Raw genomic sequence first — 115,343 nt, forward strand, 5'->3', positions numbered from 1 at the left:
CGTAACCACCGGTGATCGCGAGTGCGTCAGACATCCCTCCACCCTAGGCGGGCCGCGCCCCGCCGCCGCCCGCAGCGGCAGGGCGCAGGCGTTCTCGGACGGCACCCGTTACGCGACGTGGGCGGCGGCCGGGTTCCTCGTGATCGGGCTCGCCGCGACGGCGTCGCTCGGGAGCGGCGGGGGGTCGGGCGGGGTCGGCGGGCGGTCACGCACCCACGAGGAGGCCGGCGCAAGCCCTCCGGCCGATCGGGCACTGGGGCCTACCGTGGAGACATGAGCGAGCATCACGACCGTCCGGACGACCACGACGAGGACCACGAGCACGACGAGACCTCCGGCGACGGGCCGGCCGGCGGCGACGAGGAGACCGAGAACCGTCTCGAGGCGGACAACGCCATAGAGGAGGACCAGATCCGCGCCCTCGACCCCGAGGCGCCGACGGGCTGACCCCTCGTCGGATGACGGACGCAGGACGGACCTGGGGTCGGGATCCATACCCGCCTCGCCCTGCGCCACCCGCACCACGGGTCGGGCATCCGTCGTCACGAGCGGACGGTGAGTGCGTCCGGTCCCGGCAACCGGCCGACGGCGGCGACGATGTGACCGCCGCGCACCACGGCCTCCCGCACCGACCCGGGCGCGGCGTCGCGGGCGACGAAACGCCACGGCCGGGCCTGGATGTCGGCACCCCCGAAGGCGCACGCGAGGCGCGCGAGCGGCGAGAGGATCCGCCAGCGTCCGGTGGGCGGCTGCATGTCTACGACCCCGAGCGCCCCGTCGGGACGAACGAGATCCACTGCGCGCGCCCACGCCTCCCCCGCGCTGCCGCGCATGACGCTCAGCGCATAGGTCGACAGCACCCCATCGACACCGCCTGGGCGCCCGGTAGCCGCCTCGACCCGTTCGCGCACGTCCACGATGTCGAGCTCGGCCGCGTCCGCCTCGATGAGGGTGACGTTCGGCCAGCCCTCGCGGCGCACCCGGCCCTGTGCGACGGCGAGCATGTCGGCGCTGCGGTCGACGCCCACGATGTGGCCGGCCTCTCCGACTGCGGCGCGCACGAGCGGGAAGTTCAGCCCCGTACCGCAGCCGAGGTCGAGAACGATGTCACCGGGCCGCAGATCCATCAGCCCGATACCGGCGACTCGACCGGCCCGGTAGACCCACCGCTCCCCCGAGAGCAGGTCGTACCACCGGGCTCCAGCGCTGTAGCGGCGGAAGGGCCTGGTCATCGGCTTCTCCTCGGATCGGGCGGCGCGCGTCGAGCCGGTGTCCTCGATGATGCCACCGGCGGCCCACCCCACGGGTCGCCGCGTAGGCTGACGCCCGTGACCGCCCCCTCGTCCCGTCGCCCCCGCATCCTCTCCGCCGCCGACGCCGCCGGCGACTGGGACCTCGTCGTCATCGGCGCGGGGAGCGCCGGCCTCGTGGCCAGCCGCACGGCGGCGTCGCTGGGCGCACGCACCCTGCTGATCGAAGCCGCGCGGTTCGGGGGAGAGTGCCTGTACACCGGCTGCGTGCCCTCGAAAGCCCTCATCGCGGCCGCGCATGCCGCGCACACCGCCCGCACCGCCTCGCGCCTCGGCGTCGAGGTGACCGGGGTCACCGTCGACTTCCCGCGCGTGATGGCCCACGTTCGCGCGGCGATCGCGCACATCGAGCCCGTGGACTCCCCCGAGGCGCTCGTGGCGAAAGGCGTTTCGGTGGTGACCGGACGCGCACGATTCACCGGCCCGACCCAGCTCGAGGTCGACGGACACCGCCTCCGGTTCCGCGACGCCGTCATCGCCACCGGCAGCCACCCGGCGACCCCGGACGTGCCCGGAGCCGCCGATCTGCCGATCCTCACCAACGAGACCTTCTGGGATCTCCACGATCAGCCCGAGTCCCTGCTCGTGCAGGGCGGCGGACCCATCGGCTGCGAGCTCGCTCAAGCGATGGCGCGCCTGGGCACCCGCGTCACGCTGGTGCATCGCGGCGAGCGGATCCTTCCCCGGGAGGATGCCGCGGCGAGCCGCCTCGTCCATGACGCCCTCATCCGCGACGGCGTCGACGTGCGGGTGAACACGACCGTGGCGGCCCTCACCCCGGCCGGATCCCCCGGTGGCGGCACCGCGCAGCTCTCCGACGGGACGGAGGTCGCCTTCGACCGGATGCTGGCGGCGCTCGGCCGCCGCGCCGCCGTCGACGGCCTGGGTCTCGACGCAGCCGAGGTGCGCCTGACTGCCGACGGCGACGTCGAGGTCGACCGCACGCTTCGCACCTCCAACCCGCGCATCCGCGCGGCAGGCGACGTGACCCCTCTCCCGCGCTTCACCCACACCGCGGGCTTCTTCGGCAGCACGGCGGCGACGAACGCCGTTCTGGGTCTATCGCGCACGGTCGACGTCGCGGCGGTGCCGCGGGTGACCTTCACCGCCCCTGAGGTCGGCGCGATCGGCATCGCACCCGCCGACGCCCGGGCGCAGGGCCTGCGCGTCGTGACCACGGAGCACGACGACGTGGACCGCGCCGTGGCCGACCACGACACCGGCGGACACACCACGCTCGTCCTCGATCGCCGCGGCCGCCTCCGCGGCGCCTCGGTCGTCGGCCCGCGAGCGGGAGAAGTCCTCGGAGAGCTGACCACCGCGGTCGCCGCCGGGGTGAGCGTCCGCGCCCTCGCGAGCACGATCCACGCCTATCCCACGTACGCCGACGCCGCGTGGAACGCCGCGATCGCCGCCGCCCAGGAGGGCCTCGATCGCGGACTCGTGGGCCGCGGCATCCGATTCCTGCGGCGGCGGCACGCTCGCCGGGCAGCGCTGTGACCCGAGGCGGTCAGCGCAGCGACCGGTAGCCCACGACGATCCGCTGCGCCGCGCTCACCCCGACGATCACCGCCCACACCACGGCGATCTCGGCCGCCCAGAACGGCAGGATGAGCCACAGCGCGTGCACCGCGATGGTCTCGGTCGCCTCGGCGAGGCCACCGAGGAACGATAGCGATCGCCCGTCGTCGATCCGACGCCCGGCCCGCTCGGCGATGGACGAGAAGGCCAGGAACGCCGTGCCGTTGATGTAGTAGGCCAGGAGCACGAGGAGGAACGGCCACCACGGCGCCCCGCCGGCGGTGGCCCCGATCGCCACTCCCGCGACGGTCGCGCCGTACACGACGAAGTCGGCGGCGATGTCGAGGAACCCGCCCGCGTGCGTGCCTCCCTCTGCGTCACCCCGGGCCACCGCCCGGCGGCGTGCGAGTGTGCCGTCGAGGCCGTCGACGACACGCGAGACGAGCCAGAGCACCAGCGCCGGGACCCACAGCTGGAACGCCGCGGCCGCCGCGGAGCCCAGGCCCAGCACGAGGCCCGCGACGGTGAGGCGATCGGGCGTGACGCCCGGCCGGTCGAGCAGTGTCGTGAGGGCCTCGAGCGGACGGGCGAGAAGGGGTCGGAGCGCCGCGTCAAGCATGCTCGTCTTCCCCTCCGCTCCGGTCTCCGGCGCCGGTCACCGCTTCTTGTTCGGAGCCGGAGGTTTCATCGGATGCTGCGCCCGCGGCGCGTGCACGCACACGGCGGCGCGTGCACGACGACCCCGGCGGCCGCCCCGATGAGCGAGAGAGCGCCGAGCGCTCCCAGGGCGACCCAGAAGAGCGGCCCTGCCTCGATGCCGAACGCGCCCAGTGCGACGTAGGCCGCGGTGCCGGGGATGATCCCGACCGCGGTCGCCGCGGCGTAGGCGGCATACCTGACACCGGTGAGACCGGAGGCGTAGTTCAGGGCGGTGAAAGGCACGACCGGCACGAGGCGCAGGCCCAGGATCGAGAGGAACCCGCGACGCTCGAACAGGTCGTCGATCGCGGCGGCGCGACGCCCCATCAGCCGTGCGACCGCGTCGCGTCCGAGCAGTCGCGACGTCCAGAACGCCAGCGTCGCCCCGAGGAGCGCCCCGGCGTAGACGGCCACCACTCCGACCCCGAAGCCCCACACCACGCCCGCCCCGATGCTCAGCACGCCCTTCGGCACCGGGGAAAGGGTGAGCAGCCCGTAGATCCCCGCGAACGCCGCGAGGCCGATCCACCCGAGGTCGCCGAAGCGATCGCGCAGGCCGTCGACATCGAGCGGGGGCAGCAAGAGCCCAACCGAAACCGCCGCGGCGACGAAGACACCGAGAGAGATCAGTCGGATGATCGCACCCCGGGAGACGCTGCGGCGGCTTCGCGTGATCATGCGCCTCTCGTCGTCTTCGTACTCGTCGGGGTTTCGGTCGGTGTGGACCCGCTCACGATAGCCGAGCACCGAACACCTGGAAGGATCTCTGCAATGAACCTCGTATCTCGCCGCCGGCGTCTCGCCGTCGCTGCGCTGGCACTTCCCGCGCTCGCCCTCGCCGCCTGCTCCGCCCCATCGGCCGCCGGGGGCGAGGTTCCCGACAGCTGGGATCAGGTGCTCGCCGACGCAGACGGGCAGACCGTGCAGCTGTGGATGTACGGCGGCGACGATCAGGGCAACGCCTACGTCGACGACATCCTCGCTCCCGCGGTCGCAGAGTACGGTGTCACCCTCGAGCGGGTGCCCGTCACCGACACCCGCGATGCGCTCAACCGCGTCTTCACCGAGATCCAGGCCGGACGCGACGACGGGACCGTCGACCTCATCTGGGTCAACGGCGACAATTTCCGCACGGGCAAGGAGGCCGACGCGTGGCTGTGCGGGTGGACCGACCTGCTGCCGAACATGGCGAACACCGATCCGGCCGACCCGCTCCTGCTGTCGGACTTCGGCACCGAGGTCGACGGGTGCGAGGCCCCCTGGCACAAGGCGCAGTTCACCCTGGTCTACAACGCCGACACCGTCGCCGACGTCCCCACGTCGATGGACGAGGTGCTCGAGTGGGCAGAGGCGAACCCCGGACGCTTCACCTACCCCGCGCCACCGGACTTCACCGGTTCGGTGTTCGTGCGCGAGGTGCTCGCCAGTGTGTCGGGCGGCGCCGATGAGGTGCCCACCGCCTTCTCTCAGGAGGCGTTCGACGAGCTGACGCCGGCGCTGTACGACCGACTGGCCGAACTCGCCCCGAGCCTCTGGCGCGGCGGCGACACCTACCCCGCGAACGAGGCCGAGCTCGGCCAGCTCTTCGCCGACGGTCAGGTCGACATGATGATGACCTACGGCCCCGCCACCCTCACCGGACTCGTCGCGGACGGAACCTACCCCGCGGGGACGAAGGTGCTCGAGCTCGCCGACGGCACGGTCGGGAATGCCAGCTTCCTGGGCCTGCCCGCCAACTCCGACGCCGTCGCCGGCGCGATGGTCGTGGCGAACGAGTCGCTGTCGGTGCAGCAACAGGTCGCCAAGGCCGAGCCGGAGGTGTGGGGACAGTTCACCGTCCTCGACATCGCAGGCCTCGAGCCGGGCGACCGCGCCCTGTTCGACACGCTGCCGGCCTCGCCCGTGGTGCCCCCGTACGAGGTGCTCTCGCAGAACGCCCACGCCGAGCTCGCCGCCGAGTGGGTACCCGCCATCGACGAGGGATGGCGCGCGGAGGTTCTCAGCAGGTGACGCTCACCCCGCTGGTCGCCCGTCCCGCGCAGTCCGCCCGGCACCGCCGGGCGGGCGCGCTGATGGTGCTGCCGGCGGTGGCGGCGACCGCGCTCGTCGTCGGCGGCGGCCTGGGTGCGACCGTGCTGCAGAGCGTCGGGCTCCTGCCCATCGTGGGTCGGGCCGAGCTGTCGTTCGCGGCCTACACCCGTGACCCCGAGGCGCTCTGGGCGGCGGTCGGCGTCTCGCTCTGGGTCGCCGGAGCCTCGACGCTCATCGCCGCCGTCGTCGGCATGGCCGCCGCGGTCGTGATCGTCTCGGGTCGCTGGGGCGGACGTGTCGTGGCTGCGCTGGGTGCAGCCACGGTCACCGTCCCCCACCTCATCGGCGCCGCCGCGATCGGGCTGCTGCTCGCCGACGGGGGGATGCTGTCGCGGATGCTGGGGGTGCCCCCCGAAGCCTGGCCGGCGTTCGTGGGCGGACCCCTCTGGGCCGCTGCGATCGCCGAATTCGCGTGGAAGGAGTCCGCCTTCATCGCGCTCGTGGTGACGGGCACCCTCGCGACGCGCATCGCCCGGTTCGACGAAAGTGCGGCCCTCCTCGGCGCAGGGCGGTGGCAGCGTTTCCGCCGCGTCTTCCTCCCGCTCACCGCGCCGACGCTGCTCATCTGCTCGGCCATCAGCTTCGTGTACGCCCTCGCCTCGTACGAGGTCTCGTGGCTCCTCGGCCGCACCTACCCCGAACCGCTTCCGGTCCTCGCGGTCCGCCTGTTCCAAGGCGTCTCGCTGGACTCGCGGCCCGACGCGGCCGCCGTCGCCGTCGTCACCTCGGCGATCGCGCTGACGGTCGTGGCCGGCACGTTCGCGGTCCTCCGGCGAACGGCGGTGTGGCGATGAGCGCGGAGACGGCATCACCCGGATCGACCCTGCTCGTCTCGCACGGCGCCGGTCGTGCGGTGCGTCTTGCCACCGGCATCCTGCTCATCGTGTGGTTCGCCCTGCCCTTCGTGCCGCTCGTGCTCTGGGCCGGAGCCGACCGCTGGTCGTTCCCCTCGCCTCTCCCGACCGCGTGGGGCACGCGGGGTCTCGTCGCGGCGGAGGGGTTTGGCGCCGTGCCCGCCTTCCTCACCTCCACCGCGCTCGCGGTGACGGTCGCGGCGATCGCCACTCCGCTCGGGGCGCTGGCCGCCCGCGCGCTCACCTTCGGCAGCGTGCCGTGGCCGCGTGCCGTCGCCGCCCTGCTTCTGTCGCCGATCGCGCTTCCGCCGTTCGCGGCGGTGCTCGGCGTCAACGTGGTGCTGCTGCGCACCTACGTGCCCCCGGTCGCCGGCACGGTGCTGGTGCTGGTCGTCCTCGCGCTTCCCTACACCGCGTTCGTCATGCGGACCGCCTACGGCGCGTACGACATGTCCTTCGAGGAGAACGCCCGCCTGCTCGGGGCATCGCGGCGCGACGTGCTGCTTCGTGTTCAGGTGCCGCTGCTCGCCCCCGCGCTCGCGCGCGCGGCGTTCCTGGCATTCCTCGTGGCATGGAGCGACTACCTCGTCACCGTCATCGTCGGCGCGGGTGAACTGGTGACGCTGCCTCTCGTCGTCGCGGGCGCGGCGGCCGCCGTCGGCAACGACGCCGCCGTGGCCGTGATGTCGCTCGGGGCGATCATCCCGCCCATCGTCCTGCTGCTGGCGACGGTGTCGCTCGGGCGCCGGCGGCCGGCATCGACCGCACCCGCGCCCGCCACCACCACCACCACCCCGCCCACTGCAGAGAGGATTCCGGCATGACCGCCTCACTCACCCTCGACACCGTCTCCAAGCGCTTCCGCGGCGCACGGACCGCGGCGGTCTCGGGCGTCACGCTCCACGTGGCGGCCGGGTCGTGCACCGCCGTCCTCGGACCGAGCGGGTCGGGCAAGAGCACCCTGCTGCGCCTCGTCGCCGGGCTCGAAGCCCCCGACAGCGGACGCGTCCTCATCGGCGGCCACGACGTGGCGGGCGTGGCCGCCGAGCGCCGCGGCGTGGGGATGGTCTTCCAGAAGTCCCTGCTCTTCCCGCACCTGTCGGTACTCGACAATGTGGCCTTCTCGGCCCGAGTGCGCGGTGAGTCGCGCCGCCGGGCTCGCGCGCGGGCGGCGGAGTTCCTCGAGATGGTGCAGCTGCGCGGCTTCGGAGCCCGGCGGGTGGATGAGCTCTCGGGCGGGCAGGAGCAGCGCGTGGCGATCGCCCGGGCCCTCGCTGCGGAGCCGGCCGTGCTGCTGCTCGATGAGCCCTTCAGTGCACTGGACCCCGCACTCCGCGCCGACATGCACGCACTCCTCGACGAACTGCGGCTGACCGTGGGGCCCACGATCCTTCTCGTCACCCACGACCGCGACGAGGCGTCGCGGGTCGCCGACCGCATCGCCGTCCTCGACGGCGGGGAGCTCCATCACGAGAGCGACGTCGCCGGCGCCTATCGCGCGCCGTCGTCGGTCCGGGTCGCCGAGCTGATGGGGGCGCGCAACCTCGTTCCGGGCGTCATGGCCGACGGGGTGCACACCAGCGACCTCGGTGAGATCCCGATCCCGGATGCCGCGGTGTCCGGCCCCGCCGTGCTCATCGTCCGGCAGGAGGACGTGCAGGTGTGGCGTCCCGCCGAGACGCCCCCGTCGCGGCATCCGCTCGGCACCCTGCCCGATGCGGACCGGAGCGCGGATGACGCCGGCCGGGCCCCGCTCGCAGTGGAGACCGCCCTGTCAGTGCGCGTGACTGCGGTGCGGTGGACCGGAACGGTGGAGTCGGCCCGCGCCTCCGGCGCCCGCACGGACCTCACCGTACGCGTGACCCCGACGGTGCTGCTGCACGCCGAGGTCACGGCGGCCGGCGCCCCTCGGCTCGGCGAACGCGTCGCCCTCTCGATCCCCGCCGGCGCCGCGCACGTCGTCCCCGCCTGACCCGACCCCCTCCTTCCCTTCGAGGGCGCTGCTTCGCCGGTCGCAAAGAGCGCCGCTCCACGCAGATTGCGACAGCCGAGCGCCCTCCCCTTCACCGTGCACAGCCTCACCTGTCGCAAAGTGCGCCGCCTCGCGCAGATTGCGACAGCCGAGCGCCCGCCCCCACCCATCCAGGCTTCACCTGTCACACATTTCGCCGCTCCGCGCCTCTTGCGACAGGCGAGCGATCGACGGACGGCGACGACGGCGCAATGCGGGAGCGGCCTGGGCGCGGAACATCAGGCGCCGGCGCAGCGCGCGTCAGGCGGTCGCGCGGCGGGTGCTGCGCACCGGCGTCAGGCCGGACGGGCGCGAGACGACAGACGGCGTGACCGCGCCGGCGGCACCGGCGCCCATGAGCGGCAGCACGCGGCGCAGCTCGACGTTCTCGAGCGGGTCGAGCACGCTGTGCTGCACGCAGGCCGGCACGAGCCGTCCGTCCTCTGGGTGCGCCATGGCATACATGCAGGCGCCGAGACGCTCCTGCGTCTCCTTCAGCACGGGGTCGTCGGCGACGACACCCTTCTCCATGAGCTCCCAGGCGGGTGCCACCTGCTCGGCGTCCATGAAGTTGTGCACCACGAACGTCTTGAACGACACCTTCCCGCGGCGCGCCGCCCGGAGCATCCGGCGCAGGCCGCCCGCGCGGCGGATCACCCTCCGGGCGAGCCCGATGAGCGGAGGGATGTCACCGGGGTGCGCGAGAGCCGCACGGGCGACCTTGAACGCCAGGACGGCCTTCGGCACGTCGCCGAACACCATCCCGCCATGGTGGGCGAGGAACCGATCGCGCGCGGCGATGTCCTTCGGATCGTCGGGGTCGAGCAGCGGTGCGAACACGCCGCCCACCCGCATCCCCACGGTGGACCGGTTGCAGCGGGGGTCGCCGAACTGCGTGGCCTGCCAGGGCAGCTTCTGCCCCGCGCCCTTCTCGATGCGCTCCCAGACCTTGTCGATCGTGACCTCGCCGAAGTCCTCGCGCCAGCGCCGGTCGTCGCCGATGAAAGCGGCGGGCTGGAACGACATCATGTCGTAGGGCATCTCCAGCACCGCGCGTGTGACCTCCTCGACCTCGTCGACGTTCGACGGGGTGACGGTCATGTTGTGCGCGAGATACCGGTCGACGCCGTGGTCGCGTTTGAGGTCGACGAACATCCGCGCGAACTCCTCGCGGAACGGGTGGAGCTCCGCCTCGCTGCGGGGACGCACCGCGCCGCGGCGGCCGCGCATCAGCGAGTCGAAATGCGCCGCGAACGACACCTTCTCGAACCGGGGCCGGCCCTCGCCGTCGAGGACGACGTCGAGCAGATAGTCGTAGTCGAAGTCGCCGTGGGTCATCGACATGGGCTCACGCCCCTGCGCCCGCATCGCCAGCAGCGCCGCCGCGTGGTCGGTCGCGGGCAGCAGGCTCACCTCGCCGCCGATCAGCTGCGCGTGGGCGCGCGGGCCACGGATGCCGCGGAGGTACCGCATCTGCTCATCGACGTTGTCGACGGTGTGGGCGCCGTCGATGCGCACCTTGTTCGCATCTGCGGAGTGGTAGCAGGGCGAGCACGTCAGGTTGCACTTCGGGAAGACGCCGTGGGTCCCCTCGCATCCGACGGCGCAGCGACCGAGCAGCTGATTGTCGGTTCGGGCGTGCGGGGGGAGCTCACGCCAGCGCTTCTCCAGCGCCGCTTTGGACTCGGGGTGGATCGGCCGCGTGGTCAGCTCGAATTCGCGCAGACTCTGCCGGAGACTCATTTGTCCACCCTGCCCTGTCGTGGTCGTCGCGCCCAGCGCCACGGCGCGAGAACGCGGAGGCAGATCTCGCCTCTGAGGTGGTTCGTCGCGGTCCGCGGATCGGATCGCGACGCCTGCTCACATCTCGCGGGTGATCGTGACCTTCACGTTCAGCTGGCTCTTGAACGGCCCCGCGTAGACCCCGCGCAGCGGCGGCACGTCGTTGTAGTCGCGGCCGCGGCCGACCAGCACGTGCCGGTCGCCGATCTCGATGTTGTTGGTGGGGTCGAATCCGTGCCAGTCCCCGGCGAACCACTCCACCCAGGCGTGCGACTCGCCGGTGACGGCGACGCCGACCTCGGCGTCGGGCCGGGGGTGAAGGTAGCCCGAGACGTAGCGCGCCGGGATCCCCACCTCGCGGAGGGCACCGAGCGTGATGTGGGTGATGTCCTGACAGACGCCCTTCCGCGACGTCCAGGCATCGCTCGCGGTGGAGTGCACCCCGGTGACACCGTGCATGTACTCCACCGCATCGCCGACGGCGACCGAGATCGCGTGCGCCGCTTCGCCGGGGTGGGTGTGGTCGGCCGCGATGGAGCGGGCGAGCTCCGCCACCTCGGGGTGCGGACGGGTGCGTGCGGTCTGGCCGAGCTGCTCGATGGTCGCCACCGAGGCCGCTGCCTCATCGCCGAGTTCATGCCAGGTGAGGGGCGTGTGGGCGATCGGACGCGACCGCACCTCGACCAGCGAGCGCGCGGTGATCTGCAGTGCCGCGTGCGGTGAGAGCACATCGAACGAGGCCACGCGCGTTCCGAAGTAGTCGACGTAGTGGTTGACGGATGTCGACGGCTCGATCTCCAGCGAGGAGTTGAGGACGAACTGGCTGTCGGTCGATCCCGGCAGCATCCGTGCCTCGTTGTACGACGCGGAGACGTTGCCCTGATAGGAGAAACCGGTCGAGTGCTCGATGCGCAGCCGCTTCACGAGATCTCCCCGATCCAGCTGGGCTCGGCCTGCGTGGGGAAGAACCGCGACTTGATCGCCTCGGATGCCTCGCGCGTCACCTTCTGCACCCGCTGCATGTGATGCGGGAGCTCGTTCAAGATCTCGCTGACCGGCCGGTACTCGAGGTCGTTGCGGATGCGCCCGAGCGCACGGAGCACCGTGTTGGAGTGCCCCACACGGTCGGCACGGGGGTCGATGGCGCTCATGCATTCCTCTGCGAGCTGGATGGAGTAGATGATCGAGCGGGGGAACAGCCTGTCCAGCAGCAGGAACTCGGCGGCGTTGCGCGCGCTCGGCATGCCCCGGTAGGTACGCAGATACGCCTCGTAGGCACCGCACGAGCGCAGGATGGTCGTCCAGGACGGACCGGATGCCTCGGTCAGCGACCTCGTCGCGAGCAGGCGCGCGGTCATGTCGGTGCGCTCGATGCTGCGGCCGAGCGTGAAGAACTGCCAGGCCTCGTCGCGGCTGGTCGAGGAGTCCACGACACCCACCGCGAGCGCCGCGCGCTCGCGCACCCACTGGAAGAATTCGTGCACCTTGTCGCGCTGGAGGCGCCGGGGCATCCGGGCGCTCGTGGTGTTGAGGGTCTCCCACAGTTCGGTGGAGACGATCTCGCGGGCGCGGCGGGCGTTCTCGCGCGCCGCCGAGATCGAGTAGGCGATGCTCGCGGGGTTCATCCGGTCGACGGCCAGGCGCTGCAGGACGTCATCGCGGCCGACCCGGTCTACGCCTTCGAGGGGGAACGAACCCATCACGCTCAGAAGCGAGCGGCACGCCGTGTCCTCGTCGATCCACGGGTCTTCCAGGAGCAGCTGGAGGTGCACGTCGAGGATGCGCGCCGTCCCATCGGACCGCTCGATGTACCGCCCGATCCAGAACAGCGACTCTGCGATGCGGCTCAGCACGCGTCATCCCTTCCCGTGACGATCCCGCGAGGGTGCAACTGCGCGCCGAGAGCATGGGGTGCACCCGCATCCTCGGCGCCCAGATGGATTCTCGGCGTAAGAGCGGGAGACGTGACGCCCGGCCCCGCCTGCTGCTGCTGCTCCTGCTGCTCGGTGCGCGTGCGCGGCCGGTCCTGCGGCGAGTGGGTCACCTCGTCCTGCTCGTCGTAGATGATCGGGATGGCGGCGGTGATCGTCGCCGCCTGATCGGCCACGAGTCCGGCCAGACCCGCCCCCTGCCCGTATTCGACGTGGGACGGCGCGGAACCACCGACGATCCAGGTGTCCTTCGATCCGCCGCCCTGACTGGAGTTGACCACGAGCTGCCCTTCGGGAAGCGCGACACGGGTCAGCCCGCCGGGGAGCACCCAGACGTCCTCACCGTCGTTGACCGCGAAGGGCCGGAGGTCGGCATGCCGCGGACGCATCCCGTCCTCGACGAGCGTGGGGATGGTGGAGAGCATGACCACCGGCTGCGCGATCCACCCGCGCGGGTCGGCGAGGAGGCGGTGGCGGAGCGCGTCGAGCTCGGCCGGGGAAGCGTCGGGCCCGACGACCAGGCCCTTGCCGCCCGACCCGTCGACGGGCTTGACCACGGCTCGTCGAGCCGGTCGAGCACCTCCTCGAGGGCACCCGGGTCTTCCAGCCGCCAGGTGTCGACGTTCTTCAGGATCGGCTCCTCGGCGAGGTAGTACCGGATGAGGTCGGGCACGTAGGTGTAGATGAGCTTGTCGTCGGCGACCCCGTTGCCCACGGCGTTGGCGATCGTGACGTTGCCCAGCCGCGCGGCGAGCATGAGGCCGGGGGCACCGAGCATCGAGTCGGCGCGGAACTGCAGCGGGTCGAGGAAGTCGTCGTCCACCCGACGGTAGATGACGTCGACGCGCTTGGGCCCGCGGGTCGTGCGCATGAACACCTTGCCGCCGATGCAGAGGAGGTCGCGCCCCTCGACGAGCTCGACGCCCATGAGGCGCGCGAGGAGGGTGTGCTCGAAGTACGCCGAGTTGTACACACCGGGGGTCAGCACGACGACGTTCGGCTCCTCGACCCCGGGCGGGGCCGACGCGCGAAGCGCCGCGAGGAGCTTGTTGGGATACTCGCCGACGGGCCGCACCCTCATCGAGACGAAGAGCTCGGGAAGGGTCTGAGCCATCACGCGGCGGTTGGAGATGACGTACGAGACGCCCGACGGCACGCGCACGTTGTCTTCGAGCACGCGCATCTCGCCGTTCTCGTCGCGGATGAGGTCGATCCCCGACACCTGGATGCGCACGCCGTTGGCGCTGTGGATGCCGGCGGCCTGCCGGTAGAAGTACTGGGATGACGCGATGAGACGTGCCGGCAGGACGCCGTCGCGTACGCAGTGCTGATGGCCGTACGCGTCGTCGAGGAATGCCTCGAGGGCCCGCACCCGCTGCTTCACCCCGGCCTCGATGCGCGACCACTCGTCGAAGGCGATGATGCGCGGTACGGCGTCGAGCGGGAAGGGGCGCTCCTCGCCGGCGAAGTCGAAGGTCACACCCTGCGCGAGGTACGAGCTCGCAAGCGATTCGGTGCGCCCCCGCAGCTCCTCCTGCGTCATCTGCGCCAGGGCCTGGTAGAGCTCGCGATAGGCCTCCCGCGACTCCGCCCCCGCCGAGCCGTTGCGCGACACCGCGAACATCTCGTCGAACGGAGCGATCCCCGCGGGCGACCGGCGGGGCGTCAGTGTGGCGCCGTAGCCGTCGAACAGGTCACCCATGCCCCGAGCCTAGTCCGGGGCGTGTTGCCGAAGTGTTTCGACCCGGCGGAAGCCGACCTCGCTAGGCTGAGCGACACCTCGATCGGAAGGACGCCATGCGCATCCTCGTCACCAGCTCCCGCAACACCTTCGCGCTGGATCTCATCCGCAAGCTCGGGAGCATCGGACACACCGTGTATGCGAGCGACACCTACGGCGGGGCGGTGGGCAGCCATTCACGGTTCGCCGCCGGTCACCTCGTGACCTCGTCGCCGCGCTTCGCCACCAACGCCTTCATCGCCGAGGTGTCGGCGTTCGTCGACGCGCACGAGATCGAGGTCATCATCCCCACCTTCGAGGAGGTCTTCTACCTCGCCGCACGCCAGGGCGATCTCCCCCAGGGTGTCCGGGTGCTCACCGGCACGTTCGGCGATCTCGCGCGCCTCCACGACAAGGCGAGCTTCCAGCGTCTGGCCGAGGAGGCGGGCGTGCCGATCCCCGAGACCGTCGTGGTCACCAGCGACGAGGAGCTCGTCGAGACCATCGGCCGCTTCCCCCGGTATTTCGCCCGTGCGGCGTTCTCGCGCGGCGGCGTGGGACTGCTGACCAACACCGGCCCGCTCGCCGGCAAGACCCCGGTGGACCAGTGTCATCCCACCCCCGAGCAGCCCTGGCTCGTGCAGCCCTTCGTCGACGGGCCGATGGTGTGCTCGTACAGCATCATCGTCGACGGCCGTGTGACCGCCCACACGACGTACGTGGCCGCGGAGCAGTGGGCGCACAGCACGGCGATCGCGTTCCTCGCCGTCGACAGCACCGACACCCTCGCCTACGCCCAGCGCATCGTCGACTCGCTCGACCCCGGGTTCACGGGCCAGCTGTCGTTCGACTTCGTCGACCACGGCGACGGCCTGCGGATCATCGAGTGCAACCCCCGACCCACCAACGGGATCATCCTGCTGGATGCCGGCGATGTCGGCCGTGCCCTCACCGGCGACGTCGACGAGCCCGTCGTCGCCGAGCCCGGCACGGAGCGCGAGATCACGCTCGCCGTGGTCGCCGACTGCTTCGCCGAACCGCTGTCGCACCTGCCGACGTCGCTCCACGATCTGCTCCACGTGAAGGATGTCGGAAGCGGCTGGCACGACAGCCTCGCGATGATGTGGAGCCCCGCGACCATCGTCCACGGGGCGAAGATCCAGCACGGTGACCGCAAGGAGATCCTCGCCGCCCTGGGCGACGACATCGTGTGGAACGGCGAGCCGATCGACGGGATGACCTCCGCCGATGCCGCCGCCCTCGACGCGGTGCACGCCGGGCGGGTCTGACCCCGCTCAGCGTCCGAGGAGCCCTTCCGCGCGGGAGAGCGCGCGGAGGAGATCGGGCAAACGCGCCCCGGCGCCGCGCCGCGGCAACCGGTCGAGCAGCGCCGCTTCGCCGGGAAGGCGATGCTGGCTCCCGCGCACCAGGCGCCGGACGGCGTTCAGGAGCGCGACCGGGTGGGTGTCCAGCGCGCTATGACCGTTCTCGAGGGTCACAAGTACCCCGTCCTGCGCGGTCCGCGCCGTCCGCTCGGCGATCGCGGGAGGCGTGCGGAGGTCTCTCGTTCCGCTGACGACGACCAGCGGCCACGCGAACGCCGGCGTGAGTGCGGGAAGGTCGTATGGCTCCCCCGCGAACGGGGGGAACCGTGCCGCCAGCGGCGCGTAGGTCGCGGCGGGGTCCAGCGGCAGACCGTCGAGGGGCGCCCCGTACGCGAGCTCCCGGAAGGCGATCACCCCGGCGATGTCGAACTCGTACACCCCCGGGATGTGGGCGATGTCGTCATCGCGCGTGGCGTAGGTGGTCAGCACCCGCCACGTCAGTCCCAGCCCCCGACGCAGGCGGCGTCGAGCGAGCGCCTCGGCGAGTTCCGGTCCCACCAGCTCGTAGGCGGCGCGGACGACATCCAGCACGGAGCGCGCGTCCTCCCCGCGATCCACCAGCGCGCGCACGTCGGCGGACAGCCGATCGCCCGCGTTCCAGAACAGCCCGCGCACGCGCTCCCGCTCGATCGCCAGATCGGCCGTGGACTGCAGAGGCGAGTCCAGCAGCATCCGTTCGACACGGTCTGGGTGACGGACACCGAATGCGGATGCGAGATAGCTGCCATAGGACGACCCGACGACGACCGCGCGTGCGATGCGTTCGCGGTCGAGCACCGCGGCGATGTCGTCGAGGACGGCGGGGATCCGCATCGCCGAGGGGGGCAGGGGCGCCCCGGCGAGGTCGGTGCGGGACAGCCCGACCCCCCGGTGCTCGACCATGATGACGTCGAGGCCTCCGCTCGCGGCGATGCGCCGCACGCTGCGGTAGGGGCGGACCGAGGCGAGGCCCGGGCCGCCGGGGAGGATGACGACCGGTGTCGCACCGCGCGGCCCCGAGCGCACGTACGACAGGTCGAAGGCGGGCGCGTCGGCGCCCTCCGGGCGGCGAACGGCCTGGATGCGTTCGCCGCGAGCTCCTGCCATGCGGCTACTCTGTCGCATCGCCCCCACCCGCGCCATGCGACGACGCAACCCGCACCCGCGTGGAGCGGCATAGGCTCGAGACGTGGCGGATGCTCGAGGCCGAGGAGCAGAACGCGCGAGGGTCCAGGACGGCTGGCTCGCCGCAGCGGCCGGTGCCGTAGCCGCGGTGTTGGGTGCGGGCCTCGGCGAGTTGTCCGCGGCGCTCATCGCCCCGGCATCCAGCCCCTTCGCCGCCATCGGCGGCGCGCTCATCGACGTCGCCCCTTCCTGGGCGAAAGACACGGCGATCGCGTGGTTCGGCACCGCCGACAAGGCCGCCCTCCTCACCGGAATCGCACTCGTGCTTCTCGCGGTCGCGGCGGTCGCGGGCCTCCTCGAGCGTCGCCGCCCCCCGATCGGGCTGGCGATCGCCGTCGCCCTCGGGGTCGTCGGCGCCGCCGTCGCTCTCACGCGGGCCGACGCCGGCGCGCTGTCATGGCTGCCGTCGTCGATCGCCGGCGCGACGATGGCGGTGAGTCTGCGGATGCTGCTGCGCCTCCTTCCCGCGACGGCGGAGCGTTCGGACGATGCGCCCCCGACGACCCCCGACCGACCCTCGGAGATCGACCGACGCCGCTTCCTCGTGTGGACCGGCGGCGCCGCCGCCGTCGGTCTCGTCATGGTTCTCGGGGCGACGCTCGTGAGCGGCGGCAGCCGCGCCGTCGCGGCGATCCGGGCCGCGCTGCGGCTCCCCGACCCGGCCGTGGCCGCGCCCCCCGTTCCGGCCGGTGCCGAGCTGAACATCTCGGGACTGGCCGACGTCATCACCCCGAACGACTCGTTCTACCGCATCGACACCGCGTTGGTCGTGCCGCAGATCGACCCCGCCGACTGGTCGCTCCGTATTCACGGAATGGTCGAGAACGAGGTCGTCCTCACGTGGGACGAGCTGGTCGCCCTCCCTCTGGAGGAGGGGTACGCCACCATGTCGTGCGTGTCCAACGAGGTCGGCGGCACCCTGATCGGCAACGCGCGGTGGCTCGGCTACCCGATCCGGGAGCTCCTCGCCCGGGCACGCCCGATGGCGGACGCCGACATGGTGCTGTCCCGATCGATCGACGGCTTCACCGCGTCGACACCGCTCGAGGCACTCACCGACCCCGACCGCTGGTCGATCCTCGCCGTGGGGATGAACGGGGAACCCCTCCCGCTCGAGCACGGGTTCCCGGTGCGGATGGTGGTACCGGGGCTGTACGGCTACGTCTCGGCGACGAAGTGGGTCGTCGACCTCGAGGTGACCCGCTTCGACCGGGCGACCGCGTACTGGACCGACCGTGGATGGTCCGAACGCGGTCCGGTCAAACTGCAGTCGCGCATCGACGTGCCCCGCCCCGGTCAGGGATTGAGCGCGGGCGACACCGTCATCGCGGGGGTCGCCTGGCAGCCGCATGTCGGCATCTCACGCGTGGAGGTGCAGGTCGACGACGGCCCCTGGGAGGACGCGACCCTCGCCACAGCGATTTCGGATGACACGTGGGTGCAGTGGAGCCTGCCGTGGCGGGCGACGGCGGGGCGCCACGTGCTGCGCTGCCGCGCCACCAATGCGCTCGGCGAGACGCAGACCTCCGAGGTCGTCGGCGTCATCCCCGACGGCGCGACGGGCTGGCACGAGTTCCCCGTCGACGTCTTCTGAGCCGCGGGCGCGGGCGGACAGGCAGGAGCCCCCTCGCGCAACAGGTGGCGCACCTGGGAACGGCGAGAGCGTGGAGTCGTCTTTGTACGCATTGCGGTTTTCTAGACGCATTGCGTACACTGGCCAGGCGGGCGGTGTCCGGCCGAGGGTCGCCCGAGGGAGACGAGGTCGACGATGCCCGAGCTGAGAAGCAACCTGCCGCCCACCTCCGCGCTCGGGATCGCCCGGCGCGCACAGTGGAGGTCGCTCGGCATCGCCGCGTCGGACCTCACCAAGCCCAAAGTGGCGATCGTCAACACGTCGTCCGACCTGGCGGCGTGTTACGCGCATCTCGATGACATCGTCCCGGTCCTCAAATCCGAACTGCGCGACCACGGACTTCTTCCGTTCGAGATACGCACGGTCGCCCCCTCGGACTTCGTCACGAGCGCCGGGCGCGCCGGCCGCTACATCCTCCCGAGCCGCGATCTGATCGTCGACGACATCGAAGCGGCAGTCGAGGGCGCGAAACTCGACGCGATGATCTGCCTGAGCTCGTGCGACAAGACGACCCCTGCGCATCTGATGGCGGCGGGCCGCCTGAACATCCCGACCGTCATCATCCCCTGCGGGTATCAGCATTCCGGGCTCGCTGAAGGCCGCGAGGCCGATGTGGAAGAGGTGTTCCTCCTCGCTGCGCAGGCGGCCGTCACCGGCGCGCCGACCGACCATCTCGCCGACCTCGCCGACGATGCGATCCTCGGACCGGGCGTGTGCGCGGGTCTGGCGACGGCGAACTCGATGCACATGGTCGCCGAGGCGCTCGGCATGGCGATGCCGGGGTCCGCGCCCGTTCGCGCGAACAGTGAACGGATGTGGGCGGGTGTCCGCGCGTCCGCCGCCGCGCTCTCCGACCTGATCGCCCGCGACGTCCGCCCGCGCGACATCATCACCGCCGGGTCGATCACGAACGCGGTGAGGACCATGCTCTCCGTGGGCGGTTCGATGAACACCATCAAGCATCTGCAGGCGATCGCCGTCGAATCCGGGCTCGACGTCGACGTGTGGGAGCTGTTCCGCACGCTCGGGCGGCAGACGCCCCTGCTGGCGGCGGTGCGACCCAACGGCCCGTGGCTCGTGGAGCAGTTCGAAGATGCCGGAGGCGGGGCGACCGTCCTGCGGGAGCTGCTTCCGCTTCTGGCGGCTGACGAGATGACGGTCGCCGGAACGACGGTCGCCGAGAACGCGCACCGTGCTCCGGCGGCGGACGGCACGGTGATCCGGCCGCTCGCCGATCCGTTCGGGACGGACCCGGCGATCTCGGTCCTGCGGGGATCTCTCGCGCCCGGCGGGGCCGTTGCCAAGCGACCGGTGCCCGATCCCGGACCGCACCGGTTCCGAGGTCCGGCACGCGTGTTCGGCGATCGCGACGAGGCGATCGCAGCGATCGCCGACGGTCGCCTCCGCCGGGGCGACGTCGCGGTCATCCGCGGCATCGGTGTCGCCGGCGCGCCCGGAATGGGGCTGACATCCGCATTCATCTTCGCCCTGCACGCCCGTGGCCTGGCCGAGCACGTCGCGCTCGTGACGGACGGGCAGTTCAGCGGCCTGGTCAACCAGGGCATCTCCATCGGTGAGGTCTCGCCCGAGGCGGCCGCCGACGGACCGCTGGGCCGGGTGCAGGAGGACGACATCATCGACATCGACCTCGCAGACGGGCGGGTCGACCTGCTCGTCTCCGCCGAGGAGCTGGCAGCGAGGGAACCGTACCGGGCTCCGCTGGAGCGCGACACCGGCGGCGGGTTGCTCGATCACTACGAGCAGCTGGTGCAGCCGCTCAGCTGCGGCGCGGTGCTCTGCGCACGGCCGAACGCCGACCTGTGCGCGCGACGGGATTCCGCCGGCAGCGCGACCCGACCCGAAGCCGGTCTGCAGCCCACAACGAAGGAGAGCGCATGAACACCACCAGCATCCGAGTGCCGGCCGCAGATGTGCCGGTCATCGGCGAGTACGACGTCGTGGTGGTCGGGGGCGGGCCCGCCGGTCTCTTCGCCGCAGCCTCGGCCGGTCGCGCAGGCCGGTCGACGCTGCTGATCGAACGGTACGGCTTCCTCGGCGGCGCGGGAACGATGGGCGGCCTCAGCACGTTCTGCGGACTGCACGCCCGGGTGCACGGCGAGGACGTACGGGTGATCCGCGGACTTACCGACGAGTTGCTCGAGCGCCTCGAGGCGCTCGACGGGCTCAACCCTCCTCACCTGAGCGTCGACAACCGCATCATGGCGCAGGCCTTCGACATCTCGGCGTACAAGATCGCCGCCGATGAGCTGATCGCCGCCTCCGGCGTCGACCTGCTCTTCCACGCCACGGCCGTGGGGGCGGTGATGGACGGCGACCGGATCGATGCGGTCATCATCGAGTCCAAGTCGGGCCGCCAGGCGGTCCGCGGGCGCATGTTCGTCGACGGATCGGGTGATGCCGATCTCGCGGTCTGGGCCGGTGCTCCCGTGGAGCGGTCCGAGCATCTGCTCTACCCCTCGCTGATGTTCCGGATCAACGGCGTCGACCCGATCGCGGCGGGGCCCGCGTGGAAGACGATCCGCCGGGTCATGGAAGAGGCCGAGGAGGCGGGTACGCACCGGTTCCCGCGCAAGAAGCCGATCGTGAGGCCCCAGCGTCATCCGATCGAGTGGCGCTCCAACCTCACGCAGCTCAGCAACGACGACGGGAGCGCTGTCGACGGCACCGACGTGAAGCAGCTGACTCACGGGGAACTGCAGGGACGGCAGCAGGTGAAGCACACCTTCGCCTTCATCCGCGAGCGCACACCAGGGTTCGAAGAGTCGTACGTCGTCGACATCGCCCCGCAGATCGGAATCCGCGAGACGAGGCGGATCGTCGGCTCCTACAGCCTGACCGAGGAGGACATCCTCGGCTGCGCGGACTTCGACGACACGATCGGCGTGAACGGGTGGCCGGTCGAGGCGCACGTCGCGGGCGACGTCGAGTTCCGGTTCGCCGACAGCGCGAGCCGAGGCTTCAATCAGCTCCCCTACCGCATGCTGGTGCCGCAGGGTGTGCCGAATCTCCTCGTCGCCGGCAGGTGCGCCTCGATGACCCAGCGCGGCCAATCCTCCGGCCGGGTCACGGGTCCGTGCTTCGTCATGGGGCAGGCAGCCGGCACCGCCGCCGATCTTGCGCTCGCGTCGGACGGTGACGTCGCGCACGTGGATGTCGGCCTCCTGCAGGAGCGCCTCGTCTCCGCCGGTGTCTACCTGGGCACCGAGTTGCCGTCCGCCTCGATGGCGGTTCCGACACCGGCCTGACCGGAACGGAAGAGGTGGGGGTTCGCGGCGCGGTGACGCGCCGCGATCTCGGCCGCCGCCTCACGCAAGACGGGCACGATCTCCGCGGTGAGGGTCTCGGCATCCGACCTCACCGTCGTCGAAGACACGGTGAGCGCCGCCACCGCGAGGTCGTCCACGACCACCGGCACGGCCGCAGCGATCATGCCGGGATGGAGTTCCTCGAGCGACAGATCGTACCCGCGGCGGCCAACCTCCTCGAGGTGCGCCCGCAGGGCCGCGGCCTCGACGATCGTCCGGGGCGTGAAGCGCTCGCGGGGCTGACCATCGAGGTAGCGCTCCCGCGACACCGGGTCGAGGCTGGCGAGGAGGACCCGGCCCACCGCCGTGGCGTGGGCCGGCAGCCGCATGCCGATGCGGACCGCGTCCGGCAGCGGGCGCCTCTCCTCCACGCGCGCGACGTGGATGACGTCGTAGCCGTCGAGCACCCCCAGGCTGCACGTCTCACCCGTCCGGGCCACGACGTCGCTCATGACGGGGTGGGCGATCTCCGGCAGCGACGATGACGCGAAGTAGCCGGCGCCCAGTTCCAGGATGCGTGCGGTCAGACTCCACCTGCCGTTCTGCACCCGGACGTAACCGAGGTGCTCGAAGGTCAGCAGGATGCGTCGCACCACCGGGCGCGGCAGCCCGACCCGATCGGCCACGCCGCTCACGCTGAGCGCGGCGTCATGGCCGCCGAAGGCCCTCAGCACCGCGACCGCACGCTCGATGCTCTGGATACGGTCGCGTGATCGTTCTTCGGCCACCGTTCTCCCACCCGCGTCGTCTCGCGCTCGCGCGCCCCGCTCTCATCCTAAAGAGCGGGGCGCGCGCAGCTCGAGGATCACGTCTCCGAGCGCAGCCCGTACACCGACTCGTGCCACGGGATGAAGAAGCGCTTGGCCTCATTCACGATGAGATAGAGCACCAGACCGATCAGCGCCAGCAGCAGAATGAGGGCGAACGTCCTCGCAGCGTCGAGAGAGTTCATCGCTCTCACCACCATCGCACCGAGTCCCTCGCTCCCTCCCAGGTACTCGCCCACGATGGCTCCGGTCGTGGCCAGCACGATGCCGACCTCCATCCCGGCGAAGAGGTAGGGCTGCAGGCTCCGCAGTTCGAGCTGCGTGAACGTCTGGGCGCGCGAGGCGTTCAGGCTGCTCATCACCTCGCGCTGGCCCTGCTCGACGGACCGAACGCCCAGGAGCACGTTCAGCATGACGGGGAAGAAGGCCAGAAGCGCAGCGAGCACGATCTTGGAGGTCATCCCGAACCCGAACCAGATGACGAACAGCGGGATGAACGCCACCTTCGGTGCGACTTGCGAGATCACGATGAGGGGGCGGATGCTCAGTTCGAGCCAGGGAAGCTTGCCGAGCACCACGCCGACGATGACGCCGAGGATGACCGCCACAGCGAATCCGATGAGGATCTCGCTCACGGTGATGCCGAGCTCCGCCCACGTCGCGGGATCGGTGACGAGAACGACGAAGGCCTGCCCGACCGCGGCCGGCGGGGGGAAGACGAACGGGTTCACATCACCGAGGGTGACGTAGAGCTGCCAGGCCACGATGATCAGGATCACCAGCGACGGGGTGACGATCCACGGCAGGATCTTCAGCATCCGACCCTGCGGCTGCCGGCGCTGTACCGCGACGGGCGTCGTCGGCGCATCATCGACCGTCGCGCGGGCGCCGGGGGCGCTGGTCGGCTCATGTGTCCGGGTGGTCTGGGACATCTCAGTGCTCCTCGTCGAGGTCCTGGCGCAGCGCGCGGACGATGTCGTTGAATTCGGGGGTGGTCTGCAGATCGATCGTGCGGGGCTTGGGCGTGTCGACGGGGAGGATCTGACGGATCCGACCCGGCCGCGGCGTCATGTGGACCACCCGGTCCGCGAGGAAGACCGCCTCGGGGATGTCGTGCGTGACGAAGACCACCGTCGAATTCGTCTCCAGCACGATGCGCTGCAACTCGAGATTCATCCGCTCCCGGGTCAGCGCATCGAGAGCGCCGAACGGCTCGTCCATGAGCAGGAGGTCGGGGCGGGTGCTCAGTGCGCGGGCGATGGCGGCTCGTTGACGCATTCCACCGGAGAGCTCGCGGGGATAGGACTTCTCGAACCCCGAGAGTCCGACGAGCGCGGCCAGCTCCTGCGCCCGTTCACGTCGCTCACGTTTGCCCACTCCGCGGAGCTTCAGAGGCAGTGCGATGTTGTCGAGAACCGAGAACCAGGGGAAGAGGTTGCTCTCCTGGAAGACGAATCCGAGCTTCGTGATCGCCGTCGGATCGACGCGGCTGCCCTTCCACAGCGGCTTGCCGTCGACCTCGATCGTTCCGGCGCTGGGGGCGAGAAGCCCGCCGATCATGCGCAGGAGGGTCGTCTTGCCGCAACCGGAACGGCCGATGAGCGCGACGAATTCGCCCCGCTGGATATCGAGGTCGATTCCCGATACCGCGTGCGTGACGCCCGACTTGGTGTGGAAGTCGCGACCGATGCCCTGGATCTTGAGCCTGGGCCTGTCGACCTCGGTGGTGGGGGGAAGAACGGATGCGACGGTCTCGCTGGCCATCGTCGGCCTCCTGTGTCGTCGTGATGATCGGGGGGGTGCGTGGTGACCCCGCCCGGGAAGCGGGCGGGGTCACCATCGTTTCAGTCGCCGGGCACGTAGTCGTTGGTGATCCACTCCTGCGGGTCCTTGCCGCCCTGCAGGAGTCCGGCATCGACGTAGGTGTCGTACGTGGTCTGCCACGCCTCCAGGTCGTTCTCCAGCAGGCGGACGTCGGCGGCCTCGTTGACCCACGTCTCGGTGGTGTAGATCTTCAGAGCCTCGACGGCGACCTGGTCGTCCTCCAGCGCCGGGAACGACCAGTCGCCGCTCTCCCGCAGCGTCTGCAGCACGTTCTCGAAGTCGTTGGGTGCGTCGTCGATGACATCCTGGACTGCTTCGTCGATCGCGGCGAGGAATGCTTCGAGGTCTTCGACGAGTTCGGGATCCTCGAGATTGTCGGCGGTGGTGATCCAGGTCTGGATGTCGGGAGCGTCGGTCAGACCCGCGCGATCGACGACCGCATCGTCGTTCTGCTGCGCGATCGCGAGCGAGGTGTCCAGGCTCACGATGTACCCGTCGAGCTGCCCCTGACGGACCACCTCCATGGTGGCGCCCGTCACCGGCACGGCCTGCCGGGTTACCGAGTCCAGCGGGACGCCGTCCGCGCCGAGCGCCAGATCGAGCATCTTCTCGCTCGTCCCGCCGAGCGAGCCCATCCCGATCGTGGCGCCTTCCATGTCCGCCGTGGAGGTGATGGAGTTGTCTTCGGTGGAGGCCACGCGCAGGTTCGACTTGTAGGCCATCGTCCCGATCGAGCGGAGCTCCTGCCCCTGCTCCATGGCGGGGAAGACATCGACCGTGCTGGCGCGGGTGATCGGGGTCGCCCCACCCAGGAGCGCCTGGATGGCCGCGGCCGTGCCCTGCACCGGCTGCAGCTGAACGTCGAGCCCGTGCTTTTCGAAGTATCCGCCCGAGTAGGCGAACATCTCCGGCGTGAAGCTGAAGGACTCCAGCGGGAGGAAGGTCACGACGAGCATCTTCGTGAGTTCGGTCTCCTGCTCGTCGCCATCGGACGCCGCGGGGGCTCCCCCCGTGGAACAGGCCGTCAGCGCCAGCGCGCCTGCAGCCAGGAGCGCGGTGGCGACGCGGGCGTTTTTCCGCCTGCGGGACGTGGCCGGGGGACGCACTGCTCTGCTCATTTCTGACTCCTGTGTCGGGATGATCCGCCCACGCCATTGCGGGCGGCAGTGACGAGTCTGCAGAGCGCTTTCGCGTCGTCCAATGACCTTTTCATTGTACGGAACGCCGTGTCGATCACGTCGAGGACGAAGCGGATTCGAGGATCGTGACGACGCCGCTTTCGCCGTCGACGCGCACGAGGTCACCGGTGCGGATGGTCTCCAGGGGGCGGGGAAGCGCCTGCACCACTGTGGGCACGCGCGTGACGATCGCGCCGAGCACCGCCTTGGTGGTGAGCACGTCGAAGACCATCGCGGCCGGCGCCGTTCCCATCAGCCGGGTGCTCTGGAAGAAGCCCGACCAGCCGGATGAGCCCTTGGCGCCCGGGAACACCAGCACACGGCCGGTGAAGCACACTCCGAAGAGCTCGTGCCGCGGCTCGATCACCGTTCCCGTGGCGACGTCGATACCACCGAAGCCCGAGATCGGTTCGCGGGTGACCAGTGCCGGCGCCTCGACGACGCCGGGCACGATCCCGCGCCCGCAGAGCTCGATCACCGCAGCCCGCCTCCCCAGCGCCCGGTGAGCGCGGCGTCCACGCACTCCGCCAGCGTTCCGAACCAGGCCTCGATCCCGAGGATCGCCGGCAGATAGTGCGCCTGCTTCGCGGAGTCGGTCGCGAAGACCCGCGTCCCGGGCGGAGCCGCCCGCGACATCGCTGGGCAGGAGTCGGTCAGGACGCGGCCCCCGGCGGCGGTGATCGTGCGGGTGTATCCGTTGCGGAAGGCGACGGATGACAGCGCACGCGGCATCATGACCCACAGCTCGGTGTCGGCGTGCAGGCGACGACCCTCCAGCAGAGCGGCGAGCTGAGCGACCTGATCCAAAGAGGCGTGCGGGCACCCCAGGAGCACGAAGTCGACGTCGCGGCTCGTTCCGCGGCTGTTGAGCGCGTCATAGACCGCGGCCCGTTCGCGGGCGCCGTAGGAGACCGGTTCGGCGATGCGGGCTCCGCCGAAGGCGGCCTCCAGAGTCGGCGCCTCCGGAGTGATGCCCGGCAGGTGGTAGAGCTCCACGCCTCCGGAGGTGGCGGTCGCGGCGCCGAAGTGCTTCAGGTCGGCGAGGTCCGGCTGGCCCAGCTTCCCCACGACCGCAGGTCGCGCCTCCTGCACCAGTTCTCCCACGAAGTAGCCGAGCATCCCCCATTCCTGGAAGCCATCCACGGTGACGTCGGCACGGACGAGATGGGTGGCGTGCCGGCTCTCCGGGAGGTGATTGCCCCAGTAGGGGACCTTGCCGGTGAGGGCAGCCGCACCGGTCGACGACGCGCCCTCGCAGTTCGTGCGCGCCCCGAGGACCGAGTTGCAGTACACCACCGCCGAGGACTCCATCCAGGCGCAGTGCTCTCCGCGAACAGGCAGGTTGCCGACCTGGTAGGGGGTGCACGTGGCGAGGATGTTGACGCCGCGGTCACTGAAGTACGACTCGGCGTCGTCCTGCAGGCGGATGGAGGAGTCGGCATAGTGCGTGAGCCCCGAGGCGTCACCGGCGAATCCGTGCTGGAGCTGACAGGTCGGCACCTTCATGCGCGGAATCTCGATGTCTCGATCGCAGTCGAGGTTGATCACCGCGTAGGCCTTCGCCCACCCGCCCTCCTCGACGAGCTTCGCCTTCGCCGGGGACGGCTGGGTCATCGTGCCCGCGACGTTGCGGGTCTCCACGAGCCGCTCAGCGCCGAGCGCGTCGCCGTAGCGCACCAGCAGGTCCATCGCTGCGGCGACGGCCTCGCCCTCAGCGCCGTCACGCATCCGCTTCTCATCGTCGGTGAGACGCATGGGCTCGCCTAGTGTGCGGCGTCTGCGGGCAGGATGACGCGGTCGAGGGCGTAAGGGGTGGGCTCCAGCGCCTTGGCCATGATCGCCTCCATGACGTTGACCGGCACGAGGCAGTCGGCGCACGCTCCTTCGGTCGCATCGATCCGCACCACGATTCGCTGCGGGTCCGACGGCTCCCAGCTGAGGACGTAGCCGTCGGCGGCCATCATGTCGGTGAACTGCCGCAGCGCCTCGTCGACCGTCTGCGGTTTCGTGGCTTCGGTCATGCTGTCGCTCCGATCTGCTGATGCGAGTACGGGTGCACCCGGGGCGGGTTGAGCGTGAAGATCTCGACGACGGCCGAGACCCCCGCGTTGTCGGCCCCGGCGACCATGATCTGGATCGAGGTGGGATTGCTCAGCGCCCGGACCTCATCGGGCTCCTCCGTCTGGCTGGCGGAGTCGGGCATGGAGTCGGGGTGCGTCGCCGCGAGACGCCAGCGCGTCTTGTGCGACAGGGCATCCTTGCCGACCGCGACGAGGTCTTCGCGCTTGCGCACCGCGTTGTCGTACACGAAGGACCGAAGGTCGTCCTTGCTCCAGCCGGCCGATGCGAACACGTCCGCGTGCTCGGGCGTGAGCACCAGCAGCGCACTGGTGTACTCGTGGATCAACGCTCCGGTGCGCACGATCGTGTCCGTCAGATCTCGCGCGAGCTGCTCAGGCGACTGCGTGTGCCGAGCCTCGATGTGGATGACCGAACGGATCACGAACGCCGTCACGACGTCGTCGGAGGCCTCGAATCCATGCTCGGTGTGGAGGGCCGGCCACGGGCTCTGCTCCTCGTTCTCGGCGATGCACGCCGAGTACTTCGCCGGTGTACCTTGAGTCGCCTGGTCGAGCTTGTGCGGGTGCAGTCCGAAGACGTTGATGCAGCCCAGTCGGATCGCGCGTCCGATGGTGGCGTTCGCACGGAAGCCGGAGCCGAAGATGTTGCCGGTGCTGTTGAGCCCGATCCGCTCACGGACGGGACCGTTGACCACGAGAAGCGGCGCGGTGCCGGTCGTGGACTGCCAGATCCCCCGTGCCGGGTGCGGCTCTTTCGCGATGGCCTCCCACGCGGCCACCACGACGGGGAAGTACTCGCTGCGGCAGCCCGCCATCGCCGCGTTGATCGCCGCGAGCCGCACCGTCAGATGACGGTTCAGATGGGTGATGGAGAAGAGCACCTCGTCGGGGTCGCGCGCAACCGTGGCGAGGAACTCCGCCAGCAGCGTCTCGGTCACGGGAACGACGGGGAGGCCGTCGGTCCACTCCTTGTCGAAGTAGTGCTCGACGATCTCTCGCAGCGCGTCGGCCTCCGCGGTCGTGGTCTCATCCATGGTCGTCGGCGAGCCTCATCGTCCCTCCTCCACTCCGAGAATCCTCAGCACCTCGGGCATCGCGGTCATCGCGCGCTCGCGGACCTCCTCGGCTGTCAGACTCGCCATCGGGTGCTTCACCGCGTAGAAGTCGAACCCCGGGAAGCCTTGGACCGACGCCATCGCCTGACCCGACATCAGGAACGAGTCGGAGGTGATGCTGACGGTCGGCACGCCCGCGCGCTCGAACATGATCCCGTCCGCGACCGTGGCCGCGCTGCAGGATCCGCAGTCTCCGACGGCGGTGATGACGACGTCGCACTCGCGGACGATCTCCTCGAGCAGCGTCTCCTTCACGGGCGTTCCGAAGTAGTCCTTCGTGTAGAGCCGCGCCTCGCCGGCGCCGTGATGCTCCTGCAGCTGCGCGGCGATCGTCTCGAGCAGCAGGGTGGAGTTGGGCTTGGTGTTGTCGAGGAGCCCGATCGTGAGCCCCCTGAGGCTGACCGGTCGCGGCGACAGCGTGGTGTCGGCTGCGCCCGCCTCCATCCCGGTCGGGTCCAGCAGCGCTTCCAGCTGTGCCATCGCGATCTCCCTCGGTGCGTCTCGGTCGGAACGTCGACAGGATGGCATGGCGGCCGCACCGGACTGCACCCTCGTTTTCGCTGTGCGGAAGAGTGCGTGCCCCGTGCGGGGCGGCCTGGCCAGGATGGGGCGACGACCTGAAGCCGACCCGAGGAGGACCCGTGCCCACTCCCCCTCCCGCGACGATGCGGGCGGCGATTCTGGCGGAGGACCGACTGGAGGTGCGCGAGATCGCCACCCCTGTTCCGGAACCGGGCGAGGCCCTCCTCCGCGTGAGCGCGTGCGGCGTCTGTCACACCGACCTGCACGTCATGAAAGGCGAGGTGCGCTTTCCGCGGCCGGCGGTGCTCGGTCACGAGGTGAGCGGATCGATCGTGGCCATCGGTGCCGGCACCGCCGATACGCGCACGCTGCGGGTGGGCGACCGCGTCGCGGCCGGGTTCATCATGCCGTGCGGCACGTGCGCACAGTGCGCACGCGACCGCGACGACCTCTGCACCGAATTCTTCCGGCGCAACCGGCTCGAGGGAACGCTGTACGACGGCCGGAGCCGGCTGGCGATGCCCGACGGCTCGTTCCTGGCGATGTACTCGATGGGAGGCCTCGCCGAGTACGCCGTCGTCCCCCTGACGGCGCTCACGAGCCTCGACGACGACCTCGACCTCGACACCGCCTGCATCCTGGGCTGCTCCGGGCTCACCTCCTACGGAGCTGTCTTCCGGGCCGGCGCGGTCGCACCGGGGATGTCCGTGGCCATCGTCGGTGTCGGCGGCATCGGGACGAGCCTGATCCCGATGACCCGCGCGGCCGGCGCCGAGAGGATCGTGGCGATCGACATCGCGCAGGAGAAGCTCGCGCGAGCGAAAGACCTCGGCGCGACCGATGTGGTGGATGCCGCGCGGGAAGATCCCGTCGCGCGCGTTCGCGAACTCACGGGCGGGGTGGACGTCGCGTTCGAGGCACTCGGACGACCCGCGACATTCGCCCAGGCGGTGGGGATGCTTGCCGACGGCGGGCGGATGGTGGCGATCGGCATCGCGGCGGGGGCCGCAGCCGCCGAGGTCGAGATCACCCCGCTCGTACGCCGGGGACAGCAGATCATCGGGTCGTTCGGCGCGCGGACTCGCACCGACCTGCCGCAGGTCGCCGCGCTGGCCGCATCCGGTTCTTTCGATCCCGCAGATCTCGTCTCTCGCCGATACACGCTCGACGAGGCGGACGAGGCCTACCGGGCGCTCTCCCGTGGCGAGATCACGGGACGCGCCATCATCACCATGAGCGCCGCGCGCGCAGCAGAGGAGCAGGAATGACGACGGCCTTCACCCTGGAAGATCTCCCCGACGCGATCGGAAGACGGCTCGGCCCGTCGTCATGGCACCCCATCACGCAGGACGACATCGACGTCTACGCCGATCTGACCGGCGACGACAATCCCATTCATGTCGATGCCGAGGAGGCGGCGGCCTCACCCTACGGCGGGCGCATCGCCCACGGCATGCTCACGCTGAGCATGGTCGTGCGGCCGCTGCGGGAGATCTACCGCGTGACCGGGGCGGGCATGGGGATCGTGTACGGCTACAACCGCATCCGGTTCCCCCAGGCTGTCCGCGCCGGCGCCCGCATCCGGGTGAGCGGCGAGGTCGCCGACGTGACGGAGGTCGCCGGCGGGTATCAGGTCACCCTCTCACTCACCTTCGAGGTGGAGGGTGCGACCAAACCGGCGGTCGTGGCGGAGCTCGTCCTGAGGCACTACCGATGAGCGGGGTGACGCTAACCGACCGGGTCGCGATCGTCACGGGTGCCGGCCGCAGCCTCGGACGAGCGTATGCGCGGGCGCTGGCCGAGGCCGGAGCGGCAGTCGTCGTCAACGACGTCGACGAAGCCGTCGCGGCCGAGGTCGTCGGGGAGATCGTCACGGCGGGAGGCCAGGCGGTCGCATTTGTCGGTGCGGTCGGTCCGTCGCAGACCGCGGACGCGCTCGTGACATCCGCTCGCGAGAACTTCGGGCGTCTGGACGTCCTCGTCGCGAACGCGGGGGTCCTGCGCGATCGGGTGCTGTGGAAGATGGATGACGCGGACTTCGACCTCGTCGTCGACACGCACCTTCGCGGATCCTTCACCTGCGGACGGGCCGCGGCGTCGTTCATGAGGGAACAGGGCGAGGGGGGCAGGATCATCCTCATCGGCTCACCCGCGGGGCAGTTCGGCAGCTTCGGCCAGACGAACTACGCCGCGGTGAAGGCCGGGCTCGTGGCGATGGCGCGCACCTGGTCGCTGGAGCTCGCTCGCGCAGAGATCACCGCAAACGCGGTCATCCCGACGGCGCTGTCGCCGATGACCGCCACGATCCCCGCCTACGCGCGGGTCTATCAGGACTATCTGGCCGGCATTCCGATACCCGAACGGTTCCGCCGCGACAACGCACTCGGGACTCCCGAGGACGTCGCACCGCTCATCGTGTGGCTCGCATCAGAGGCGTCGCGGGGCGTGACCGGGCAGGCGATCGGCATCGGTGGCGACAAGCTCACCCTGTACGCGCACCCGACCGCGCTGGACGCTGCCTACGCGGCCGGCGGGTGGGATGCCGCGGGGATCGACGAGGTGTGGCGCGCCCGGTTCGCGCCCCTCGCGCAACGCAGCGGCCCTCCGGTCAGAGAGCAGCCCGCATCGTGATCTCGGTGCATTACAGCGATCTCTGGCAGGGAATCGCGCGGGCCGATCCGGAGCGACCGGCGATCATCACCTCGGACGGGGAGATGTCGTACGCGCGCTTCGCCGCCGAGGCCGGTGCCCTCGCTCGCCACCTGCAGGAGCGCGGACTGGTGGTCGGCGACGCGGCGGCGATGCTGCTGTACAACCGTGCCGAGTACCTGACGTTCCTGTGGGCGTGCCTGTCCATCGGCGTCGCGCCGGTGGCCATCAACTATCGCTACCGCGCCGGCGAAGTGCGCGCCCTGCTGCAGGACTGCGACGCACGCGTCCTGCTCGCGCCGACCTCGCTGGCGCACGTGGTCGGCGAGGCGAACGCGGGCCTCGATCACCCCGTGGCGGTGATCTCGGTCGACGACGGCGTTCCGGCGATCGACGGCGCGGCCTCGTGGACCGAGATCGTCCACGAGGGCGGCGCGATGCCCGAGCGTGCGCCGAGCGGCGCCGACATGCGCCTGTACACCGGCGGGACCACGGGGGCTCCCAAAGCGGTGGTGTGGGACGTCGACACCCTGCTCCACGCCCGCCGGCAGTCGACGTGGGGCATCGTGGGACTCGAGCCCCCCGCGGATCTGGCGCAGGCGGTGCGCATCGCCGTCGACCCGGCGACCCCGCGCGTGGTGACTCTGCCGCTGCCGCCGCTGCTGCACGGCACGGCCCAGTCGACGACCATGGGCACGCTCGCCCTCGGCGGCACGGTCGTGCTGCAGAGCGGGGCGAGCCTCGACGTCGACGAAGCGCTGCGGCTGGCCCGAGCGCACCGGGTGACGCGGATCATCGTGGCAGGGGATGCCGTGGCGCTGCCCTTCGTCGAGGCGATCGAGCGCAGCGGCCGGCGTCTGGCCGACCTCAGATCGGTCCTCAGCTCGGGCATGCGATTCAGCGACGACGTGAAACGCCGACTGCACGCGCAGGGCGACGTCATGATCGTCGACCTCCTCGCCTCCAGCGAGGGGGGTCCCTTCGCGTTCGGCGTCACCCACCGCGCCGAAGACCTGCCGGCCCGGTTCGTGACCACGCCCGAGACGGTGCTGCTGGATCCGGACCTCAACGAGGTGGCGCCCGTCGCCGGCGCCCTCGGCATCCTCGCCTTCCGCGGCGTGCTCCCGTCGGGGTACTACGGCGACCCCGAGAAGACGGCGCGCTCGTTCCCCGTCATCAACGGCCGACGATACGTGATGCCGGGCGACTGGGCGCGTTCCCGAGGCGACGGATCGATCGAGCTGCTCGGCAGACTGAGCGCGGTCGTGAACACCGGCGGCGAGAAGGTGTTCCCGGCCGAGGTCGAGGACGTGCTGCTGGCGCATCCGAGCGTCGATGACGCGATCGTCTTCGGGCTTCCCGACGCTCGCTTCGGCGAGTCGGTGTGCGCGATGATCGCCCCGGTGCCCGGTGACACGATCGACACCGCTGCGCTCGTGGTGCACCTCAACGCGCACCTGGCCGGTTTCAAGAAGCCACGCCACTTCTTCGTCCGCGACAGCCTCGGCCGGTCCGCGTCCGGCAAGATCGAGCTCGCCCGGGTGAAGGAGGATGCCGCCCGCGAGCTGGCGGGGCGGGCAGCGCAGGAGGTCGTCCGATGAGCACCGGACCGGGAATCGACATCGCCGCCGTCACGGCGATCGATGTCCACGTGCACGTGCAGATCGACGACAGCGGTCGCACCGCTTCGCCGCGTGCGCTGACCGAGGCGATGGCGGCGTACTTCGGCAGCAGCGAGAAGCCCCGCACGGTCGATCAGACGGCGACGTACTACCGCGAACGGGGAATGGCCGCGGTCGTGTTCACCGTCGACGCGACGACGAACCTCGGTCACGCACCCAACAGCATCGACGACCTCGCTGCCGGAGCGCGGCGCAACGCGGATGTGCTGATCGCTTTCGGCAGCGTCGATCCGCTGCAGGGCCCGGCTGCCGTCGAAGAGGCGCGACGCCAGGTGCACGAACTGGGGGTCCGCGGGTTCAAGTTCCACCCGTCGGTGCAGGCCTTCGATCCCTCGGCGGAGGAGTTCACCCCCCTGTGGGCGGCGATCGAGGAGATGCAGGTGCCGATCATCGTCCACACCGGCCAGACCGGGGCGGGAGCGGGAACGCCGGGCGGGTGGGGGTTTCGGCTGTCGCTGTCGAACCCGATGCTGCTGGACGACGTCGCCGCCCGGCATCCGCATCTGCAGATCATCATGGCCCACCCCAGCGTCCCCTGGCAGGACGAGGCGCTCTCGATCGCCACGCACAAGGCGAACACGTGGATCGACCTGTCGGGGTGGTCACCGAAGTACTTCTCCCCCGCCCTGGTGCGCGCGGCACGGACCTACCTGAAGCACAAGATGCTGTTCGGCTCGGACCTGCCCGCGCTGACCCCCGACCGGTGGCTGAAGGACTTCGCGCTGCTGGAGTACCCGGAGGACGTGGAGCGGATGATCCTCAAAGACAACGCCGTCCGCCTGCTCGGGCTGGAGGTGTGATGACCGCCCTGACCGACCTCTTCGGCTACACCGAACTGCTCTCCGACGCCGAGTCGGCGAAGCTCGCGGACCTGCGCGCCCTGCTCGAGGAGCGTGCTCGTCCTCAGCTGGCGCAGTGGTGGGAGCAGGGTGAATGCCCGGCGCATCTGCGCTCAGACCTGGCTGCGCTGCGGCTCGAGGACGACCCGGCCCTGCTCGACGGCCGGGACCTGCCGCGCGCGCTCTATCTCGGCTTCCGGCACTTCGAACTGGCGCGCTTCGACATGTCGATCGGAACGCTCTACGGCGGTCAGGTCGCGATGTTCCGAACCCTCATCCGCAAAGGCGGGTCGGCCGAGCAGGTCGCCCGCTGGGACCCGCACATCCCCTCCTTCGCGTTCACCGGCTGCTTCGCGCTCACCGAGCCCGACCATGGCTCGGACGTCGCGGGGAGCCTGACCACGACCGCGGTCCGCGACGGCGACGAATGGCGGATCACCGGCCGCAAGCGCTGGATCGGCAATGCCGCGCTGTCGGACGTCGTCGTCGTCGTGGCGCGCGACAGCGCCGACGGGAACGCGAAGGCGTTCGTCGTGCCGCGCGAGGCCGACGGTGTCTCGCTCGAAGACATCCGCGGTAAGATCGCGCTTCGGATGGTGCGCAACGCCGACATCGTGCTCGATGACGTCCGCGTCGCGGAGACGGACCGACTGGGGCGCATCGACTCGTTCCGCGACATCGCAGCGATCCTCGCCGATCTGCGCTACGTCGCCGGGTGGAACGCCGCGGGCCTGCAAGCCGGCGCCTACGAGGCGGCTCTGCGGTACACCCGCTCGCGCGAGCAGTTCGGACGCCCGATCGCGGGGTTCCAGCTAGTGCAGGAGAAGCTCGCCCGGATGCTCGGCAACGCCACCGCGACGCTCGCGATGGCGGTGCGGCTCACTGCGCTCCGCGACGCGGGCACGGCGGAAGAGCTCCACTCCGCGCTTACGAAAACGTGGGCGGCGGACCGCGCACGAGAGACCGTCGCCCTGGCGCGCGAGGTGTGCGGCGCCGAGGGCATCCGGGTGGACTCGGACGTCGCGCGCTACTTCGCAGACGCCGAGGCTCTGTACACCTTCGAGGGCACCCACGAGATCAACTCGCTGATCGTCGGCCGGGCGATCACGGGACTGAGCGCCTTCACCCGCTGACGCCCTTCAGCCTTCGGCGCGTCCGAATCCGGCGTTGTCGAGTGCGCGGGAGATGGAGGCCGCGGTGAGCCGCACCAGATGGATCATGTTCTTGCCGTCGACATCCTGCTCGGTCAGCGCCAGCGAGACGGCGGCGACCACGGTCTTGTCTGCGCCGCGGACGGGAGCGGCCACACCGATGTGGACGTCGTCGACCTGCCGGTCGCTGACCGCGTAGCCGGTGTGGCGGATGTCATCCAGCAGGCGGTCGAGAACGACGGGGTCGGTGAAGGTGCGCGGCGTGAAGGCCTCGAGTTCGCCGGCGAGCACTTGAGCGCGCACCTCATCGGGAGCGTTCGCGAGCAGAACCAGCCCGATCGCGGTGGCGTGCAGCGGGTATCGCTTCCCGACCTGGGGTCGCCGGACCTGCCGCCGCGGACTCTGGAACCGCTCGATGGACACCAGCTCCAGCCCCTCGCGGATCGCCAGGTGCGAGGCGTAGCCGGTGGTCTCGTACAGATCCTGCATGTACGGCCGGGCCAGCCGCTGCAACCCCACCGACCGCGGGGCGAGCGAGGCGACCTCCCACAGTCGCAGCCCGATGTTGTAGTTCCCGTCGGTGTCGCGCTCGAGCGCTCCCCATTCGGTCAGTCGCCCCACGATGCGGTGGCAGGTCGCGATCGGCAGTCCGCTGCGGCGACTGATGTCCGAGAGCGACTGCCGGACGCGGCCGCCGTGAAAGGTGCCGAGAATCGCGAATGCCCGGTCGATCAGCGACCGCGACCCGTCTCCGGTCGTCTCCTGCAGCGGAGATTCCTGCGTCATCCGATCTCAGCCCGCGAGGACGAGCTTCAGCTGCTCGACCGCCCAGTCCAGCTCGGTCGCGCGGATGACGAGCGGCGGCGCGATGCGGAGCGTCTGCCCGTGCGTGTCCTTCGCGAGAACACCGCGCGCGAGGAGTCGCTCGGCGACCTCACGGCCGGTGCCGACGGCGGGGTCGATGTCGATCCCGGCCCAGAGGCCCGCGATGCGCACCTGGGTGACACCGTGGCCGACGAGCCTCGTCGAGCTTCGCCTCGAGGTGTTCGCCGAGCGCGGCCGCGCGCTTCTGGAACTCACCCGTCTGCAGCATCTCGACGACGCGCGTGCCGACGGCGGCGGCCAGCGGGTTGCCGCCGAAGGTCGACCCGTGCTCGCCGGGACGGATGACGCCGAGGACATCGCGGTCGGCGACGACGGCCGACACCGGGACGATGCCGCCTCCGAGCGCCTTTCCGAGCAGATAGACGTCGGGCACGACTCCCTCGCGGTCGCACGCGAACGTCGTCCCCACGCGGCCGAGACCGGACTGGATCTCGTCGGCGATGAGCAGCACCCCGCGCCGGGTGCAGATCTCGCGCACAGCGCGAAGGTAGCCCTCGGGCGGGATGATGACTCCCGCTTCGCCCTGGATCGGTTCGATGAGCACCGCCGCGGTGTTCTCGTCGATCACGGCCTCGATCGCGGCGGCGTCGCCGTACGGCACGTGCACGAAGCCGCCGCCGTAGGGACCGAAGTCGTCGTGCGAGACGGGGTCGTCGCTGAACCCGACGATCGTGGTGGTTCGCCCGTGGAAGTTGCCGTGAGCGACGACGATCGTCGCGGCATCCGGGGTGATGCCCTTCACGCGATAGCCCCACGCGCGCGCGACCTTGATCCCCGTCTCCACCGCCTCGGCGCCGGTGTTCATCGGCAGGACGAGGTCTTTGCCGCAGAGCTCGGCGAGCGCGGCGGCGAACTCGCCGAGGCGGTCGCTGTGATACGCGCGGCTGGTCAGGGTGACCCGGCCGAGCTGCTCCTGCGCGGCGGCGACGATGGCGGGATGACCGTGCCCGAAGTTCAACGCCGAGTACGCCGAGAGGAGGTCGAGGTAGCGCTTGCCCTCGACGTCGGTGACCCACGCCCCCTCCGCCCGCGAGACCACGACCGGGAGCGGGTGGTAGTTGTGGGCGAGATGCTGCTCCTCCGCGCCGATCACCCGCAGGGTCGCGGTGTCGATCGGCAGCTCGGAGATGCTCATGGCGCGTCCGTCCCGCGACGGAGCTCGAGCGTGCAGCACTTGATGCCACCGCCACCGAGGAGGAGCTCGGACAGGTCGATCTTGATCGGGTTGTAGCCGCGCTCGCGCAGCTGCGCCTCGAACCCGGTCGCCCGCGGCGAGATGATGACGTTGTAGCCGTCGCTGGCCGAGTTCAGCCCGAACACCGCGCCGTCGTCATCCGACACCCGGATCGCGTCGGGGTAACGCTCGGCGAGGATCGCCTGACCGCGCTCGTCGAACGCGTGCTCGAGGTAGGCGATGTTCGCCCGCTCGACCCCGCCCGGGCCCTCCACCGGGTCGAGCACCGCGATCGCGGTGTCGAGGTGGTAGAACCGCGGGTCGATGAGGTTCAGCGAGACGACCTCCCTGCCGAAGACCTCCCCCACTTCGCGGTGGCTGTCACCGGTGGAGCGGAAGCCGGTGCCCGCGAGGATGGTGTCGCCCACGAGCAGGAAGTCGCCCTCGCCCTCGTTGACCTCACGGGGCACGACGACGTCATATCCGTTGTCGCGGAACCAGTCCATGAACGCCGGTCCCTCGGGCACCCGCTCGTCGAAGCGGAACTTCGCGCCGTAGGCGATGCCGTCGATGAGGAATCCGCCGTTGGCGGTGTAGACCATGTCGGGGAGCCCGTCGATGGGGTCGATGAGCTCCACCTCGTGGCCGAGCTGGAGGTAGGCGTCGTAGAGCGCCTGCCACTGCCGGACCGCCTTGGCGGTGTCGGTGGGGTTCGCCGGCTCCATCCAGGGGTTGATGGTGTAGCTCACGGTGAAGAACTCGGGCCGGCACATGAGGTAGCGGCGGTGCTGCGCGATGCGCCCTGTGGAGCTCGCGGTGGCGGCGGAAGCCTCGACGGTCGGCGCGGTGTTCTGAGTGGACATCGGTCTCCTTGCGAAGGTGCGGCGGACGCTGTCCAGAGGCCCGGCGGGGCTTCGAAGCCGTCGACCCGGGCACGCCGGGACCATTGTGCCACGGCGCCCTTGCGGGCACCTGTGGCGCCGCGCTCTCACTCGGGGAGGACCACGACCTTCCCCACCGTGTGCCCGGCGTCGACGTGGGCGATCGCCGCTCCGGCGTCACTCAGGGGGTAGGTCTTCTCGATGACCGGACGGATGACGCCGGCCGCCGTCATCCTCACGAGCTCCGCCGTCACCGGGGTCTTCGTCAGCGCCGTGACCGAGCGGAATCGCCGCGCGCGGCGGCTGAGGAAGAGCGAGCGGATGATGCGGGGGAACGGACCCCAGAAGGGGTGACCGTCGCCTCCGACGAGGGCGACGGTGCCGCCGTCGCGGAGGCGGTCGCGGAGCACCTCGAGCGGCGGCTCGCCGGCGATGTCGACGACGGCGTCGAAGGCGGCGGCGGGAAGAGAGGCGATGTCGTGGGTGCGGTAATCGAATGTGTGCAGGACCCCCTGATCTCGGAGGACCTCCTCGGCCCGTGCGCCGCAGGTGGCCCACACCTCTGCGCCGCGCGCGACGGCGAGCGCCGCGGTGAGTGTGCCGACCCCACCTCCGGCCCCGACGAGCAGCACGGTGGATCCCTTGGCGACCCGGCAGGTGTCGAGGATGGTCGCAGCGGTGTTCCCCGCCACCGGGAGGGTCGCGGCGATGACGGGGTCCAGCCCGGCCGGAACCGGGGTGAGGCGCGCCGCCTTCACTCTGACGAACTCGGCGAGCGTCTCGTCGCCGGCCCCCACCACGAGGTCGCCGACGGCGAGCCCCTCGACGTCGGTGCCGAGCACGACGACCGTGCCGGCGACATCCATTCCTCGCCCCCGGGTCCGCGGGCGTCGGAGCCCGAAGAAGAGCCGGACCATGCGCGGCTCGCCGCGCATGAGGTGGATGTCGCCGGAATTCAGCGAGACGGCGGCGACCCGCAGCAGCACCTCCTTCTTGCCCGGAGATGGGACGGGGACGGTCTCGGCATGGACGACGGCGGCCGGGCCGTAGGCGTGCTGGCGCCAGGCCGTCATGGTCTGCGGGATCGTGTGGGTGGTCATGTCAGTCCTCCGGCGAGTCGGGATAGTGGAAGAGGTCGTCGAGGCGGGCGTCGAAGACGCGGGCGAGTTGGAAAGCGAGCTCGAGCGTCGGGGAGTACCGTCCCTGCTCGATGGCGATGAGGGTCTGGCGCGTGACGCCCACGCGGCGGGCGACCTCGGCCTGTGTCATCCCTGCCGCCTCTCGGACGGAGCGGATGGAGTTGGTGACCTTCGTGGGGCGGACCATCACTGGAAGCCCCTCCGGTACGCACCGAGCCGAGCCATGCTGCCGAGCGCAGCAGAGAGGAAGAACCCCAGGAACAGCGTGTTGCCGATCCAGAACCAGGGCGCCTCGACCATGGCGAGGATCAGGGCGCCGATGCCGCCGATCGCGAGGAAGCTCTGCCCCACCCGCTCGCCGAACCATTCGATCTCGCGGTCGCGCTGATCGGCGGTGTGCTCGAGCTCGGGATCCCGCATGCGCGCGACGATCCCCCACACGATGCTGAACACGATCGACAGCACGATCGCGCCGGCGATCGTCCAGATCATCGGCCATACCCAGTCGATGTCGGCGACCGGCGTCGTGAACAGCTGCGGGGCGACGAGGGCGAGGTACACCACCAACCCGATGACGCTCGCGACGAGCTGGGCCCAGATCGTTCTCTCCATGTACGCCATGGCGACCTCCGATGTCAAAGATTCTTGACACTCACCGTAGGGCGGTCTCTGGCCTCGTGTCAAGAATCTTTTACATCGCGGCGCCGCGGCGCGGCGCAGACCTGCACAACTCCTCCGAAACGGCGCCGCGGGCCTCGGGCGACGGCGGTTTCCGGCCGGTTCGGCCCGGAATCTGAGGAGTTACGCCGCTGGCGCCGTCCCCAACCCCTGCAGAATCGCCGCGATTGGCGTCATTCGCCGCAACGGGGCCACACCGACACCCGATCTGCAGGAGTTGGGAACAGCGCGGCCGCCGGAGGGACTCAGATGACCTCGGACGACCAGGGATCGGGGTTGCCGAAGCGGTGCGCGGTGATGGTCACCGATTGCTCGCGCAGGAACGGCAGCAGCTCGATCCGGCCCGCCGTGGTGACCTCGCCGGCGTAGACGGCGACGTCGGGATCGCCCGACAGGGCATCGGCGAGCGCGGCGTGCGCCGCCGCGACGGATGCCGGCGGCCCGACCAGCCGCACGCGCGCGGGGCGCGCCTCGGCCGTCCGTGCCTCGAACTCCTCATCGCTCTCGACGAACACTGACACCTGCTCCTCGCCGAGCACGCGGCGGACCCCCGCCGGCATTCCCACCGGCGCACTGACGGTGACCTCCGACCCGGCGCGAAGCGCCGCGACGATCACGCGCAGGAGCGCCTGCCACGGGGCGTCCCCGGTCGCCCGGATGGCGACACCGACGGGGCGGTATCGGAAGAGGTTCCGCTCCACGCCCAGCTGCGACACGTCTTTCACCCGGCCGAACTCGCGGTCCCACGAGATCGCGTCCGACAGCGCACCGCGGCGGAGCCACTCGAAAGCCTGGTAGTCCAGCGTCGGCTGCGCCGCCTCGATGAGCGTCGTGATGCGCGAGTCGAGCCCCCGCAGGTGCAGCGTCGCCGAGGGCGGCGACCCGGTCGACGGCCGCCACGTTCCGAGCCCGATGAGGTAGTTCGGCCCTCCCGCCTTGGCACCGGCCCCCACCGACGAGCGCTTCCATCCGCCGAAGGGCTGACGCTGCACGATCGCTCCGGTGATGCCGCGATTGACGTACAGGTTGCCGGCCTCGACCCGGTCGAGCCACACCGCCAGATCGTCGGGATTCTGGGTGTACAGCCCCGCGGTCAGGCCGTAGTCGACCGCGTTCTGCAGCTCGATGGCCTCCGTGGGCGAGTGGGCGTGCATGACGCCGAGCACGGGCCCGAAGAACTCCTCGCGGTGAAACCGCGACCCGCGCTTGACCCCGGTGCGGATGCCCGGCCGCCAAAGGCGCCCCTCGTACTCGTCCGACCCGTCGAGCGCGCGCGGCGCGACGAGCCACTTCTCCCCCTCATCGAGGGTGGTGAGAGCCCATTCGAGCTTCCCCTGGGGCGCCTCGATCACGGGGCCGACCTCGGCCAGGGGGTCGGTGGGCGGCGCGACGCGCAGCGACGTCGTGGCGTCGACCAGCTGCCGCAGGAATCGCTGCGAGCGCGCCACCGGCCCCACGAGGATCACCAGCGACGCCGCGGAGCACTTCTGCCCCGCATGCCCGAAGGCGCTCTTGACCACATCGGATGCCGCGAGGTCGAGGTCAGCCGACGGCATGACGATCATCGCGTTCTTGCCGCTGGTCTCGGCCAGAAGCGGCAGATCGGGCCGCCAAGACCGGAAGAGGGCGGCGGTGTCCCAGGAGCCTGTGAGGATGACGCGGTCGACGCCCTCGTGCGCGATGAGGCGCTGCCCGAGCTCCCCCTCCTCGATGTCGACGAGGGCGAGCACCTCGCGGGGCACCCCCGCGTCCCACAGGGCCTCGGCGACCACGGCGGCGCAGCGGCGCGCCTGCGGCGCGGGCTTGAAGACCACGCCCGACCCCGCGGCGAGTGCGGCGAGCACACCGCCGGCGGGGATCGCGACGGGGAAGTTCCACGGCGGCGCGACCACCGTCAGTCGCGCCGGCACGAACACCGCACCGCTGACCCGGTCGAGTTCGCGGGCGGTGGCGGCGTAGTAATGGGCGAAGTCGATCGCCTCGCTGACTTCGACGTCGGCCTCGGCGAAGACCTTGCCCGTCTCCGAGGCGGCGACCTCGATCAGTTCGGCACGCCGAGCCTCGAGCGCCCGGCCGGCCGCGGCGAGCACCTCGGCACGATCGGCGGCCGCCCGAGCACCCCAGGCCTCTGCCGCGGACCGCACCTCATCGACCACGGCGTCGACCTCCGCGGCGTCGGCGAGTCGTGCTGCGGCGATCGTGTCGACCCCCGCCTGCGATCCCGAGACGCGGCCGAGGATCTCGCGCGCCCACGCACGGTTGGCGGGAAGCGCAGGGTCGGAGTCCGGAGCGTTCGCGAATCCGGGCGCGCCGAGGGCGGCGGGCCCCGACTCGCGTGCCGCGTACACCGCAGTCTCGACGATCTCCTGGCCACCGAAGAGGATGCCGCCGACCTCCGGCGCGATCGGCATGGTCTCGCCTGGATCGACCGAGGCCGAGCGGGCGATCCCGAGCACTTCGCGGGTGAGCCCGTCGTCATCGGCGTCGGGAATGGGCCTGAGCAGGGCGCCGCGGGCGGCATCCACCCTGCTCTTGCCGCCCTGCCCGGCACCGGCACCGCGATCCTGCGTCCGGTTCGGACCCGTCGGCAATTCCGCGTCGGCCGCCCGCGCGACCGAGGCGAGGAAGCGATCGCGCTCGCGCTCGAACAGGGCCGGGTCGTCGGCGAGATCGAACGCCGCAGAGAGGAAGTTCTCGCTGGAGGCGTTCTCCTCCAGCCGGCGGACGAGATAGCTGATGGCGACGTCGAACTCGTCCGGAGCGACGACCGGCACGTAGAGCAGCACCGGGCCGACCTCGCGCGAGACCGCCTCGACCTGCCCCTCGGCCATGCCCAGGAGCATCTCGAACTCCACCCGGTCGCGCACCCCGCGGTCACCGGCGAGCAGCCACGCGTAGGCGATGTCGAAGAGGTTGTGTCCCGCGACGCCGATCCGCACGGCGCCGGCGTTCTCCTCGCGCAGCGCCTCGTCCAGGCAGCGCAGGTAGTTGGCGTCGCTGTCGAGCTTCGAGCCGTAGGTCGCCAGCTCCCAGCCGTGCATCACCGCGTCGACCCGCTCCATGGCCAGGTTCGCGCCCTTCACCAAGCGCACCTTGATGCCCGCACCTCCCCCGCGCACGCGCGCTCGCGCCCACGCCGTGAGCTCCTGAAGCGCCGGAAGCGCGTCGGGGAGGTAGGCCTGCAGCACGATCCCCGCGTCGAGGTCGGCCAGGCGTGGATCCTCGAGGATGCGGGTGAACACAGCGATGGTGAGATCGAGGTCGCGGTACTCCTCCATGTCGAGGTTGATGAACGTCCCGTCCGAAGCCGCCGACAGGTAGAGGGGCATGAGCCGGTCGACGACCTTGTCGACGACCTCGTCGAAGGCCCACATCGAGATGTGGCTCGCGATCGCCGACACTTTCACCGAGACGTAGTCGACATCGGGGCGGCGGATCAGGTCGTGGATCCCGTCGAGTCGGCGCAGCGCCTCGTCCTCGCCGAGGACCGCCTCGCCCAGCAGATTCAGGTTCAGCCGCGCACCGGCTGCGCGCAGTTCGGCGATGGCGGGGCCGAGCTTCTTGGGCCGCGCGTCGACGATGAGGTGTCGCACCATCTCGCGAAGCGCACGTCGCGCGAGGGGCACCACCGGCGTCGGCAGCACCGGAGCGACCGCGCCGCCGACCTGCACCGCTCCGCGCAGGTACCACGGGAGGAAGTCCGGCACGAGCGGCGCGACCCGGTGAAGCTGGGATGCCGCGGCACCGAGGCTCTCCGGACGCATGACGCCGTCCACGAACCCGATCGTGAAGGGCAGACCGTTCGGGTCCTTCAGGACACCGGCGAGGCGGGCGGCGGAGGGGTCGACGTCGACCTGGGCGCTCTCGGTGATCCACCGCTGCGCGAGTTCCACGGCGCTCTCGGCGAGATCGTCGCCGGATGCCGCCAGGTCGGTATCGCCCCGAGAGAGGTCGGTCACCATGGCATACAGACTAGATCGCGATCACGCCCCCGATGCGCCGGCATCGCGGCGGTCCGTGCGCGTGTCGATCCGATCCCCTCGGTCACCGTCTCCGGCGTCGATGCGGGGGCCGTCGTGCTGGTCGTGTCGCCGGTCGGCGATCGGCGCCCGCTCGTCTCCCGCGCGCTCGGCGGGCGGCCTCCGATCACGGTCGGACACGAGCGGGTCGATCTCATCGGCCTTGGCCAGAGTCTCCTCGTACTCGGCTCGGCGCTTGGCGGCATCTTCTTCATGCTCGGCGATATCGCCCTGTCGCCGGCGGGCTTCGACCTCCGCGCGCGCGGCCTCGGCCTTCGCGCGCTCGGCGTCGGCGGCCGCTGCCGCGGCGTCAGCGCGAGCGCGCGCCGCTTCGGCGTCGCGTTCCTGCGCCGCGATCTCGGCCTCACGCGCCTTCTCGCGGATCTCCTCCGCACGGCGATGCTGCGCCTCGCGGTGGGCGGTCGACCGCCGGCGGGCGACGAGACCGATGACGATCCCCGCGATGACGAGCACCACGACGACAGCGACGATGACCCAGATGAGAGTAGTTGTGTCCACCCTCTTACCGAACCGTGCCCGGCGGTTGCGCGGAAGGCGCTTGTGGACCGCCCGGCCCTGCGGTAGGAGGATTTGTGTCTACCATGGACGCTGCGCGGATTGTGGCGTCGCTTCGGGCGGACTCTTCTCGCAAGGGAAGGCACCGGTGAACACCACCCCATTCACCCCGACGGACAGCGCGTGGGGCCCGGACGAGAATCAGCGACTCCTCGAATGCTCCACAGAGCCCCTCGCCACCCCCGGTCGCATCCAGTCGTTCGGAACCCTCCTCGCCGTCGATGCGCAGACGCACACCGTCGTGGTCACCAGCGAGGACGCCGTCGACGCCCTCGGGCTCACCATCACGGAGATCGGCGATGACAGGCTCCGCGACGCCTACGCCCGCGGCGTCGCCGTCGACCCGATCCGGGTCAGCTTCAACGGCGTCGAACACGACGCCATCGTGCACCGTGGCGCGGACCCGGTCATCATCGAGCTCGAACGAACCGCTCCTGACCTCGAATACATGCGCACCGGCGTCGTCACCGCCATCCAGCGCCTTGCGGGCCTCGTCGACGCGACCGAGCTGCGGCAGCGAGCCGCCGCAGAGATCAAGGCCATCACGGGCTTCGACCGGGTGATGTGCTACGACTTCTTCGACGACGGCCACGGCGAGATCGTCGCGGACGAGCGCGAACCCGACATGGAGCCGTACCTGGGTCTGCACTTCCCGGCATCCGACATCCCGCCGCAGGCGCGCGCCCTCTACCTGCAGAAGCGATCGCGGGCGATCGTCGACACCCGCGACGACGGCAAGGCGCTGGTCACCCTCCTGCCCGAGCTCGGACCCCTCGACCTGACCACCACCGAGCTGCGCGCCGTCTCGCCGCACCACCTGCAGTTCATGCGCAACATGGGCCAGGCCGCCACCGTGTCGTTCGCACTCGTCGCCGACGACCGGCTCGTCGGCATGTTCACCTGCGCGCACCGCACCGTGCGGCGCGTGCCGGTCCTACTCCGACGGTCGCTGGAGGTGCTGGCGAGCCAGGTCACCATGCAGCTCACCGCCGCCCGTCAGATCGGGGAGCTTCGTCGCCAACTGACGGCCCGCGAGCGCCGGTCGGCGGTCGTCGCGCCGCTGTATGGAGCACTCGACGTGCACGCGGCGCTTCTGGACGGGCCGAGGACCGTGCTCGACGCGGTGCCGGCCGATGGGGCGTACCTGCGCCTGGGCGGCGTGGCCCGCACGATCGGCGACGTGCCCGAGCCGGAGCTGCTCGGCGCGGTCGTCGACGACCTCGGCACCGCGCCGTTCAGCTCCGAGGCCCTGCCCATCGAGCGTCCCGAGCTCGCCGTCGAGATTCCCGGCGTCGCCGGGATCCTCGTCGTCTCCCTCGGTGAGCCCGGCGACTGCCTCGTCTTCGTCCGCGGCGAGGTGACGCGCGAAGTGAACTGGCTGGGTGACCAGACCGCCGACAACCGCGACCACCCCCTCTCGCCGCGCCGGTCGTTCTCGGCGTGGAAGGAGAGCGTCACCGGGCGCAGCCTCCCCTGGGGCGACCTGGTGAAGGATGCCGAGGACCTCGCCCTCGACATCCGCGCCGCCATCGAGCGGCGAAACGAGGCGGAACTGGCCGAGCTGGCGTTCCACGACCCGCTCACGGGTCTTCAGAACCGCCGATTCCTCGACGACCGGCTCGAGGAGCTCCTGCGCGAGACGGAGAACGGCGTCGCGATGATCTTCGTCGACCTCGACGACTTCAAAGCGGTCAACGACACCCACGGGCACGAGGTCGGCGATGCGGTGCTGGTGGCCGTGAGCAAGCGCCTCACGCACAGCGCCCGGTCCGAGGACGTCATCGTCCGTTTCGGCGGCGACGAGTTCATCCTCATCTGCCGTGACGTCGACGAGGCCGACGCGCACACGATCGCCGAGCGAGCGCTCCTGGCCCTCACGGAGCCGGTCGTGGTCGAGGACCTGTCGATCCGGATCACGGCATCGGCCGGCGTCGTCGCGGCAGCCGAGCAGCCGACCTCGTCCCAACTGCTCGAAGCCGCCGATGCGGCCATGTACCGGGCGAAGCGCGCCGGACGCGGTCGCGTCTCCCGCTGAACCGGCGCGCCCGCGCCGGGGGCGAGCTCAGGCGCCCGGTTCGGGCAGAAGCCGCAGACCACCGGGGGAGTTGGCGGAGTCGACGAGGTCCTGCAGCCAGGCCTTGTTGATCTCGGGCATAGGCCCGTCGTACTCGAACCGGAGAGTGCTCGCCGGCGAGATCCACAGCGCCTGACGCCGGTTGGTGTTGTCGTCGATCACGGCCAGCGACGTGCTCTCGCGTCGGCGGAGCTTGGCCACGATCACGAGTTCGAGGTGCGCGAGAGTGCGGTCATCGATCGGAACGGCGACCGAAGGCGCGCCATAGTGCAAGGTACCCATCGTTGTCGATCCTACGGTCGTCGTGGCGCGTTCGGCGTACTCTGGTCCGATGGCCATTGTGAACCGACTCACCGTCGACGGGCGTGACTACTTCCTTCCCGACCCGGTCACCGAACTCAAGGGCAAGATCCTCGACGCCATCAAGGCCGGGGGCGGCTACGTGAACATCCCGCCGCTGCGCGGGGGTCCGGGCATCGACATCCTCTTCTCCCCCGGCATGCCCGTCACGTGGACGCAGATCGACGTTCCGTCCGACCAGGCACACGGCAACGCCCACGACGACACCGACATGGTGATCGACGACTACAGCGGCATCTGAGGCCCGACACGACGGCCCGGGCTGCTCAAGCCGACAGCAGGGCGGCCAACTCGGCGGCGGGCATCGGCCTGCCGAGAAGGAACCCCTGGCCCCGGTCGCACCCGCGGCGCCGCGCGCGCTCGAGGTCATCCGGGGTCTCGATCCCCTCGGCGACGACGGTCCATCCGTTGCGCCGGGCCTGCTCGACCACGGCGGCGACCGCCTCATCGGCGTCCGCATCGTCTCGCTGCGTCAGCGAGCGGTCGATCTTGACCTCGGTGAGCGGCAGCGCGTCGAGCATCGGGGTGGTGGTGTCGCCGGCGCCGAGGTCGTCGATCGACAGGCCGAGACCGGCAGCACGCGCCTGCTCGAGCACGGCGAGCACGCTCGGCAGCAGTTGCGGCGCGGGCGACTCGGTGATCTCGATCGTCAGACTCCCCGCCGACAGGCCGAGCTCGCCGGCGCGCCGGGCGACGGTGTCGACCCACGCGGCCGAGAACTCCGACGGCGAGGCGTTCACCGACAGGCCGAGTTCATGGCCGGCACGCTGCCATGCGGCGACCTGCCTGCCGGCGCGCGTAAGGACGGCGGCACCGAGGTCGGCGATGATGCCGTGGGTCTCGGCGAGGGGGATGAAATGCACGGGCGAAATCGTGCCGAATCGAGGATGATGCCAGCGGCAGAGCGCTTCCACCGCGACGGGGCGCGCCGGCTGGCCGGACCCGTCGAGGTCGAAGAGCGGCTGGAACTCTATCGAGAGTCCGCCGGCGGGCACGGCCGCGCGCAACTCGGTGGCGAGGGTTGCACAGGGGTCCATGTCTCTCAGGCTCACAAGGATGCCTGGTTCGGGCAACACCAGACAAACGGGCGACGCGTGCATATAATGCCACGCCTCGGCGGATCACGCCGATCAGATCACCACGGGCCCGCGGCAGATTACGCTGGTCACGATGGGAACTCTGACCTACGACTCCAAACTGACCGTCGCGCTGGACGACCGCGTCCTGGCGCACCTGCAGGCCGTGGTGTGGTCGAAGCTTCGCCGCGGCGAGCAGTTCTCCTTCACCTGGACCGATCCCACCCGCAACGGCATGGGACGCACCTCGGTGTGGCTCAGCCCGAACATCCCCGTGGCGTTCGAGTACTTCGGCAGTCGCATGCCTAAGCTCAACCCCGCATGGCTGGAAGCACTGTCCAAGTCGGCGAACTCCCCGGGCGGACTGATGATCGTCCCCGAACCCGAGGAGTAGGCCGGCTCAGCTCCAGTCGCTGGGTGCCGGCTGGCGGGTGGAGGGCAGAGCGGATGCCGCGGCCCAATCGTGCACCCAGGCCTCCACGTCCGGCATCCCCTCGGGGCGTCCGACCGCCGCGAACAGCTCCTCGTGGGGGAGGGTGCCGCCCGACCGCCTCAGCATCCGGATGCGGATGATCGCCCGCGCGTAGATCTCGCCGCCCACCAGAGCCCGGTGCTCGAGGTACAGTGCGCGGTCGTCGTGTCCGAGCATCCTGGTCTGCAGTTCGAAGCGCTGCCAGAGCTGCAGCGACTTGCGGAAGGTGATGGTCTCGCTCGAGACCACCCCGTACCACCCGTGCCGGCGCATCGCGTCGACCATCCCGGTGCGCACCAGAAGGTCCCAGCGTCCGAGGTCGAACAGCGACAGGTACCGACCGTTGTTCATGTGGCGGAGCACGTCGATATCGGTCGGCAGGGTCGTCAGGCGGATGCGCCCGACGTCCTGGAACGTCAGCCACCCCTCACGGCGGAGGCGCAGTCGCGCGAGGAGGTGGACGAGCAGGGTGCGCCAGAGGACGTTCACGGTCTCGGATGGTAGCCAGGAACGGTGATTCCGCCGATTCGATTGTGCGGGATCGACAGTTTTCCCGCGGCTGCGGGCTCGATTTCGCGACGTCGGAACCCGCGCGTAGAGTCTGGCCATGGACGCTGAACTGCGAACGGATGTCGTGGTGCGGCCGGTGCGAGACGTCGATGCTGTCGCTCTCGGCCAGGTGCACGCCACGTGCTGGCATGAGACCTACGACCAGGTGATCAGCAAGGCGGCGCTGGAGAAGATCTCGCCCCGTCGTCTGGCCGAACTCTGGACCCACTGGGCGGTCCAGGGCCCCGAGTTCAAGATGAGCGCGGCTCTGGTCGACGGTGAGATCGTCGGATTCGTCGGCTCCGGACCGGCCCGCGACAAAGATGCGCCCCGCAATCGCGAGCTGTACTTCATCTACCTCCTCGATGCGTACCACGGGAAGGGGATCGGGCAGAAGCTCTTCGACGCCGCGGTCGAGGACGGCGAGCCCCTCTACCTCTGGGTCGCCGAACACAACCCCCGAGCGCACCGCTTCTACGAGCGCAACGGCTTCAGCCTCGACGGCGCCTCGCACACCGAGCCCTTCCTCGGCGAGACGCTCACCGAGGTCCGGTTCGTCCGCTGAACCCGCCGTGCTGAGCGTCTGGGCGCTGGAGGGCATTCCCGAGATCACCGCCGGTGACGATCTCGTCGCGATCGTCGCAACCGCGGCGGCCGACACCCTCGAAGACGGCGACATCGTGGTCGTCACCTCGAAGATCGTGTCCAAGGCCGAGGGTCGGTTCGTGCAGGCAGACGACCGCGAAGACGCCATCACCGCGGAGTCGGTGCGGGTCGTCGCGCGCCGCGAAGGTCCCAGCGGGCACGTCACCCGCATCGTCGAGAATCGGCTCGGCATCATCGCCGCTGCCGCCGGGGTGGATGCGTCCAACACCCCCGACGGGACGGTGCTGCTCCTTCCGGAAGACCCCGACCGGTCCGCCCGGTTGCTTGCGGCGGGCCTGCGCACACGGCTCGGCGTGCGGGTGGGCGTGCTCGTCTCCGACACGCTGGGACGCGCATGGCGCGAGGGTCAGACCGATCACGCCATCGGCGCCGGCGGAGTGACCGTCTTCGAAGACCTCCGGGGAACGACGGATGCCGAGGGCCGGCCCCTCGCCGTGACGATGCCGTGCGTCGCAGACGAGCTGTGCGCCGCGGCGGACCTCGTGAAGGGGAAGGTCGGTCGCCGGCCCGTCGCCGTCGTCCGCGGCCGCGGCGACCTGGTGGGCGATCTCAATCTGCCCGGTGCGCGCTCGATCGTGCGCCCGTGGGAACGCGACATGTTCCGCCTCGGCGCCGACGAGGCCTACGCCGAGGGGTTCGCCGCCGGCCGTGCCGGTGGCGAACCCTGGACGATCCCGGTCATCAGCCGGCGCGCAGCTCGACCTGACCCGCGGTGACGCTGACCTCGACAGTGCTGCGGGCACCCGGGATCGAGCCGAGGCCGTTGTCGAAGTCGCCGGCGGAGACCTCCGAGGTGATGTCGTACTCACCCTCGGGCACGGTCGCCGTCACCCGTCCCGCGCTGACGTCGAACGTCATCGCGTCCGGCTGTGCTCCGGTGAGGACGAGGTCCATGTCGCCCGCGCTGACCGTGACGTCGGCTTCGGCGACGTCCAACAGCTCCAGGTCGGCCTGGCCCGCAGACACCGTGGCGTCGACCGAGCGGGCGGAGCCCGTGATGTCGACACTGCCCGCGCCGAGGTCGAGGTCGAGCTCGGCGAAATCACCGTCGATGACCCGGAGGTCGCCCGCATTCATCGTCAGGTCTGCGTCGATCCCCTCGAGGGTGTCAGGGAGGGTGAGCACCGCCTCGGAGCGGTCACCGAACATCCATCCGCCCCACCACCGGTCGGGCGAGGACACCCGGATGGTGTCTTCGATGCGCTCGAGGCGCCATTGGTCGGCACCCCACCCCCGGGTGACCTCGAGGGTGGCGTCATCGACGTCGGCGAATTCGATCCGGAGGCTGCCGGCTCCCACCTCGGTCTCCACCTCGGTCACGCCGGCGGTGTCGACCGTGGTGTCGGTGGAGCCTGCTTCCGCCGCCACTGCCGGTCACGGCGGCCGAAGCGGTCGCGATGGCCGTGCTCCCGAGGCTGCCGAGGATGACCAGCGCGCCGAAGGCGCCGACGAGTGTCGCGACCACGCGGGGCGCGGCGGATCGGGGGGCGCCCGGCCGGGTCGGGCGCTCGGGGGCGGCCGGCGGAGCGGGCTGTGCCGACTCGTCGGCCGGAGGAGGGACAGTGCTCATCGGTTCGTTCCTGTCTGGGAGGGTCCGCTCTGCGGACGCGATGCGGGGGCGGCCGGGCCGCCGTGTTCGAGGTGGGCGAGGGCGGCGAGCACCCGGCGGTTGCCGGAGTCGTCGGGTTCGAGGTCGAGCTTCTGGAAGACCGCGGTGATGTGCTTCTCGACGCTCCCCTCACTGACGTGCAGTGTGCGGGCGATGGCCTGATTCGATCGGCCTTCGGCGATGAGCGCCAGCACGGTGGATTCCCGGTCGGTCAGTCGCTGCATCCGCTCATCCCGGCGACGCCGGGCCAGCAGCTGTGCGACCACCTCGGGGTCGAGGACGGTGGCGCCCTCGCCGATCCGCCCGACCGCGTCGAGGAACTCCCCGACGTCGGCCACGCGGTCCTTCAGCAGGTAGCCGAGGGCCCCGCCGCTTGCGGCGATGAGGTCGGCGGCGTAGCGCTCCTCGACGTACTGCGAGAGCACGAGCACCGGCAGCTGCGGCAGCCGGGCCCGCAGCGAGAGGGCCGCGCGGATGCCTTCGTCCGACCAGGTCGGCGGGAGCCGGACGTCGAGGATGCAGAGGTCGGGGGCGACCCGGTCCACCGTCTCGTCGAGGTGTTCGGCGTCGGGGAGGGCGGCGACCACCTCGTGGCCGGCGTCGGCGAGCAGCCGGCTGAGGCCTTCGCGCAGCAGCGCGGAGTCTTCGCAGATCAGGATGCGCACGGGATGCTCACCTCCACCGAGGTGGGGCCGCCGATCGGGCTGTCGAGCCGCGCGGTGCCGCCTGCTGCCAGAACCCGGTTGATGATGCCATCGATGCCGCCGCCGGCGATCACCTGGGCGCCGCCCACTCCGTTGTCCTCGACTCGCGCCCACAGGGTGCGGGATCCGGTCTGCGGCTCGTCACGGAGACGGACGACCACTCGGCATTCCGAGGCGCGGGCGTGTTTGGCGGCGTTGGTGAGGGCTTCGGCGATGGCGAAGTAGGCCGCCGCCTCGGCATCGCGGGAGCAGCGCCCCTCCATCCGCACGTCCAGCTGCACCGGCACCACCGATCGCGCCGCGAGGGCGGAGAGAGCGGCGTCGAGACCCCGGTCGTCGAGGACGGACGTGTGAATGCCGCGCGCGAGCTGCCGGAGCTCGGTGATGGCGGCCTTCGTAGAGGTGTGCGCCTCGGCGATGAGCTCTTTGGCTGCGGCCGGATCGGTGTCGAGCTTCTGCTGCGCGAGGCCCAGCGTCATCCCCACCGACACCAGTCGCGGCTGGACGCCGTCGTGGAGGTCGCGCTCGATGCGCGTGCGCTCGACGTCGGCCGCACGGACCGCGCCGGCCCGCTGCGCGTTCGAGGTCCGAGCCTCCTCGGCCAGCTGGGCTTCGCGTGAGGGCACCATGATGGCCCGGGCGAGCACGCCGTGGAGGATCGCCAGGCCGATGATGCCGGCGGCGGCGAGAACCACGACGAGGATGCCGACGACGACGGCCCAGCCGCTCGCGACGACGAAACCCGTTCCGAAGAGCCGCAGGACGCCGTCGACGGCGAACAGCGGGCTGAAGGTGAAGACGATGCCGCTCGAGATCGCCTGGAAGAGGAAGAGGGTGATCCCGCCGAGGAGCGTGGCGACGGCGAGGTTGGCGATGGCCCGCCACATGCCGGGATCGATCGCCTGCTGGCCGAGGGAGCGGATCCAGCCGCCGAAGCCGGGCCGTCCACTGCGGCGCAGCCGCCGCGGAGTGAGACCGAAGTGGTAGAGCCCGTCGACCCGGGCGGTTTCCAGCCAGCCGAGCGCGAACAGGACGTAGACGAGGCCGACGAGGAAGAGCAGCCCGATGCCGATCACGAGCAGGAAGCCCAGACCGAGGCCGAGGAGGGAGAAGAGGAACCCGAAGAGCGCGGAGCCGAGCACGCCGAGCGCGGCGAGGTGAGCGATGGCGAAGGCGATGCGCAAGGGCGAGGCGATCTGCGATTTCACCTTCGCGGGGCGCGCCGGCGCGGGGCTGGGTTCCTCACGCGGTGCGGCGGGGGTGAGAGGTGCTGTGGTCATGACACCCACGGTAGAACTGCGGCCTGCTCCGCGCGCCCGAGGCATCCGGACTCTTCACCGGGGGTTATCCCCCGGCCTCGCCCTCACCCGCCTCGACCGCGCCGCGGGCGGCCCGTTGACCGTGCGCCGCGCCGGTCAGCGTCCAGCCCAGCAGCCACGCGACCGTGCCGAACACGAGCACCATGTACAGCGGGATCCCGGCCGACTCCGACAGCGGAAGGAGAGCCGCGACGCCGACCGCGGCTCCGCCGACGAGCGTTCCCCATCCGGCGATCTCGGTGCGGGGCGCCGCCGCCGCCTGCGCGGCGTACCAGGCGGCATCCGATGCCATGGTCGTGGTCGTCCGAACGCCCGCTATCGGATTCAGTGGCAGCCGCCGTTCGCGCGAGCGGCGGGCGAGGACGACCATGAGGATGCCGGCGACGACCAGGATGACCGCGGTGATGAGCAGCGCCCACTGCGGCGCGTCGGGTCCGGTCACCGGCTCTTCACCGTGCCGAACAGGCGGGCGATCGGAGCGACCACCAGGGGCCGGGCGGCAACCCACCCGGCGACGACGACGCCGAGCGACAGGGTGAAGATGAGCAGCCCCGCCCAGTTGTCCGCGTAGGCGTTCGGGTCGACCGATCCCTGCGCGGCGTACATGTGGTTGAGGTTGCGAAGAGCGCCGGTGGCGAAGACGAGCGTCACGTGGAAGATGATGAACACCACGAAGTAGATCATCACCGGGAAGTGCACCTTCCGCGCCCACTCCACCGGGTAGAGCCGGTTCAGTCGATCGGCGTTCTTCGGCCAGAAGCCGCTCATGCGCGCTCCGGTGATGATCGCCAGCGGCGCCGCGATGAACACCGTGGCGAAGTACGCCAGCTGCTGCAGCGAGTTGTAGTTGACCCAGCCGTTCTCGGTCGGCCAATCGAGCGAGAGGTACTGCAGGCCCGCGCTGAGGGCGTTCGGGATGACCTCCCAGCTCGTCGGCACGATGCGCACCCACTGCCCCGTGGTGCCCAGCAGCACGACGTAGATGATGCCGTTGGTCACCCACAGCACGTCGAGCGCCTGGTGCAGCCACAGGTTGAGGCTGATCTTGCGGCGCTTGTTGCCCTTCGGGCTCCAGAACACCGTCGGTCGCTTCTCGGTACGCACCTGGAGACCGGTGCGGATGATCAGCACCATCAGGAAGACGTTGAAGAAGTGCTGCCAGCCGAGCCAGGCGGGGATGCCGACGGGCGCCCACTCGGGAAGGTGGTACTCGCCCGGGAACTGCTCGACGAACCCCTGCAGGGGCGGAATGCTGAGGAGGAACCGCACGATGACGACGATGAGCCCTGCCGCGACCAGCAGAGTGAAGCCGCCGACCGCGGCGACCCCGGCCCACTGGAGCGGGGTGTACGGACCGATCCGGCGCGGCTCGGGAGGTGCGGCGGGACGAACGGATGCCGCGGCACCCGGGAACACGGTCGGGGTGAACGGCAGCGGGGCGCGGGCGCCGATGGGCCGTGGACTCTCGCGAGCCGTCGATTTCTGCTGCGCGGATGGTGCGGGAGCCGCCGATTCTGACGGGTCGGAGACGAGGGCGCTCGGGCGCGCCGACGGATCGGCCGGCGGCGTCGCAGCGGCACGGGGGCGCGGCGTGAATTCAGCCGGCGGCCACGGGTCGCCGCCTGCGACCCGGGGAAGTCCCCGCCGGACACCCACTGCCCCGCGAGCCGTCGATTCCTGTTGTTCGGATGCCGCGGGAACGACGTTTTCTGACGGGTCGGCGGGCGTTGCGTGGTTCTCCGCGCGCTCCCCGACCGGGGATGCGGCGGGCGTTTCGACTCGCTGCGCTCGCGGGGCGGCCGGGGGTGCGGCGGGTGGCCACGGCTCGCCGCCCGCGACCCGAGGCAGACCCCGTCGCATCCTCCTCGGCTCGCGACCCGTCGATTTCTGCGGCCCGGATGCCGCGGGAACGACGTTTTCTGACGGGTCGGCGGGCGTTTCGACCTGCTGTGCTGGTGGGATGACGGGCGTGGCCTGCGCGACGGGTGGCGCCTCGACGGCCGGCGGCGCCTCACCGACCGGCGGCCACGGATCGCCGCCGGCGACCCGTGGGAGGCCACGACGCACAGTCCGCGCAAACGTCGCCATCCGTTACGCCTTCTTCTTCGCCTCGAGCGCCTCGATCAGCTGCGGCACGACGGTGAAGAGGTCGCCGACGACGCCGAAATCGGCGATCCCGAAGATCGGCGCGTCGCCGTCCCTGTTGATCGCGACGATCGTCTTGGCCGTCTGCATGCCCGCTTTGTGCTGGATCGCCCCCGAGATGCCGAGAGCGACATACAACTGCGGCGAGACCGAGACGCCGGTCTGTCCGACCTGATACGACTGCGGCACGTACCCTGCGTCGACGGCCGCCCGCGACGCGCCCACCGCGGCGCCGAGCACGTCGGCCAGCTGCTCCACGAGCGCGAACTTCTCCGCCGACCCGAGCCCCCGGCCGCCCGAGACGACCTTCGTCGCTCCCCGGAGCTCCGGCCGGCTCGAGGTCGCGGCGGCCTCCTCGACGGAGAGGACTGATGCCGCGCGCCGGCCCGACCCCGACACGGCCAGCGTCTCCACGACCGGGTTCGCCACCGCCTCGGCGCGTGCCTCGATCGCTCCCTGCCGCACGGTGATGACCGGCGCACCCCACGTGACTGCGGCATCGACGTTGTAGGCCGCCCCGAACACCGAGTGGTGCGCGACGACGCCCTCGGCGTCGCGGGAGACACCGACCGCATCGGCGCATACACCCGACCGCGAGCGGGCGGCGAAGCGGGCGGCGACCTCGCGTCCCTCGACCGAGTGCGAGATCAGTACGGCGTCGGGTCGCACCTCGGCCATGGCGGCGTCGAGCGCGTCGACGACCGGAACCGAGAGCCCCTCGCCGGGCGGCGCGATCAGCACCGTGCCGGCGCCGAGCTCCGCGGCGGCCGCGGCGACCGCCTCCCCGTCGTCGGTCACCACGAGCGCCACCGGTGTCCCCACCGAAGCAGCCGCCCCGACGAGTCCCGCCGCACTCTTGGCCAGCTCACCCGATGGCATCACGTCCAGCAGGACCAGGATCGCGTCATCCGCGTAATCAGCCATCACGTCCTCACACCAGCCGGTTCTCTGCGAGGAAGTCGGCGAGCTTCCGACCGGCATCGCCCTCGTCGACGATCTTCACGCCCGCCTCGCGCGGCGGCCGCTCGGCCAGGGAGATGACGATCGAGCGCGCCGCATCGGGGTCGGCGGCATCCAGGCCGAGGTCGGCGAGACCCAGCGTCTCGAACGGCTTCTTCTTCGCCGCCATGATCCCCTTGAAGTTGGGGAATCGCGCGTCGGGGAGCGCCTCGGTGATCGAGACCACCGCCGGGAGTTCTGCTCGCAGCCGCATCGAACCGGCATCGCTCAGCCGGACGCCTTCGACGGCACCGTCGGAGATCTCGACCGACGTCAGGTTCGTCGCGCTCGGGACATCCAGGATCTCGGCCACCATCGCGGGGATCATCCCGCCCGAGCCGTCGGTGGAGAGGTTGCCGGCGATCACCAGATCGAATCCGATCCGCTGCAGCGTCGCTGCGAGCACCTCGGCCGTGAGCCCCATGTCGGCTCCCAGGAGATCGCCGTCGACCACCTGCACCGCCGACGCCGCGCCCATCGCGAGCCCCTTGCGCACGGTCGCGGTCGAGGCTTCCGACGCCATCGACAGAACGACGACCTCGGTGCCTTCATGCGCGTCGGCGTACGAAAGACCGACCTCGAGCGCGCGCTCGCAGATCTCATCCAGCACGCGATCGCTGGCGTCGCGTTCGGCGAGCCCGGTCTCCAGGCTCAGTTTCCGATCACCCCACGTGTCAGGTACCTCTTTGATCAGCACCACGATCTTCATGGAGCCTCCTTGTCCGTCTGGTCGAGTCTATGTTCGCTATCGGGCCGTCCGGAAAGCCGAGGGCGACGCCCGACCGTCGGAGCACACCTCCTGCAGCGGCAAACAAGCGACCACTAAATGCTGTTAGGGTTTCAACATGCGCAATTTGGTCCCCCCGTTAGAGCCCGACTTCGTAGATCAGGCGATCGAGAACTACCGCGCGCTGGTTCGGATTCCGACCATCTCGCGACTCGGTGACCGTGGAACGAACTGGGCACCTTTCGAGCAATTCCGCGAAGACATCGCCGCTCGCTATCCTCAGTTGCACGGAAGCCTCTCTCTGGAGATCGTGCGCGAACACGCGATGCTTTTCCGCTGGCGCGGGATGACCGACACAGAACCGACAGTCCTGATGGCGCACTATGACGTGGTGCCTGTCGAGGACGAAAGCGCTTGGACCGTTCCTCCCTTTGCAGCGGACATCGTGGACGTCGACGGGGAGCCCCACCTCGTGGCGCGCGGGAGCATCGATGACAAAGCCTCGCTAGCCGGCATCCTCGCAGCGGTGGAGCAAGCCATTATCAGCGGCTTCACACCTCGGTCTGACGTCTACCTCGCGTTCACGCACAATGAGGAAGTTCTCGGCGACGGCACACCGAGCATCGTTCAACTGCTCGAGAAACGAGGGGTGAGGCCGCGCCTTGTCATCGACGAGGGCGGCATCGTGGGCGAGAGCATCCTCGGCCCCGTGAACGCAGACGTCGTGTGCATCGGCGTCAGCGAGAAGGGAACGGGGACGCTGCGCCTATCGCTGTCCGCCCCGGGTGGGCACTCTGCTGTGCCGCCCCTCGAGGAGGCGACGGTGCGGCTGGCCCGCGCAATCGTTGCAATCCACGATCGCGGCATCACCCCACTCCTCAGCGATGTGAACCGGCGGCTCATCCGCACCCTTGGACCCCACGCGCCGGGCCCTGTCGCGGAGGCGGCTCGCCTGCTGGATGCCGGCGACGAAGCCGGAGCGATCGAATCGTTCGCCACGGCGAGCCTCAACGCCCGGGCGATGGTGCACACCATTCCCGTGACCACGGTCGTCTCGGCGGGGATGACGGCCAACGCCATCCCGGAACGCGCATCCGCCCTAGTGAGCTTGCGCATCGCGCCCGGCCATTCGCCGGCGGACGTCGTCGACCGGGTGCGCCAGGTCATCGACGACGACGGAATCGCGATCGAGGTGATCGAGCTCAAAGACGCCTCGCCGGTGTCGCCGTCGGAAGGTGCCGAGTGGGATCTCATCGTGCGGCACATCCACGCCACCTACGGTGACGACGTGCTCGTGGTGCCCTACGTCAACAACGGCGGAACGGACAGCCGCAACTACACGGGCATCAGCGACAGCGTGTACCGCTTCAGCCCGTACCGTATGTCGCTCGCACAGCGCGAGAGCCTGCATGCGATCGACGAGCGCCTACCGATCTCGAGCTTCGTCGAAGGTCTCACCTTCTACACGTCGTTCGTGCGGGATCTGTGAGCATGACGACCGGCGCGAACCTCCTGACGGAGTGCCTCATCGCCGAGGGAGTGCAGGACGTGTTCGGCCTCCCCGGCCTGCAGCTGGACCCCGCGATGTCCGCGCTGCACGACGCCTCCGACCGCATCACCCTTCATCCCGTCGTCCACGAGCAGTCAGCCACCTACATGGCCGACGGCTACGCACGCACCCGCGGCACGCCCGGTGTCGCGATGGTCGTTCCCGGACCCGGCATGCTCAACGCGACCGCCGGTCTGTCCACCGCGTACGCATGCTCCAGCCCCGTGCTCGCCGTCGTCGGCCAGATCCGCTCCGACCTCATCGGTCGGGGGTTCGGCGCTCTGCACGAGATTCCTGACCAGAGCGGCGTGCTGCGCGGACTCACCAAGTGGCATCACCTCGTCCGGCACCCCGACGAGATCCCCGCCGCCGTTCACGAGGCGTTCCGCCAGCTGCGCTCCGGAGTCACGGGGCCCGTGGCGCTCGAGGTGCCGCCCGACGTGCTGCGCATGACCGCGCGCGCGACCCCGCTTGCGGCAGCGACACCGGAGCATCCGCGCCCCGACGCGCGAGTTCTCGCCACCGTGCGCGACCTCGTCGGGCGAGCCGAACGGCCCGCGATCATCGCAGGCGGCGGGGTGCGCGCCGCCCGCGCCGGTGACGACGTCCTGGCCCTCGCGGAGGCGACCGGCGCGCCAATCGTCACGACGCGGAATGGTCGCGGCGCCTTCGACAGCCGGCATCCGCTCGTTCTCGACCCCCTCGCGATGCGGCGGGTGCGCGACGACGCCGACCTCATCCTCGCCCTCGGCACCCGCCTGGGCAGCACCGACGGCGAGCAGGCGGACGTCGGTGAAGGGACGCTTGTCATCGTCGACCTCGATTCCCGCATGTTCGTCCCTCCGCGGCGGCCGGACGTCGCCGTCCTTGCGGATGCGGGAGCCTTCGCCCGCGAGCTGACGGACGCGCTGCGTTCGAGCGGCCACCGGCCGACCGACCGCCGCGCCGAGTGCGATGAGCTGCGAGACTGGATCGGGCGCGAGACGGCGCGGCTGGAGCCGCAGCATGCGTACCTCCGGGCCATCCGGGAAGCGCTCCCCTCGGACGGGGTCTTCGTCAGCGAGTACACGCAGGTCGGTTACGTCGCCAGCGTCTCGTTCCCCGTGCACGCGGGCGGCGATTTCATCAGCCCGGGATACCAGGGCACCCTCGGGTACGGCTTCGCCACGGCGCTAGGCGCCCAGGTGGGGGCCGGTGATCGCGCCGTCGTCTCGGTGACGGGAGACGGCGGGTTCGCCTGGACCCTGCCCGAACTCGCGACCGCGAAGCGCGAGCGCATCCCGCTCGTCACGGTGGTGTTCAACGACGGCCACTACGGCAACGTCCGGCGCATGCAGCGTGACGACTGGGACGGCAGGTACATCGCCAGCACGCTCACCAACCCGGACTTCGCGACACTCGCCGACGCGTACGGCATCGCATCGGTGCGCGTCCACGATGCACCGCAGTTGCAGGATGCCGTCGCCACCGGCCTGAGCGCACGTGCTCCTCTCCTCGTCGAGGCCGTCGTCGGGGAGTTCCCCTCACCGTGGGAGTTGATCGATGCCCTCTGACCGCACCGAAGCCACCGACAGCGTCGAGACCGCACTCGCGCGAGCCACGGAGGCGCTGAGCTGGTATCGGGACACGAGCGGCGCCGAGCGCGCGGACTTCCTCGTCGCGATCGCCGATGAGCTCGAGTCCGTATCGGAGCAGCTCGTGACGATCGCTAGGCGCGAGACCGGCCTCGGCGAGGATCGCCTGAGCGGCGAGGTGGCCCAGACCCGCGTCAATCTGGGTCTCCTCGCCGACTGGGTGCGGGAAGACCGAGACCGGCGGCCCGTCCACGACCCCGCCGATCCCGGGTTCCCGAGGGGCGCGCGCCCCGACATACGTCGCACGCTCGTTCCCGTCGGCGTGGCCCTGAACTTCGCCGCCAGCAACTTCCCGTTCGCCTTCTCCGTCGCCGGGGTGGACTCCGCCGGTGCGCTGGCTGCTGGCTGCCCGGTGGTGGTCAAGGCGCACCCCGGGCATCCCGCCACCTCGCGCGCGTCCGCCGATGCCGTCCGGCGCGCCGCCCGTCGAGTGTTCGACCGCGACGACTGCCCCCTTCAGCTCATCGAGGGGAACGAGGAGGGCGTGCGAGCCCTGTTGAATCCGCGGATCGCCGTCGCGACCTTCACGGGTTCCCTCGCGGGCGGAAGGCACCTCGCTGGCCTGGCCGCGACGCGCCCGGCGCCGATTCCCTTCTACGGCGAGCTGGGCAGCGTCAATCCCGTCGTGGTGACGGCGGACGCCGCGCGCGAGCGCGGAGCGGAGCTCGGGCGCGGCTTCGTCGATGAGGTCGCCTTCTCGGGCGGACAGGTGTGCGTGAAACCCGGCCTCCTGCTGGTTCCTCGCGACCACGGGCTGGACGAGGCGATCGCTCGCCGCGCGCAGGAGGTGCCCGAGCATCGACTTCTGTACCCCTCGCTCGGCGCGCAGTACCTCGAGCGCCGCGCGGCGGTCCTCGGCGTCTCGGGCGCGCGGCCGCTCGCCGAGGGCACCGTGCGCACAGATGAGGACGGCCACGTGTGGGCGACGCCGACGATCGTGACCGTGCCGTTCGAGACCGCTCGCACTCAGGCGTCCACGATCGCCGAGGAGGTCTTCGGCCCCTCGTCCATCGTCGTGGAGTGCGACGATGTCGAGCGCGCGCTCGTCTCGTTGCCTGAATGGGTGCCCGGCTCACTGACGGCGACGGTCCACCTCGGCGGCGCGGAGCGCGACGCTCTGCAGTCCGATTGCCGCGACGGCATCGCCGGAGCGGTGCGTGCGCTGCGGCACATCGCCGGCCGCGTCATCGTCGACGAGTGGCCGGGCGCCGTCTACACGACACCCGCGCAGCACCACGGCGGGCCGTTCCCCGCGACGACCCTCGACACGGCGGCGGCGACCTCTGTGGGGCAGCTCGGCCTCGGGCGCTTCCAGCGCGCCGTCGCGTGGCAGAACGCACCGGAGGCGTTCTTCTGACACGGCTGATCGTCAGAGCAGAGCGGCGAGCTCGGCCGGCATGAGGCCCTCGAGGGTCGGCCGAAGGGTTCGGCCGACCGGACGGGGGCTTTCGGCCATGTCGTGGACGCTGGGCACCACGAGCGTGCGCAGACCGGCCGCTTCGGCGCTGCGCGCGCCGGTCTCGGTGTCCTCGATCGCCACGCATCCACGGGCGGGCACACCGAGCGCGGCGAGCGCGCGCTCGTAGGGCTCGGGGTCGGGCTTGGACTTCTCCACGTCGTCGCCGGCCACGATGACATCGAAGACGCCGAGCCCGGTCGCCGCCGCGAGCGCCTCCGCGACGGGACGGTAGGCCATAGTGACGAGCGCCGTCGGGATCCCCGCATTCACGAGCGCCGTCAGGAGCACCAGGGCACCGGGTCGCCAGGCGATGCCCTCGGCCATGCCCTCCGCGACATGGGCGGTGATCTCGGACGCGATCTGCGCCGTGGATCCCCGCGCTCCGCGACGGACGAACTCTCCCGCGTAGACGGGGGTAGGCTGACCGATCGCGCGTTCGGAGTCCTCGCGCGTCCATACGATGGCGTGCCGCCGAGCGATCTCCTCCTTCGCTCGCACCCACAACGGCTCCGTGTCGGCGATCGTGCCGTCCAGGTCGAACAGCACGGCGCGCAGCCGCGTCGTCACGCGCGGTCCTCTGACGGCGTGTCGGCACCGATGCCGAGCACCTCGAGCAGGTAGTCGAAGTGATCGGCCATGCCGAGCGAGGGATCCAGCATCCACTGCAGCTGCATACCGTCGGCCACCGCGATGAGGATGGGGGCGAGCTTGGCCGGGTCCAGGTCGAGCCCGCGGACGGCGATCCTCTCACGGAGGTCCTCCTCCAGGCGCTCGCGGATGCCGCCGTAACGTTCGACGAAGTAGTCGTGACTGGCGTGCGCGGGGTCCGACGCCTGCGCCGCGAGCACGGCGTGCAACTGGACGAGGCCTGGCACATCGGCGTTGCCGCGCAGCGATCTGCTCATCCTGGGCAGGACGGATGCACCGTTCGCGGTCGACCGCGCAAGCTCCTCCTTCTTGCGCACGACCTCGGTGAGCATCGCCTCGCGGGTGCCGAAGTAGTGCAGAAGACCGGCCGCCGTCATCCCGGTCACCTCAGCCACCTCACGGAGCGACGTGCCCTGGTATCCGGATCGGGCGAAGACCGTCAGCGCAGCCTCGAGGATCTCCTCGCGACGGGCGACGCCTTTGGCGTACTGCCCCCTCGCGCTCATTCCTCCACCGTACCCCGGCGCCGCCGCGCGGGCCGTCACTCCACCACGCGTGCGGCGGCGTCGATCGCCGCTTCACTGCGACGGGACAGCAACAGCACGACCACCGAAATCAGGGCGAGTCCCGCCATGGTCGCGCACATCGGGATCAGCGAGCCCGTGCCCCACACTCCGACGAACGGCGCGACGGCGGAGCCAGCGCAGAACTGCACGAAGCCGATCGTCGCAGCCGCCGATCCGGTCGCCGTTCGCACCCGGTTGAGCGCAAGGCCGATGAGGTTCGGACCGTTCAGCGCCAGCGGCGCCATCGACGACGTGATCGCGACAGCGATCAGCGTCGCCGGAGCGTCAAGAAGCCACAGCGTGGCCGTGACGGTCGTGCCGGCGACCGACAGGCCGAGGCCCAGCAGCACGAGGCGCTTGGCGCCGAGGCGGCGCATCCACCGGTTGGCGACGAAGTTGACACTCACCGCGACGGCCGCGTTGATCGAGAACAGCAATCCGAACTGAGCTCCGTCGAAGCCCAGCAGATCCTGGTAGACGAACGGCGATGCGGACACGTACGCCATCAGGGTCGCGTACGAACCCGCCTGCACGAGGACGTAGACCACGAAGATCCTGTTCTTCAGGTGGCGCACGACGGTCGGCAGACCGAGCCATCCGGTGCTGCGCTCGCGATGATGCGGCAGATGCGTCTCCGGCACCACCAGGATCACGATGACGAGCAGGACGATGCCGAGAGCGGCGAGGAACCACAGCGGCCCGCGCCACCCGAACCACTGCACGAGCTGACCGCCGATCATCGGCGAGAAGATGTTCATGGCACCGACGCCGACGGCGAGTGAGGCGAGGGTGCGCGCCGTATGGTCCCCCACCGTGCGATCCCGGATGATCGCGCGGCTGATCACGGTGCCCGAGGACCCAGCCACGCCCTGGATGAACCGGGCGACGATGAGTGTCGTGACATCCGGCGCGAGGGCGGCGACGACCGCAGCGCCGGCGCACACGGCGGCGCCCGCGATGAGCGGACCCCGGCGTCCGAGCCGGTCGCTGAGCGGCCCGAACACCAACTGGCCGACCGCGATCCCCACGAGGAACGCGCTGAGCGTCAGCTGCAGGGCGCTCGCCTGCACACCGAACGCGTCGGCAGCGAGCGGGAACGCCGGCAGGAACGAGTCGACGCTGTAGGCCGTCATCGACATGATGGCCGTCAGCGACGCCATCAGGCCGAAACTGACCGCGATCGAGGTCTCGGGGGCGATGCGCCGCCGCGATCTCACCCGATCCGACACGCGCGCCGCCTCCTCGAAAACTGAATTGTGTTCAGCTTATCTTGAATGTCGTTCAGTTTTCCAGCTCACAGCAGCCGCGCGGCGAGGTCGGCCTCGAACTCCCGGTCGAACGGATACAGCGGACGTTCGACCCGCGTGAAGGCGAGTCGATCCATGTCGAGGTCGGTGCCACCCGGCGTCACCGCGATGAAGGACGATCCTGCGCCCGCGACCTGACTGGGGAACTGGTATCCGTTCTTGACCAGGACGATGTCGTAGCCGTCCCACGGCACATGCGCGACCCCCGTCAGGATCCCGGGCGGCAGGGCGGGGTCATCCGGAGCCACGAACGGATCGCGCGCCCACTGCACGGTCACCGACACGGTGCCGTGGCGCAGCAGCGCGCCGTTGATGCGGGCGCCGTCCGGTGCAGGCACCAGACGCTCCACCTCCCAGGTCGTCAGCACCGGCCCGCCGAACCGATCGTCGAGACCGGCGCCCACCGCCAGCTGCAGGCGTGCCCCCACGCCGGCTCCCACCGCTGCCGTCAGCGCGGCCGGATCGACGAGACCCGCCACGAGCACGCGCCTGTCGGCGAGCCCCGCACGAGCGCGCACGGCGTGCAGCGCGTACGTGATGTCACCCGATGCGCCCGCGGTGACGTTGTCGCCCGCGTCACTGATGACGACGGGCGTCGCCGCACCGCCCTCGACGAACGCGAACGCCTCGTCGAGCGTGCCGTAGTGCGGGGCGGTGATCTCGAAGGACTCCCTCGCCTCCCAGTAGCTCCGGGCGAGCTCTTCGGCGCAGGCGAGTGCAGCCGCCTCATCGTCGCCTGTCACGAGCGTCGAGGCCGTGTTGCGCTCCTCATCGGCCCACGCGAAGCCGATCCAGATCCCGCCGTCGCGCAGTCCCCGCTCCGCGATCGCACCGTCGATCCGGCCGAAGACCATCCGACCCGGGTCGACGACCGTCGACGTACGCTCTCCCGGCAGCAGCACCGGGACGCGCACCCACGCCTTGGCGGGTTTGACGCCACGCCGCACCACATCGACGAGGTTGCGCACGGCGCGCCGGCGGGTCTTCTCGTGGTCGATGTGCGGGGCATGCCGATGGCAGGTGGCGAGATCGAGCACGGATGCCAGCTCCGCCGACATGTTGCCGTGTGGGTCCATCGAAGCCGAGAGCACGGCATCGACCCCGACGACCTCGCGGATCCGGCCGACCAGGCGCTCCTCGACGCGTTCGCGGCCGACGACGCTCAGCGCACCGTGCAACGGCAGCCAGACGCCGTCGAGCGGCAGCGCCGCCCGCAACCTCTCGAGCAGCTCGGACTCGAAGGCGTCGTAGACGTCGGCGTCGATCGGCCCGCTCGCACCGGACATCGCGTGGAGTGCACCCACCCATTCGACTCCGTCCGACGCCTGGCCCAGCCACGCGGCGAGCGGGTGCGCCGCGACGAGGTCGGCACCCCGGCGCGCGATGAAGTCCTCTGCCCGCGTCACATGCCGCGAGAACGTGCTCGCCTCGATGTAGATGCCGGCGATCGCGAGCTTCATGCGCCCTGCGTGCCGAACTCGCGGGCCTTCACCTCGAGCACGGTCGGGGTGAGGTCCGCCTCGAAGTCGCGGTCGAGGGGGAAGATCGGGCGCCACACGCGCTCGAAGGTGAGGCGGTCGAAGTCGAGGTCGGTGCCGCCGGGCGTGAACGCCATGAACTCGCTGCCCGAGGTCTCCCGCTGATTGGGGAACAGGTAGCCGTTCTTGACCACCACGACGTCGTAGGGCGAGACATCCGTGTAGGCCAGGCCGATCATCGCGAAGGCGGGCGTCGCGGGATCGGCCGCGCCGACGAAGCGCTGGCGGTACCGCTGCAGGCTGACCGAGACGGTGCCGGATGACACGACCGCCCCGACGATCCCCTCGCCGTAGATGCCGTCGATGAGCTTCTCGACTGTCCAGATGCCGGGCACGGCGGGCGCATAGCGCTCGTCGACGACGGCGCCGATGGCACGGGTGATTGTCGCGCCGACCCCGGCCTCGATCGCGGCGTCGAGGCTCGGCTCGTCGACGAGTCCGGCGAAGAGGAACCTCGCACCGGAGGCGATGACATCGGTCCGCTGCAGCGTGCGGGTGAGCGCCACCGTGATGTCGCCGGAGCCGCCGGCGGTGACGTTGTCGCCCGCGTCGCTGAGATACACCGGGCGCTGCGCTCCCGACAGCACGAAGTCCAGCGCCTCGTCCCACGTTCCGTAGTGGGGGCTCGTGATGCCGAAGTCGGCGCGTGCATCCCAGTAGCCGCGCGCGATGTGCTCGGCGGCCGCGACGATCGCGGCCTCGTCGTCGCCGGTGGCGAAGACGGCGGCGGCATTGCGGTCCTCGTCGGCCCACGGGAAGCCGCACCAGAGGTTGACGTCCAGGATGCCGAACCGCTCGATCGCGGGGATCAACGCGCCGAACACCGAGGTCGCCGGCTCGAACAGCGTCGAGGTGCGCTCGCCCGGGAGGAGCACCGGAACGCGCACCCACGCCTTCTTCGGCTTGACGCCGCGATGGATCGTCTCGATCAGCTGGGTGACGGCGCGGTCGCGCGTCTGCAGCCGGTCGATATGCGGCGCGTGCCGATAGCACGCGGCGAGGTCGACGTACTCGGCGAGTTCCTCGGAGAAGTTTCCGTGCGGGTCCATCGACACCGAAATGACGGTGTCGTCGCCGACGATCTCGCGCACGCGACCGACGAATCGCTCTTCGAGCCGGGTGCGCCCGAGCACGTTGAGGGCACCGTGGATGTCGAGGTAGACGCCGTCGTACGGCAGGTTCGCCTTCAGTCCCTCGAGGATCTCGGCCTCCGCACGGTCGTAGAACTCGGGATCCACAGGTCCGCCCGCGCCGGTGGCCGCGCGCATGATGGGGACCCACTCGACGTCGGCGACGAGGTCGCCCAGCCGGTCGTCCCATTCGTAGTGGTCAAGCAGCTCCTGGCCGCGGGTGACGTCGAAGATCGGCTCTCGCATGATGTCGTGCGAGAAGGTGCTGCATTCTCCGGAGACGCCGGCGATCGCGATGCGCATGGGGTGGTCCTTTTCGTGGTCAGCGGGCAGGCAGGATGACCGGCTCGAGGTCGGCCTCGAAGTCGGTGTCGAGCGGGAAGATCGGGCGCCAGACACGCTCGAAGACGAGACGGTCGACGTCGAGGTCGGTGCCGCCGGGTGTGAGGGCCATGAACCAGCTCTGCGCCTCGTCGGTCTGCCCCGGGAAGAGGTAGCCGACCTTCACCACGACCACGTCGTAGCCGTCGGAGGGGATGTAGGCGTGATTGGCGAGCTTGTTGCGGGACGTGACCTTCGCGAACACAGCCGGATCCATGAAGTACGAGCGGCCACGCTGCACCATGGCGTGGATATCGCCCGACGCGAGCACGGCCGCCACGGTTCCCTCGCCCTCGACCAAGCCCGGCACGAGCCGCTCGACCACCCAGTCGCGGTCGACGGGGCCGGCGAAGCGGTCGTCCACCACGGCGCCGATCCCGCGCCGCAGGGTCCCGCCAACACCGACCTCGACCGCCGCGTCGACGGATGCCGGATCCACGATGCCCGCGAAGAGGAACCGCAGGCCCGAGTCGACGACATCCTGACGTGCGAGGGTCTCGGTGAGCGCGTAGGTGATATCCGCTGCCGAGCCCGCGGTGATGTTGTCACCCGAGTCGCTGATGAACAGCGGCGAGGGCGGGCCGGCCAGGGCGAAGTCGAGCGCCTCATCCCACGTACCGGAGCTCTCGGCAACGATCGTGAAGTCGTTCCGGGCGTCCCAGTACGCCTGCGCGACCTCGCGTGCGCAGGCGCGTGCGGATTCTTCGTCGTACGCCGTCACCATCACGGCCGCCGCGTTGCGGTCTTCGTCGGCCCAGGCGAACCCGACCCACAGGCTCGCGTCCACGACACCGTGGCGCTCGATGGCGGGGACCAGTCCTCCGAAGACCGTCTTTCCCGGCTCGACGACGGTCGACGTCCGTTCGCCCGGCAGCAGGACGGGGACCCGCACCCACGCCTTGAGCGGCCTGCGGCCATCGCGCAGGACCTCGACGAGCTTGCGCACGGCGCGCTCGCGGATCGCGCCGGAATCGATGTGGGGCGCGTGACGGAAGCACACCGCGAGGTCGACGAGCTCAGCCAGCTCGCGGGAGAAGTTGCCGTGCGTGTCCATCGACATCGAGATGACGGTGTCGTCGCCGACGACCTCGCGGATGCGACGCAGAAGCGCTTCTTCCGCGCCGTCGCGGCCGTCGACGTGCGCGGCGCCGTGCAGGTCGACATAGAGACCGTCGATGGCACCCAGGTCGCGGATCCGATCCACGATCTCGTCCGCGTAGCGGTCGTAGGCGTCCGGATCGATGGGTCCGCCCGCGCCGCCGTGCGCGCGGACGGTCGGCAGCCACTCGATGTCTTCCACACCGGGGAACCATCCGGCCAGGTCGTACAGCGCGAGCTGCTCGTCGCCGCGCTGCACCGAGAAGTGCTCCTTTCGCATGCGGAAGGTGGAGAAGGTGCTGGATTCGGCGCCGAATCCGGTGATGCCGATGCGCATGATGGTTCCTTCCTTCCTCACCGGCCGGCGAGGACGATCCCGTTCTGTCGTCGGATGCCGTCGAGAAGCTCCATCAGGGCGATCGAGTCCTCGGAGGTGAGAAGCGGACTGCGGCGCTCCCCCGTGCGGACGAGCCGTTCGAGCTCGGCGGCTTGGTACTGCATGCCCCGCGGGGCGACCTCGTTCGTCCAGCGCTCGATCACCGTGCCGTCGTTAGCGATCACGACGAACGACGTCGGAGCGTAGAAGGTGGTGTCGATCTCGATGCGCCCCTCGGTGCCCAGCACGGCGGCACGATTCGGGCCCTTGACGTCGATCGCGGTCTGGCAGATCGCCTGCGCGCCGGATGGGTAGGTGAGGATGGCGGACGTCTGCAGGTCAACGCCGGTCGGCCCCAGCGTGGCGCGGGAGGTCACGTCGGCGGGGAACCCGAGCAGATCGATCGCGAACGAGATCGGATAGATCCCGATGTCCAGCAGCGATCCGCCGGCGAGATCCGCGCGATTGAGCCGGAAGTCCGCATCCTGCGGCAGCCGCTGTCCGCTCTCGGCGATGATCGTGCGGATCTCGCCGATCGTCCCCTCCCGCACGATCTCCCGCACCCGGGCCATGTGCGGGAGGAAGCGCGTCCACAGCGCCTCCAGCAGGACGACATCCGCCGCATCCGCCGCGTCGACGAGCTCGCGCGCCTGCGCGGCGTCCACCGTGAACGGCTTCTCCATCAGTACGTGCTTGCCGGCCGCGATCGCGAGCAGGCCGTTCTCGAGGTGGACATGAGCGGGCGTCGCGACATACACGACGTCGACATCGGGATCCTCGACGAGCGCCTCGTAGCTCGCGTGCGCGCGGATGCCGTGGCGTGCGGCGAACGCCTCCGCCGATCCGGCCGAGCGCGATCCGACCGCCGTCACGGTGTGGCCGTTGGCGAGAAGATCTGCGACCTGCTTGCCCGCGATCCCGCCCGTGCCGAGGACGCCCCAGCGCAATGCGGCGCTCATCGGGCGCGCTCCGCGAGCGTGTCGTACACCGCGTCCAGGTCGGGGTCGACGATCCTCCGCGCAGGGTCGGCGTCATGCCACGCGATGATCTCGCGTGCGCCGGCGTCGAAGGTGGTCTCCGCCGTGAAGCCGGGCACGAGGGCGCGGATGAGGGAGTTGTCGAAGATGTGGCTGTACGTGCGATCGCCGAGGTGCAGACCCTCCTGCGCCGGGATGGCCCGGACGAGCTCGTCCGACGTCACGTGGAGGATCTGCGGCTTCTCGACCCCCGCCGCGCGCGCCATGATGCGGGTGATCTGATCCCACGTGAGCACCTCGTCCGAGGTGATGTGGAAGGCAGCGCCGACCGCCCTCGTGTCGCCGAGGAGCGACACGAAGGGACGGGCGAAATCCCGGGAGTGCGTGAGTGTCCACAATGACGTGCCGTCACCGTGGACCACGACGGGCGCACCACGGCGCATCCGATCGATGGTCGTCCAGCCTCCGGCTACCGGGATGCGCGTCTGGTCGTAGGTGTGCGACGGCCGGACGATCGTCACGGGGAACCCGTGATCGCGCTGCGCCTGCTGCAGGAGCAGCTCGCTCGCGATCTTGTCGCGAGAGTACTGCCAGAACGGATTGCGCAGGGGCGTCGCCTCTGTGATGGGCAGGCGTGCGGGCGGCTTCTCATAGACGGACGCCGAGCTGATGTAGACGTACTGGCCGACGCGGTTCGAGAACACCTCGATGTCGCGCCGCGCGTGCTCGGGCACATACGAAATGAAATTCACGACCACGTCGAAGCGCTCGCCGCCGATCGCGTCGCGCAACGACGCGGCATCCGACACGGACGCCGTGATGCGGCGGACCGACTCCGGCGCCGTGCGCGGTCCCGTCGTTCCACGGGTGAGAATCGTCAGGTCGATCCCGCGGGCGGCGGCCTCGGCGCTCGCGCCCGCGGAGATCGTGCCGGTTCCTCCGATGAACAGCACCTTCAGGGACATGGCCGAGCTCCTTCGACGAGTCAGGTGGCGATCGGCGCGCCGCGGCGCCAGACCACGATGGCAAGGATGGTGGCGACGAGGAACATGGTGCCGGAGAGGTACCAGATGGGCGTCGAGCCCCAGAGGGCGAAGATGCCGCCGCCGATGATGGGCAGGACCGCGCAGCCGAGGTACGACCCGGTCTGCACGAGGCCCGTCGCGGCGGGCGTCGCCCGACCCGCGGTGCTTCCCACGACGTAGTGGGTCAGTCCGGTCCAGCCCCACCCGATGCCGAGGACGAGGACGAGCCCCACCCCGAACGCCCATTCGCGGGTGAACGCCATCAGGACGGACCCCACGAAGCCGCCCGCGAGCATGAGCGTGATGGTGCGCATCGTCTTGCCGCCGCCTCGCTCGAGCGCGCCCACCGCGATGCGCATGAACGCGCCCGTGAGACCCGCCGCGGCGAACAGCACGCCGGCCGCCGCCGGATGCATGCCGTGCTCGATCGCTGAGACGACGCCGAAGGTCGACGCGCAGGCGGCCGAGCCGGCGCCGAGCGTCGTCACGGATGCGAGCGTCAGGAAGTAGACGCGCTGCTCGCGAGTCAGAGGCACGCTCGTGTTGGTGCGGACCGTTCCCTTGGGCAGGCGCCGGGGGCCGACGAGGAAGAAGATGGTGAGCACCACGACTGCGGCGGCAGCGGCGAGACCGTAGGCCCAGCGCCAGCCGAGCGTCAGCGAGATCGCGGGGATCGCCAGGCCCGCGAGGAACGATGCGATGGGGACCGAGGACTGCTTGATGCCGTACGCGAGCGCACGCCGCTCGGGCGCCACCCGCAGGTTGATGAGGTGGTTGGTCGACGGGTGGCAGAGCCCGGTCGAGACTCCCCCGACCGCAGCCCAGAAGAGCAGCCACTGCCAGCTCGGGCTGACGAGGGCCGAGCCGGCGAGAGCCGCGATCGCGACGATGATCGTGAGGATGATCACCCTGCGTGCCCCCGCCCGCGAGGTGAGCCGCCCGGAGGGCGCGGAGCTGAGCGCGGCAGCCACCCAGTACGTGGCCACGATGACGCCGAGCGACCAGGACGGGATGCCGATGTCCTCGTTGATCTGAGTGAAGAGCGCGCCGATCAGGAAGGCGGGGATGCTGGAGACGACCGTCGCCCCGACCGAGATGAGGAGCGTGGACTTTCCGCTGTCACGCGCGATCACGAACATCGGTTATCGGGCCGCCCCTTCGACGAGGATCGGCTCGAGGTCGGCGGCGAACTCCGCATCGAGCGGGAAGACGGGACGCCACACGTTCTGGAATCGGAGGCGGCTCATGTCCAGATCGGTTCCGCCCGGCGTGATCGCCATGAACGAGCTGCCGGCCGCGGCGAGCTGACTCGGGAACTGGTACCCGTTCTTGACGACCACCATGTCGTAGCCCGACGTGTCGAGGTGGATGCAGCCCTCCCACCGCAGTGCCGGGCTCGAGGGATCGCCGGGCGCGATGAACGGCGCCGCGGTGCGCTGGATCACGACCGAGACGAGCCCGTCGCGGACGAGCACACCGGCGGTGCCCTCACCGTACTGACCTTCGATGAAGCCCTCCACCGTCCAGCGACCGGGCACCGCAGGCGCGTAGCGGAAGTCCAGGCACGCGCCGATCGAGCGCTCGATGACTCCCCCGATGCCCGCGGCCTGCGCCGCAGCGAACGCGTCGGCATCCACGAGACCGGCGAAGAGACTGCGCACGCCCGCGGCCTGAAGGGCGGGGGATCCCACTGTGGCGTGCAGGGCGACGGTGACGTCGCCCGATGCTCCGGCGCGTACGTTGTCGCCGGAGTCGCTCACGAACACCGGACGCTTGGCGCCAGAGACGACGAAGTCCAGCGCCGCATCCCAGTCACCGGAGTGGTCGACCACGATGACGAACTCCTCGCGCGCATCCCAGTACGCCTCGGCGAGCGCACGGGCGCAGGCCACGGCGCTCTCGCGCTCCCAGGACGTCACGAGGACGGCGGCGGCGTTGCGGTCTTCATCCGCCCAGGCGAAGCCCACCCAAAGCGCGGCATCGAGGACGCCGTGCTGCTCGATGAGTGGCAGCTGCCGTGCGAACACGGTCGCCCCGGGCTCGACCACCGTGCTCGTGCGCTCGCCCGGCAGGAGCACGGGGACGCGCACCCACGCCTTGTACGGGCGCGTGCCGCGCTCGAGCGTCTCCAGGAGGTTGCGCACAGCGCGATCACGGGTGTCGAGGTTGTCGATGTGGGGCGCGTGGCGGTGGCAGGCGGCGAGATCCACCAGTCGCATGAGCTCTTCGGAGAAATTGCCGTGGGTGTCCATCGACAGCGAGATCACGGCATCCGGGCCGACGACTTCGCGCACCATCGCGACGTACGTCTCCTCCGCGTGCTGACGGCCGAGCACGTTCGCGGCGCCGTGCATCTCGAGGTACACCCCGTCGTAGGGGAGCCCCGTCTCCAGCGCGGTGCGCGTCTCGGCGAGGATGGCGTCGAACGACTCCGGCAGCAGGGGACCGCTCGCGGCGCCCATCGCACGGACGGCGGGGAGCCACGTCACACCGTCGACGATGTCGCCGAGCCGGGCGCGGAAGTTGTACTGCGGGAGCATCTCCTCGCCACGGGTGATGGCGTAGAAGCTCTCGTCGACCGTGCGCAGAGAGAAGGTGCTCTGTTCGCTGTGAAGCCCGGCGATCGCGATCCGGCGCTCAGACACGGGCGATCGACAGGTTCGGCGCGAGCCAGAACGGGGGCAGGTAGCCTGCGGCGTTGGAGAGCGGAAGTACCTCTTCGTGCAGCTCGATTCCGAACGTGCCACTCAGCATGGCGCGCCGCGCCTGGATCCGATCCCAGGCGCCGGGGTACTTCTCGGCGAGTTCTGCACGCAGCTGCTCGTCGGCCAGCACGATGCCGTCCTCGATCTGCGACGTGTGGTGCGCGCCGCTTGCGACCATCGGGATGATGTCCAGCTGAATGGCGTTGCCCGACTGGAACTGCACGTCCGACCCCTTTGCCACCGGCGAACCCGGCCATTCGTCGAGGTGGATGAAGTGCCCCGGGTTGAGGAAGACGCCGAAGTACGGGTCCCCGATGCGGTCGAAGGTGATGTCGTACATCTCGCCGGCGGTCATCCCGATGCGGACGTTCTCATACCAGGCCGCCGCGGTGGCGAAGTACGGGATGACGAGGTCCTGGACGTAGCCCTTGGCATCGGCGGGCAGCTGGTCCGCGTCCTCGACGAGGTAACCGGCACGCGCCGTGTTGCTGCCCCAGTAGCCGAGGCCCGACGCCACCCGGTCACCCAACTGCAGCTCACGACTGCCTGCACTGGCGACGCCGAAGCGCGTGTTCGGTCCGCCGAGCATCGTGGGGTGGTAGTTGAAGGGCAGCATGTACGGGTTCAGCAGCTGCGACGCCTCCAGCTCGGTCATTCCGGGACGGATGCCGCTGATGAGGTTGATGACCGACTGGGAGCCGTGACCGCCCACGAATTCGAAGTACGCGACCTGATCGACCTCGTTCTGGTACCGCAGCCCCGTACCGTAGCCGGTGAAGATGTCCGTGGCGTTCACGACCCGGTCCGCGAGGCGCTGCAGCTCAACGACGATGTAGTGCGGGACATCGATCCAGCCGTCCGTGCCGGCGCCCTGGTACCACTTCCAGCCCACGACGCCGACGGTGCCGACCTCGGCCAGGCCCGCCTCGCGCAGCACATCGCCGAGTGCGAGATTCTGGGTGTCGGGCTGACCGGTGAGGCTGAGCTTCGCGAAACGGATGACATCGAGGTCGTATTCGATGATGTCGGCGTACGCCTCGTCCTCGTTCCCGACGAAGAGACGGGGCTTGCGGCCGGGGACGAGCACGAGCAGCGCTTCTTCATAGCGCGGGTCGAAGCCCGTCAGGTAGGCCAGGTTCGCGAAGTGCTCACGGTCGGCATACACGACGAGTGCGCCGAGACCCCTGTCCGCCATCGCCTGCTCGGTCGCCGCGATGCGCGCCTCGTACGTCGCACCCGCGACTCGCGGGAGCTCGCGGGGCAGTTCGATCTTCGGCAGCGAAATCTCTCGAAGTTCGAACTGCTGCGTCATCGGTGCCCTCCTGGCTGGTCGAGGGGCCAGAAAGGCCCGGTACGCGGGTAATGCGTATCCGACGAGTATTGCGCAATGTTGTTCAGTTGTCAAAAATTGCGCAACAAATGGAGTGCATGCTAGGCGGTTGCGAGCCGTCGTGGAGCGGATGCAGAGTCGCGCACAACAAGCGCAACACCGATCACCGAATTGGTAACAGCCCGGCTCGGGTCGTCGATGCGGTTGGTCAGGAGCTCGACGGCGGCACCCGCCATCCGGTCCACCGGGGTACGTACCGTCGTGAGCGAAGGCGTGACGACGGCGGCGTCGGGGATGTCGTCGAAGCCCACCACGGACAGATTCTCTGGCACCCGCACGCCTATCGAGCGCGCGGCGGTGAGGATGCCTAGGGCGATCGTGTCGCTCGCCGCGAACACCGCGGTCGGCTGCGTCTCGGCAGCGAGCAAATGCGACATGACTGAGACGCCGAACTCTTCGTTGAACCCGCCGCGCAGCACCAGCTGCCTCTCGGGCTCATTGCCGGCTTTGCGCATGGCGTCCTGGAAGCCGCGCGTGCGCTCCTGCACCGAATGCAGGCCCCCCGGTCCGGTGACGAGCGCGATGTCGCGGTGCCCGAGATTTGTCAGGTACGTGGTGGCCTGGTAAGCACCCGCGTAATCGTCCACAAGCACAGAATCGACCGGCGGCGCTTTTGCGAGCGCCTCGTCGATGACGACGACGGGTCGTCCGCTCGCGATCACGTTGGCCAGCGAGCGGTTGCTGGAGAACTGACCCGAGTAGATGATGCCGGACACCTCCTGCGCCACAAGGAGATCGACGTAATCGAGCTGCTTGCGAGCGTGGCTGAGCGTCGAGCAGATGAGGACGGACAGCCCCTGACGCTCTGCGACCTTCACGATGGCATCGGCGATGCGCCCGAAGTAGGTGTTGCCCACTTGTGGGACGACCAGTCCGACCACGCCGTTGCGCGTCCGACGGTCCTTCGTCCCCTTCGGAGCGCGCGAGTACCCCAGACGCGTGATCGCCTCGAGCACTCGAGCCTCGGTGTCGGACTTGAGGGCGAGCTGTCCGGCGAGGTAGCGGGAGACGGTCGACACCGACACGCCGGCGCTAGCGGCGATGTCGTGGAGGCTGGGCTGACGCTCCGCAACTCCATTGCGCGGTGTTGTCATATGTTTGTCCGTCCGTCCGACTGGGGATTTGTAGATGGTGATCCGCGGGCGAACAACGAATCGGTGTCAGTGTACCCGCGCGTTGCGTGGGATTGCGGCGTCCCGATCTCATCCCGTGCTGGAGGGGAAGCTGCGCACCGCCGTCGACTCGTCCCACGTCGCATCCCGGTCCATCGGGATCGCGGGCCGCGCGATGCGCTCCCATGCGAGGGTGCCAAAATCCACGGCGGACGGCCCAGGGCTACGCAGGAGGATGAACCGCGCGGCGACGTCTTCGAGCTGCGGGAGGAGGTAACCGAACTTCAGCACGTACACGGCGTGCGCGACGGGGTCGATCCCCATCGCCTCGAGCATGCCCGGTTGGCCGATGTACAGGCGCACCGCGTGCATCGTCACCAGCGCGGAGCCGATGCGCAGGCGCACCCAGGCCCCCTCGGAACGCGTCGGCGTCGAGCTCTCGGCCACGGGGTTCGGGATCACGATCTCATCGCCGGCGTCTTCCACGACGGCCTCGACGACCCGTCGCGGACCCGAGCCGTCCAGGTGCTCCGCACCGAGCTCGACACGCACGGTCGCTCCGATCCCGGCCTCCCGGCACGCGCGCACCGTCCGCGGCGCGAGGATGCCGGCGACCACGACGTCGTCGAGTTCGGGATGGTCCAGAACATGCTGCAGGACCACTGTGAGATCCCCGCCCGCACCCGCCGAGACGTTGTCGCCCGAGTCGGTGACGTACGTGGGCCGTTCGGCTGCCTCCGCCGCCGCCGACAGCCCTTCGTCGAGCTCCATGTTCTCCATGCGGAGCACGAACTCGTGGCGACGCGCCCACACGTCGCGCGCGATCTCGGCGGCGATGTCGCGGGCGAGCTGCTCGTCGTCGTCGGTGACGATGACGGCCTGCGTTCCGACCCAGGGACGATCGTTCCAGCCGAAGCCGAGCAGGATGTTCGCCTCGATCACGCCGGGCCGCGCGTCGTAGGACGGAAGAGAGCCCCAGAGTTCGCGGGCGGGCGAATACGCCGTCATGCACTTCTCGCCCGGGATGAACATCGGCAGATGCGCGTAGGCGCGGGTCGGCCGTGTCTCACCCTTCACAGCACGCACCACCTGGTCTGCGACGCGGTATCCCGCCTCGTATTGGTCCCGGTGAGGCGCCGTCCGCAGCACGGTGACCGCCTGCAGCTCGGCCAGCATCTCGGGCGTCAACTGACCGTGCATGTCGAACGGCACGCCGATCGGGACGCCCGGCCCCACCGCTTCGCGCACCGCGAGGGTGAAGTCGGTGTCGCCATGCACGTCGAAGCCATCGACCTCGAGCGCGCCATGGTTGAGCAGCACGAGGCCGTCGAGCGGGCCGGCGCCGCGCAACAGCTCGACCGTCTCGGCCTTGATCGCCTCGTAGACGTCGCGTCGCACGCTGCCGCCCGAGAGCGAACGGGCGAACAGAAGGGGCACCGTCTCGACGTCCGCGTCCTCGCCCAGCCGGTCGAGGGCGCCGACCGTCCCGCGATAGTTCGTCGTGCCGTAGAGCTCCTGGCCCCTCCGTACCTGAATCATCGACTCGTCGGTGAGGAAGGGCGAGCGGGCGAGCGTCTCCTGCACGAAGCCGGCGACGGCGATCCGGGTCGTCATCGCATCGCTCCGGCCGCGATCAGCGCATTTCGGGCGTCTACCACACGCTCCTCCTCGGGCTGTCCACGCAGCTGCGTGCTGAAGGGCTCGCTCTGAACCGGGCCGTCGTAACCGATCTCCCGGAGGACGGAGACGAATCCGGCCGCATCGATGACGCCGGTTGCGCACGGCTGCGCGCGCTCCATGTCGAGCTGGTCTTCGAAAGCGATCCCGAGCGGAGCGTCGTTGAGGTCGACGGCCAGGATTTCGCCGGCGCTCAGCGTGCGGATCTGGTCCAGGCTCTCACCCGCGGTGAACCAGTGGAAGGTGTCGAGAAGCAGTCCCGCGCGCTCCGGCTCCTGCAGTGCGTCGATCAGGGATCGCATGCCGTCCAGGTCGGAGATGAACGAGTGCCGATAGGGTGCACGCCACGTGCGAGGCCCCACGTACTCGAGCGCCAGACGAAGGCCCGCATCGCGAAGAACCGGAGCAAGAGCGTCTATCCGTCTCTTGTGCAGTGCAAAGGAATCGTCGTAGGCGAGCTCGTTGTTGGCCGGGGCAAGCCACGCCGACATCGTCGTCACGCCGGCGTCGGCGAGGACCGGGGCGAGGCGGCGGACGGTTTCGAGGAGTGACGCGAAATCGCTCTCACTGGTGGTCGTGCCGAGTGGCACGGGCATGCCGGCGAGTCCCCAGTCAAGGCCGGCACCGTGCACGAGCTGAACGAAGTGCTCACGGATCGCCACATCCATGAAGTACGGCACGACAGCGTCGACGGCGTCGAAGCCATGATCTTCCGCCAGCTGAACCAGCCGTTCCGGAGAGCTCTCGAACAGCAGTCGACGAGTGCTGAGGACGGTGTACATGCGTGCCTTCCGCGGAGGGGACGGAGCGGGATCGAACGGACGGGAACCCGGATTCGGCGAACACAGTCGCCGGATCCGGGTCCACGCCGGTTACTCGACCGGTACGACGTACCAGGCGATGTCGGCGGTGCCGCTCAGCGGCGCGTGGGACACGCCGGTGATCTTCGCTCCGTCCGAGATGTACGGGTACGCGCTGTGCAGGATCCCGCCTGTCCAGGCGAGCTCCTCGTACCCATAGCGGAACACGTCCGCAACGGCCGCCTGCGCCTCGTCCTCGGGTGCAGCGAACGCGGCGTCGATGAGCTGGTCAAGCTCAGGATCAGTGGCGGCCCACGGGTTGTACTGGTTCGCCGGCCCGAAGAAGCTGTCGATCACCGTGTAGGCGGTGAGCGCGCCGTAGCCGTAGTAGGCGACCGGGAACTTCTTGTTCAGGATGTCACTGACGGCCTGCCCCTTGTCGGTGTACGAGACGAGGTTGGCGGTGACTCCGATGTCGGCCCAGTTCGCCACAACCGCTTCGAGGACGATCGTCGAGGTCGGGCTGGTGGTGTCGAGCGCGATGTCGAACGTCAGGTTCGTCACGCCTTCTTCCTCGAGGATCTGCATCGCCTTCTCCGGGTCGTACTCGTAGAAGTCGTTGATCGAGTCTTCGAATCCGAGCGTTCCCGGGAGCGCGAGCTGGCCGCCGGGCTCGGCCGTGTCGCCGAAGGTCGCCGCGGCGATCGGGCCGCGGTCGATCGCGTAGTTGAGGGCCTTGCGCACCTCGGGGTTGGCGAGCTCTGGAACGATCTCACCGCTGCGATCGATGTAGTTGACACCGATGAGACCGAGCTCGACCAGCTCCACCTCGAGATCGGTGCCCTTGACGGCCTCGTACGAGGCCGCGTCACCGCGGGTGAGCTGGGCTTCGCCGTTCTGGACTGCCTGCAGGGCAGCCGCAGCGTTCGGGACGACCTTGATGACGACCTCGTCCCAGGCGATCTTCTCCGGGTCCCAGTACTCGGGGTTCGGCGTGTATGTGTAGGTGTCGTTGACGACCGTGGCCGCCGAGTCGAGGATGTACGGCCCAGCCCCGAACGTGTTGCTCTTGAGAGCTTCCTTGTCCTCCAGTCCAGCCGGGCTGATGATCGAGCCCAGCAGGACGCGATTCGTCAGCATCGTCGGCAGCGACGGGTTGGGGCTGGAGCTCGTGAGCAGGATGGTGTTCTCGTCGGTCGCCTCGATGGTCTCGAGTGAACCCCAGTAGCTCGCGGAGTTCACTCCGGACTCGCGGGCGTACTCGAGAGACGCGACGACACCCTCCGCGGTCATCGGCTCGCCGTCCGAGAACGTGACTCCTTCGCGCAGGGTGAGCTGCAGTTCCTGATTGGCGTCGTCGAGGAACTCCCATTCCGTCGCGAGGTCCGGCTCGAGGTTGCCCTCGGGGTCGATGCGGATGAGCGAGTCGTACGCGAGGTTGATGAACCAGTTGTTCTGCGGGTCGACGTTCTGCAGATAAGGATCGAGACTCACCGGCGGGACCGTCGACGCGACGGTCAGGACCTTGGCCTCGCCGTCATCGGCGCCACCTTCTTCGGTGCTCTCTCCCCCGCCGCAGCCGCTGAGCGCCAGCGCGGCAGCGGCGGTCAGGCCGATTGCGGCGAGTCCGACGCGCGCGCGCCGGCTCCCGCCGATCTTCTTCGATGCGAACATGTTTTCCTCCATGTGATGGAACGGTGTCATCGCGCCGGCTGGACGGCGACGACGACGAATCGGTGTGTACTGCGAGGCTCCCTTCCAGGAACGTTCGTTGCGGACAGTGAAGAATCAGGCTGCGCTCACGGGCGGCTCGAGCTTCTCCCACGCGAGTCGGCGCTCGCGCTGGATCTTGGGATCGGGGTAGGGCTCCGCCGCGAGCAGACGTTGCGTGTAGAGCTCCCTTGGACGCAGGTAGACGTCTTCCGTGGGCCCCTGCTCCACGATCCCTCCCTTGCTCATCACCGCGACGCGCTGCGAGAGCAGTCGCACGACGGACAGGTCGTGGGCGATGAAAAGATAGGACACGCCGGTCTCGGCCTGGAGTTTGCGGAAGAGATTGGTGATCTGCGCCTGCACCGACAGGTCCAGCGCCGACACCGGCTCGTCGCACACGACCAGCTTGGGACTGGCCATCAGTGCACGGGCGATCGCGATGCGCTGGCGCTGACCGCCCGAAAAGCTCCCGGGCATGCGGCGCATCGCTGCGGCGCCGAGACCCACCTTCTCGAGCAGCTCCTCGCCCCGCGCCTCCGCAGCCTTGCGGCTCATGAGACGGTTGGCGACGAGCGGCTCCGTCAGGATCTGTCCGACCCGCTTCGCTTCGTTCAGCGAGCTGCGCGGATCCTGGAAGACGACCTGAAGGTCGCGACTGATCTCTCGCCGCTCGCGCCGGCCGATGTGCGTGATGTCCTTGCCGTCGAAGATGATCCGACCGGCGGTCGGACGCGCCAGCCCGAGCAGAGCTCGGCCCACGGTGGACTTGCCCGAGCCGGACTCCCCGACGATCCCGAGCGTCTCTCCGACCCCCACCTCGAGATCGATGCCACGCACGGCTGTGAAGGCGCGGCGCCCCGTTCCGTATGTGACCTCGAGGTTCTCGACGGTCAGCAGGTTCTCTGTCATCGGACTTCTTCCTTCACGTCGAGCGCCACGTCCTCGGCGAGTTCACGGGCCATGATCGGAGTGATGAACGATCCTGTGATGACGGGCAGGTCGCGGCCCGGCTCGGCTCCGTGGGGATTCGACGTCAGCAGCGCGGCGGTGTAGTCGTGGGCGGGGGCGGAGAAGATCTGCTCCACATCACCCTGTTCGACGATCTCCCCCTTGTACATCACGACGACGCGGTCGCAGAGGTCCGCGATGACGCCCCAGTCGTGAGTGATGATCAGGATCGACATGCCCGTCTCGTCGCGTAGCTTTCGCAGCAGGCCGAGAATGCCCGCCTGGACCGTGACATCCAGGGCCGTCGTCGGCTCGTCGGCCACGAGCAGCTCCGGCCGACCTGCCAACGCGAAGGCGATCGACACTCGTTGCGCCATTCCGCCGGAGAGCTCGTGCAGGTACTTGCGCGCGACGACCTCGGGGTTGGGCAGGTCCGTCTGCGCGAGCAGCTCGTGCACCCGGTTCCAGGCGGCTTCTCCGGTGAGGCCGTCATTGAGGCGCACCGCCTCGTAGAGCTGTTTTCCGACGCGGTGACTCGGGCCGAGGGCGACCATGGGCTCCTGGGCGACGTACGCGATGCGCTTGCCTCGGAACTTCGAGAGGACCGCCTCGGTCTGGCCGATCAGCTCCGTGCCGTCGAAGCGGACGCTGCCCGCGGTGACGACGGCACCCTCGCCGACGACCCCCAGGATGCCGAAGGCAACCGTGGTCTTGCCCGAGCCGGACTCGCCTGCAACGCCTACGATCTGGCCGCGGCCGATGTCGAACGACACCTCGCGCACGATGGGGATGATCTCGTCGCCGGAGCGGTAACCGACGTGAAGATAGTGAACGCTCAGGAGCGCACCCGGGTCGTGATCCTTTTCCCGGGCGGGAACCTTGGCGTGCGCGGGCGACTTGGTCAATTTCGACTGTCCCCAGCCGAACGCGCTCACATCGCGCACGGAGTCCCCGATCACACCGAAGGCCAGCGCTGTCAGCGCGATCGCGAGTCCTGGCGCCCAGAGCATCCAGGGGTAGGACGCGATCACCTGCGCGGCCGCGGCGATCATGTTTCCCCAGCTGGGGTCCGGAGCCTGCACGCCGAACCCGAGGAAGCTCAGCGAGCTCTCGACGATGAGCGCGGTCGCTGCGAACACGGCCCCCTGCACGATGATGACGCCCCGGGCGCGCGGAAGTACGTGCGAGAAGACGATGTACGCCGGGTTTAGCCCGGAGACTCGCGCCGCATCGACGAAGAGCTCGTGCCTGACGGAGATGGTGCTCGCTCTGACGAGGATCACCAGCACGGGAGCCGCGAGCGCGCCGAAGACGGCCATCGCGACCATCGTGTTCCCCCGATAGATCGACAGGAGCACGAAGAGCACGATGATGTTGGGCAGGGCGATGACGATGGCGACGACTGCCATGGAGATGCGGTCCGTCCACCCGCCGGCGTATCCGGCGATGAGACCGAAGACCAGCCCGAGGGTGACGTAGACGAGTACCGACACGGCGACGGCGGCCAGCGTCGGTCCGCCTCCGTACATCAGCCGCGAGAGCGTGTCGCGGCCGAGCTGATCCGTCCCCAGCAGGTGTGCGAAGGACGGCCCCTCGGATGTCGCAATCAGGTCGTTCTGGAGTGGCGGGTACGGCGCGAGAAGGGGCGCGAAGATGGCGCTGATCACGACGATGAGAAGCCAGAGCACGGCCAGCGTGATTCCGATCGACGGCCGGCGGAAGCGGAAGCGTCGCGTCTGAGGGTTCTGCTTCGGCACGACGATGTTGACGGTGGTGTTGCTCATGCGAGGGCCGTCACCTTCGGGTTGAGGAGTGAGTAGAGGACGTCGGTGAGCACGTTCGCGATCAGGATGATGATCGTGAACATCAGGACCGCTCCCTGGAGCACGGCGAGATCGTGGTTGAGCGTCGCGCGCGCCACGAGGGAACCCATGCCGGGAATCGCGAACACCGACTCGAGCACGACGGTGCCCGCCGTCTGCGTGATGAACGTCGCAGAGATCGCTGACAGGATCGGTATGGCGGAGTAGCGGAGCCCGTACTTGTAGATGAGGGTGCGGCGCGGCACTCCGTTGGCCTGCAAGAAGCGCATGAAGTCTCGGCTGAGGGCTTCGGACATCGTCTCCCTCGCCTGCCGCGCGATCAGCGCCAGGCCTGCGAAGGACAACGCCATCACCGGCATGACGAGGTGCAGAAGCCACTCCGACACCGACGTCTGCGGAGCGACGTATCCCACGGACGGGAGCCAGCCGAGTGTCCCGGCGAAGAGGGTGATGAGCAGGAGGCCGACCCAGAAGTTCGGCAGCGAGACGCCGAGCATCGAGATCGTGTCGACGACCCGAGCAGCCCACCCCTTGCGGACCGCGGCGACGACACCAAGGGCCACGCCGACGACCGACGCGAACAGCGTGGAGAGGATCGCAAGTGAGAGCGTTGGAACGATGCGCTGGGAAAGCGTGCGGGCAACCGGCTCGCCGGTGTAAAGGGAAACGCCGAGATCCCCCCGGAACACACCGCCCAGCCAGTCGAGGTACTGGACGAAGATGGGTCGGTTGAAGCCGAGCTCCTCGTTGAGCTGCGCGACGCGCTCGGGCGTAGCGTTCTCACCGAGAATCGTCGTCGCAGCGTCTCCCGGAACCAGCGACGCCAGGAAGAACGTCAGCATCGTCATGATGAAGAACACAGGCACGGCCAGTGCGATGCGTCCCAGGATTATCCGTGCCACGTGAGTTGACCGCCCTCGGTTTCAGTTCGCTTGCTTCGTAGCGGTTCCGGGATCGTCCGTTGCGCTACGTTGCGCTAGTTAACACTCTGCAGATTACAACATTGTTTCCGCCATGTCTTCCTAGGTTGCGGAAAGTAGACCGGAATATCGCTGACTGTCGTCGCTCTCACGGTAACCCGCACCCCAACGCAAACCTTCACAACCTTTCGTGATTGTTGCTCGAATGTGATCGGATCACTCTCGATGATTGAACGGCGGCTTCTCAGTCGCGAAGATCGAGCCACCGCACCTCTTCGGGGGTGAGGACGACGTCCAGCGCCGCCAGCGATGTCCGCGTCTCGGTCACCGTCCGCGGTCCGATGAGGGGGAAGGTGGGAAAAGGCTGCTGCAGGACGTACGCCAGAGCGACCGCCGTGGGCTCTACCCGGCGCTCGGATGCCAGCGCCCTGGCCCGGCGCAGTCGTTCGAAGTTGCCGTCCGAGTAGTAGCACCGCACCAGCTGCGGGTCTGACGTGTCTTCTGGGTCCGCGCGACTGAAGAAGCCGCGCGCCTGGGATGACCACGGGAACAGGGGCGTTCCCGTCCTCTCCAGCCATGCCTTCGACTCCGGATCAGTGGCGTGCTGGCACCCCTTCCACGGCAGCTCGATCGCCTGAGCGAGCCCGAAGTGGTTGCTCAGGATGGTGAAGCCCTGCTTGCCGTTCTCACGCGCGTAGCGGTTCGCCTCGTCGATGCGCGCCGTCGTCCAGTTGGATCCGCCGAACGCCCGCACGCGGCCAGCTCGGTAGTGCTCATCCAGCACGTCGACGAACTCGCCCACCGGGATGTCGGGATTGTCGCGGTGCATGAAGTACATGTCCGCGTACTCGACCTCGAGGCGCTCGAGGCTCTCGAGGAGTTCCCGCGTCAGGGATTCCGGGTCGCAGTGCGGAGTGTGCGCACCCTTCGCGATGACCACGACCTCCTCGCGAACGCCACGGGTCGACACCCAGCGCCCGAGGAGCTGCTCCATGAGTCCGCCACCGTACTGCCAGGCCGTGTCGAAGGTATTCCCGCCGCGCTCGAAGAAGTCGTCGAACATCACGGCTGCGTGGGCGATGGTGCGCTGGTTGTCGCACCCCATCACGAGGCGCGATACTGGCTTGTCCACGCCGTTCACCGCGCCGTAGCTCATCACCGCGTTCTGGCGGCGCCGCAGCGGGCCGCCGGCCACCACCGGAGCAGATGCCGTCGGCGCCTCGTGCGGATAGCGGGCGCCGATCGCGTCGCGCCACTGCTGAAGGATTGTCGAGATGGCGAGACTGTCTGCCCACGTGACTTCGGGTGCCTGCCCCGTCTTGCGTGCGGCGGCCAGCGCATCCGCCTCGAGTGCATAGGCCGCAGCAGGCTCGAGCTCGATCGTCTGCAGTTCCTCACCCACGACGCCGACCTCGATGACAGCGGGAGAATCAGGATCGACCACCCAGGGCGACGGCAGGCTGATGTACCCGCGCGAGCCGTAGATGCGTGCTCGGGCGGCGTCGCGATTGCGAATGCCGCACGAGACGTGCGCCGTCATGCCGTTGCCGAATTCGAGGCTCGCGCTGGCCCACTCGTCGATACCGTTCGGCGTCACGGTCCCGCGCGCGGCGACGCGGACCGGAGCGCCCGCATCCTCCCCCGCGGCGAGAGCCACGAAGTGAGCGAAGGACACGGGGTAGCAGCCGACGTCCAGGATGCCTCCGCCCGCCAGCTCCGGCGAGAACAGTCGCCCGCCGTTCGGTGCGACGGAGAACGAGAATCCGGCGTCGACGTGCTCGACCTCGCCGATGGCGCCGGTGCGCACGAGGGCGAGCACCCGGACTACCTGCGGGTGGAACCGGTACATGAAGGCTTCGAGAAGCGCGACGCCGTTCTCCCGCGCAGCTTCGATCGCAGCCATGGTGAGAGAAGGAGAGGGGGTCAGCGGCTTCTCGCAGAGCACATGCTTGCCCGCGCGTGCTGCGGCAACCACCCACTGCGCGTGATGCGTGTGAGGACTCGCGATGTAGACGGCATCGACCTCGGGGTCGTCGAGCAGGGCCTCGTACGAGGCGTGCGCACGCTCGGCGCCGAACTCCTCGGCGAACGCTTCGGCGCGGCGGGCGTCGCGGCTGGCGACGGCGACGAGGCGACCCGATACGCTCCTCGGCAGCTGACCGGCGAAGCGCCGGGCGATGCTGCCCGGCGCGAGGATTCCCCAGCGAATGTCGGAATGGGAGGTCATCGTGCGGTGTTCTCCAGGATCGGTTGAGCGGCGGTCAGGGCGTGGCGGTATTCGGCAAGGTCAGAAAGCGGCGGTGCGCCGCCGGCCGCCCCCGAGGCGCGGCTCTCGTCGAGATCGGCGGCGAGGGCACGCCACGCCGCGCGGTAGCCCGTCTCGTACACCGGGGGGAGGATCCGGGTGCCCTCACGGTCTCCGACGGATGCCACGGCGGCGCGAGCCGTCTCTCCGTCCCCGATGGCGAGCGAGCGGCGGCCTTCGAGGAGGAGTTCGCGCACGCTGGCTCGATGACGGAACGGCATCGAGGATGCCCCGGAGAGAAGGAGCAGATCGCTGTGCGCCCCTCGGACCAATCTTCCGGTGGCGACATAGGAGTCCTCGAGGAAGACCGCCGATTCGATCTCGACCGTGCCCTTCAGCGCGGTCTGCACCAGGTCGATCTGGGCGACCGCCGCCGGACCCGGTCGCACTCCACCGGGAAGTTCGATGCGACTGTCCACGAGAGTCGTTCCCCCGCCGACCGCACGCGCCCGCGAGAAGGGGACCACCGCCGGATCGCCGGCCCAACGGCGGGCCAGCCGCACCACGGCTCGCTGGGCGCCAGCCTTCTCCGCGAGGCGGTCGACGCCCGGGAGAGCGACAGGCGACGGTTCGATGACGATCACACCGCGCACTCCGGCATCGATCGCCTGAACCGCGGCATCCGCCCACTCGCCTCCGCCCGCCACGGCGACGACGTCCACGGGCGCACGGACCGCGCCCTCGAGACGGGAGTAGGTGCGCGGAAGACTCGACAGCACCGCGCCGACGATCGCTTGCAGCGTCCGATCGCCCTCGACGGAGACCGAGTACGGCGTCGTCTGATCCCGGCTCATCGGTCGCCCTCCTCGGATGCGGCGGATCGCCGGATGAAGTCGCCTGCGCGATCGGCGATGTGCACGGCCAGTGCCAGATCGTCGACGAGATCGCTCACAGACGCCGACGGCGTCTGCGGGTCACGCGCCAGCGCGGCGGCATGACGCCATTCACGCACGTACCCGTTCTCGGGGTGCGGCCCGAAGACGACGCGCTCCCCGTCACGGATGATGGTGGCCACGGCGGATCCCGCGTGCACGTAGGACGGGCTGAACTCGATGTGCATCGCGGCGCGGGGGCCGACCACCTCGAACTCCCACTCGGGCACCCCGTGGTCGCGGAAGGAGCCGGTCAGCTGAGCTACGCGACGTCCCGCGCGAAGCGTCACGGCGTAGCCCAGCGGGTCGAGCAGTTCGGCCGCGATGACCTCGAGATCCGCCCATTCCGGGAGGAACGTGCGCACGAGCGGGATGTCATGGATGCCGAGACCGAGGATCCTGGCCGTGATGACGGCTGCCCGCGCCTCCGGCGTCGAGGTGTCGCGCATCGGGAGCCCGATCGGGGTCTCGACTTCGGTGGACCAGTCTTCGAAGCGGTCGTTGAACGGAAGGACGATGCTCGAGCGGATCAGCGTGGCTGTTTCCGGCAGGTCACCCCACCGTTCGCGGACGAACTCCCACCCCGGATCGTACGTGTGCATCGCCCCCACGACGAGGCGCGTCCCCGACGCAGCCGCGGCGTGAGCGATCCGCTCGGCCTCCTCGCGTCTCGTCGCGAAGGGCTTCTCGCAGAGGACCACCGGAACGCCGGCTCGACAGGCCGCGATGACCTGCTCGGCATGGAATCGGTGCGGACTGCACACGGCCACGACCTCGATCGTCGGGTCAGTGAGGAGGTCGTCGACGCTCGCGCTCGCTCGTGCGCCGATGCGAGCGGCGACCTTCTGCGCGGAGGCGAGGTCCACGTCCATGACGTGGCGCACCTCGATCCGATCAGCGAGCCGGGACAGCGTGGGCAGGTGGATTCCCTGCACCACCGACCCGGAGCCGACGATTCCGACTCCCACCACGCGATCCTGCACAGGCCCTCCTCGTCGAGCTCTCCACACCGGTTCAACACAACGTAGCGCAAATTGCGCAAGACGTTGCGGGGCGGGTTAGGAAGATGGCGAGACGGGCGCGATCCCGGCGAGCGCGAGCACGGCGCGGCTGGAGCGGATGGTCGCCTCGTCGACGAGCCGACCGCGTCGGTCCTGGACCACCCCGCTGCCTGCGGCGAGCGCCTCTTCGTACAGCTCCAGCGCGGCGCGCGCCTCTTCGACGGCTTGCGCAGAGGGCGTGTAGATCCGATTGACGACATCGATCTGCGCCGGATGGATGCATGCGCGTCCCACGAAGCCCAGTCGGGACAGGGCGCGCGTCGTGCGCTCGAGGCGTTCGAGGTCGGCGATCTCGACCGAGACGGGGGCGACCGGTGCGGCGATCCGTGCCGCGGCGCTGGCGAACACGACCGCCGAGCGGGACCAGAGCAGTTCGCGCTCGTCGTCCCCTGACGTGATCCCCGCTTCCGCTGCGAGGTCGTACTCGCCGATTTGCAGGAACGACACCCCGGGGATGGCGGCGATCGCCCGCGCATCGAACACGGCTGACGGCGTCTCCAGCAGCGGACTCACCGCGACGCCGGTGCCGACGAGTGCCTGCGCGGCGCGCGCCACGTCGTCGGGCTCGGCCTTGGCGAGGACGACCCCCGCCGGACCAGCCGGGAGGACCGCGTCGAGATCGAGTCGGCCGGACTCTCCGCTGTTGATCCTCACCCAGACGGGCTTGCCGCCCCCGCGACCGCCCAGCCAGTCGACGACCGTCGCGCGCGCGGCCTCCTTCTCCGCGAGGGGCACCGCGTCCTCGAGGTCGAGGATGATCGCGTCGGCGGGCCCGGTGTCGGCCTTCTCGAACAGCGCGGGCCGGTTGCCCGGCACGTAGAGGTAGGAGCGCAGCGGCTGCACGGTCAGCCGACCTTCGTCCGCCCGGACACGAGCGACTTCGCGACCACGGTGCGCAACACGTCGTTCGTGCCCTCGCCGATGCTCATGAGCGGGGCGTCCCGGTACAGCCGCTCGATCTCGTACTCGGTCGAATAGCCGTAGCCGCCGTGCACCTTCATGGCGTTCAGGGTCGCGGTGACCGCCACCTCCGAGCAGAAGATCTTCGCCATGCCGGTCTCACCGTCGGCACGCCCGGCCGCGACGGCGCTCGCCGCCCAGTAGGCCATGAGCCGCGAGGCCTGCAGGTCGGTCGCCATCGAGGCGAGGGTCAGCTGGATCGCCTGGAACTCGGCGATCGGCTTGTCGAAGGCGACGCGCTGCTTCGAGTAGGCGAGGGCCTCGTCGAACGCGCGCTGCGCCAGGCCGACCGAGCGCGCCGCGATGTTGACCCGCCCCCATTCCAGCGCCGAGAGCACCTGCTGCATGCCGCGCCCTTCCACGCCGCCGAGGAGGTTGGCGGCGGGGACGCGCACGTTGTCGAGCAGGATCTCACAGGACTCGGTGCCCTTGTAGCCGAGCTTGCCGATGTCCTTCTGCACCTCGAACCCGGGGGTGTCCTGATCGACGAGCAGCACGCTCATTCCGCGGTGCGCCGGGTCGGCGGCGGGGTCGGTCTTCACCAGCACGGGCAGCGGATTCGCGTGCCGGGCGTTCGTGATCCACGTCTTCGTCCCGTTGATCACGTACTCATCGCCCTCGCGCACGGCGCGCGTGCGGATGCCCTGCAGATCGGTTCCGGCGTCCGGCTCCGTCAGGCCCACACCCGTGCGGCGCTCGCCGGTGGCGAGGTCGGGGAGGTACGTCTGCTTCTGCTGGTCGGTGCCGTGCATCGCGATCATGCGGCACGACAGCGAATGACTGCCGAGCACTCCGGCGATGCCCATCCAGCCGCGGGAGAGCTCTTCGAAGACGATCGCGAACGACACCGGGTCGAGGTCGAGCCCGCCGTACTCCTCGGGGACGGTCATCCCGAACAGGCCGAGTTCCTTCAGACCGTCGACGATCTCGGTGGGGTAGCGGCCCGCCTTCTCCCATTCCCGGGCGACCGGGACGATCTCCTTGTCGACGAAGCTGCGCAGCAGCGCGCGGAACTCCTGCTGCTCCTCGGTGAACGCGAAATCCATGCTCAGCTTCCTGTCTCTTCGGGGGCGCCGAACGCGCCGGCGGCCTGCGCCGCAGCGATCTGCTCCGGGGTGTAGCGCGCGATCTCGACCAGAACATGGTCGATGTCCTCGTTGCGCGTCGGCGCGCGGCGATGCTCGACGCGCTCGGAGCCGACGCGCACGGGCGAGGCCACCTGGCGCAGCGTCCCCCAACGCGGGTGCTCCGTCTCGACCACGAGGTCGCGCGCGATCGTGTGATCGTCGGCGAGGGCCTGCTCGACCGTGTTCACCGGTCCCGACGGGATGCCGGCAGCGCGCAGCGCGACGAGCCATTCGTCGACCGTGCGGGTGATCAGCACCTCTTCGATCAGCGGGATGACGACATCCCGGTTCACGCGCCGGTCGGCGAAGGTGGCGAACCGCGGGTCCTCCGCCCACTCGGGGTGGCCGAGGGTCGCGGTGAGGCGCGTCCAGAACTTCTCCTTGGCGCAGCCGATGACGAGCCACCCGTCCGCGGCCTCGAACGCCTGGAACGGGACGAGCGACGGGTGCGCCGAATGGCGCGTGCGCTCGGGCTGGAACCCCTCGTTGAGGTGCCACGCGGCCGGATAGTTCAGCAGCGAGATCGCCGTGTCGTACAGGCTCAAGTCGCAGTCGCCGCCCGCACCGTCGCGGCGAGCCGCGTGCAGCGCCGCCAGAAGCGAGATCGCCGCGACGAAGCCGCCCGCGAAATCGACCAGCGACAGACCGGACTTCGTCGGCGGGCCGCCGGGCTCGCCGGTGATGTCCATCCACCCCGCAAGGCCCTGCAGCACGTAGTCGTACCCGGGGTCGGCGCTGCGGGGGCCGGTCATGCCGAATCCGGTGAGCGAGCAGCAGACGATCGCAGGGTTCAGGTGCTTGAGGTCGTCGTACAGGATGCCGATCTTGGCAGGTACGTCGCCACGGAGATTGGAGTACACCACGTCGCTCGTACGGACGAGGTCCTCGAAGACCTCCCGGCCGGCTGGCGTGGCGAGATCGAGTGAGATGCTGCGCTTGTTGCGGTTGAACGCCTCGAAGAAGAGCGAATCCTCGCCACCGTTGTAGGGCGGCACGTAGCGGCCGACGTCGCCGCCGACCCGGGGGTCCTCGATCTTGATGACCTCGGCGCCGAGATCGGCGAGGTGCACGCTGCCCCACGGCCCCGCGCCGTACTGCTCGATCGCGAGGATGCGCACGTCCTGCAGCGGCTTCACTGCTCCACCACCAGGGGCACCTGACCCACCGGGAAGATGTCCGCGACCTGCTCGGCGCCGTGCTTGTAGACGTAGAAGGTGCGCTTGAAGGAGCACACCTCGACGCCGTCCTGGTTCAGCGTGCGGGTCTTGACGGTGACGATCCCGGCCTGCGGGCGGCTGGCCGATTCGCGCTTCTCGAGGACGACCGACTCGCTGTAGATAGTGTCACCCGCGTAGACGGGGTGCGACATGACGATGTCGTTCCAGCCGAGGTTGGCGAACGCGTTCTGCGTGATGTCGGTGACGCTCTGCCCGACCGCTATGGCGACGGTGAGCGTCGAGACGACGATCGGCTTGCCGAACTCGGACTTGCCGGCGTACTCCGCGTTGAAGTGCATCTGGTTCGTGTTCATCGTGAGCAGCGAGAACCACGTGTTGTCGGCTTCCGTGATCGTACGGCCGAGCGGATGCTGGTAGACCGCGCCGATCTCGAAGTCCTCGTAGAACCTGCCGGTCCAGCCCTGCTCTGTCGCCATGACACACCCTCGCCTCGTTGTGAACGGATTTCGAGTGTAAATGTCTGTTGTTTACAGGTCAAGCTGCTCACGACCATGGAACACGGCCATCGCGAAGTCAGTCGAGGCGTCGCGCTCGAACGGATGCAGCGGACGCATCCGGTGTCGGTACTCAAGTCGGCGGTCGTAGAGCAGGTCCGTCGCTCCCGGCGTGAGGGCCATGAACCAGCTGGCCGCCGCCTCGGCCTGCGTCGGGAAGAGGTATCCGTTCTTCACCACCACGACGTCGTAGCCGCTCGAGTCGAAATACGCGGCACCTCTCGTGCCGTACAGCGGCGTAGCCGTGTCGGCGGACGCCGCGACGAACCGGTAGCGGTGCTTCTGTGCGACGACGGTGACATGACCGCAGCGCAGGAGCGCGGCGACGATCTCGTCCTCACCGCTGCGACCGGGGATCAGGGCGTCGACCACCCAATCCCGCACGACCGGCTCCTCGCCGCCGATCGCGCCGCCGACCGGCGCATGGATCGTCGCACCCTCCCCGGCTTCCACGGCGAACGCGAGCGCCCGCGGCTCGTAGAAGCCGGCGAACAGCATCCGCAGATCGTGCAGGTCCACGCGGTCGATCGTGCGCGCGAGCGCCCAGGGGCTGTCGCTGCCGGCGCCGGCCGTCTGGTTGTCGCCCGAGTCGGAGATGAAGGTGGGACGTGCCGCGTCGCCGCGAGCGAAGGCGAGAGCCTCCTCCCAGTCGCCGGAATGCGGCGCAACGATCCCGAAGTCCTGCCGCGCGTTCCAGTAGCCGTCGGCGACGTCGCGCGCGCATGCGCGCACCGCGTCGAGGTCGTGGCCCGTCACGAGCACCGACGCGTGGTTGCGCGGCTCGTCCGCCCACGCGAAGCCGATCCAGATCCCCGCGTCGATCACGCCGTGCTCGCGCATGACGTCGGGGACGCGGCCGAAGACCTCCGCCCCCGGCGAGACCGTGGTGCTCGTCATCTCGCCGCCGAACAGCACCGGCAGCGGCAGCCACGCACGATAGGGCCGCTCGCCCGAGCGCAGCAGATCGACGAGTCCCGCAAGCGCGCGCTCTCGCGTCAGCGCGTTGTCGATGTGCGGGGCGTGACGGTGGCATGCCGCGAGGTCGACCGCCTGCGCGAGCTCTCGCGAGACGCTCCCGTGCGGGTCCATCGACAGCGAGACGACGGCATCCGCCCCCACCGCGTCGCGGACCAGACGCACGTACTCCGCGTCGGCGTCGAAACGGCCCTCCACGAGCAGGGCCCCATGCATGTCGAGGTAGACCCCGTCGACCGGACCGGCCGCGGCGAGGAGCTCGCGCGTGCGCTGGAGGAATCGCTCGAAGTAATCGGCGGTCACGGGGCCGCCCGCGCCGCCCATCGCGACGACCAGGGGCACCCACTCGATGTCATCGCCGAGCGCCGGAACAGTGGGATACGCCTCGAGGACGCGTCGCCCTTCCCGCCAATCGAAGAAATCGTCGTCCGAGCGGTGGCTGGAGAAGCCCGCTCCTTCTTGGTGGATTCCTCCGACGGCGATGCGCATGCGCGTCCCTTCTGTGTCAGGTGGTGGGTTCGTCGTCGGTGACGACGTAGAGATCTCTCAACCGCTGCAGGTGCTTCTGCGTGGCGGATGCCGCGGCATCCGCGTCTCCGGCGGCGACGTGCACTGCGATCAGACGGTGATCCTCATCGACCGCCTCCCAGAAGGCCGGCGGCATCTCGGCCCTCGCGACGTGGGACTGCTGGAGCACTTGGAAGTTCGGGGTGTTCATGAGCGACAGGAGCCGGTTGTGCGAGGCATCCACCAGGAGCTCATGGAACTCCTTGTGCTGCGCGAAGGAATGCGGGTTGCTGCGAGCCCGCGCTTCGCCATCCGCCGCCTCGCGCAGCGCCGCCGCCTCGGCCGGGGTCGCGCGCTCGGCGGCGTACCGGGCGGCCGGCACCTCGACGAGCTCACGCGCCTCGAGCATCTCGTCGACGCTGATGGCGTCGGCGCTGGAGAGCAGGCTGAGCCGCACCGTCAGGTAGCTCGCCACCGTCTCGGGATCGACCGAGGAGACGAAGGTGCCACCCTGCACCCCCCGCGTCGTGTGCACGAGATCCTGTGCCGACAGGAGACGGACGGCTTCGCGCACGGTGCTGCGGCTCACGCCGAAGATCTCGCACAGCCGCCCTTCGACGGGCAGCTGCTCGCCCGGCCGCAGCTCGCCGCTCAGGATGAGCTGGCGCAGCTGATCGGCGACCTGCTCGTATGCAGGGCGGAGCTTGCTGACGGCGAGTTCGCGAGGGGGCCGGGTCGTCATGCTACGGACAGTAGCGCGGCGAACTCCCCGACGTCGTCGAAGCTGTCGATGCTGCTGACCGCCGCCAGGATCGCGTCCGCCTGGTCGCCGCTGACCGCGAGTGCCGCGTTGGAGCGGAACTTCGCCTCGATGCCGGCAGCCGCAAGCGGGCGGTCACCGGCACCGCGGTTGACCGACTCGCGATGACGCACGACGGTGCCGTCCTTGCGGGTGACGACGACCTCGCCGGAGAACGCGCGCGGGAAGGCGCTGTCGGGGTCGGCCTCGTGCATCACCCGCGCGGCGAGCGCGAGCGTCGCCGGGTCGGCGAGCGCGTCGTCCTCTAGCTGATGCAGACCGAATTCCCCGTGCACGAGGCTCGCCGCGACGACGTACGGGAGCGAAAACTGAGCATCGTATGAAGAGCGCGGCGCGAGCTTGTTCGCCCGCGGCTCGCAGACCGTACCGATCTCCCCTGCTCCGATGAGGCAGGTGATCGACTCGACGTCATCGGGACGCAGCCCGCTCTCACGGAGCGCGAGCGCGGCATCCGCGAAGGCGTGCGTGAAGTGGCACGCGGGGAACGGCTTGACCGCGACCTCGAGCGTCTCCCACGTGCGGCCCAGCGCGCGGCGGGCCGCCTCGACGTCGACCGGGCGGTCGCCGAGGTGCGAGGCGTACAGGCCGAACCGGCCTTCGTACACGAGTTCGGGCGCGAGAAGACCGTTGCGGGCGAGGCTCTCCGCGGTGACACCGGCCACGCCGGCCCACCCGGGGTGCACCCGCTTGGTCCACGCGCCCGACTCGAGGAACTCGAGCGATCCGGAGGCGAAGCTGCCGACGACGCCCTGGGCGGCCGTCGTGGCGTCCACATCGGCGCCGCTCAGCTTCGCGGCGATGACCGCCGAGCTGAACGCGCCGAGGAGGCCCGTCGGATGGAACCCCACGGCGTGGAAGCCGCCCTGCGCCGCGATGCCCAGGCGAGCGGCGACCTCGAGTCCGATCACGTACGCCGTCAGCAGGTCACGCCCCGACCGGCCGAGCGACTCCGCCACCGCGAGCGCGGTCGGCACGGCGCTCGCGGACGCGTGCACGATACCTTCCGGATGCGTGTCGTCGTAGTCGAGGCCGTGCACGAGCAGTCCGTTGAGAAGCACGGCGTCGCGCAGCGGGAGACCCTCGGCACGCCCGATGACCGTCGCAGGACCGGTGCACCCGGCCAGCTCGCGTGCCGAGGCTTCTGCGACCCGCGCGAAATCGTAGGTGGTGGAGGCGAGCGCGATCCCCAGCGAGTCGAGCAGGAACAGCTTCGCGCGCTGGATCACCTCGTCCGGGATAGCGGCGAATTGGGTGTTCACCGAGAACTCGGCAATCGAGCGGGCGATGGAGGTGTCGGTACCGACCACAGCGTCGTCTCCTTATGTCTGATGTTTACACCACGCTAGCCGACGACCACCTGCGCAGCAACGGCGGTCAGGCGAAGCGCGCGTTCAGCCGAAGGATCTCGTCCAGCCCGATGGCCTCGGTGAACTCCGAGAACTGCATGCCCGACGAGACCGGCGGCACACTCGCATAGGTCTCCTGAAGCGCTCGCGCCGCCGAGAGGAGTCCGCTGATCGGGTAGATCGCGAGGGCGAAGCCGAGCTCCTTCAGCGTCACCACGTCAGGCATGGGCGACTTGCCGCCCTCGACCCAGTTGAACAGCAGGTCGGCACCGGTGAGGTCGGCGCGCGCCTGAGCCATCTGCTCTTCCGAACGCAGCGCCTCGACGAACAACACGTCGGCGCCGGCGTCGCGGTACATCCGCGCACGACGGATCGCCTCGTCGTAGCCCAGGGGCGCGATGGCATCGGTGCGCGCGATGAGCACCGTGTCGGGGTTCTCGCGCGCCGCGACGGCGGCCTCGATCTTGCGCGCCATCTCCTCCGCGGCGATGACGGTCTTGTCGGCCATATGACCGCACTTCTTCGGCCAGCTCTGGTCCTCGAGCTGGATTCCTGCGACGCCGGCCTGCTCGTACTCCTGAACGGTGCGGATGACATTGATCGGGTTGCCGTATCCGGTGTCGGCGTCGGCGATGAGCGGCACGTCGACGGCATTGGCGATGGCCTTCGCCTGCGACACCATCTCCGTCATCGTGAGCAGCCCGACATCCGGTCGCCCCAGCCGGGAGGCGGCCACCCCGAAACCCGTCATGTAGACGACGCCGGCACCGCCCGCTTCGGCGAATCGTGCGCTGAGCGCGTCGTAGACGCCGGGCGCGACCGTCACCTCAGGATCCGCGAGCAGCTCTCGCAGTCGCTCGGCTCCGGTGCCGTGGCGGCGAAGAAGGTCGGCCATGAGTGCCCCGTTTTCTGTCCTCGGAGGACGGTTTGCATGCAGATCTCGTCCTAGTATGCCGGATGGCCCAGGCGCGCTCCCCGTCCCAGCGGGACTTTCACATGCAGAATAAGCGCATCGCGGCGACAGCGCGGCGCCCCCGTACTATCGCTCTGACGGAGAGGTGGCACCCAGTGGCGATCGAGACACGAGCCGACGCGGCAGACCCGGGTACGACGACGCTCCGCGTGCGCGATGAGCTGCGCGGCGCGATCCTCGACGGGCGGATCGCGCCCGGTGCGCGCCTGCGCGCCGCCGCGGTGGCCGAGATGTTCGATGTCTCGCGCACGCCGGCCCGCGAGGCCATCGTCCTGCTGGGCAAGGAGGGCATCGTCGATGTCATCCCCCGGCGCGGGGCGATCGTGCGACCCTTCGCGTTCGACGACGTTCACGACCTCTACGAGGTGCGGTCCCTGCTCGAGCCGCACGCCGCGGAGCGGGCGGCCCGCCATGCCGACGCCGCGACGGTCGCCCGACTGTTCGAGATCTGCGACGAGCAGGACGCCCTGACGGGATCGGACGAGGGAGCGATCGCGCGGCACGTGGCGCTCAACGCCGAGTTCCACAGCCTCGTCGTGCGCGCCGCGGCATCCGACAGCCTCTCCGCCGCGCTCGCGTCGGTCGAGGGCGTGCCCCTCGCCTTCCGGCGGCGATTCTGGAGCGACGCCGAGTTCCGCCGCCAATCACTCTTCTGCCACCGCGAGCTCGCCACCGCGATGCGGGACGGCGAGATCGAGATGGCGCGGGCGGTCATGGACATGCACATCCAGGGGGCGCTGGTCTTCTTGCGCACCCTGCGCGAGTGAATTGAATGCAGAACGCGGCCTGATTCGCGGATCTGTCACGTTCGGCGCCTTTTCTGCATGTAGAGTGTCTGCCGACCCTGCGGTGCCGCAGGGCACCCGCAGCCCCAGGAGCCTTCCGTGCCGCACACCGAGAACCTCGTCATCCCCGATCGTCCGCGCACGATGGCGGAGAAGGTGTGGGACGACCATCTCGTGGTGAGGGGTGAGGCGGGCGAGCCGGATCTGATCTATATCGATCTGCATCTGGTGCATGAGGTGACGAGCCCGCAGGCCTTCGATGGGCTCCGGGCGGAGGGGCGTCCGGTGCGGCGTCTGGATCTGACGATCGCGACGGAGGATCACAACACGCCGACGCTGGAGATCGATAAGCCGATCGCGGATCTGACGAGCCGTACGCAGATCGAGACGTTGCGGCGCAATGCGGCGGAGTTGGGGGTGCGGCTGCATCCGCTGGGAGACATCGAGCAGGGCATCGTGCATGTGGTCGGCCCGCAGCTGGGGTTGACGATGCCGGGGATCACGGTGGTGTGCGGCGACTCGCACACGTCGACGCATGGGGCGTTCGGGGCGATCGCGTTCGGGATCGGCACCAGCGAGGTCGAGCACGTCCTGGCGACCCAGACGCTGCCGCTCAAGCCGTTCAAGACGATGGCGATCACGGTCGAGGGTGAGCTCAAGCCCGGCGTGACAGCGAAGGACATCATCCTCGCGGTGATCGCGAAGATCGGCACCGGGGGCGGCCAGGGGTACATCCTGGAGTATCGAGGCAGTGCGATCCGCTCTTTGTCGATGGAGGGGCGGATGACGATCTGCAACATGTCGATCGAGGCCGGTGCGCGGGCGGGGATGGTCGCGCCGGATGAGACGACGTTCGCGTATCTGAAGGGCCGCCCGCATGCCCCGGCGGGGCAGGACTGGGACGACGCGGTCGCGTACTGGCGGACGCTGCCCACCGATGAGGGGGCGGTGTTCGACGCGGAGGTGTTCCTGGACGCGGACGAGCTGGAGCCGTTCGTGACGTGGGGCACCAACCCCGGCCAGGGGGTGTCGCTGTCGGACACGGTCCCGGACCCCGCGGCGATGACCGACCCGAACGAGCGGGCCGCGGCCGAGCGGGCGCTGGAGTACATGGACCTGGTCCCGGGCACGCCGATGAAGGCCGTGCCGGTGGACGCGGTGTTCATGGGATCGTGCACCAACAGCCGCATCGAGGACCTGCGCCAGTTCGCGTCCATCATCCAGGGCCGCACCAAGGCCGACGGGGTGCGGGTCATGGTCGTGCCCGGCTCGGCACGGGTCAGGCTGGAGGCCGAGGCGGAGGGCATCGACAAGATCGTCGAGGCGTTCGGCGCGGAATGGCGGTTCGCGGGCTGCTCGATGTGCCTGGGCATGAACCCCGACCAGCTCGCCCCCGGCGAGCGGTGCGCGTCCACCAGCAACCGCAACTTCGAAGGCCGCCAGGGCAAAGGCGGACGCACCCACCTCGTCTCCCCCCTCGTCGCCGCCGCCACCGCCATCACCGGCCACCTCGCCAGCCCGTCCGACCTGACCGCACTCGCCGAGGAGCTCCACTGATGGATGCCGTCACCACGATCACCGGCGTGGGCGTGCCCTTCCGGTACACCAACGTCGACACCGACCAGATCATCCCGGCGGAGTTCCTCAAGCGGGTCACCAAGACGGGATACGACGACGCCCTCTTCTTCCGCTGGCGCCAGGATCCCGACTTCATCCTCAACCAGAGCGCGTACGCCGGGGCATCGGTCCTCGTCGCCGGACCGGACTTCGGCACCGGCTCCAGTCGCGAGCACGCCGTCTGGGCGCTGCGAGACTACGGAATCCGCGCCGTGCTCGCGCCTCGGTTCGGCGACATCTTCCGCGGCAACGCCGGCAAGCAGGGCCTGCTCACCGGCGTGATTACTCCTGAGCACGCCGAGGAGATCCAGACCACTCTGTCGCAGACTCCCGGCATCGCAGTCAGCGTCGATCTGGTGGCTCGCGAAGCGATGGTCGGCGATGCCGTCTACCCGTTCGCGGTCGACGACTACACGCGGTGGCGGCTGCTCGAAGGACTCGACGACATCGGGCTCACCCTGCGCAAGGAAGGGCGTATCGCCGAGTTCGAAGCCCGCCGGCCCGCCTGGCTTCCCACCACGATCTGACCCGAACCCATCGGAGGGACGAAGATGTCCGGACTCGACACCCCACTGACACCGCTGCGCTTCCTGGAGCGCGCGCTCGAAGTGCACCCTGACCGTCTCGCGGTCGTCGACGGCGACCTCCGCCTGACCTATGCCGACTTCGGCTCCTATGTGCGTCGTTTCGCGGACGCGCTTGAGCAGGCAGGCATCCGCGCCGGCGACCGCGTGCTCTACCTCGGCTCCAACGCCGCGCCGATGCTGGCCGCGCACTACGCCGTCCCTGCCCTCGGCGCGGTGCTAGTCGCTGTCAACACGCGACTGTCGCCCGCGGAGATCACCTACATCGTCGAGCACAGCGGGGCGACCCTCGTTATCGGAGACAGCGACCTGCTCGAGACGCTGGGTGACGACATCCGTGCCAGCCTTCCCCGCACGATCGCACGCGGAACGTCTGTCCCTCGCTCGACGGAGGACTTCGACGCGTTCCTCGCGAGCGGCACCGACCGGCCGCGGTCATGGGAGGTGGCGGACGAGGCCTCAGCCATCACGATCAACTACACCTCCGGCACCACCGGTCGACCGAAGGGCGTCGTCTACACCCACCGCGGCGCGTACCTCAACGCGCTCGGCGAGCTGGTGCACCAGGGCTTCACCGCCGAGCAGGACGGCGCGCGCTATCTGTGGACGCTGCCGATGTTTCACTGCAACGGCTGGTGCACGACATGGGCGCTCACCGCCGCCGCCGGCACGCACGTGTGTTTGCCCGCTGTGCGGGGTCCCGAGATCTGGCGCCTCATCGACCAGGAGCGCGTCACGCACATGGCGGGTGCGCCGACGGTTCTGTCGATCCTCGCGTCGGCCGACGAAGCTCACCCGCTCGATCGCCCGTTCACGATCACGACGGCCGGCGCACCCCCGAGCCCGACGATCATCGCCCGTATGCATGGCCTCGGCATCCGCGTCGTGCACGTTTACGGGCTCACCGAGACCTACGGACCGTACTCGGTGTGCGAGCTCAAGAGCAGCTGGAACGAGGAGGACGCCGACCAGGTCGCCGCGCTCATCTCCCGCCAGGGTGTCGGCATGCTGACCTCCGACCGCATGCGCGTCGTGCGCCGCGACCGTGACGGCGCCCTCGTCGACGTCGCCTCGGACAGCACCGAGATGGGCGAGATCGTCATGCGGGGCAACTCGGTCATGGCGGGCTACTACCGTGCCGACGAGGCGACGGCGGAGGCCTTCCGCGGAGGCTGGTTCCACTCCGGCGACCTCGGCGTGATACATCCCGACGGTTATGTGCAGCTGCTGGACCGCTCGAAGGACATCATCATCTCGGGTGGTGAGAACATCTCCACGATCGAGGTCGAACAGGCGCTGCTGAGCCACCCCGCGGTGACGGATGCCGCGGTGGTGGGCATCCCGGATGAGCGCTGGGGCGAGCGGCCCCGCGCGTTCATCGTGACGTCCGAGGGCGCGAGCATCACGGGCGATGAGCTGCACCTGCACGTGCGCGGACGGCTCGCGCCGTTCAAGGCTCCGCGCGCGTTCGAGTTCGTCGAGGCGCTGCCGAAGACCTCGACGGGAAAGACCCGCAAAGACGTGTTGCGCACTATGTGACTTCGATCTTGGGATCCAATGCCCTACGCAATCGACGATGGTCGCTCGGTACGGTCGGCAGATGTTGCGCTGATCACAGGAGAAGTGAGCTCCGAGCCCCACACCGTCCGGCGGTTAGTGGGATCCGTTCGCACCCGTCCAACCTTGCCTCTGCTGTCGGTCACCCACGGCTCGGAGCCCGGTACCGTGGGAGCGGGAAGGAGCCGCCGTGGCCCGACGTCTGCCGGTCGATCCGATCGCCGAAGCGAAACGCCAGTGGCTCGCGCACGGCTGGACGGATGCCGCTGCCGGCATGACCGCCGTCACCTCGATCATGCGTGCCCAGCAGCTGATGCTCGCGCGGGTGGATGCGACCCTCCGTCCCTTCGGCCTGACCTTCGCCCGGTACGAGCTGCTGACCCTCCTGAGCTTCAGCCGGGCCGGACGCATGCCCATGGCGTCAGCCTCCGCCCGCCTGCAGGTGCACCCCACGAGCGTCACCAACACCGTCGACCGGCTGCAGGCCGACGGGTATGTCCGTCGTGAGCCGCATCCCGTCGACGGGCGGGCCACTCTCGTCGTCCTCACCGACGCCGGCCGCGACCTCGCCGAGCGCGCGACGGCGGCCCTCAACGCCCAGGTGTTCGCCGAGCCGGGGCTGAGCAGCGACGACACCGACGAGCTCGTCTCGATCATCGCCCGCATGCGCCGTGCCGCAGGGGATTTTGACGACCCGCGTCCGACCCCCGAACCGCTGTAGCTCACCGGTTCTCGAATTCCGCCGGCCGCTTCTCGCGGAAGGCGCGCATGCCCTCCTTCTGGTCGGCGGTGTCGAACAGCGCCGCGAACGCCTGCCGCTCGAACCGCAGTCCTTCGGCGAGCGAGGTCTCCTGCGCAGCATCCAGCGCAGCCTTCGCCGCGTACAGCGACGGCAGCGACTTCGCCGCGATCGACTCGGCGAGGGTGGTCGCCTCGGCGAGGAGATCGGATGCCGGAACGACACGCGACACCAGGCCGGCACGCTCCGCCTCGTCGGCGGACATGTTCCGTCCCGACAGGATGAGCTCGGCGGCTTTGTAGGGCCCGACGGCACGGACGAGACGCTGTGTCGCCCCCATCCCGGGGATCACGCCGAGGTTCACCTCGGGCTGGCCGAACACCGCTGTGTCGGCGGCGAGGATGATGTCGCACATCATCGCCAGCTCGCACCCGCCGCCGAGCGCGTAGCCCGAGACGGCGGCGATCACGGGGGTGCGCAGCGCGGCGAAGCGCGCCCAGCCGCCGAAGTGATCGGTCATGAGCATCTCCAGGCCCGACTTCTCCTCCATCTCCTTGATGTCGGCGCCGGCGGCGAAGGCTCGCTCTGAGCCCGTGACGACGATCGCACCGATGCGGTCGTCGGCGTCCCAGCGGGTCGTCACGTCGACGATCTCGCGCATCACCGTGGTGTTCAGCGCATTCAGGGACTTCGGCCGGTTCAGCGTGATCCATCCGACCCGCCCGCGCGTCTCGGCCAGGATCGTCTCGTACTCGGTCATCCTCGTCCTCCAGGGTCGTCACTGCCGGATCGGATCATCGTGATGATCCCGGAGAAATCCTGCCCCGCGCCGGGGCCGTCCGCGAATGCGCGGTACAGGTCGCGGGCGAGGAGACCGACACGGGCGTCGACACCGGTCTCGGCGATCGCGTCGGCGGCGAGTCCGAGGTCTTTGGCCATCAGGGATCCGGCGAAGCCGGGCTGGTAGTCGCGATTGGCCGGACTCGTGGGCACGGGCCCCGGTACCGGGCAGTTCGTGGTGAGGGCCCAGCACTGACCCGACGCGTTCGACGCGACGTCGAACAGCGCCTGGTGGCTGAGCCCCAGGCGCTCCCCGAGAACGAAGGCCTCGGCGACAGCGATCTGCGAAGCGGCGAGGATCATGTTGTTGCAGACCTTCGCGGCCTGCCCGAGACCCGCGCCGCCGCAGTGCACCACCCGGCGCCCCATGACCGACAGCAGTGGTTCGGCCGCGGCGAAGTCATCCTCACTCCCCCCGACCATGAAGGCCAGGGTGGCGTTCTCGGCGCCGACGACGCCGCCCGAGACCGGCGCATCCAGCGCCCGGTGACCGGCCGCCTCCGCGAGATCGTGCGCCGTGCGGGCGTCCTCGACCGAGATCGTGGAGCAGTCGACGAAGAGCGTGTCGGCAGCTGCCGCCGAGAGGAGCGCGCCCTCGTAGGCGTCGATGACCTGACGGCCGGTCTGGAACATGGTGACGACGACGGATGCCGCGGCCACCGCCTCGTGCGGTGTGTCGACGACCGGCAGCCCGGCCGCTGCCGCGCTCTCGCGCGCCGCGGAGGAGACGTCGAAGCCGATGACCTCGTTGCCGGCCGCGGCGAGGTTCCGCGCCATCGGGGCCCCCATGTGGCCCAGACCGAGGAAGGCGATGCGCACCGTCATCCCCCCAGCAGCTCGCGGCCGATGATCACGCGCATGATCTCGTTGGTCCCCTCGAGGATCTGGTGCACACGCAGGTCGCGCACCACCTTCTCGATGCCGTAGTCGTGCAGGTAGCCGTAGCCGCCGTGCAGCTGGAGAGCGTCATTGGCGACCCGGAACCCGACATCGGTGGCGAACCGTTTGGCCATGGCGCACTGCATGGCGGCATCGGGGGCGTGCCGGTCGAGCGACAGCGCGGCATCCCGCACCATCGCCCGTGCGGCGCGCAGCTCGGTGGCCATGTCGGCGAGAGCGAAGACGACGGCCTGCTTCTCGGCGAGCGGCTCACCGAAAGTGAACCGCTCGTGCACGTATCGGATCGCGCGGTCGAGTGCCCACTGCGCTCCGCCGAGCGAGCACGCGGCGATGTTGATCCGACCGCCGTTCAGCGCCGTCATCGCGATGCGGAAGCCGCGACCCTCCTCGCCCAGGATGTTCGCGGCCGGAACGCGCACCTCGTCGAGGATGACCTGGCGGGTGGGCTGGGCGTTCCAGCCCATCTTCTTCTCATTCGTCCCGAACGACATCCCCGGGGCGTCGCCGGGAACGAGGAACGCGGTGATGCCCTTGGCCCCCGGGTCACCGGTGCGGGCCATCACGACGTAGACGGATGCTTCGCCCGCGCCGGAGATGAACTGCTTCACGCCCGTGAGCACGTACTCGTCGCCCTGACGGACGGCGCTGGTCGTGAGTGCCGCGGCATCCGACCCGGCACCGGGTTCGGTGAGGCAGTAGCCACCGAGATCGGTCATGGCCGTCAGGCGCGGAAGCCACTCCTCGCGCTGAGCGTCGCTGCCATAGGTGTCGATCATCCACGCGACCATGTTGTGGATCGTGATGTAGGCGGCCATGGACGGGTCGGCCTGGGCGAGCTCTTCGACGATCGCCACCGCGTCGACCCGGGTGAGCGCGGTGCCGCCGACGTCCTCCGCGACGTACAAACCGCCCAGGCCAAGCTCGCCCGCGCGTGCCAGGACGTCACGGGGGAAGTGTGCGCGCTCGTCCCATTCCAGCGCGTGAGGGGCGATCTCGGTCGTGGCGAAGTCGCGCACGGCCTCGAGGATGGCGGCGCGGTCCTCTTCGGTCATCGCGACCGGCTGCGGCCGCGACGGCGTTCCGCTTGCGTGGGTGGTGATCGTCTGCGACATCCGTCCGCTCCTTCCGTGCCGTCCTTGGCACGTTGCTCATTTTAGATGGACATCCATGTATTTACGAGGTCTACTGAGTATCAGGCTGTTTCCGCCTGGTTCACCCATTCGAAACGTGCCGTGGTTAGACACGAAGAGCGTGCGCCCCGGCACGCCCGACCTGAGGACATTCATGCCTTCATCTCATCGACGCGCCGCGGCCGGCTTGACCGCGGCGGCCGTCGCCTGTTCCCTGGCGCTCGCGCCCGGTGCGGCGTTCGGCGCCATCGTCACCGATCCGATCACCACCTCCGCCGACGACGCAGCGCTGTCGCTCACGCCGCTCGGCTCGTTCGAAACCGGCGTCTTCGACGAGGGCGCCGCCGAGATCGTCGCCGCCTATGGCGAGCGCCTGTTCGTGGTCAATGCGCAGGCGGCGACCGTGGACGTGCTCGACTACTCGGACCCGACCGCGATCACGAAGGAGTTCGAGATCACGGGAACCGGTGTCGCGAACTCCGTGGCCGTTCGCGAGGACGGCCTGGGCGTCATCGCCCTCGAGGCGCCGGTGAAGACCGACAACGGTTCGCTGCTGTTCTTCGACGCGAACGCGGCGGACGCCGGCTCCGCCGTGCTCGGCTCGGTGACCGTCGGGGCACTTCCCGACATGGTGACCATCTCGGCCGACGGGCAGTATGCCGTCGCAGCCAACGAGGGCGAGCCGGCAGACGACTTCTCGATCGACCCCGAGGGCTCGATCAGCGTCGTGACGCTTCCTGGCGGCGTGGCCGCGCCGGGGCAGGACGCTGTCGCCGCCGCCGACTTCCACGAGTTCGAAGACGGCGGCTCTCAGACGCTTCCCGAGGGCGTGCGCGTGTTCGGGCCGGTCGTCGACGGCGTGACCAACCCGGTCAGCGCGAACCTCGAGCCGGAGTACATCACCGTCGACGGCGGCACCGCGTATGTGACGCTGCAAGAGGCGAATTCGCTCGCCGTCGTCGACCTGGCGTCGGCTACGGTGTCGGCGATCGTCCCGCTCGGCACGAAGGACCACGGCGCGGCCGGTGCGGGACTCGACGCGAGCGACCGCGACGGCGCTGCCGAAGGTCCCGCGATCAACATCGACACCTACCCGGGCCTGAACGGCATGTACATGCCCGACGCCATCGACTCGTACACCGCCGGCGGCGCGACCTACCTCGTCACCGCGAACGAGGGCGACGTGCGCGAATGGGGCGACTACATCGACGAGTCGCGCGTGGGCGATCTCGCAGAAGACGGCTACGGACCGGTCTGCGCCGACAGCCCCCTCGCTTCGCTCACGGGTGCGGCCGACCTCGGTCGTCTCGCGGTGTCGAAGGAGGACGGCTTCAACGAAGCCGAGGGCTGCTACGAGGAGCTCTACTCCTACGGCGCCCGCTCCTTCTCGATCTGGAACACCTCGGGCGAGCTCGTCTGGGACTCGGGTGACGCCTTCGAGCGCATCACCGCCGAGCTGCTCCCGGCGAACTTCAACTCCGACCACGGCGCGTCCGAGTTCGACACGCGCAGCGACGCCAAAGGCCCCGAGCCCGAAAGCGTCACGGTCGGCGAGATCGACGGTGTCCCGTACGCCTTCGTCGGTCTCGAGCGCGTCGGCGGCATCATGGTCTTCGACCTGAGCAGCCCCGCGGATGCCTCGTTCGTCACCTACCTCAACAACCGCGACTTCGCGGTGTCGGGTGAAGACACGACGGATGCAGCGGGGCTCGCCGCGGCCGGTGACCTCGGCCCCGAGGGCATCGCTTTCATCGCCGCGGAGGACTCGCCCACCGGTGCTCCCCTCCTCGCGGTCGGCAACGAGGTGTCGGGAACGACCACGGTGTACTCGGTGGACTCGACCCTCGAGACCACGACCGACGTGCAGGTGCTGACGATCAACGACTTCCACGGTCGGATCGAGCCGAACTTCGGCAACGGCGAAGCCGGCGCAGCCGTGATCGCGGGCGCCGTCGCGCAGTTCGAGTCGGAGAACCCCAACACGCTGTTCGTCTCCTCGGGAGACATGATCGGCGCGTCGACGTTCACCTCCTTCATCCAGCAGGACAACCCGACCATCGACGCCCTCGTCGAGGGAGGCCTCGACCTCGGAGCGGTGGGCAACCACGAGTTCGACGCCGGCTTCGCCGACCTGGTCGACCGCGTCATCCCCCGCTACGGCCAGGGTGACGAGGCGGCAGGCGCGCCCTACGCGCTCGGTGCGAACGTGTACCTCGCGGGCACCGATGAGCCGGCGCTGCAGGAATACGTCGTGGAAGAGGTCGACGGCGTGCGCGTGGCGTTCATCGGCACCGTCACCGCCGACACCGCGACGCTGGTGAGCCCCGCGGGCATCACCGAGATCGAGTTCGGCGACCAGCTCGAGGCGGCCAACCGTGTCGCGGACGAGATCACCGCAGCCGACGCCGCCGACGTCATCGTGCTCCTCACCCACGACGGCGCGCCGACCGAGGACTGTGCGACCATCGCGCAGGGCGGCACGGATTACGCCGCGCTCATCACCGGCGCATCGGCCGAGATCGACGCGATCGTCTCTGGTCACACCCATCAGCCGTACGTCTGCGAGGTGCCGGTCAACGGTGTCGCGGGAACGGAGCGCCCGGTCATCCAGGCGAACCAGTACGGCACGATGCTCGGCAAGCTCGACATCTCGGTCGACAGCACCACGGGTGAGGCTCGTCTCGATCGGCGGTTCGCTGGTGCCGCTGGTCGGCGAGGACGAGGCTCCGCTGTTCGCCGCCGACCCCGAGGTCGAGGCGATCGTCGCCGACGCCGTGGAGGTGGCCGACGAGCTCGGCAGCGTCGAGGTGGGTTCGATCACGGAGGACATCCTCCGCGGCGGTACGCCCCCGGGCGACGACCGCGGTGTCGAGTCGACCCTCGGCAATCTCGTGGCCGACATGTACCTGTGGGCGACCTCGAACGAGTCGTACGCCGGGACCCCCGCTCAGATCGCGCTGATGAACCCCGGCGGCCTCCGCGCCGACCTGCTGTTCGGCGAGGACGGCACGGTCACCTACCGCGACGTCGCCAACGTGCAGCCGTTCGCCAACACGCTCGTGACGCTGACCCTCACCGGTGCGCAGCTCGAGCAGGTGCTCGAAGAGCAGTGGCAGCCCGAGGGCTCGTCGCGGCCGAAGCTGCACCTGGGTGTCTCGGAGGGCTTCTCCTACGTCTACGACCCCGACGCCGCGGCCGGCTCGCGCATCCTGTCGATGACGCTGAACGGCGAGGCGATCGGCGCCGACGACGAGTTCACCATCGTGACCAACTCGTTCCTCGCGGCCGGTGGAGACAACTTCTTCACCCTGGCCGAGGGCACGGACGTCACCGACTCCGGTCAGGTCGACCTGGCGGCATCCGTGGCGTACTTCGAGGAGTTCGAGGTCGTCGAGCCCGCTCCGCTCGGCCGCGCGGTCGTGGGTGAGACCCCCGCGCCCGGCGATGGTGACGGCGGCTCGACCCCCGGCACCGGTGCGGGCAACGGCAACGGCTCGGGCACGGGCAACGGCTCGGGGACGGGTTCGACCGCGGGTCAGCTCGGTGTCACCGGCGCGGAGCTGCCGCTCGGCGCGGCCCTCGGCGCGGCGCTGCTGCTGGTCGCGGGAGGCGTGCTGTTCGCCCTCCGCCGCCGCACCACGCCCGCCGGCGAGTAACCCTCACAACCAGGAAGGCCCTCGGACCACGGTCCGGGGGCCTTCCCGTGTCGACGCGCAGCTGTTCGGGGTGTCGACGCGCAGCTGTTCGCGGTGTCGACGCGCAGCTGTTCGGGGTGTCGACGCGCAGCTGTTCGGGGTGTCAACGCGCAGCTGTTCGAGCCGCCCGTTCGTCCTGCTGAGCGCCGCTCGATGACCAGCTCATCCGCGAGCCGTCGAAATCTGCGGCTGCGGCGCCCGCCAGGCCGCACTTTTCGACGGGTCACGAGGAGCGGAAGACCTCGACGGTCGCGGCGCGGCGACGCGAACCCAGGATGACGGCCAGCACGCCGAGCCCCACCGTCCCCGCGAGGTATGCGATTGCTCCCAAGAGGACGAAGACGCCGCTGATGCTGAGCACATCGGCGCCGAGGGCGACCGCGAGCGCCTGCGTCAGCACCCACACCCCGACCTGGAGCGCGAGCACCCAGACCGGCGCCCACCGCCACGGGTCCGGCACGGTGCCGGCTCGCAGGATCGCGACCGCGGCGAGCAGTCCCGCGGCTGTCGGGACGAGAATCGACGCGTAGCCGAGCACCGTCCATGCCTCTCCGCCATTCGGCTGCACCGACCCGAGCGCCGCAGCTGCGCCCTCGGCGGCGAAGGGCCACAGCGCGAGGAGAGCGAGTGCGACGACACCGCTCGGCCGCCTGGCGACGACGCTGTCGGCTCGCGTCATCCCGACGGCCAGCAAGAGGACGGATGCCGCGAACGCGACGTTCTGCACGATCGCCAGAACACCTGATCCCGCGAGGCCCACGGAACCCGCACCCACGAGTCCGAGCGCCCCGCTCAGGATGAGGCCGATTCCACCGATGATCCACGTCGTGTCGCGCCGCATCCGAGCAGGCTATCCCCCGAACGTCCGCCGACGCGCGGCCAGGTCTCCTCGCCCGCCTCCCCGCGAGCCGTCAGAAACGGCGGGCGCGGCGCACGATGGGCCGCAACTTTCGACGGGTCGCGGCGGGAGCGAGCCCCAGCGAGCGGGGCGAGCGGCGCGAGCCACCCGCTTACCGCGACCCGTCAGAAACGGCGGTTGCGGCGCACGATGGGCCGCAACTTTCGACGGGTCGCGGCGGGAGCGAGCCCCAGCGAACGGCGCGAGCGGCGCGAGCGGCGCGAGTCACCCCGATTACCGTGACCCGTCAGAAACGGCGGGCGCGGCGCACGACAGGCCGCAATTCTTGACGGGTCGCGGCGCAGCGGAACGTCATCCTCGCGGAGGACGGCGATACACCCCGCGGTCGATGTCGACGCGGCATCCGATTCCTAGCGTCGAGGTATGAGCAAATCGGCGGCGTTCCTCCTCTCGATCGGCGGCACGGTCCTCGTCATCGCGCTGCTCCTCGCCGCCTTCGTCACCGCCGCCGCGGCGGCGCTGCTGATCTTCGGCGGGCCGATGCTCGACAGCATGTGAGCCGAACCCCGCGATAGCCTGGCGCCGTGCGCGAGTCAGCCGTTCCCATCCTGCTGAGCCGCGATCTGCGGCGAACACTGCGGTTCTACGAGGCCCTCGGCTTCGAAGACCGGGGTTCGCGGCCTCCCGAGGAGTGGCACTACCTGATCCTTGCGCGCGGTGACATCGCGCTGCACTTCTCCGAGGACCCCGAGCTCGACCCGCTCACCACGGCGTCGATGTGCTATCTCTACGTCGACGATGCGCAGGAGCCTGTACGAGCAGTGGCGCGCGCACGTCGTTCCGGACGCCACGAGCGGCCACCGCATCACGTCGCCCACCGGCACCGAGTACGGCCTGGTCGAGTTCGCGCTCGTCGACCCCGACGGCAACCTGGTCAGAGTCGGTTCGCCGCGTCCCGCGTGACGGGATCAGCTGCTGCGAGCCCCCGACCCGACGACGAACCCCCCGATTCTCCTCGCGTTCGCCGCGCGGATCGATACGCTGGGCCGGGACTGGGGAAGACGGTTTCAGGATCGGGGATGACGTGACGACGACGATGACGGAGCAGAGGCAGGACGTCCGCGTGCGGGTCGCGCGGGCCTGGTACGGCGCGATCGCGGTGGTCGTCGCCATCGCCTTGGTGATCCAGATCGTGTTGATCCTCGTGGGAGGGCAGGACGCGAATTCCGGGTCGAATGCGACCGGGCCGATCGGCACACGCCTGGTCAGGCTGTTCAGCTTCTTCACGATCCAGAGCAACCTGTTCGTGCTCGGGACGTCGATCGCGCTGATGCTGAACGTCCACCGCGACGGCAAGGTCTGGCGGGTGCTCCGCATGGATGCTCTGCTCGGCATCATCATCACCGGTCTCGTCTACGAGACCGTCCTCGCTCGCCTCGTCGACCCGCAGGGTTGGGCGCTCGTCGCGACGATCGGCTTCCACTACATCGCACCATGGGCCACCCTCATCGGGTGGCTGATCTTCGGGCCGCGGCCGCGGATCTCGTGGATGACGACGCTCCTGGCCTTCATCTGGCCGGTGCTGTGGCTGGTGTACACCTTCATCCACGGCGCGGTCACCGGGTGGTACCCGTACCCCTTCCTCGACGTCACCGAGATCGGGCTCACCGCATCGATCCTCAACTCGTTGGTCGTTCTCGCGATCGGCATCGTGCTGGCGATCATCCTCACCCTGATCGATCACCGCCTGCCGTCGCTGGTCCGCGGGCGGGCGGCGGACATTCGTGAATGAGTCACGAGTCCTGCACGTGCGGGGCGAGATCTTCGAGTGGAGCCTGCGGGACGGTGCGAATCAGTTCGCCTGGCTGAGCGGCCCGAACAAGGGGTACGGCTTCGCCATCGGACGCACCGACAGCGCTCCGCTCGCCGAGGTCGAAGCCCGCGACCACGTCGAGGCGTTCCTCACCGAGATCGATCCCGAGACGGGATACCTGCGCGACTGAGCCGCGCGGCGTTCTCCTCGATCGCCCGGCTCGCGCGGATTCTCCGCCTTCCGCGGATGGATTCGACTGGATGATCCGCGTGAGCGCGAATCCCCGCAGGAAGGAAGAGTTCAGACCCGGAGCGCTGCGCCGGGGATCGCCTCGTAGCTCTGCCCGTGCGTGCCGACGAGCGCGAGGGGTTCGCCGTTCACCGCGAGGATGTTGCGCCCACCGGCATCCAATCCCGCCTTCGCAGTGATCTCGGGGAAGACGTCCGACCCTTCGTTGCTCACCCAGGTGACGTGGTCCAGGCTGCGCATGAGGTCGGCGAAGGCGGCCCGACCCTCGGGATCGAGGTACATCACGACCGAGCTGTGATAGACGACCACGCGCGCGCCGCGCGGCGCTCGCGCGGCGAGATCGGGAACGAGCTCGAGGATGTCACCCTGCTCGAGGAGCGGCGGATCGGCCGCGGCGATCGCCGCTGCGGCGTCCAGGCGCCGGCGACGGTGGTCGTGCTCGGGCCAGATGAGCGACTCGAGCCACTCGAGGGCGGAGGGATCGCTGATGTCGAGCGGATTGAGGTCGATGCCCGCCCGCCAGGCGACCCTCGGCAGCTTCTCGGGAACGCTCGCCGCGTCGATCGCGCATTCCAGGATGGCGTTGCTCGGCCCATCGGCAGGATGAAGCTCGCGGATCCCGGCGCCGGTGTCGTAGCGGTAGCTGTACCGATCGGGGTAGAGGGTGAGCCCCGCTGAGGCGCCGGCCTCGATGAGGGCAAGGGGACCAGACAGCCGCGAGAGCACGGGAAGGAGCACCGCGCAACGTCCCGCCTCATTCGTCTGCGTCGCTCGCGCGAGAGCCTCCCTGCGGAGCCTCGGCCAGTTGGTGAGCATCCAGTCTCGAAGCGGCGGAAACGAACCGATCGGCGCGCCGAGCAGACGCGCGCACGCGAAGATCAGATGCGGCTGCTGCTTGCGCCGCGGCAGCTCGGCGAGGAGCGCGAGGATTTCAGGGTCATCCGCGATCGCGCGCGCCCATTCCTCGTATATGGCCGATGTGCCTCGGGCTTCGAGGTCGGCGAATCGTCGGTAACCGGCGGCGATGCGGTCGAGGTGGGGCGCGGGGGCGTGCATGCCGGAACGCTACCAAGCTCGGTGGGCCGCCTTCCGTCATCCTGTCCCACGTTCGCGAGGAGTTTCGGCCTTCGCACGGATGGATTCACCCTGAGCGATCCGCACAAGCGTGGATATCCGCAGGGAGGCGAAAGTAGGGGGCGGCTCACGACGCCACCTCGCGCCGAGCGACTCCTGACGATCCGTCTCCGTTACGCGCTGCCGGCGATCCTCGCGATGTCGCTGATCGCGATGCTCGTCACTGCGCACGCCGTCGGCGCGGTCGAGAGCTCGAGCGTGTTGCTCCTCGAACGCCTCGACCAGATCGCCGAGATCGACCACCTCAATCCCTGACGTCGGCGATCACCCGGTCGATCCACTCGCGACGCTCGAGAGAAGCGATATCGCTGCGCTCGAACCATCCGATCTCTGTCAGCTCGACGCCGTCGGGCGTCGGCGGTGTCCGGAGCACGCACTCGTAGGCGGTCGTCACATAGCCCACGCGGTCGCCGTTCGGGTAGGTGACCACGAGCGGCTCTCCCCCGTACACGCCGATGATGCCGGCGATGTCGATCTCCGCGCCGAGCTCCTCACGGACCTCCCGCGCAACCGCATCGGCGGGTTCCTCGCCAGGCTCGACGGCTCCGCCGACGAGACTCCAGGCTCCGGAGTGCGCGTGCCGGGCGAGCAGCATCCGGTCACCCTCTCGGATGACGGCGGTGACGCCCGGCAGAAGGAGCAGATCGTGACCGATCCGCGAACGGAGGGATCGGATGTACTCGGATGCCGGCACGAGACCATGCTCGCAGGTGCCGTGCCCGATTCGGTCGTCGAGCGAGCGAAGCGAGACGAAGCCGATTCCCCTTCGTTTCGTCTCGTCGCTGCGCTCCTCGCTCAACGACCGGCCAGGCTCCGTAGCGCGGCTCAGCCGAGCCGCTCGATGATCGTCGCGTTGGCCATGCCGCCGCCCTCGCACATGGTCTGCAGCCCGTAGCGACCGCCGGTCGCCTCGAGATACGCCAGCATCGTTCCCAGGAGCCGGGTGCCCGACGCTCCGACCGCGTGCCCGAGAGCGATCGCTCCGCCCCGCGGGTTCAGTTTCGCCGGGTCGGCGCCGATCTCGGCCAGCCACGCCAGCGGCACCGACGCGAACGCCTCGTTCACCTCGTACGCGTCCATGTCACCGATCGACAGCCCCGAGCGCTCGAGGATCCGCCGCGTCGCCGGAATCGGACCGGTCAGCATCATCAGCGGGTCATCCCCGACCACCGCGAACGAGTGGAACCGCGCACGCGGGGTAAGCCCGAGCGCGAGCGCCCGCTCCTCGCTCATGATCAGCACCGCCGACGCGGCATCGGTCAGCGGCGACGAGTTGCCCGCGGTGATGTGCCAGGACAGCTCCGGGAAGCGCTCCGCCGCCTCATCGGTGCGGAAAGCCGGCGCGAGCCCCGCGAGCGTCTCGGGTGTCGTCCCCGCGCGCACCGTCTCATCCGTCACCGTCTCGACGCCCTCGACCGGGATCACCTGCGATGCGAACCGCTCGTCCGCCCACGCCTCCGCCGCACGGCGGTGCGATTCCGCGGCGAACCCATCCAGCTCCTCGCGCGACAGCCCCCACTTCTGCGCGATCAGTTCCGCCGACACTCCCTGGTTCACGAGCCCCTCGGGATACCGGGCTCGCAGACCGGATGCCACGGATCCGCCCCGCCGCGACGACCCGAGCGGCACCCGGCTCATCGACTCCACTCCGCCGGCGATGACGATGTCGTACGCCCCGGCGATCACACCCTGCGCGGCGAAGTGGGCCGCCTGCTGGCTCGACCCGCACTGCCGGTCGATCGTCGTCGCCGGCACCGACTCGTCGAATCCCGCCGCGAGCACCGCCTGACGGGCGACGTTCATCGCCTGGTCGCCGATCTGGCTCACGCATCCGAGGATCACGTCGTCGACCTGCGCCGACTCCAGCCCGTTCCGATCGAGGAGGCCCCCCAGCATGCCGGCGGCCAGATCCACCGGATGCACTCCGGAGAGCGCACCTCCCGGCTTCCCGCGCCCGGCGATGGTGCGCACCGCATCGACGATCACCGCGGAGGTCACAGAGCCAGCCTCCGATCGGGGGTCGCATACGAGCTCCGCTGCTCGATCACCGCGAGAGTGCATCGGGAGATGCACACGAGCCGGTCGGCGTCGTCCACGATCCGGATCTCCCACACCTGCGCGCGGCGCCCGAGGTGCACCGGCGACGCGGTGGCGGTCACCCACCCCGACGGCACCGGACGCAGATTGGCGTTGATCTCCTGGCCCACCACGTGGAACTTCTCGCGGTCGACGGCGAGGTACCCGGCCCACGACGCCAGCGTCTCGGCGACGGCCACCGACGCTCCGCCGTGCAGCACGCCCGCCGGCTGCACCGTGCGGTGGTCCACCGGCATGCGCCCGACCAGCGCGTCATCGCGCATTTCGACGATCTCGATGCCGAGGTTCTCGATCATCGTGCCCGCGGCCATCGCCTCGAGGTCGACCGCGGCCACATCGCCGAACCAGACGCTCACCCGGCCGACTCCTCCGGACGGTCGGCGGCGGCCAGAACGGCCTCGTCGGGCACGTAGCCCTCGACGTGCCGCTCGTCAGGGCCGTTGTACTCGGACAGCGGCCGGATGAGTGCGTTGGCGCCGAGCTGCTCGATGACGTGAGCCGTCCACCCGACGATCCGCGCCGCGACGAACAGCGGCGTGAAGGTGAGGGTGTCGAAGCCCATGAGGTTGTAAGCAGGTCCCGACGGGTAGTCGAGGTTCGGGT

Annotated in this window: 107 protein-coding genes and 5 pseudogenes (2 of these 112 cut by a window edge); 36 read left to right on the plus strand and 76 right to left on the minus strand. The window is 69.8% G+C overall.

Going from position 1 to position 115,343, the window contains the following annotated elements; translation table 11 throughout:
- Positions 1–34, minus strand: the start of a protein-coding gene (locus tag QSU92_RS05815; protein WP_289265229.1) for an amidohydrolase. The gene continues 1,205 nt to the left of window position 1, outside the view; only the first 34 of its 1,239 coding nucleotides appear in the window; it begins with the start codon at positions 32–34; its stop codon lies beyond the left edge, outside the window.
- A 239-nt stretch (positions 35–273) separates the two neighbouring features.
- On the opposite strand from QSU92_RS05815, the gene QSU92_RS05820 reads away from it, so the two are divergent.
- Positions 274–447, plus strand: a complete 174-nt coding sequence (locus QSU92_RS05820; protein ID WP_289265230.1) for a hypothetical protein — start codon at positions 274–276, stop codon at positions 445–447.
- A gap of 95 nt (positions 448–542) precedes the next feature.
- On the opposite strand, the gene QSU92_RS05825 is transcribed toward QSU92_RS05820, so the two are convergent.
- Positions 543–1,232, minus strand: a complete 690-nt coding sequence (locus tag QSU92_RS05825) for a class I SAM-dependent methyltransferase (RefSeq protein ID WP_289265231.1) — start codon at positions 1,230–1,232, stop codon at positions 543–545.
- A 96-nt stretch (positions 1,233–1,328) separates the two neighbouring features.
- On the opposite strand from QSU92_RS05825, the gene QSU92_RS05830 reads away from it, so the two are divergent.
- Positions 1,329–2,810, plus strand: coding sequence for a dihydrolipoyl dehydrogenase family protein (locus QSU92_RS05830; protein ID WP_289265232.1), 1,482 nt, complete (start codon positions 1,329–1,331; stop codon positions 2,808–2,810).
- A 10-nt stretch (positions 2,811–2,820) separates the two neighbouring features.
- Here QSU92_RS05830 and QSU92_RS05835 read toward each other — a convergent pair whose 3' ends face one another.
- Entirely contained in the window at positions 2,821–3,450 is a 630-nt protein-coding gene (locus QSU92_RS05835) for a CDP-alcohol phosphatidyltransferase family protein (protein WP_289265233.1), read from the minus strand.
- Positions 3,451–3,515: 65 nt separating this feature from the next.
- The gene (locus QSU92_RS05840) at positions 3,516–4,277 is read right to left on the minus strand and encodes a TVP38/TMEM64 family protein (protein ID WP_289265234.1); all 762 of its coding nucleotides are present in this window, start codon (positions 4,275–4,277) and stop codon (positions 3,516–3,518) included.
- 24 nt (positions 4,278–4,301) lie between these two features.
- Here QSU92_RS05840 and QSU92_RS05845 point away from each other — a divergent pair, with 24 nt between their 5' ends.
- From QSU92_RS05845 to QSU92_RS05860, 4 genes are read left to right on the plus strand one after another with little or no spacing between them, the layout of a single operon-like run.
- Entirely contained in the window at positions 4,302–5,540 is a 1,239-nt protein-coding gene (locus QSU92_RS05845; protein WP_289265235.1) for an ABC transporter substrate-binding protein, read from the plus strand.
- The gene (locus QSU92_RS05850) at positions 5,537–6,415 is read left to right on the plus strand and encodes an ABC transporter permease subunit (protein WP_289265236.1); all 879 of its coding nucleotides are present in this window, start codon (positions 5,537–5,539) and stop codon (positions 6,413–6,415) included. Before QSU92_RS05845 ends, QSU92_RS05850 begins: the two co-directional genes overlap by 4 nt.
- On the plus strand, positions 6,412–7,299 hold the full coding sequence (locus QSU92_RS05855; protein ID WP_289265237.1) for an ABC transporter permease: 888 nt from the start codon (positions 6,412–6,414) through the stop codon (positions 7,297–7,299). The genes QSU92_RS05850 and QSU92_RS05855 overlap by 4 nt, the downstream gene beginning before the upstream one ends.
- On the plus strand, positions 7,296–8,447 hold the full coding sequence (locus QSU92_RS05860) for an ABC transporter ATP-binding protein (protein ID WP_289265238.1): 1,152 nt from the start codon (positions 7,296–7,298) through the stop codon (positions 8,445–8,447). Before QSU92_RS05855 ends, QSU92_RS05860 begins: the two co-directional genes overlap by 4 nt.
- Before the next feature lie 300 nt (positions 8,448–8,747).
- Here the strand turns inward: QSU92_RS05860 and QSU92_RS05865 are convergent, their stop codons facing one another.
- The 5 genes and pseudogenes from QSU92_RS05865 to QSU92_RS05880 form a co-directional block, all read right to left on the minus strand.
- Positions 8,748–10,229: a hypothetical protein gene (locus QSU92_RS05865; RefSeq protein WP_289265239.1), complete on the minus strand. Its 1,482-nt coding sequence runs from the start codon at positions 10,227–10,229 to the stop codon at positions 8,748–8,750.
- Between the two features lie 117 nt (positions 10,230–10,346).
- Positions 10,347–11,192, minus strand: a complete 846-nt coding sequence (locus tag QSU92_RS05870; RefSeq protein ID WP_289265240.1) for a transglutaminase family protein — start codon at positions 11,190–11,192, stop codon at positions 10,347–10,349.
- A complete protein-coding gene (locus QSU92_RS05875; protein WP_289265241.1) occupies positions 11,189–12,121 on the minus strand; it encodes an alpha-E domain-containing protein in 933 nt (310 codons plus the stop codon). The genes QSU92_RS05870 and QSU92_RS05875 overlap by 4 nt, the downstream gene beginning before the upstream one ends.
- Positions 12,115–12,624, minus strand: coding sequence for a circularly permuted type 2 ATP-grasp protein (locus QSU92_RS17565; protein WP_422880451.1), 510 nt, complete (start codon positions 12,622–12,624; stop codon positions 12,115–12,117). Before QSU92_RS17565 ends, QSU92_RS05875 begins: the two co-directional genes overlap by 7 nt.
- Before the next feature lie 69 nt (positions 12,625–12,693).
- Positions 12,694–13,901, minus strand: a pseudogene (locus QSU92_RS05880) (circularly permuted type 2 ATP-grasp protein); the annotation flags it as partial.
- 95 nt (positions 13,902–13,996) lie between these two features.
- Between QSU92_RS05880 and QSU92_RS05885 the strand changes: the two are divergent.
- The gene (locus QSU92_RS05885) at positions 13,997–15,208 is read left to right on the plus strand and encodes an ATP-grasp domain-containing protein (protein WP_289265242.1); all 1,212 of its coding nucleotides are present in this window, start codon (positions 13,997–13,999) and stop codon (positions 15,206–15,208) included.
- A 6-nt stretch (positions 15,209–15,214) separates the two neighbouring features.
- Here the strand turns inward: QSU92_RS05885 and QSU92_RS05890 are convergent, their stop codons facing one another.
- Positions 15,215–16,390 (minus strand): alpha/beta hydrolase, encoded by a 1,176-nt coding sequence (locus tag QSU92_RS05890; RefSeq protein WP_289265243.1) that lies wholly within the window; start codon positions 16,388–16,390, stop codon positions 15,215–15,217.
- An 82-nt stretch (positions 16,391–16,472) separates the two neighbouring features.
- Here QSU92_RS05890 and QSU92_RS05895 point away from each other — a divergent pair, with 82 nt between their 5' ends.
- The 3 genes from QSU92_RS05895 (at position 16,473) to QSU92_RS05905 (ending at position 21,367) form a co-directional block, all read left to right on the plus strand.
- Positions 16,473–18,062, plus strand: a complete 1,590-nt coding sequence (locus QSU92_RS05895; RefSeq protein WP_289265244.1) for a molybdopterin-dependent oxidoreductase — start codon at positions 16,473–16,475, stop codon at positions 18,060–18,062.
- Positions 18,063–18,236: 174 nt separating this feature from the next.
- Positions 18,237–20,000 (plus strand): dihydroxy-acid dehydratase domain-containing protein, encoded by a 1,764-nt coding sequence (locus QSU92_RS05900; protein ID WP_289265245.1) that lies wholly within the window; start codon positions 18,237–18,239, stop codon positions 19,998–20,000.
- A complete protein-coding gene (locus QSU92_RS05905; protein ID WP_289265246.1) occupies positions 19,997–21,367 on the plus strand; it encodes an FAD-dependent oxidoreductase in 1,371 nt (456 codons plus the stop codon). Before QSU92_RS05900 ends, QSU92_RS05905 begins: the two co-directional genes overlap by 4 nt.
- On the opposite strand, the gene QSU92_RS05910 is transcribed toward QSU92_RS05905, so the two are convergent.
- From QSU92_RS05910 to QSU92_RS05950, 9 genes are all read right to left on the minus strand, one after another.
- The gene (locus QSU92_RS05910; protein ID WP_289265247.1) at positions 21,313–22,155 is read right to left on the minus strand and encodes an IclR family transcriptional regulator domain-containing protein; all 843 of its coding nucleotides are present in this window, start codon (positions 22,153–22,155) and stop codon (positions 21,313–21,315) included. The genes QSU92_RS05905 and QSU92_RS05910 overlap by 55 nt on opposite strands.
- A gap of 77 nt (positions 22,156–22,232) precedes the next feature.
- The gene (locus QSU92_RS05915) at positions 22,233–23,126 is read right to left on the minus strand and encodes an ABC transporter permease (protein ID WP_289265248.1); all 894 of its coding nucleotides are present in this window, start codon (positions 23,124–23,126) and stop codon (positions 22,233–22,235) included.
- Between the two features lies 1 nt (position 23,127).
- Positions 23,128–23,958 (minus strand): ABC transporter ATP-binding protein, encoded by an 831-nt coding sequence (locus QSU92_RS05920; RefSeq protein WP_141939827.1) that lies wholly within the window; start codon positions 23,956–23,958, stop codon positions 23,128–23,130.
- A gap of 80 nt (positions 23,959–24,038) precedes the next feature.
- The gene (locus QSU92_RS05925; protein ID WP_289265249.1) at positions 24,039–25,136 is read right to left on the minus strand and encodes an ABC transporter substrate-binding protein; all 1,098 of its coding nucleotides are present in this window, start codon (positions 25,134–25,136) and stop codon (positions 24,039–24,041) included.
- 115 nt (positions 25,137–25,251) lie between these two features.
- Positions 25,252–25,674 (minus strand): aconitase X swivel domain-containing protein, encoded by a 423-nt coding sequence (locus QSU92_RS05930; RefSeq protein ID WP_289265250.1) that lies wholly within the window; start codon positions 25,672–25,674, stop codon positions 25,252–25,254.
- A complete protein-coding gene (locus tag QSU92_RS05935) occupies positions 25,671–26,951 on the minus strand; it encodes an aconitase X (protein WP_289265251.1) in 1,281 nt (426 codons plus the stop codon). Before QSU92_RS05935 ends, QSU92_RS05930 begins: the two co-directional genes overlap by 4 nt.
- 8 nt (positions 26,952–26,959) lie before the next feature.
- Positions 26,960–27,217, minus strand: coding sequence for a hypothetical protein (locus tag QSU92_RS05940; protein ID WP_289265252.1), 258 nt, complete (start codon positions 27,215–27,217; stop codon positions 26,960–26,962).
- Positions 27,214–28,311 carry a hypothetical protein gene (locus QSU92_RS05945; RefSeq protein WP_289265253.1) on the minus strand — a complete coding sequence of 366 codons (1,098 nt, stop codon included), beginning with the start codon at positions 28,309–28,311 and terminating at the stop codon, positions 27,214–27,216. Before QSU92_RS05945 ends, QSU92_RS05940 begins: the two co-directional genes overlap by 4 nt.
- A 15-nt stretch (positions 28,312–28,326) precedes the next feature.
- On the minus strand, positions 28,327–28,872 hold the full coding sequence (locus tag QSU92_RS05950; protein WP_289265254.1) for a UGSC family (seleno)protein: 546 nt from the start codon (positions 28,870–28,872) through the stop codon (positions 28,327–28,329).
- A gap of 161 nt (positions 28,873–29,033) precedes the next feature.
- On the opposite strand from QSU92_RS05950, the gene QSU92_RS05955 reads away from it, so the two are divergent.
- Genes QSU92_RS05955 through QSU92_RS05980 form a run of 6 tightly spaced genes read left to right on the plus strand, consistent with a single transcriptional unit; the run spans position 29,034 to position 35,217 of the window.
- Entirely contained in the window at positions 29,034–30,182 is a 1,149-nt protein-coding gene (locus tag QSU92_RS05955) for a zinc-binding dehydrogenase (protein WP_289265256.1), read from the plus strand.
- Positions 30,179–30,631, plus strand: a complete 453-nt coding sequence (locus QSU92_RS05960) for a MaoC family dehydratase (protein ID WP_289265258.1) — start codon at positions 30,179–30,181, stop codon at positions 30,629–30,631. The genes QSU92_RS05955 and QSU92_RS05960 overlap by 4 nt, the downstream gene beginning before the upstream one ends.
- Positions 30,628–31,545, plus strand: a complete 918-nt coding sequence (locus tag QSU92_RS05965) for an SDR family oxidoreductase (RefSeq protein ID WP_289265259.1) — start codon at positions 30,628–30,630, stop codon at positions 31,543–31,545. Before QSU92_RS05960 ends, QSU92_RS05965 begins: the two co-directional genes overlap by 4 nt.
- Complete coding sequence (locus QSU92_RS05970) at positions 31,542–33,164, plus strand: AMP-binding protein (RefSeq protein ID WP_289265260.1); 1,623 nt, start codon at positions 31,542–31,544, stop codon at positions 33,162–33,164. Before QSU92_RS05965 ends, QSU92_RS05970 begins: the two co-directional genes overlap by 4 nt.
- On the plus strand, positions 33,161–34,045 hold the full coding sequence (locus QSU92_RS05975; protein WP_289265261.1) for an amidohydrolase family protein: 885 nt from the start codon (positions 33,161–33,163) through the stop codon (positions 34,043–34,045). Before QSU92_RS05970 ends, QSU92_RS05975 begins: the two co-directional genes overlap by 4 nt.
- Entirely contained in the window at positions 34,045–35,217 is a 1,173-nt protein-coding gene (locus QSU92_RS05980; protein ID WP_289265262.1) for an acyl-CoA dehydrogenase family protein, read from the plus strand. The genes QSU92_RS05975 and QSU92_RS05980 overlap by 1 nt, the downstream gene beginning before the upstream one ends.
- A 6-nt stretch (positions 35,218–35,223) precedes the next feature.
- Here QSU92_RS05980 and QSU92_RS05985 read toward each other — a convergent pair whose 3' ends face one another.
- The 8 genes and pseudogenes from QSU92_RS05985 to QSU92_RS06020 all read right to left on the minus strand — a co-directional run bounded on the left by QSU92_RS05985 (position 35,224) and on the right by QSU92_RS06020 (position 44,530).
- The gene (locus QSU92_RS05985) at positions 35,224–36,021 is read right to left on the minus strand and encodes an IclR family transcriptional regulator (protein WP_289265263.1); all 798 of its coding nucleotides are present in this window, start codon (positions 36,019–36,021) and stop codon (positions 35,224–35,226) included.
- 6 nt (positions 36,022–36,027) lie between these two features.
- Positions 36,028–37,255, minus strand: a pseudogene (gene rocD / locus QSU92_RS05990) (ornithine--oxo-acid transaminase).
- Positions 37,252–38,157 (minus strand): dimethylargininase, encoded by a 906-nt coding sequence (gene ddaH, locus QSU92_RS05995; RefSeq protein WP_333783451.1) that lies wholly within the window; start codon positions 38,155–38,157, stop codon positions 37,252–37,254. Before ddaH ends, rocD begins: the two are co-directional and overlap by 4 nt.
- 125 nt (positions 38,158–38,282) lie before the next feature.
- Positions 38,283–39,275 carry an NAD(P)-dependent alcohol dehydrogenase gene (locus QSU92_RS06000; RefSeq protein ID WP_289265264.1) on the minus strand — a complete coding sequence of 331 codons (993 nt, stop codon included), beginning with the start codon at positions 39,273–39,275 and terminating at the stop codon, positions 38,283–38,285.
- Between the two features lies 1 nt (position 39,276).
- Complete coding sequence (locus QSU92_RS06005; RefSeq protein WP_289265265.1) at positions 39,277–39,501, minus strand: helix-turn-helix transcriptional regulator; 225 nt, start codon at positions 39,499–39,501, stop codon at positions 39,277–39,279.
- A complete protein-coding gene (locus QSU92_RS06010) occupies positions 39,501–39,926 on the minus strand; it encodes a hypothetical protein (protein WP_289265266.1) in 426 nt (141 codons plus the stop codon). The genes QSU92_RS06005 and QSU92_RS06010 overlap by 1 nt, the downstream gene beginning before the upstream one ends.
- A 311-nt stretch (positions 39,927–40,237) precedes the next feature.
- Positions 40,238–43,954, minus strand: a complete 3,717-nt coding sequence (locus QSU92_RS06015) for a proline dehydrogenase family protein (protein ID WP_289265267.1) — start codon at positions 43,952–43,954, stop codon at positions 40,238–40,240.
- 21 nt (positions 43,955–43,975) lie between these two features.
- Positions 43,976–44,530: a hypothetical protein gene (locus QSU92_RS06020; RefSeq protein ID WP_289265268.1), complete on the minus strand. Its 555-nt coding sequence runs from the start codon at positions 44,528–44,530 to the stop codon at positions 43,976–43,978.
- 145 nt (positions 44,531–44,675) lie between these two features.
- Between QSU92_RS06020 and QSU92_RS06025 the strand changes: the two genes are divergently transcribed.
- Positions 44,676–46,622 carry a bifunctional diguanylate cyclase/phosphodiesterase gene (locus QSU92_RS06025; RefSeq protein WP_289265269.1) on the plus strand — a complete coding sequence of 649 codons (1,947 nt, stop codon included), beginning with the start codon at positions 44,676–44,678 and terminating at the stop codon, positions 46,620–46,622.
- Between the two features lie 27 nt (positions 46,623–46,649).
- On the opposite strand, the gene QSU92_RS06030 is transcribed toward QSU92_RS06025, so the two are convergent.
- On the minus strand, positions 46,650–46,943 hold the full coding sequence (locus QSU92_RS06030) for a DUF7882 family protein (RefSeq protein WP_141939845.1): 294 nt from the start codon (positions 46,941–46,943) through the stop codon (positions 46,650–46,652).
- A 49-nt stretch (positions 46,944–46,992) separates the two neighbouring features.
- Between QSU92_RS06030 and QSU92_RS06035 the strand changes: the two genes are divergently transcribed.
- Positions 46,993–47,262: a hypothetical protein gene (locus tag QSU92_RS06035; RefSeq protein ID WP_289265270.1), complete on the plus strand. Its 270-nt coding sequence runs from the start codon at positions 46,993–46,995 to the stop codon at positions 47,260–47,262.
- Between the two features lie 25 nt (positions 47,263–47,287).
- Here the strand turns inward: QSU92_RS06035 and QSU92_RS06040 are convergent, their stop codons facing one another.
- The gene (locus QSU92_RS06040; RefSeq protein WP_289265271.1) at positions 47,288–48,058 is read right to left on the minus strand and encodes an EAL domain-containing protein; all 771 of its coding nucleotides are present in this window, start codon (positions 48,056–48,058) and stop codon (positions 47,288–47,290) included.
- 133 nt (positions 48,059–48,191) lie between these two features.
- On the opposite strand from QSU92_RS06040, the gene QSU92_RS06045 reads away from it, so the two are divergent.
- On the plus strand, positions 48,192–48,491 hold the full coding sequence (locus QSU92_RS06045; protein WP_289265272.1) for a DUF7882 family protein: 300 nt from the start codon (positions 48,192–48,194) through the stop codon (positions 48,489–48,491).
- Between the two features lie 6 nt (positions 48,492–48,497).
- Here QSU92_RS06045 and QSU92_RS06050 read toward each other — a convergent pair whose 3' ends face one another.
- Complete coding sequence (locus QSU92_RS06050; protein WP_289265273.1) at positions 48,498–49,058, minus strand: acyl-CoA thioesterase; 561 nt, start codon at positions 49,056–49,058, stop codon at positions 48,498–48,500.
- A 118-nt stretch (positions 49,059–49,176) separates the two neighbouring features.
- Between QSU92_RS06050 and QSU92_RS06055 the strand changes: the two genes are divergently transcribed.
- Positions 49,177–49,683, plus strand: a complete 507-nt coding sequence (locus QSU92_RS06055) for a GNAT family N-acetyltransferase (RefSeq protein WP_289265274.1) — start codon at positions 49,177–49,179, stop codon at positions 49,681–49,683.
- Between the two features lie 7 nt (positions 49,684–49,690).
- Positions 49,691–50,500: a coenzyme F420-0:L-glutamate ligase gene (gene cofE / locus QSU92_RS06060; protein ID WP_289265276.1), complete on the plus strand. Its 810-nt coding sequence runs from the start codon at positions 49,691–49,693 to the stop codon at positions 50,498–50,500.
- Here cofE and QSU92_RS06065 read toward each other — a convergent pair.
- From QSU92_RS06065 to QSU92_RS06095, 7 genes are all read right to left on the minus strand, one after another.
- On the minus strand, positions 50,466–51,152 hold the full coding sequence (locus tag QSU92_RS06065) for a DUF4097 family beta strand repeat-containing protein (RefSeq protein ID WP_289265277.1): 687 nt from the start codon (positions 51,150–51,152) through the stop codon (positions 50,466–50,468). The two genes, cofE and QSU92_RS06065, sit on opposite strands and share 35 nt — an antisense overlap.
- Before the next feature lie 198 nt (positions 51,153–51,350).
- Positions 51,351–52,058 carry a response regulator gene (locus QSU92_RS06070; RefSeq protein ID WP_289265278.1) on the minus strand — a complete coding sequence of 236 codons (708 nt, stop codon included), beginning with the start codon at positions 52,056–52,058 and terminating at the stop codon, positions 51,351–51,353.
- On the minus strand, positions 52,046–53,377 hold the full coding sequence (locus QSU92_RS06075; protein ID WP_289265279.1) for a sensor histidine kinase: 1,332 nt from the start codon (positions 53,375–53,377) through the stop codon (positions 52,046–52,048). Before QSU92_RS06075 ends, QSU92_RS06070 begins: the two co-directional genes overlap by 13 nt.
- A 64-nt stretch (positions 53,378–53,441) precedes the next feature.
- Positions 53,442–53,858, minus strand: a complete 417-nt coding sequence (locus QSU92_RS06080; RefSeq protein WP_289265280.1) for an SdpI family protein — start codon at positions 53,856–53,858, stop codon at positions 53,442–53,444.
- Positions 53,855–54,832, minus strand: coding sequence for a cytochrome b/b6 domain-containing protein (locus QSU92_RS06085; RefSeq protein ID WP_289265281.1), 978 nt, complete (start codon positions 54,830–54,832; stop codon positions 53,855–53,857). Before QSU92_RS06085 ends, QSU92_RS06080 begins: the two co-directional genes overlap by 4 nt.
- 675 nt (positions 54,833–55,507) lie before the next feature.
- Complete coding sequence (locus QSU92_RS06090) at positions 55,508–56,485, minus strand: electron transfer flavoprotein subunit alpha/FixB family protein (RefSeq protein WP_289265282.1); 978 nt, start codon at positions 56,483–56,485, stop codon at positions 55,508–55,510.
- 7 nt (positions 56,486–56,492) lie between these two features.
- Positions 56,493–57,269 carry an electron transfer flavoprotein subunit beta/FixA family protein gene (locus tag QSU92_RS06095; RefSeq protein WP_289265283.1) on the minus strand — a complete coding sequence of 259 codons (777 nt, stop codon included), beginning with the start codon at positions 57,267–57,269 and terminating at the stop codon, positions 56,493–56,495.
- 136 nt (positions 57,270–57,405) lie between these two features.
- Between QSU92_RS06095 and QSU92_RS06100 the strand changes: the two genes are divergently transcribed.
- Genes QSU92_RS06100 through QSU92_RS06110 form a run of 3 tightly spaced genes read left to right on the plus strand, consistent with a single transcriptional unit; the run spans position 57,406 to position 61,827 of the window.
- Positions 57,406–58,776 carry a M20/M25/M40 family metallo-hydrolase gene (locus QSU92_RS06100; RefSeq protein ID WP_289265284.1) on the plus strand — a complete coding sequence of 457 codons (1,371 nt, stop codon included), beginning with the start codon at positions 57,406–57,408 and terminating at the stop codon, positions 58,774–58,776.
- Positions 58,777–58,778: 2 nt separating this feature from the next.
- Entirely contained in the window at positions 58,779–60,389 is a 1,611-nt protein-coding gene (locus tag QSU92_RS06105; RefSeq protein ID WP_289265285.1) for a thiamine pyrophosphate-binding protein, read from the plus strand.
- On the plus strand, positions 60,379–61,827 hold the full coding sequence (locus QSU92_RS06110) for an aldehyde dehydrogenase family protein (protein WP_289265286.1): 1,449 nt from the start codon (positions 60,379–60,381) through the stop codon (positions 61,825–61,827). The genes QSU92_RS06105 and QSU92_RS06110 overlap by 11 nt, the downstream gene beginning before the upstream one ends.
- 12 nt (positions 61,828–61,839) lie before the next feature.
- On the opposite strand, the gene QSU92_RS06115 is transcribed toward QSU92_RS06110, so the two are convergent.
- The 30 genes and pseudogenes from QSU92_RS06115 to QSU92_RS06255 form a co-directional block, all read right to left on the minus strand.
- The gene (locus QSU92_RS06115) at positions 61,840–62,496 is read right to left on the minus strand and encodes an HAD family hydrolase (protein WP_289265287.1); all 657 of its coding nucleotides are present in this window, start codon (positions 62,494–62,496) and stop codon (positions 61,840–61,842) included.
- Complete coding sequence (locus QSU92_RS06120; protein ID WP_289265288.1) at positions 62,493–63,083, minus strand: TetR/AcrR family transcriptional regulator; 591 nt, start codon at positions 63,081–63,083, stop codon at positions 62,493–62,495. Before QSU92_RS06120 ends, QSU92_RS06115 begins: the two co-directional genes overlap by 4 nt.
- A gap of 35 nt (positions 63,084–63,118) precedes the next feature.
- On the minus strand, positions 63,119–64,372 hold the full coding sequence (locus QSU92_RS06125; protein ID WP_289265289.1) for a multidrug effflux MFS transporter: 1,254 nt from the start codon (positions 64,370–64,372) through the stop codon (positions 63,119–63,121).
- Between the two features lie 65 nt (positions 64,373–64,437).
- Entirely contained in the window at positions 64,438–65,910 is a 1,473-nt protein-coding gene (locus QSU92_RS06130; RefSeq protein WP_289265290.1) for a M81 family metallopeptidase, read from the minus strand.
- A complete protein-coding gene (locus QSU92_RS06135) occupies positions 65,907–67,421 on the minus strand; it encodes a M81 family metallopeptidase (RefSeq protein WP_289265291.1) in 1,515 nt (504 codons plus the stop codon). The genes QSU92_RS06130 and QSU92_RS06135 overlap by 4 nt, the downstream gene beginning before the upstream one ends.
- Positions 67,422–67,440: 19 nt before the next feature.
- Positions 67,441–68,934 (minus strand): M81 family metallopeptidase, encoded by a 1,494-nt coding sequence (locus QSU92_RS06140; protein WP_289265292.1) that lies wholly within the window; start codon positions 68,932–68,934, stop codon positions 67,441–67,443.
- A gap of 17 nt (positions 68,935–68,951) precedes the next feature.
- A complete protein-coding gene (locus QSU92_RS06145; RefSeq protein ID WP_289265293.1) occupies positions 68,952–69,932 on the minus strand; it encodes a Gfo/Idh/MocA family protein in 981 nt (326 codons plus the stop codon).
- The gene (locus tag QSU92_RS06150; protein ID WP_289265294.1) at positions 69,929–70,915 is read right to left on the minus strand and encodes an NAD-dependent epimerase/dehydratase family protein; all 987 of its coding nucleotides are present in this window, start codon (positions 70,913–70,915) and stop codon (positions 69,929–69,931) included. Before QSU92_RS06150 ends, QSU92_RS06145 begins: the two co-directional genes overlap by 4 nt.
- Before the next feature lie 20 nt (positions 70,916–70,935).
- Positions 70,936–72,108 carry an MFS transporter gene (locus QSU92_RS06155; RefSeq protein WP_289265295.1) on the minus strand — a complete coding sequence of 391 codons (1,173 nt, stop codon included), beginning with the start codon at positions 72,106–72,108 and terminating at the stop codon, positions 70,936–70,938.
- A gap of 9 nt (positions 72,109–72,117) precedes the next feature.
- Complete coding sequence (locus tag QSU92_RS06160; protein WP_289265296.1) at positions 72,118–73,620, minus strand: M81 family metallopeptidase; 1,503 nt, start codon at positions 73,618–73,620, stop codon at positions 72,118–72,120.
- Positions 73,613–74,992 carry an aminopeptidase P family N-terminal domain-containing protein gene (locus QSU92_RS06165; protein WP_289265297.1) on the minus strand — a complete coding sequence of 460 codons (1,380 nt, stop codon included), beginning with the start codon at positions 74,990–74,992 and terminating at the stop codon, positions 73,613–73,615. The genes QSU92_RS06160 and QSU92_RS06165 overlap by 8 nt, the downstream gene beginning before the upstream one ends.
- A 119-nt stretch (positions 74,993–75,111) precedes the next feature.
- Positions 75,112–76,026 (minus strand): LacI family DNA-binding transcriptional regulator, encoded by a 915-nt coding sequence (locus tag QSU92_RS06170; RefSeq protein ID WP_289265298.1) that lies wholly within the window; start codon positions 76,024–76,026, stop codon positions 75,112–75,114.
- 27 nt (positions 76,027–76,053) lie between these two features.
- Positions 76,054–76,164, minus strand: a pseudogene (locus QSU92_RS17570) (LacI family DNA-binding transcriptional regulator); the annotation flags it as partial.
- A 108-nt stretch (positions 76,165–76,272) separates the two neighbouring features.
- Complete coding sequence (locus tag QSU92_RS06175; RefSeq protein ID WP_289265299.1) at positions 76,273–77,796, minus strand: M81 family metallopeptidase; 1,524 nt, start codon at positions 77,794–77,796, stop codon at positions 76,273–76,275.
- Positions 77,793–78,641 (minus strand): sugar phosphate isomerase/epimerase family protein, encoded by an 849-nt coding sequence (locus tag QSU92_RS06180; RefSeq protein ID WP_289265300.1) that lies wholly within the window; start codon positions 78,639–78,641, stop codon positions 77,793–77,795. Before QSU92_RS06180 ends, QSU92_RS06175 begins: the two co-directional genes overlap by 4 nt.
- Positions 78,642–78,731: 90 nt before the next feature.
- Positions 78,732–80,333, minus strand: a complete 1,602-nt coding sequence (locus tag QSU92_RS06185; RefSeq protein ID WP_289265301.1) for an ABC transporter substrate-binding protein — start codon at positions 80,331–80,333, stop codon at positions 78,732–78,734.
- Positions 80,334–80,447: 114 nt separating this feature from the next.
- Complete coding sequence (locus QSU92_RS06190) at positions 80,448–81,281, minus strand: ATP-binding cassette domain-containing protein (protein WP_289265302.1); 834 nt, start codon at positions 81,279–81,281, stop codon at positions 80,448–80,450.
- Positions 81,278–83,104, minus strand: a complete 1,827-nt coding sequence (locus tag QSU92_RS06195) for a dipeptide/oligopeptide/nickel ABC transporter permease/ATP-binding protein (protein ID WP_289265303.1) — start codon at positions 83,102–83,104, stop codon at positions 81,278–81,280. The genes QSU92_RS06190 and QSU92_RS06195 overlap by 4 nt, the downstream gene beginning before the upstream one ends.
- Entirely contained in the window at positions 83,101–84,045 is a 945-nt protein-coding gene (locus QSU92_RS06200) for an ABC transporter permease (RefSeq protein WP_289265304.1), read from the minus strand. Before QSU92_RS06200 ends, QSU92_RS06195 begins: the two co-directional genes overlap by 4 nt.
- Positions 84,046–84,307: 262 nt before the next feature.
- Positions 84,308–86,290 carry an aldo/keto reductase gene (locus QSU92_RS06205; protein ID WP_289265305.1) on the minus strand — a complete coding sequence of 661 codons (1,983 nt, stop codon included), beginning with the start codon at positions 86,288–86,290 and terminating at the stop codon, positions 84,308–84,310.
- Positions 86,287–87,162 (minus strand): hypothetical protein, encoded by an 876-nt coding sequence (locus QSU92_RS06210; protein WP_289265306.1) that lies wholly within the window; start codon positions 87,160–87,162, stop codon positions 86,287–86,289. Before QSU92_RS06210 ends, QSU92_RS06205 begins: the two co-directional genes overlap by 4 nt.
- Complete coding sequence (locus QSU92_RS06215) at positions 87,159–88,223, minus strand: Gfo/Idh/MocA family protein (RefSeq protein WP_289265307.1); 1,065 nt, start codon at positions 88,221–88,223, stop codon at positions 87,159–87,161. Before QSU92_RS06215 ends, QSU92_RS06210 begins: the two co-directional genes overlap by 4 nt.
- A gap of 75 nt (positions 88,224–88,298) precedes the next feature.
- A complete protein-coding gene (locus QSU92_RS06220) occupies positions 88,299–89,144 on the minus strand; it encodes an HpcH/HpaI aldolase/citrate lyase family protein (RefSeq protein WP_289265308.1) in 846 nt (281 codons plus the stop codon).
- A 2-nt stretch (positions 89,145–89,146) separates the two neighbouring features.
- Entirely contained in the window at positions 89,147–90,307 is a 1,161-nt protein-coding gene (locus QSU92_RS06225) for an acyl-CoA dehydrogenase family protein (protein ID WP_289265309.1), read from the minus strand.
- A 2-nt stretch (positions 90,308–90,309) separates the two neighbouring features.
- Entirely contained in the window at positions 90,310–91,524 is a 1,215-nt protein-coding gene (locus QSU92_RS06230; protein WP_289265310.1) for a CaiB/BaiF CoA transferase family protein, read from the minus strand.
- Entirely contained in the window at positions 91,521–92,042 is a 522-nt protein-coding gene (locus QSU92_RS06235) for a MaoC family dehydratase (protein WP_289265311.1), read from the minus strand. Before QSU92_RS06235 ends, QSU92_RS06230 begins: the two co-directional genes overlap by 4 nt.
- A gap of 51 nt (positions 92,043–92,093) precedes the next feature.
- Positions 92,094–93,584 carry a M81 family metallopeptidase gene (locus QSU92_RS06240; RefSeq protein ID WP_289265312.1) on the minus strand — a complete coding sequence of 497 codons (1,491 nt, stop codon included), beginning with the start codon at positions 93,582–93,584 and terminating at the stop codon, positions 92,094–92,096.
- Between the two features lie 16 nt (positions 93,585–93,600).
- Entirely contained in the window at positions 93,601–94,344 is a 744-nt protein-coding gene (locus QSU92_RS06245; protein ID WP_289265313.1) for a FadR/GntR family transcriptional regulator, read from the minus strand.
- On the minus strand, positions 94,341–95,729 hold the full coding sequence (locus QSU92_RS06250; protein WP_289265314.1) for an MmgE/PrpD family protein: 1,389 nt from the start codon (positions 95,727–95,729) through the stop codon (positions 94,341–94,343). Before QSU92_RS06250 ends, QSU92_RS06245 begins: the two co-directional genes overlap by 4 nt.
- A gap of 67 nt (positions 95,730–95,796) precedes the next feature.
- Positions 95,797–96,663: an isocitrate lyase/PEP mutase family protein gene (locus tag QSU92_RS06255; RefSeq protein WP_289265315.1), complete on the minus strand. Its 867-nt coding sequence runs from the start codon at positions 96,661–96,663 to the stop codon at positions 95,797–95,799.
- Positions 96,664–96,836: 173 nt separating this feature from the next.
- On the opposite strand from QSU92_RS06255, the gene QSU92_RS06260 reads away from it, so the two are divergent.
- The 5 genes from QSU92_RS06260 (at position 96,837) to QSU92_RS06280 (ending at position 102,005) form a co-directional block, all read left to right on the plus strand.
- Entirely contained in the window at positions 96,837–97,508 is a 672-nt protein-coding gene (locus tag QSU92_RS06260) for a GntR family transcriptional regulator (protein WP_289265316.1), read from the plus strand.
- Between the two features lie 162 nt (positions 97,509–97,670).
- A complete protein-coding gene (leuC, locus tag QSU92_RS06265) occupies positions 97,671–99,083 on the plus strand; it encodes a 3-isopropylmalate dehydratase large subunit (RefSeq protein WP_289265833.1) in 1,413 nt (470 codons plus the stop codon).
- Positions 99,083–99,670 carry a 3-isopropylmalate dehydratase small subunit gene (gene leuD / locus QSU92_RS06270; protein ID WP_289265318.1) on the plus strand — a complete coding sequence of 196 codons (588 nt, stop codon included), beginning with the start codon at positions 99,083–99,085 and terminating at the stop codon, positions 99,668–99,670. The genes leuC and leuD overlap by 1 nt, the downstream gene beginning before the upstream one ends.
- A gap of 24 nt (positions 99,671–99,694) precedes the next feature.
- Positions 99,695–101,266, plus strand: coding sequence for an AMP-binding protein (locus QSU92_RS06275; RefSeq protein ID WP_289265319.1), 1,572 nt, complete (start codon positions 99,695–99,697; stop codon positions 101,264–101,266).
- A 208-nt stretch (positions 101,267–101,474) separates the two neighbouring features.
- Positions 101,475–102,005: a MarR family winged helix-turn-helix transcriptional regulator gene (locus QSU92_RS06280; protein ID WP_289265320.1), complete on the plus strand. Its 531-nt coding sequence runs from the start codon at positions 101,475–101,477 to the stop codon at positions 102,003–102,005.
- A 1-nt stretch (position 102,006) separates the two neighbouring features.
- Here the strand turns inward: QSU92_RS06280 and QSU92_RS06285 are convergent, their stop codons facing one another.
- Genes QSU92_RS06285 through QSU92_RS06295 form a run of 3 tightly spaced genes read right to left on the minus strand, consistent with a single transcriptional unit; the run spans position 102,007 to position 104,815 of the window.
- Positions 102,007–102,783 carry an enoyl-CoA hydratase-related protein gene (locus QSU92_RS06285; protein ID WP_289265321.1) on the minus strand — a complete coding sequence of 259 codons (777 nt, stop codon included), beginning with the start codon at positions 102,781–102,783 and terminating at the stop codon, positions 102,007–102,009.
- On the minus strand, positions 102,780–103,688 hold the full coding sequence (gene mmsB / locus QSU92_RS06290) for a 3-hydroxyisobutyrate dehydrogenase (protein WP_289265322.1): 909 nt from the start codon (positions 103,686–103,688) through the stop codon (positions 102,780–102,782). The genes QSU92_RS06285 and mmsB overlap by 4 nt, the downstream gene beginning before the upstream one ends.
- Positions 103,685–104,815, minus strand: a complete 1,131-nt coding sequence (locus QSU92_RS06295; protein ID WP_289265834.1) for an acyl-CoA dehydrogenase family protein — start codon at positions 104,813–104,815, stop codon at positions 103,685–103,687. Before QSU92_RS06295 ends, mmsB begins: the two co-directional genes overlap by 4 nt.
- Before the next feature lie 232 nt (positions 104,816–105,047).
- Here QSU92_RS06295 and QSU92_RS06300 point away from each other — a divergent pair.
- The 3 genes and pseudogenes from QSU92_RS06300 to QSU92_RS06310 form a co-directional block, all read left to right on the plus strand.
- Positions 105,048–107,387 (plus strand): annotated as a pseudogene (locus tag QSU92_RS06300) (choice-of-anchor I family protein); the annotation flags it as partial.
- A gap of 406 nt (positions 107,388–107,793) precedes the next feature.
- A pseudogene (locus tag QSU92_RS06305) lies at positions 107,794–108,144 on the plus strand (5'-nucleotidase C-terminal domain-containing protein); the annotation flags it as partial.
- A 111-nt stretch (positions 108,145–108,255) separates the two neighbouring features.
- Positions 108,256–108,549 carry a hypothetical protein gene (locus QSU92_RS06310; RefSeq protein ID WP_289265979.1) on the plus strand — a complete coding sequence of 98 codons (294 nt, stop codon included), beginning with the start codon at positions 108,256–108,258 and terminating at the stop codon, positions 108,547–108,549.
- Between the two features lie 262 nt (positions 108,550–108,811).
- On the opposite strand, the gene QSU92_RS06315 is transcribed toward QSU92_RS06310, so the two are convergent.
- Entirely contained in the window at positions 108,812–109,429 is a 618-nt protein-coding gene (locus QSU92_RS06315; RefSeq protein ID WP_289265323.1) for a hypothetical protein, read from the minus strand.
- 441 nt (positions 109,430–109,870) lie between these two features.
- Here QSU92_RS06315 and QSU92_RS06320 point away from each other — a divergent pair, with 441 nt between their 5' ends.
- From QSU92_RS06320 to QSU92_RS06335, 4 genes are all read left to right on the plus strand, one after another.
- Positions 109,871–110,005 carry a hypothetical protein gene (locus tag QSU92_RS06320; RefSeq protein ID WP_289265324.1) on the plus strand — a complete coding sequence of 45 codons (135 nt, stop codon included), beginning with the start codon at positions 109,871–109,873 and terminating at the stop codon, positions 110,003–110,005.
- 240 nt (positions 110,006–110,245) lie between these two features.
- Positions 110,246–110,410 carry a VOC family protein gene (locus QSU92_RS06325; RefSeq protein WP_289265325.1) on the plus strand — a complete coding sequence of 55 codons (165 nt, stop codon included), beginning with the start codon at positions 110,246–110,248 and terminating at the stop codon, positions 110,408–110,410.
- Between the two features lie 121 nt (positions 110,411–110,531).
- Positions 110,532–111,239: a Pr6Pr family membrane protein gene (locus tag QSU92_RS06330; RefSeq protein WP_289265326.1), complete on the plus strand. Its 708-nt coding sequence runs from the start codon at positions 110,532–110,534 to the stop codon at positions 111,237–111,239.
- Entirely contained in the window at positions 111,232–111,450 is a 219-nt protein-coding gene (locus QSU92_RS06335) for a hypothetical protein (RefSeq protein WP_289265327.1), read from the plus strand. The genes QSU92_RS06330 and QSU92_RS06335 overlap by 8 nt, the downstream gene beginning before the upstream one ends.
- Before the next feature lie 110 nt (positions 111,451–111,560).
- Here QSU92_RS06335 and QSU92_RS06340 read toward each other — a convergent pair whose 3' ends face one another.
- The 5 genes from QSU92_RS06340 to QSU92_RS06360 all read right to left on the minus strand — a co-directional run.
- A complete protein-coding gene (locus tag QSU92_RS06340; RefSeq protein WP_289265328.1) occupies positions 111,561–112,565 on the minus strand; it encodes a DUF2332 domain-containing protein in 1,005 nt (334 codons plus the stop codon).
- A gap of 322 nt (positions 112,566–112,887) precedes the next feature.
- Positions 112,888–113,337 carry an NUDIX domain-containing protein gene (locus QSU92_RS06345; RefSeq protein WP_289265329.1) on the minus strand — a complete coding sequence of 150 codons (450 nt, stop codon included), beginning with the start codon at positions 113,335–113,337 and terminating at the stop codon, positions 112,888–112,890.
- A 131-nt stretch (positions 113,338–113,468) separates the two neighbouring features.
- Positions 113,469–114,641: a thiolase family protein gene (locus QSU92_RS06350; protein ID WP_289265330.1), complete on the minus strand. Its 1,173-nt coding sequence runs from the start codon at positions 114,639–114,641 to the stop codon at positions 113,469–113,471.
- Positions 114,638–115,096 (minus strand): hotdog fold thioesterase, encoded by a 459-nt coding sequence (locus QSU92_RS06355; RefSeq protein WP_289265331.1) that lies wholly within the window; start codon positions 115,094–115,096, stop codon positions 114,638–114,640. Before QSU92_RS06355 ends, QSU92_RS06350 begins: the two co-directional genes overlap by 4 nt.
- A protein-coding gene (locus QSU92_RS06360; protein ID WP_289265332.1) for a bifunctional 2-methylcitrate synthase/citrate synthase crosses the window boundary here: on the minus strand, positions 115,093–115,343 show its 3' portion. The gene runs 934 nt beyond the window's last position; only the last 251 of its 1,185 coding nucleotides appear in the window; its start codon lies beyond the right edge, outside the window; the stop codon is at positions 115,093–115,095. The genes QSU92_RS06355 and QSU92_RS06360 overlap by 4 nt, the downstream gene beginning before the upstream one ends.

It is taken from the genome of Microbacterium sp. ET2, from assembly GCF_030347395.1.
GTDB lineage: Bacteria > Actinomycetota > Actinomycetes > Actinomycetales > Microbacteriaceae > Microbacterium > Microbacterium albipurpureum.

Coding starts and splice junctions, on each gene's coding strand:
- QSU92_RS05820 (WP_289265230.1), top strand. CDS start 274: ATGAGCGAGCATCACGACCGTCCGGACGACCACGACGAGGACCACGAG.
- QSU92_RS05825 (WP_289265231.1), bottom strand. CDS start 1,232: ATGACCAGGCCCTTCCGCCGCTACAGCGCTGGAGCCCGGTGGTACGAC.
- QSU92_RS05835 (WP_289265233.1), bottom strand. CDS start 3,450: ATGCTTGACGCGGCGCTCCGACCCCTTCTCGCCCGTCCGCTCGAGGCC.
- QSU92_RS05845 (WP_289265235.1), top strand. CDS start 4,302: ATGAACCTCGTATCTCGCCGCCGGCGTCTCGCCGTCGCTGCGCTGGCA.
- QSU92_RS05855 (WP_289265237.1), top strand. CDS start 6,412: ATGAGCGCGGAGACGGCATCACCCGGATCGACCCTGCTCGTCTCGCAC.
- QSU92_RS05860 (WP_289265238.1), top strand. CDS start 7,296: ATGACCGCCTCACTCACCCTCGACACCGTCTCCAAGCGCTTCCGCGGC.
- QSU92_RS05865 (WP_289265239.1), bottom strand. CDS start 10,229: ATGAGTCTCCGGCAGAGTCTGCGCGAATTCGAGCTGACCACGCGGCCG.
- QSU92_RS17565 (WP_422880451.1), bottom strand. CDS start 12,624: ATGCTCTCCACCATCCCCACGCTCGTCGAGGACGGGATGCGTCCGCGG.
- QSU92_RS05885 (WP_289265242.1), top strand. CDS start 13,997: ATGCGCATCCTCGTCACCAGCTCCCGCAACACCTTCGCGCTGGATCTC.
- QSU92_RS05890 (WP_289265243.1), bottom strand. CDS start 16,390: ATGGCAGGAGCTCGCGGCGAACGCATCCAGGCCGTTCGCCGCCCGGAG.
- QSU92_RS05900 (WP_289265245.1), top strand. CDS start 18,237: ATGCCCGAGCTGAGAAGCAACCTGCCGCCCACCTCCGCGCTCGGGATC.
- QSU92_RS05905 (WP_289265246.1), top strand. CDS start 19,997: ATGAACACCACCAGCATCCGAGTGCCGGCCGCAGATGTGCCGGTCATC.
- QSU92_RS05915 (WP_289265248.1), bottom strand. CDS start 23,126: ATGTCCCAGACCACCCGGACACATGAGCCGACCAGCGCCCCCGGCGCC.
- QSU92_RS05920 (WP_141939827.1), bottom strand. CDS start 23,958: ATGGCCAGCGAGACCGTCGCATCCGTTCTTCCCCCCACCACCGAGGTC.
- QSU92_RS05925 (WP_289265249.1), bottom strand. CDS start 25,136: ATGAGCAGAGCAGTGCGTCCCCCGGCCACGTCCCGCAGGCGGAAAAAC.
- QSU92_RS05935 (WP_289265251.1), bottom strand. CDS start 26,951: ATGCGTCTCACCGACGATGAGAAGCGGATGCGTGACGGCGCTGAGGGC.
- QSU92_RS05940 (WP_289265252.1), bottom strand. CDS start 27,217: ATGACCGAAGCCACGAAACCGCAGACGGTCGACGAGGCGCTGCGGCAG.
- QSU92_RS05945 (WP_289265253.1), bottom strand. CDS start 28,311: ATGGATGAGACCACGACCGCGGAGGCCGACGCGCTGCGAGAGATCGTC.
- QSU92_RS05950 (WP_289265254.1), bottom strand. CDS start 28,872: ATGGCACAGCTGGAAGCGCTGCTGGACCCGACCGGGATGGAGGCGGGC.
- QSU92_RS05960 (WP_289265258.1), top strand. CDS start 30,179: ATGACGACGGCCTTCACCCTGGAAGATCTCCCCGACGCGATCGGAAGA.
- QSU92_RS05965 (WP_289265259.1), top strand. CDS start 30,628: ATGAGCGGGGTGACGCTAACCGACCGGGTCGCGATCGTCACGGGTGCC.
- QSU92_RS05975 (WP_289265261.1), top strand. CDS start 33,161: ATGAGCACCGGACCGGGAATCGACATCGCCGCCGTCACGGCGATCGAT.
- QSU92_RS05980 (WP_289265262.1), top strand. CDS start 34,045: ATGACCGCCCTGACCGACCTCTTCGGCTACACCGAACTGCTCTCCGAC.
- QSU92_RS05985 (WP_289265263.1), bottom strand. CDS start 36,021: ATGACGCAGGAATCTCCGCTGCAGGAGACGACCGGAGACGGGTCGCGG.
- ddaH (WP_333783451.1), bottom strand. CDS start 38,157: ATGTCCACTCAGAACACCGCGCCGACCGTCGAGGCTTCCGCCGCCACC.
- QSU92_RS06000 (WP_289265264.1), bottom strand. CDS start 39,275: ATGACCACCCACACGATCCCGCAGACCATGACGGCCTGGCGCCAGCAC.
- QSU92_RS06005 (WP_289265265.1), bottom strand. CDS start 39,501: ATGGTCCGCCCCACGAAGGTCACCAACTCCATCCGCTCCGTCCGAGAG.
- QSU92_RS06010 (WP_289265266.1), bottom strand. CDS start 39,926: ATGGAGAGAACGATCTGGGCCCAGCTCGTCGCGAGCGTCATCGGGTTG.
- QSU92_RS06015 (WP_289265267.1), bottom strand. CDS start 43,954: ATGGTGACCGACCTCTCTCGGGGCGATACCGACCTGGCGGCATCCGGC.
- QSU92_RS06030 (WP_141939845.1), bottom strand. CDS start 46,943: ATGGGTACCTTGCACTATGGCGCGCCTTCGGTCGCCGTTCCGATCGAT.
- QSU92_RS06035 (WP_289265270.1), top strand. CDS start 46,993: ATGGCCATTGTGAACCGACTCACCGTCGACGGGCGTGACTACTTCCTT.
- QSU92_RS06040 (WP_289265271.1), bottom strand. CDS start 48,058: ATGGACCCCTGTGCAACCCTCGCCACCGAGTTGCGCGCGGCCGTGCCC.
- QSU92_RS06045 (WP_289265272.1), top strand. CDS start 48,192: ATGGGAACTCTGACCTACGACTCCAAACTGACCGTCGCGCTGGACGAC.
- QSU92_RS06055 (WP_289265274.1), top strand. CDS start 49,177: ATGGACGCTGAACTGCGAACGGATGTCGTGGTGCGGCCGGTGCGAGAC.
- QSU92_RS06075 (WP_289265279.1), bottom strand. CDS start 53,377: ATGACCACAGCACCTCTCACCCCCGCCGCACCGCGTGAGGAACCCAGC.
- QSU92_RS06090 (WP_289265282.1), bottom strand. CDS start 56,485: ATGGCTGATTACGCGGATGACGCGATCCTGGTCCTGCTGGACGTGATG.
- QSU92_RS06095 (WP_289265283.1), bottom strand. CDS start 57,269: ATGAAGATCGTGGTGCTGATCAAAGAGGTACCTGACACGTGGGGTGAT.
- QSU92_RS06100 (WP_289265284.1), top strand. CDS start 57,406: ATGCGCAATTTGGTCCCCCCGTTAGAGCCCGACTTCGTAGATCAGGCG.
- QSU92_RS06105 (WP_289265285.1), top strand. CDS start 58,779: ATGACGACCGGCGCGAACCTCCTGACGGAGTGCCTCATCGCCGAGGGA.
- QSU92_RS06110 (WP_289265286.1), top strand. CDS start 60,379: ATGCCCTCTGACCGCACCGAAGCCACCGACAGCGTCGAGACCGCACTC.
- QSU92_RS06120 (WP_289265288.1), bottom strand. CDS start 63,083: ATGAGCGCGAGGGGGCAGTACGCCAAAGGCGTCGCCCGTCGCGAGGAG.
- QSU92_RS06130 (WP_289265290.1), bottom strand. CDS start 65,910: ATGAAGCTCGCGATCGCCGGCATCTACATCGAGGCGAGCACGTTCTCG.
- QSU92_RS06135 (WP_289265291.1), bottom strand. CDS start 67,421: ATGCGCATCGCGATCGCCGGCGTCTCCGGAGAATGCAGCACCTTCTCG.
- QSU92_RS06140 (WP_289265292.1), bottom strand. CDS start 68,934: ATGCGCATCGGCATCACCGGATTCGGCGCCGAATCCAGCACCTTCTCC.
- QSU92_RS06145 (WP_289265293.1), bottom strand. CDS start 69,932: ATGAGCGCCGCATTGCGCTGGGGCGTCCTCGGCACGGGCGGGATCGCG.
- QSU92_RS06150 (WP_289265294.1), bottom strand. CDS start 70,915: ATGTCCCTGAAGGTGCTGTTCATCGGAGGAACCGGCACGATCTCCGCG.
- QSU92_RS06165 (WP_289265297.1), bottom strand. CDS start 74,992: ATGACGCAGCAGTTCGAACTTCGAGAGATTTCGCTGCCGAAGATCGAA.
- QSU92_RS06175 (WP_289265299.1), bottom strand. CDS start 77,796: ATGACGACCCGGATCGCCGTCGCCGGCTTCGTGCAGGAGACGCTCGCC.
- QSU92_RS06180 (WP_289265300.1), bottom strand. CDS start 78,641: ATGTACACCGTCCTCAGCACTCGTCGACTGCTGTTCGAGAGCTCTCCG.
- QSU92_RS06185 (WP_289265301.1), bottom strand. CDS start 80,333: ATGTTCGCATCGAAGAAGATCGGCGGGAGCCGGCGCGCGCGCGTCGGA.
- QSU92_RS06190 (WP_289265302.1), bottom strand. CDS start 81,281: ATGACAGAGAACCTGCTGACCGTCGAGAACCTCGAGGTCACATACGGA.
- QSU92_RS06195 (WP_289265303.1), bottom strand. CDS start 83,104: ATGAGCAACACCACCGTCAACATCGTCGTGCCGAAGCAGAACCCTCAG.
- QSU92_RS06205 (WP_289265305.1), bottom strand. CDS start 86,290: ATGACCTCCCATTCCGACATTCGCTGGGGAATCCTCGCGCCGGGCAGC.
- QSU92_RS06210 (WP_289265306.1), bottom strand. CDS start 87,162: ATGAGCCGGGATCAGACGACGCCGTACTCGGTCTCCGTCGAGGGCGAT.
- QSU92_RS06225 (WP_289265309.1), bottom strand. CDS start 90,307: ATGGATTTCGCGTTCACCGAGGAGCAGCAGGAGTTCCGCGCGCTGCTG.
- QSU92_RS06235 (WP_289265311.1), bottom strand. CDS start 92,042: ATGGCGACAGAGCAGGGCTGGACCGGCAGGTTCTACGAGGACTTCGAG.
- QSU92_RS06240 (WP_289265312.1), bottom strand. CDS start 93,584: ATGCGCATCGCCGTCGGAGGAATCCACCAAGAAGGAGCGGGCTTCTCC.
- QSU92_RS06245 (WP_289265313.1), bottom strand. CDS start 94,344: ATGACGACCCGGCCCCCTCGCGAACTCGCCGTCAGCAAGCTCCGCCCT.
- QSU92_RS06255 (WP_289265315.1), bottom strand. CDS start 96,663: ATGGCCGACCTTCTTCGCCGCCACGGCACCGGAGCCGAGCGACTGCGA.
- leuC (WP_289265833.1), top strand. CDS start 97,671: ATGGCGGAGAAGGTGTGGGACGACCATCTCGTGGTGAGGGGTGAGGCG.
- leuD (WP_289265318.1), top strand. CDS start 99,083: ATGGATGCCGTCACCACGATCACCGGCGTGGGCGTGCCCTTCCGGTAC.
- QSU92_RS06275 (WP_289265319.1), top strand. CDS start 99,695: ATGTCCGGACTCGACACCCCACTGACACCGCTGCGCTTCCTGGAGCGC.
- QSU92_RS06285 (WP_289265321.1), bottom strand. CDS start 102,783: ATGACCGAGTACGAGACGATCCTGGCCGAGACGCGCGGGCGGGTCGGA.
- mmsB (WP_289265322.1), bottom strand. CDS start 103,688: ATGACGGTGCGCATCGCCTTCCTCGGTCTGGGCCACATGGGGGCCCCG.
- QSU92_RS06295 (WP_289265834.1), bottom strand. CDS start 104,815: ATGACCGAAGAGGACCGCGCCGCCATCCTCGAGGCCGTGCGCGACTTC.
- QSU92_RS06315 (WP_289265323.1), bottom strand. CDS start 109,429: ATGCGGCGCGACACGACGTGGATCATCGGTGGAATCGGCCTCATCCTG.
- QSU92_RS06320 (WP_289265324.1), top strand. CDS start 109,871: ATGAGCAAATCGGCGGCGTTCCTCCTCTCGATCGGCGGCACGGTCCTC.
- QSU92_RS06325 (WP_289265325.1), top strand. CDS start 110,246: ATGCGCAGGAGCCTGTACGAGCAGTGGCGCGCGCACGTCGTTCCGGAC.
- QSU92_RS06340 (WP_289265328.1), bottom strand. CDS start 112,565: ATGCACGCCCCCGCGCCCCACCTCGACCGCATCGCCGCCGGTTACCGA.